Annotated in this window: 91 protein-coding genes and 3 pseudogenes (1 of these 94 only partly in view); 61 read left to right on the top strand and 33 right to left on the bottom strand. The window is 54.1% G+C overall.

Going from position 1 to position 115343, the window contains the following annotated elements; genetic code table 11:
• A protein-coding gene (gene yfhb, locus M2374_RS07305; protein ID WP_181688865.1) for a phosphatidylglycerophosphatase C crosses the window boundary here: on the top strand, window positions 1-378 show its 3' portion. Its footprint begins 258 nt before the window's first position; the window shows 378 of its 636 coding nt (coding positions 259-636); its start codon lies beyond the left edge, outside the window; the stop codon is at window positions 376-378.
• 17 nt (window positions 379-395) lie between these two features.
• Window positions 396-932, top strand: a complete 537-nt coding sequence (gene tadA / locus M2374_RS07300; RefSeq protein WP_137399728.1) for a tRNA adenosine(34) deaminase TadA — start codon at window positions 396-398, stop codon at window positions 930-932.
• A 55-nt stretch (window positions 933-987) separates the two neighbouring features.
• Here the strand turns inward: tadA and mltF are convergent, their stop codons facing one another.
• Complete coding sequence (mltF, locus tag M2374_RS07295; RefSeq protein ID WP_117343491.1) at window positions 988-2538, bottom strand: membrane-bound lytic murein transglycosylase MltF; 1551 nt, start codon at window positions 2536-2538, stop codon at window positions 988-990.
• 268 nt (window positions 2539-2806) lie between these two features.
• On the opposite strand from mltF, the gene purL reads away from it, so the two are divergent.
• From purL to glnB, 5 genes are all read left to right on the top strand, one after another.
• Entirely contained in the window at window positions 2807-6694 is a 3888-nt protein-coding gene (gene purL / locus M2374_RS07290; RefSeq protein WP_181688866.1) for a phosphoribosylformylglycinamidine synthase, read from the top strand.
• Between the two features lie 593 nt (window positions 6695-7287).
• Entirely contained in the window at window positions 7288-8718 is a 1431-nt protein-coding gene (gene qseE / locus M2374_RS07285) for a two component system sensor histidine kinase QseE/GlrK (protein ID WP_181219898.1), read from the top strand.
• A gap of 22 nt (window positions 8719-8740) precedes the next feature.
• Window positions 8741-9484, top strand: a complete 744-nt coding sequence (gene qseG / locus M2374_RS07280) for a two-component system QseEF-associated lipoprotein QseG (protein WP_181689112.1) — start codon at window positions 8741-8743, stop codon at window positions 9482-9484.
• A complete protein-coding gene (gene glrR, locus M2374_RS07275) occupies window positions 9484-10818 on the top strand; it encodes a two-component system response regulator GlrR (protein ID WP_310471100.1) in 1335 nt (444 codons plus the stop codon). The genes qseG and glrR overlap by 1 nt, the downstream gene beginning before the upstream one ends.
• A 68-nt stretch (window positions 10819-10886) precedes the next feature.
• Entirely contained in the window at window positions 10887-11225 is a 339-nt protein-coding gene (glnB, locus tag M2374_RS07270; RefSeq protein ID WP_002438074.1) for a nitrogen regulatory protein P-II, read from the top strand.
• On the opposite strand, the pseudogene M2374_RS22335 reads toward glnB, so the two are convergent.
• Window positions 11222-11317: pseudogene (locus tag M2374_RS22335) on the bottom strand (hypothetical protein); the annotation flags it as partial. The gene glnB and the pseudogene M2374_RS22335 sit on opposite strands and share 4 nt — an antisense overlap.
• A 4-nt stretch (window positions 11318-11321) precedes the next feature.
• Window positions 11322-12512 carry an NO-inducible flavohemoprotein gene (gene hmpA, locus M2374_RS07265; protein WP_135911588.1) on the bottom strand — a complete coding sequence of 397 codons (1191 nt, stop codon included), beginning with the start codon at window positions 12510-12512 and terminating at the stop codon, window positions 11322-11324.
• A gap of 326 nt (window positions 12513-12838) precedes the next feature.
• On the opposite strand from hmpA, the gene glyA reads away from it, so the two are divergent.
• The gene (gene glyA, locus M2374_RS07260) at window positions 12839-14092 is read left to right on the top strand and encodes a serine hydroxymethyltransferase (protein ID WP_115257762.1); all 1254 of its coding nucleotides are present in this window, start codon (window positions 12839-12841) and stop codon (window positions 14090-14092) included.
• Window positions 14093-14184: 92 nt separating this feature from the next.
• Here the strand turns inward: glyA and hcaD are convergent, their stop codons facing one another.
• Genes hcaD through hcaE form a run of 5 tightly spaced genes read right to left on the bottom strand, consistent with a single transcriptional unit; the run spans window position 14185 to window position 18402 of the window.
• Window positions 14185-15387, bottom strand: coding sequence for a phenylpropionate dioxygenase ferredoxin reductase subunit (hcaD, locus tag M2374_RS07255; protein WP_117343495.1), 1203 nt, complete (start codon window positions 15385-15387; stop codon window positions 14185-14187).
• Between the two features lie 9 nt (window positions 15388-15396).
• Window positions 15397-16209 carry a 3-phenylpropionate-dihydrodiol/cinnamic acid-dihydrodiol dehydrogenase gene (gene hcaB / locus M2374_RS07250; RefSeq protein ID WP_181498489.1) on the bottom strand — a complete coding sequence of 271 codons (813 nt, stop codon included), beginning with the start codon at window positions 16207-16209 and terminating at the stop codon, window positions 15397-15399.
• The gene (gene hcaC / locus M2374_RS07245; protein WP_181688867.1) at window positions 16209-16526 is read right to left on the bottom strand and encodes a 3-phenylpropionate/cinnamic acid dioxygenase ferredoxin subunit; all 318 of its coding nucleotides are present in this window, start codon (window positions 16524-16526) and stop codon (window positions 16209-16211) included. The genes hcaB and hcaC overlap by 1 nt, the downstream gene beginning before the upstream one ends.
• Window positions 16526-17044 carry a 3-phenylpropionate/cinnamic acid dioxygenase subunit beta gene (hcaF, locus tag M2374_RS07240; RefSeq protein WP_135911591.1) on the bottom strand — a complete coding sequence of 173 codons (519 nt, stop codon included), beginning with the start codon at window positions 17042-17044 and terminating at the stop codon, window positions 16526-16528. Before hcaF ends, hcaC begins: the two co-directional genes overlap by 1 nt.
• Complete coding sequence (gene hcaE / locus M2374_RS07235; protein ID WP_115257767.1) at window positions 17041-18402, bottom strand: 3-phenylpropionate/cinnamic acid dioxygenase subunit alpha; 1362 nt, start codon at window positions 18400-18402, stop codon at window positions 17041-17043. The genes hcaF and hcaE overlap by 4 nt, the downstream gene beginning before the upstream one ends.
• 135 nt (window positions 18403-18537) lie before the next feature.
• Between hcaE and hcaR the strand changes: the two genes are divergently transcribed.
• Window positions 18538-19437 carry a DNA-binding transcriptional regulator HcaR gene (gene hcaR / locus M2374_RS07230; protein ID WP_117343497.1) on the top strand — a complete coding sequence of 300 codons (900 nt, stop codon included), beginning with the start codon at window positions 18538-18540 and terminating at the stop codon, window positions 19435-19437.
• Here hcaR and M2374_RS07225 read toward each other — a convergent pair.
• Window positions 19432-20628, bottom strand: coding sequence for an ROK family transcriptional regulator (locus M2374_RS07225; protein ID WP_181688868.1), 1197 nt, complete (start codon window positions 20626-20628; stop codon window positions 19432-19434). The two genes, hcaR and M2374_RS07225, sit on opposite strands and share 6 nt — an antisense overlap.
• A gap of 114 nt (window positions 20629-20742) precedes the next feature.
• Here M2374_RS07225 and M2374_RS07220 point away from each other — a divergent pair, with 114 nt between their 5' ends.
• The 4 genes and pseudogenes from M2374_RS07220 (at window position 20743) to M2374_RS07205 (ending at window position 27489) form a co-directional block, all read left to right on the top strand.
• The gene (locus tag M2374_RS07220; RefSeq protein ID WP_181688869.1) at window positions 20743-24009 is read left to right on the top strand and encodes a DUF5107 domain-containing protein; all 3267 of its coding nucleotides are present in this window, start codon (window positions 20743-20745) and stop codon (window positions 24007-24009) included.
• Window positions 24010-24080: 71 nt separating this feature from the next.
• A complete protein-coding gene (locus tag M2374_RS07215) occupies window positions 24081-25520 on the top strand; it encodes a sugar porter family MFS transporter (RefSeq protein WP_181688870.1) in 1440 nt (479 codons plus the stop codon).
• Window positions 25520-26302, top strand: a pseudogene (locus tag M2374_RS07210) (aldose 1-epimerase); the annotation flags it as partial. The gene M2374_RS07215 and the pseudogene M2374_RS07210, both read left to right, overlap by 1 nt.
• A gap of 38 nt (window positions 26303-26340) precedes the next feature.
• The gene (locus tag M2374_RS07205; RefSeq protein ID WP_096756153.1) at window positions 26341-27489 is read left to right on the top strand and encodes a 3-phenylpropionate MFS transporter; all 1149 of its coding nucleotides are present in this window, start codon (window positions 26341-26343) and stop codon (window positions 27487-27489) included.
• On the opposite strand, the gene csiE is transcribed toward M2374_RS07205, so the two are convergent.
• The 7 genes from csiE to M2374_RS07170 form a co-directional block, all read right to left on the bottom strand.
• Window positions 27484-28761: a stationary phase inducible protein CsiE gene (gene csiE / locus M2374_RS07200; RefSeq protein WP_181688872.1), complete on the bottom strand. Its 1278-nt coding sequence runs from the start codon at window positions 28759-28761 to the stop codon at window positions 27484-27486. The two genes, M2374_RS07205 and csiE, sit on opposite strands and share 6 nt — an antisense overlap.
• A gap of 365 nt (window positions 28762-29126) precedes the next feature.
• On the bottom strand, window positions 29127-29726 hold the full coding sequence (locus M2374_RS07195) for an SIS domain-containing protein (protein ID WP_115257774.1): 600 nt from the start codon (window positions 29724-29726) through the stop codon (window positions 29127-29129).
• Entirely contained in the window at window positions 29723-31360 is a 1638-nt protein-coding gene (locus M2374_RS07190; RefSeq protein WP_096756156.1) for an FGGY-family carbohydrate kinase, read from the bottom strand. The genes M2374_RS07195 and M2374_RS07190 overlap by 4 nt, the downstream gene beginning before the upstream one ends.
• A 17-nt stretch (window positions 31361-31377) precedes the next feature.
• Window positions 31378-32331 carry an ABC transporter permease gene (locus M2374_RS07185; RefSeq protein ID WP_096756157.1) on the bottom strand — a complete coding sequence of 318 codons (954 nt, stop codon included), beginning with the start codon at window positions 32329-32331 and terminating at the stop codon, window positions 31378-31380.
• Between the two features lies 1 nt (window position 32332).
• On the bottom strand, window positions 32333-33322 hold the full coding sequence (locus M2374_RS07180; RefSeq protein WP_135911599.1) for an ABC transporter permease: 990 nt from the start codon (window positions 33320-33322) through the stop codon (window positions 32333-32335).
• Window positions 33315-34823 (bottom strand): sugar ABC transporter ATP-binding protein, encoded by a 1509-nt coding sequence (locus tag M2374_RS07175; protein ID WP_181688873.1) that lies wholly within the window; start codon window positions 34821-34823, stop codon window positions 33315-33317. The genes M2374_RS07180 and M2374_RS07175 overlap by 8 nt, the downstream gene beginning before the upstream one ends.
• Before the next feature lie 103 nt (window positions 34824-34926).
• On the bottom strand, window positions 34927-35910 hold the full coding sequence (locus tag M2374_RS07170; RefSeq protein WP_096756160.1) for an autoinducer 2 ABC transporter substrate-binding protein: 984 nt from the start codon (window positions 35908-35910) through the stop codon (window positions 34927-34929).
• Between the two features lie 413 nt (window positions 35911-36323).
• Between M2374_RS07170 and M2374_RS07165 the strand changes: the two genes are divergently transcribed.
• Together M2374_RS07165 and M2374_RS07160 are read left to right on the top strand one after the other, a co-directional pair.
• On the top strand, window positions 36324-36962 hold the full coding sequence (locus tag M2374_RS07165) for a DUF1007 family protein (RefSeq protein ID WP_181637710.1): 639 nt from the start codon (window positions 36324-36326) through the stop codon (window positions 36960-36962).
• The gene (locus M2374_RS07160) at window positions 36953-37933 is read left to right on the top strand and encodes a nickel/cobalt transporter (protein WP_181688874.1); all 981 of its coding nucleotides are present in this window, start codon (window positions 36953-36955) and stop codon (window positions 37931-37933) included. The genes M2374_RS07165 and M2374_RS07160 overlap by 10 nt, the downstream gene beginning before the upstream one ends.
• A 73-nt stretch (window positions 37934-38006) precedes the next feature.
• Here M2374_RS07160 and suhB read toward each other — a convergent pair whose 3' ends face one another.
• Window positions 38007-38810, bottom strand: coding sequence for an inositol-1-monophosphatase (gene suhB, locus M2374_RS07155; RefSeq protein ID WP_096756163.1), 804 nt, complete (start codon window positions 38808-38810; stop codon window positions 38007-38009).
• Window positions 38811-38928: 118 nt separating this feature from the next.
• Here suhB and trmJ point away from each other — a divergent pair, with 118 nt between their 5' ends.
• From trmJ to sseB, 11 genes are all read left to right on the top strand, one after another.
• Entirely contained in the window at window positions 38929-39660 is a 732-nt protein-coding gene (gene trmJ / locus M2374_RS07150; RefSeq protein WP_096756164.1) for a tRNA (cytosine(32)/uridine(32)-2'-O)-methyltransferase TrmJ, read from the top strand.
• A 217-nt stretch (window positions 39661-39877) separates the two neighbouring features.
• The gene (iscR, locus tag M2374_RS07145) at window positions 39878-40369 is read left to right on the top strand and encodes a Fe-S cluster assembly transcriptional regulator IscR (RefSeq protein WP_005120405.1); all 492 of its coding nucleotides are present in this window, start codon (window positions 39878-39880) and stop codon (window positions 40367-40369) included.
• 112 nt (window positions 40370-40481) lie between these two features.
• Window positions 40482-41696, top strand: coding sequence for a cysteine desulfurase (gene iscS, locus M2374_RS07140; RefSeq protein WP_096756165.1), 1215 nt, complete (start codon window positions 40482-40484; stop codon window positions 41694-41696).
• Window positions 41697-41721: 25 nt separating this feature from the next.
• Window positions 41722-42108 (top strand): Fe-S cluster assembly scaffold IscU, encoded by a 387-nt coding sequence (gene iscU, locus M2374_RS07135; RefSeq protein ID WP_002913991.1) that lies wholly within the window; start codon window positions 41722-41724, stop codon window positions 42106-42108.
• A 20-nt stretch (window positions 42109-42128) separates the two neighbouring features.
• A complete protein-coding gene (gene iscA / locus M2374_RS07130) occupies window positions 42129-42452 on the top strand; it encodes an iron-sulfur cluster assembly protein IscA (protein WP_003835203.1) in 324 nt (107 codons plus the stop codon).
• A 200-nt stretch (window positions 42453-42652) separates the two neighbouring features.
• Window positions 42653-43168, top strand: coding sequence for a co-chaperone HscB (gene hscB, locus M2374_RS07125; protein WP_181688875.1), 516 nt, complete (start codon window positions 42653-42655; stop codon window positions 43166-43168).
• A 14-nt stretch (window positions 43169-43182) separates the two neighbouring features.
• Window positions 43183-45033, top strand: a complete 1851-nt coding sequence (gene hscA / locus M2374_RS07120; protein ID WP_096756167.1) for a Fe-S protein assembly chaperone HscA — start codon at window positions 43183-43185, stop codon at window positions 45031-45033.
• Between the two features lies 1 nt (window position 45034).
• Window positions 45035-45370 carry an ISC system 2Fe-2S type ferredoxin gene (fdx, locus tag M2374_RS07115; RefSeq protein WP_003037690.1) on the top strand — a complete coding sequence of 112 codons (336 nt, stop codon included), beginning with the start codon at window positions 45035-45037 and terminating at the stop codon, window positions 45368-45370.
• 11 nt (window positions 45371-45381) lie between these two features.
• Complete coding sequence (iscX, locus tag M2374_RS07110; protein WP_003037694.1) at window positions 45382-45582, top strand: Fe-S cluster assembly protein IscX; 201 nt, start codon at window positions 45382-45384, stop codon at window positions 45580-45582.
• Between the two features lie 61 nt (window positions 45583-45643).
• Window positions 45644-46927, top strand: a complete 1284-nt coding sequence (pepB, locus tag M2374_RS07105) for an aminopeptidase PepB (protein ID WP_117343508.1) — start codon at window positions 45644-45646, stop codon at window positions 46925-46927.
• Between the two features lie 109 nt (window positions 46928-47036).
• A complete protein-coding gene (sseB, locus tag M2374_RS07100) occupies window positions 47037-47813 on the top strand; it encodes an enhanced serine sensitivity protein SseB (RefSeq protein ID WP_137399750.1) in 777 nt (258 codons plus the stop codon).
• 98 nt (window positions 47814-47911) lie between these two features.
• Here sseB and sseA read toward each other — a convergent pair whose 3' ends face one another.
• A complete protein-coding gene (sseA, locus tag M2374_RS07095; RefSeq protein ID WP_096756169.1) occupies window positions 47912-48757 on the bottom strand; it encodes a 3-mercaptopyruvate sulfurtransferase in 846 nt (281 codons plus the stop codon).
• A gap of 207 nt (window positions 48758-48964) precedes the next feature.
• Here sseA and M2374_RS07090 point away from each other — a divergent pair, with 207 nt between their 5' ends.
• The 15 genes from M2374_RS07090 (at window position 48965) to M2374_RS07020 (ending at window position 79365) form a co-directional block, all read left to right on the top strand.
• Window positions 48965-53896, top strand: coding sequence for an alpha-2-macroglobulin (locus tag M2374_RS07090; protein WP_259154147.1), 4932 nt, complete (start codon window positions 48965-48967; stop codon window positions 53894-53896).
• Window positions 53897-56203: a peptidoglycan glycosyltransferase PbpC gene (gene pbpC / locus M2374_RS07085; protein ID WP_404979190.1), complete on the top strand. Its 2307-nt coding sequence runs from the start codon at window positions 53897-53899 to the stop codon at window positions 56201-56203. It abuts the gene before it with no gap.
• Between the two features lie 137 nt (window positions 56204-56340).
• Complete coding sequence (gene ndk / locus M2374_RS07080; RefSeq protein WP_044714626.1) at window positions 56341-56772, top strand: nucleoside-diphosphate kinase; 432 nt, start codon at window positions 56341-56343, stop codon at window positions 56770-56772.
• Between the two features lie 292 nt (window positions 56773-57064).
• Window positions 57065-58231: a bifunctional tRNA (adenosine(37)-C2)-methyltransferase TrmG/ribosomal RNA large subunit methyltransferase RlmN gene (locus M2374_RS07075; protein ID WP_096756171.1), complete on the top strand. Its 1167-nt coding sequence runs from the start codon at window positions 57065-57067 to the stop codon at window positions 58229-58231.
• A 283-nt stretch (window positions 58232-58514) separates the two neighbouring features.
• Window positions 58515-59516, top strand: a complete 1002-nt coding sequence (gene rodZ / locus M2374_RS07070) for a cytoskeleton protein RodZ (protein WP_153879848.1) — start codon at window positions 58515-58517, stop codon at window positions 59514-59516.
• A gap of 26 nt (window positions 59517-59542) precedes the next feature.
• Window positions 59543-60661 (top strand): flavodoxin-dependent (E)-4-hydroxy-3-methylbut-2-enyl-diphosphate synthase, encoded by a 1119-nt coding sequence (gene ispG / locus M2374_RS07065; protein WP_096756173.1) that lies wholly within the window; start codon window positions 59543-59545, stop codon window positions 60659-60661.
• Window positions 60662-60771: 110 nt separating this feature from the next.
• Entirely contained in the window at window positions 60772-62046 is a 1275-nt protein-coding gene (hisS, locus tag M2374_RS07060) for a histidine--tRNA ligase (RefSeq protein ID WP_096756174.1), read from the top strand.
• Window positions 62047-62059: 13 nt separating this feature from the next.
• Window positions 62060-62680, top strand: a complete 621-nt coding sequence (locus M2374_RS07055; RefSeq protein WP_096756175.1) for a YfgM family protein — start codon at window positions 62060-62062, stop codon at window positions 62678-62680.
• A gap of 10 nt (window positions 62681-62690) precedes the next feature.
• Window positions 62691-63869 (top strand): outer membrane protein assembly factor BamB, encoded by a 1179-nt coding sequence (gene bamB / locus M2374_RS07050; RefSeq protein ID WP_096756176.1) that lies wholly within the window; start codon window positions 62691-62693, stop codon window positions 63867-63869.
• 116 nt (window positions 63870-63985) lie between these two features.
• Window positions 63986-65458 carry a ribosome biogenesis GTPase Der gene (gene der, locus M2374_RS07045; protein WP_115257787.1) on the top strand — a complete coding sequence of 491 codons (1473 nt, stop codon included), beginning with the start codon at window positions 63986-63988 and terminating at the stop codon, window positions 65456-65458.
• Window positions 65459-65754: 296 nt separating this feature from the next.
• The gene (locus M2374_RS07040) at window positions 65755-67299 is read left to right on the top strand and encodes a peptide MFS transporter (protein WP_115257788.1); all 1545 of its coding nucleotides are present in this window, start codon (window positions 65755-65757) and stop codon (window positions 67297-67299) included.
• Between the two features lie 177 nt (window positions 67300-67476).
• Entirely contained in the window at window positions 67477-67698 is a 222-nt protein-coding gene (locus M2374_RS07035) for a zinc ribbon domain-containing protein (protein ID WP_115257789.1), read from the top strand.
• A gap of 192 nt (window positions 67699-67890) precedes the next feature.
• On the top strand, window positions 67891-70083 hold the full coding sequence (sinH, locus tag M2374_RS07030) for an intimin-like inverse autotransporter SinH (protein WP_181688877.1): 2193 nt from the start codon (window positions 67891-67893) through the stop codon (window positions 70081-70083).
• A 56-nt stretch (window positions 70084-70139) separates the two neighbouring features.
• Window positions 70140-71105 carry a SinI family autotransporter-associated protein gene (locus M2374_RS07025; RefSeq protein ID WP_181688878.1) on the top strand — a complete coding sequence of 322 codons (966 nt, stop codon included), beginning with the start codon at window positions 70140-70142 and terminating at the stop codon, window positions 71103-71105.
• 109 nt (window positions 71106-71214) lie between these two features.
• A complete protein-coding gene (locus M2374_RS07020) occupies window positions 71215-79365 on the top strand; it encodes an adhesion domain-containing protein (RefSeq protein WP_181688879.1) in 8151 nt (2716 codons plus the stop codon).
• A 7-nt stretch (window positions 79366-79372) separates the two neighbouring features.
• On the opposite strand, the gene xseA is transcribed toward M2374_RS07020, so the two are convergent.
• Window positions 79373-80746 (bottom strand): exodeoxyribonuclease VII large subunit, encoded by a 1374-nt coding sequence (xseA, locus tag M2374_RS07015; protein WP_181688880.1) that lies wholly within the window; start codon window positions 80744-80746, stop codon window positions 79373-79375.
• 161 nt (window positions 80747-80907) lie between these two features.
• On the opposite strand from xseA, the gene guaB reads away from it, so the two are divergent.
• The 6 genes from guaB to repC all read left to right on the top strand — a co-directional run bounded on the left by guaB (window position 80908) and on the right by repC (window position 87832).
• On the top strand, window positions 80908-82374 hold the full coding sequence (guaB, locus tag M2374_RS07010) for an IMP dehydrogenase (RefSeq protein ID WP_117343514.1): 1467 nt from the start codon (window positions 80908-80910) through the stop codon (window positions 82372-82374).
• 64 nt (window positions 82375-82438) lie between these two features.
• On the top strand, window positions 82439-84016 hold the full coding sequence (gene guaA / locus M2374_RS07005; protein WP_259154137.1) for a glutamine-hydrolyzing GMP synthase: 1578 nt from the start codon (window positions 82439-82441) through the stop codon (window positions 84014-84016).
• Window positions 84017-84324: 308 nt separating this feature from the next.
• Entirely contained in the window at window positions 84325-85533 is a 1209-nt protein-coding gene (locus M2374_RS07000; protein ID WP_103714983.1) for a site-specific integrase, read from the top strand.
• Window positions 85534-85836: 303 nt separating this feature from the next.
• Window positions 85837-86058: an AlpA family transcriptional regulator gene (locus M2374_RS06995; RefSeq protein WP_182240349.1), complete on the top strand. Its 222-nt coding sequence runs from the start codon at window positions 85837-85839 to the stop codon at window positions 86056-86058.
• 3 nt (window positions 86059-86061) lie between these two features.
• Window positions 86062-86946 carry a helicase RepA family protein gene (locus M2374_RS06990; protein ID WP_182240347.1) on the top strand — a complete coding sequence of 295 codons (885 nt, stop codon included), beginning with the start codon at window positions 86062-86064 and terminating at the stop codon, window positions 86944-86946.
• Window positions 86933-87832 (top strand): replication protein C, IncQ-type, encoded by a 900-nt coding sequence (repC, locus tag M2374_RS06985; RefSeq protein ID WP_202692395.1) that lies wholly within the window; start codon window positions 86933-86935, stop codon window positions 87830-87832. The genes M2374_RS06990 and repC overlap by 14 nt, the downstream gene beginning before the upstream one ends.
• A 687-nt stretch (window positions 87833-88519) precedes the next feature.
• On the opposite strand, the gene M2374_RS06980 is transcribed toward repC, so the two are convergent.
• The 6 genes from M2374_RS06980 to M2374_RS06955 form a co-directional block, all read right to left on the bottom strand.
• A complete protein-coding gene (locus tag M2374_RS06980) occupies window positions 88520-88840 on the bottom strand; it encodes a hypothetical protein (RefSeq protein WP_182240343.1) in 321 nt (106 codons plus the stop codon).
• Window positions 88837-90462, bottom strand: coding sequence for a P-type conjugative transfer protein TrbL (gene trbL, locus M2374_RS06975; RefSeq protein ID WP_259154125.1), 1626 nt, complete (start codon window positions 90460-90462; stop codon window positions 88837-88839). Before trbL ends, M2374_RS06980 begins: the two co-directional genes overlap by 4 nt.
• A gap of 2 nt (window positions 90463-90464) precedes the next feature.
• Window positions 90465-90653: a hypothetical protein gene (locus tag M2374_RS06970; protein WP_182240339.1), complete on the bottom strand. Its 189-nt coding sequence runs from the start codon at window positions 90651-90653 to the stop codon at window positions 90465-90467.
• A 2-nt stretch (window positions 90654-90655) separates the two neighbouring features.
• Window positions 90656-91450 carry a P-type conjugative transfer protein TrbJ gene (trbJ, locus tag M2374_RS06965; RefSeq protein ID WP_182240337.1) on the bottom strand — a complete coding sequence of 265 codons (795 nt, stop codon included), beginning with the start codon at window positions 91448-91450 and terminating at the stop codon, window positions 90656-90658.
• A 269-nt stretch (window positions 91451-91719) separates the two neighbouring features.
• On the bottom strand, window positions 91720-91944 hold the full coding sequence (locus tag M2374_RS06960; RefSeq protein ID WP_045338569.1) for a hypothetical protein: 225 nt from the start codon (window positions 91942-91944) through the stop codon (window positions 91720-91722).
• 2 nt (window positions 91945-91946) lie between these two features.
• On the bottom strand, window positions 91947-92156 hold the full coding sequence (locus tag M2374_RS06955) for a TraC family protein (RefSeq protein ID WP_229589561.1): 210 nt from the start codon (window positions 92154-92156) through the stop codon (window positions 91947-91949).
• 488 nt (window positions 92157-92644) lie between these two features.
• Here M2374_RS06955 and M2374_RS06950 point away from each other — a divergent pair, with 488 nt between their 5' ends.
• From M2374_RS06950 to M2374_RS06915, 8 genes are all read left to right on the top strand, one after another.
• A complete protein-coding gene (locus tag M2374_RS06950) occupies window positions 92645-93010 on the top strand; it encodes a plasmid mobilization protein (protein ID WP_122349715.1) in 366 nt (121 codons plus the stop codon).
• A gap of 355 nt (window positions 93011-93365) precedes the next feature.
• Window positions 93366-93839, top strand: a complete 474-nt coding sequence (locus tag M2374_RS06945; protein ID WP_182240335.1) for a TIR domain-containing protein — start codon at window positions 93366-93368, stop codon at window positions 93837-93839.
• A gap of 11 nt (window positions 93840-93850) precedes the next feature.
• Window positions 93851-94714, top strand: coding sequence for a DUF4231 domain-containing protein (locus M2374_RS06940; protein ID WP_122349717.1), 864 nt, complete (start codon window positions 93851-93853; stop codon window positions 94712-94714).
• A 36-nt stretch (window positions 94715-94750) separates the two neighbouring features.
• Window positions 94751-95590: a hypothetical protein gene (locus tag M2374_RS06935; RefSeq protein ID WP_182240333.1), complete on the top strand. Its 840-nt coding sequence runs from the start codon at window positions 94751-94753 to the stop codon at window positions 95588-95590.
• A gap of 79 nt (window positions 95591-95669) precedes the next feature.
• Window positions 95670-95864, top strand: a complete 195-nt coding sequence (locus M2374_RS06930; protein WP_122350180.1) for a transcriptional regulator — start codon at window positions 95670-95672, stop codon at window positions 95862-95864.
• Window positions 95861-96898: a PIN domain-containing protein gene (locus M2374_RS06925; RefSeq protein WP_122350181.1), complete on the top strand. Its 1038-nt coding sequence runs from the start codon at window positions 95861-95863 to the stop codon at window positions 96896-96898. Before M2374_RS06930 ends, M2374_RS06925 begins: the two co-directional genes overlap by 4 nt.
• A gap of 118 nt (window positions 96899-97016) precedes the next feature.
• The gene (locus M2374_RS06920) at window positions 97017-97205 is read left to right on the top strand and encodes a hypothetical protein (protein WP_113771100.1); all 189 of its coding nucleotides are present in this window, start codon (window positions 97017-97019) and stop codon (window positions 97203-97205) included.
• On the top strand, window positions 97202-97900 hold the full coding sequence (locus M2374_RS06915; protein ID WP_122350183.1) for a competence protein CoiA: 699 nt from the start codon (window positions 97202-97204) through the stop codon (window positions 97898-97900). The genes M2374_RS06920 and M2374_RS06915 overlap by 4 nt, the downstream gene beginning before the upstream one ends.
• 189 nt (window positions 97901-98089) lie before the next feature.
• Here the strand turns inward: M2374_RS06915 and mscS are convergent, their stop codons facing one another.
• Together mscS and M2374_RS06905 are read right to left on the bottom strand one after the other, a co-directional pair.
• Window positions 98090-98968: a small-conductance mechanosensitive channel MscS gene (gene mscS / locus M2374_RS06910; RefSeq protein ID WP_096756182.1), complete on the bottom strand. Its 879-nt coding sequence runs from the start codon at window positions 98966-98968 to the stop codon at window positions 98090-98092.
• Between the two features lie 368 nt (window positions 98969-99336).
• Window positions 99337-99540, bottom strand: coding sequence for a YfgG family protein (locus M2374_RS06905; protein WP_115257795.1), 204 nt, complete (start codon window positions 99538-99540; stop codon window positions 99337-99339).
• A 349-nt stretch (window positions 99541-99889) separates the two neighbouring features.
• On the opposite strand from M2374_RS06905, the gene M2374_RS06900 reads away from it, so the two are divergent.
• Window positions 99890-102160 carry a sensor domain-containing phosphodiesterase gene (locus M2374_RS06900; RefSeq protein ID WP_181688881.1) on the top strand — a complete coding sequence of 757 codons (2271 nt, stop codon included), beginning with the start codon at window positions 99890-99892 and terminating at the stop codon, window positions 102158-102160.
• Here the strand turns inward: M2374_RS06900 and ppx are convergent.
• The 4 genes and pseudogenes from ppx to purM all read right to left on the bottom strand — a co-directional run bounded on the left by ppx (window position 102140) and on the right by purM (window position 107758).
• On the bottom strand, window positions 102140-103681 hold the full coding sequence (ppx, locus tag M2374_RS06895; RefSeq protein ID WP_181617580.1) for an exopolyphosphatase: 1542 nt from the start codon (window positions 103679-103681) through the stop codon (window positions 102140-102142). The genes M2374_RS06900 and ppx overlap by 21 nt on opposite strands.
• Before the next feature lie 131 nt (window positions 103682-103812).
• A pseudogene (gene ppk1, locus M2374_RS06890) lies at window positions 103813-105876 on the bottom strand (polyphosphate kinase 1); the annotation flags it as partial.
• Between the two features lie 203 nt (window positions 105877-106079).
• Complete coding sequence (purN, locus tag M2374_RS06885; RefSeq protein ID WP_181617579.1) at window positions 106080-106724, bottom strand: phosphoribosylglycinamide formyltransferase; 645 nt, start codon at window positions 106722-106724, stop codon at window positions 106080-106082.
• Window positions 106721-107758 carry a phosphoribosylformylglycinamidine cyclo-ligase gene (gene purM / locus M2374_RS06880; RefSeq protein WP_181688882.1) on the bottom strand — a complete coding sequence of 346 codons (1038 nt, stop codon included), beginning with the start codon at window positions 107756-107758 and terminating at the stop codon, window positions 106721-106723. The genes purN and purM overlap by 4 nt, the downstream gene beginning before the upstream one ends.
• A gap of 291 nt (window positions 107759-108049) precedes the next feature.
• Here purM and bglK point away from each other — a divergent pair, with 291 nt between their 5' ends.
• From bglK to M2374_RS06855, 5 genes are all read left to right on the top strand, one after another.
• On the top strand, window positions 108050-108928 hold the full coding sequence (bglK, locus tag M2374_RS06875; protein WP_181688883.1) for a beta-glucoside kinase BglK: 879 nt from the start codon (window positions 108050-108052) through the stop codon (window positions 108926-108928).
• An 8-nt stretch (window positions 108929-108936) separates the two neighbouring features.
• Window positions 108937-110367, top strand: coding sequence for a 6-phospho-beta-glucosidase (locus tag M2374_RS06870; RefSeq protein WP_181688884.1), 1431 nt, complete (start codon window positions 108937-108939; stop codon window positions 110365-110367).
• Between the two features lie 183 nt (window positions 110368-110550).
• Window positions 110551-111177, top strand: a complete 627-nt coding sequence (gene upp / locus M2374_RS06865) for a uracil phosphoribosyltransferase (protein WP_096756189.1) — start codon at window positions 110551-110553, stop codon at window positions 111175-111177.
• A gap of 95 nt (window positions 111178-111272) precedes the next feature.
• Complete coding sequence (gene uraA, locus M2374_RS06860; protein ID WP_181688885.1) at window positions 111273-112562, top strand: uracil permease; 1290 nt, start codon at window positions 111273-111275, stop codon at window positions 112560-112562.
• A 95-nt stretch (window positions 112563-112657) separates the two neighbouring features.
• Window positions 112658-113359: a DnaA inactivator Hda gene (locus M2374_RS06855; protein WP_212726261.1), complete on the top strand. Its 702-nt coding sequence runs from the start codon at window positions 112658-112660 to the stop codon at window positions 113357-113359.
• Window positions 113360-113392: 33 nt separating this feature from the next.
• Here the strand turns inward: M2374_RS06855 and arsC are convergent, their stop codons facing one another.
• Both arsC and bepA read right to left on the bottom strand, forming a co-directional pair.
• The gene (gene arsC, locus M2374_RS06850) at window positions 113393-113752 is read right to left on the bottom strand and encodes an arsenate reductase (glutaredoxin) (RefSeq protein WP_181688886.1); all 360 of its coding nucleotides are present in this window, start codon (window positions 113750-113752) and stop codon (window positions 113393-113395) included.
• A 123-nt stretch (window positions 113753-113875) separates the two neighbouring features.
• Window positions 113876-115339 (bottom strand): beta-barrel assembly-enhancing protease, encoded by a 1464-nt coding sequence (gene bepA, locus M2374_RS06845; RefSeq protein ID WP_181617573.1) that lies wholly within the window; start codon window positions 115337-115339, stop codon window positions 113876-113878.
• Between the last annotated feature and the right edge of the window lie 4 nt (window positions 115340-115343).

Genomic DNA, 115343 nt, shown 5'->3' with positions numbered 1-115343 from the left:
GTGCGTTGGTTTCGCCATCACGTGACGGCGTTTCCGCTGGTGCAGCAGCGCCTGACCACCTATCTGTTAAGCTCTGATGCGGATATTTGGCTGATCACCGGTTCCCCGCAGTCGCTGGTCGAGCAGGTTTACTTTGACACCCCGTGGCTGCCTCGGGTGAATCTTATCGCCAGTCAAATGGCGCGCGGTTACGGTGGCTGGGTGCTGCCTTTACGCTGCCTTGGCCATGAGAAAGTCACCCAACTGGAACGCCAGATTGGCGCCCCGCTGGCGCTGTATAGCGGCTACAGCGACAGTAAGCAGGACAATCCGCTGCTCTCGTTCTGCCAGCATCGTTGGCGCGTCACGCCGCGTGGAGAGCTGCAGCAACTCGAATAGAGTAAACGATAGCGTCTGTGTATAATGCGCCCGCTTTGATTACTGGAGTTCTGCCTTTGTCTGATGTTGAATTTAGCCACGAATACTGGATGCGTCATGCGTTAACGCTAGCAAAGCGCGCCTGGGATGAGCGTGAGGTTCCGGTGGGCGCGGTTCTGGTGCATAACAATCGTGTGATTGGCGAAGGCTGGAATCGGCCGATTGGTCATCACGATCCCACCGCTCATGCTGAAATCATGGCGCTGCGTCAGGGCGGGCTGGTCCTGCAAAATTACCGTTTACTGGATGCCACACTGTACGTCACCCTTGAGCCATGTGTGATGTGTGCGGGTGCAATGGTACACAGCCGTATCGGTCGGGTGGTATTTGGTGCGCGTGATGCGAAAACGGGGGCCGCAGGTTCGTTAATGGATGTACTGCATCATCCGGGCATGAATCACCGGGTTGAGGTGACAGAAGGCATATTGCGTGATGAATGCGCCACGCTGCTCAGTGACTTCTTCCGTATGCGTCGTCAGGAAATTAAAGCCCTGAAAAAGTCCGTCACGGAGTGATTACAGCGGTAGGCCGGATAAGGCTTTTAAGCCGCCATCCGGCATGAGCATGCCACTACTTTTCCTCCTTCTTCTGCGGGGAAAACAGCAGTGAAGGGGTGTGCGTCAGATAGTTCGACGAGGTTTGCGAGAGAAACGCTGAGAGCGGAAATTTCTCTTTCCCTAACAACTCTGCGGGCGAAACCGCCGGATAATCCTGCGCCAGTTGCTGCGTTTCGATCGCCTGCTTTTCTTTCTCCTGCAGATATCCCACCAGACTTATCTGATACTTACGGATATTCTCTACGTAGGCATAGGCTTCGTGGCCGCGTGCATAGCCATAGGTCAGTTTTTTGTACCAGGGCTTTTGGCTGAGCAGCGGCAAGCGCTGTTTTACGTCGGCCCAACTGTCCGGGTTACCTTTGGTTTTTACCGTCAGCGCGCGGGCATCCAGCATATGCGCATACCCCATATTATAGGCGGCAAGCGCAAACCAGATCCGTTCGCCCTCGGGGACGGTATCCGGAACTTTACTCATCATATCTTGCAGATAGCGAGCGCCCCCGCTGATGCTTTGCTCGGCGTCGGTTCGGTCCGTTAATCCCAGACTCTGGGCGGTATTTTTGGTCAGCATCATCAGACCACGTACGCCGGTCGGCGAGGTGGCCTGCGCATCCCAGTGCGATTCCTGATAAGAGATGGCCGCCAGCAATCGCCAGTCTATCTCTTGCGCATATTTCTCAAACAGCGGCTTGAGATCAGGCAATACGCTGTCGACCGCCCGTAAGAACGTGCGGGTATCGACATAGTCAAAATCATTGCCATGCCCGAGATATTTTTCTTCCAGCCGCGCCAGTAACCCGTCTTCATTGATGGTGTTAAAGAAATCAAGCAGGGCGGCGGAAAGTGTATTGTCATCGTCCAGCGGGCTAAACCAGGTCACCGGTTGTTCGTCAGAGACATCCAGTGCGACGGCCAGTTCAGGGTGTACGCGCTGATACAGACTGATCGCTACGGAATCGGCAATGGTGTAGTCCAGCTTGCCGTTGATGACATCATCGAGCAGTTCCGTGGTGCCCTTTTTATCATCGACCTTCCAGCTCAGCTCAGGAAATTTTGTTTCTTTCAGGTGTTGCAGGTCATTCACCACCACGTGCCCGGGGGCGATAGTCAATTGTTTATCTGTCACGTTGGCCAGGGTGCGTGGACGATATTGCCCGACCCGATACACCAGTTGCTGGGAAACCGAGTAGTAGGTGGGGCCTGGCTGGTAATTTTTGACCCGTTCGCTGTTATAGACCAGACCGGCGGCGAGCAGATCGGCCTTGCCGTTGTCGAGGTCGTCAAAAAGCTGGCTGATGTTCTGGCGCACGGTGATTTTTAACTTCACGCCTAAATAACGGGCGAACTGTTGGGCCAGCTCATAATCCAGCCCGAAGCGTTTCCCGGTAAGGGTGGAATGCGTTAACGGAGAGTCAATGGTACTGACGCGCAGCTCTCCCCGCGATTGAATGGCGGCGATACGATTGTCGGCTTTACCGAACCAAGGAATGGATGGCCACAAGGCCGCTGCCAGCAGCAACGTCAAAATGCCGATAAACAGATAATTAATCTTTAATTTTTTCAATTAGTTAATTCTCTGAACCGTGCGTTGTTTCAGCCTGCTATGCTCGCGATTAAGAAGTGAATTCATCATCAATGAGCGGCATTTTGCTTAAACTTGCGTCAGTTGGCAACTCCTTCAGCAGGGGGGCAGCATTTGAGGATAACTGACAGTTGTGATTTTATTTCGACGCAAACGGTTTCGTCGGCGCGGCAGATTCTTTATAATGACGCCCGTTTCCCCCCTTGCGCACACTTATAAGCGCCTCAGGCGCTTCGAAGACGAGAGACTTATGATGGAAATTCTGCGTGGTTCGCCTGCACTGTCTGCATTCCGTATTAACAAATTGCTGGCGCGTTTTCAGGCGGCCAATCTTCAGGTTCACACTATTTACGCCGAGTATGTCCATTTTGCTGACCTGAATGCCCCGTTAAACGAGGATGAGCATGCGCAACTTGCACGTTTGTTGCAATACGGTCCGAGTCTCAGCAGCCACGTCCCTGAGGGCAAGCTGCTGCTGGTTACGCCTCGCCCGGGAACCATCTCCCCCTGGTCTTCTAAAGCGACTGATATTGCCCATAACTGCGGCTTGCAACAGATTAGCCGTCTGGAACGTGGTGTTGCCTACTATGTTGAAGCCTCCACGCTAAGCGCTGAACAGTGGCAGGAAGTGGCTGCCGTGTTACACGACCGCATGATGGAAACGGTTTTCTCTGCGCTGGACGATGCACAAGCGTTGTTTGCTCATCACCAACCGGCGCCGGTTTCTAGCGTTGACCTGCTGGGTGCAGGTCGCCAGGCGCTGATCGACGCGAACCTGCGTTTGGGTCTGGCGCTGGCAGACGATGAAATCGACTATTTACAGGATGCGTTTATCAAACTGGGACGCAACCCGAACGACATCGAGCTGTACATGTTTGCGCAGGCCAACTCTGAGCACTGCCGCCATAAAATTTTTAACGCCGACTGGGTAATCGACGGTAAACCGCAGCCGAAGTCGCTGTTCAAGATGATTAAAAACACCTTCGAAACCACGCCGGATCACGTCTTGTCTGCCTATAAAGACAACGCGGCAGTGATGGAAGGCTCTGAGGTCGGGCGCTACTTCGCCGACCATCAAACCGGTCGTTATGATTTCCATCAGGAGCCTGCGCATATCCTGATGAAGGTCGAAACCCACAACCACCCGACCGCTATCTCTCCATGGCCGGGCGCAGCAACTGGCTCCGGCGGTGAAATCCGCGACGAGGGTGCGACCGGGCGTGGCGCGAAGCCGAAAGCTGGGCTGGTGGGTTTCTCCGTGTCCAACCTGCGTATTCCGGGCTTTGAACAGCCGTGGGAAGAAGATTTCGGCAAGCCGGATCGGATCGTTACCGCACTGGATATCATGACTGACGGCCCGCTGGGCGGCGCGGCGTTTAACAACGAATTCGGTCGCCCGGCGTTGACCGGCTATTTCCGTACCTATGAAGAAAAAGTGAATAGCCACAACGGTGAAGAGCTGCGCGGCTATCACAAACCCATCATGCTGGCCGGTGGGATCGGCAACATTCGCGCCGATCACGTGCAGAAAGGCGAGATCGTCGTCGGTGCGAAACTGATCGTTCTCGGTGGTCCGGCAATGAACATCGGGCTTGGCGGCGGGGCGGCGTCTTCAATGGCCTCCGGCCAGTCCGATGCCGATCTGGATTTTGCTTCCGTACAGCGCGACAACCCAGAAATGGAACGTCGTTGTCAGGAAGTGATCGACCGCTGCTGGCAGATGGGGGATGCGAACCCGATTCTGTTCATCCACGACGTGGGTGCGGGCGGTCTGTCTAATGCGATGCCTGAGCTGGTCAGTGACGGCGGACGCGGCGGTAAGTTTGAGCTGCGCGATATCTTAAGTGATGAGCCAGGCATGAGTCCGCTGGAGATCTGGTGTAACGAATCTCAGGAGCGTTACGTCCTGGCGGTTGCTGCAGATCAGTTGCCCCTGTTTGACGAACTGTGTAAGCGTGAGCGCGCACCGTATGCGGTAATCGGTGAGGCCACCGAAGAGCAGCATCTTTCGATGAATGACCGTCATTTCGATAATCAGCCGATCGATCTGCCGCTCGATGTGCTGCTGGGAAAAACACCAAAAATGACCCGCGATGTGCAAACGCTGAAAGCGAAGGGCGAGCAGCTTGCGCGTGAGCAGATTACGCTGGCCGATGCGGTCAACCGCGTGCTGCACCTGCCTGCCGTCGCAGAAAAAACGTTCCTCGTAACCATCGGCGACCGTACCGTCACCGGCATGGTAGCACGCGACCAAATGGTCGGGCCGTGGCAGATCCCTGTGGCGAACTGCGCAGTGACCACCGCCAGCCTGGATAGCTATTATGGTGAAGCGATGTCTCTCGGTGAGCGTGCGCCGGTTGCGCTGCTGGACTTCTCTGCCTCTGCCCGTCTGGCAGTGGGGGAAGCGCTGACCAACATTGCGGCGACGCAGATTGGCGATATCAAACGTATCAAGCTCTCCGCAAACTGGATGGCGGCAGCCGGCCACCCTGGCGAAGATGCCGGGTTGTACGAAGCGGTCAAAGCGGTAGGGGAAGAGCTATGCCCGGCGCTTGGCCTGACTATCCCGGTGGGTAAAGACTCCATGTCGATGAAAACCCGCTGGCAGGAAGGCAACGAACAGCGTGAAATGACCTCGCCGCTGTCGCTGGTGATCACCGCGTTTGCCCGTGTGGAAGATGTCCGTCACACCATCACCCCTGAACTCTCAACCGAAGACAACGCCCTGCTGCTGATTGACCTCGGTCTGGGTCATAACGCGTTGGGTGCGACTGCACTGGCGCAGGTCTATCGCCAACTGGGCGACAAACCGGCGGATGTCCGCAACGTTGCGCAGCTGAAAGGCTTCTATGATGCCATGCAGGCGCTGGTTGCTGCGCGTAAGCTGTTGGCCTACCACGACCGTTCTGACGGTGGTCTGCTGGTGACGCTGGCGGAAATGGCCTTTACCGGTCACTGCGGTATTCAGGCGGATATCAGCACGCTCGGCGATGACCGCCTGGCGGCACTGTTTAACGAAGAGTTAGGTGCGGTGATTCAGGTTCGCGCGGCGGATCGTGAGGCGGTAGAAGCGCTGCTGGCACAGCATGGCCTCGGCGACTGCGTTCACTATGTTGGCCAGGCTGAAGCCAGCGACCGTTTTGTGATTACTGCCAACGGTCAGACGGTGTTCAGCGAAAGCCGCTCCACGCTTCGTATGTGGTGGGCAGAAACCACCTGGCAGATGCAGCGTCTGCGCGACAACCCGGAATGTGCCGATCAGGAACATAACGCCAAAGCCAACGATACCGATCCCGGTCTTAACGTAAAACTGTCGTTTGATATCAACGAAGACGTTGCAGCCCCGTACATCGCCACCGGCGCACGCCCCAAAGTGGCCGTGCTGCGCGAGCAGGGCGTTAACTCTCACGTTGAAATGGCTGCGGCGTTCCACCGTGCTGGCTTTGACGCCATCGACGTTCACATGAGCGATCTGCTGGGCGGGCGCATTGGTCTGGGGAATTTCCAGGCGCTGGTGGCCTGTGGTGGCTTCTCTTACGGTGACGTATTAGGTGCCGGTGAAGGTTGGGCGAAATCCATTCTGTTCAACAACCGCGTGCGTGATGAGTTTGAAACCTTCTTCCATCGCCCGCAGACGCTGGCGCTCGGGGTGTGTAACGGCTGTCAGATGATGTCTAATCTGCGTGAACTGATCCCGGGTAGCGACCTGTGGCCACGTTTTGTGCGTAACCACTCCGATCGCTTTGAAGCGCGCTTTAGCCTGGTAGAAGTAACGCAAAGCCCGTCGCTGCTGCTGCAGGGTATGGTAGGTTCCATGATGCCGATTGCCGTTTCTCACGGTGAAGGGCGTGTGGAAGTCCGTGATGATGCGCATTTGGCGGCACTGGAAAGCAAAGGTTTGGTGGCGCTACGTTTCGTCGACAACTTTGGTAAAGTCACCGAAACCTATCCGGCTAACCCGAACGGTTCGCCAAACGGGATCACGGCGGTGACCACCGAAAATGGCCGCGTAACGATCATGATGCCACATCCGGAACGTGTGTTCCGCACGGTGAGCAACTCCTGGCACCCGGAAAACTGGGGCGAGGACAGCCCGTGGATGCGCATCTTCCGTAACGCGCGTAAACAACTCGGCTAACACGACCGTGTGATGTTCAAGGCCCCTCCACGTGAGGGGCTTTTTTTATGTTGTAGGTCGGATAAGGCGTTTACGCCGCCATCTGGCAATAAACTCAGTGCTTGCGCCGTAAAATTAAAGTGTCGGGAATTCCCGACATCGAGGGTAGGGTGGTGTCGTCAAAAAGAGACATTTAATTAATTGATTTATAAGTGTTTTGTTTTTAAGTGCTACAGGTGTTGCTAATTAGCGACACATAGCGCAAAAAACAGCCAAAACCATTCATCGATTAAATGAATATATTTTGTATATTTATCATTGTGTTAATATAATGTTTTGAATATTGGCACGCTTGCTGCATAATACTAAGCAGTGGCTCATTCACCTTCTTATGTCAGCCCCTTCGGGACGCGCTACATAAACTTCGAATGACGCACAACAAGGTGCCTGCCGTCCAACTTCTGATATTTGCCTTGCGCATATCAAACTCCGGGCGAAACGTCGAGTTAGGCACCGCCTTATTCCATAACAAAGCCGGGTCATTCCCGGCTTTGTTGTATCTGGCGTTCCCCTCAGTTAGCATCGTCCTATCCCTTTTCGTTGAGAGTAACGCCTTGAAGCGCTGGTCTGTTTTCCCCCGGTCTTTACGTCAGTTGGTTACGCTGGCATTTTTGCTGATCCTGCTGCCTCTGTTAGTTCTGGCCTGGCAGGCATGGCAAAGTCTGAATGCCCTAAGCGCCCAGGCGGCGCTAACCAACCGCACCACGCTGATTGACGCCCGGCGGAGTGAGGCGATGACTAACGCGGCACTGGAGATGGAACGCAGCTATCGGCAATACTGCGTGCTGGATGACCCGACACTGGCGAAGGTTTATCAGGGGCAGCGTAAACGTTACAGCGATATGCTGGATGCCCATGCGGGTGTGTTGCCTGACGTCAAACTCTATCAGGCGCTTCGCCAGGATCTGAACGATCTCGCGCAGTTGCAGTGTCAAAACAGCGGCCCCGACAGTGTGGCGGCTGCACGTCTTGAGGCTTTTGCCAATGCCAATACCGAGATGGTGCAGGCCACGCGAACCGTGGTCTTCTCGCGCGGCCAGCAGCTGCAACAAGAAATTGCTGAACGTGGTCAGTTCTTTGGTTGGCAGGCGCTGGTACTGTTTCTCGTTAGCCTGGCGATGGTGCTGCTGTTCACGCGGATGATCATCGGTCCGGTAAAATCCATTGAACGAATGATCAACCGTCTGGGGGAAGGCCGCTCGCTGGGCGATACCGTATCGTTTACCGGTCCGCGAGAGCTGCGATCGGTGGGGCAGCGTATTATCTGGCTGAGTGAGCGCCTGTCGTGGCTTGAATCTCAGCGGCATCAATTTTTACGCCATCTTTCACATGAACTCAAAACGCCGCTGGCGAGTATGCGTGAGGGAACCGAACTGCTGGCCGATCAGGTCGTTGGCCCACTGACGCCGGAACAAAAAGAAGTTGTCGGAATTTTGGATGACAGCAGCCGCAATCTGCAAAAACTGATTGAGCAACTGCTTGATTACAACCGCAAGCTGGCCGATGACGCGATTCAACTGGAAAGGGTTGAAATCGCGCCGCTCGTGGAGAGAGTGGTTTCTGCACATAGTCTGCCCGCGCGCGCCAAAATGATACATACTGATGTGGCGCTGGCAGAAAGCGCCTGTCTGGCAGAGCCGGTGCTGTTAATGAGCGTGCTGGACAATCTTTATTCCAATGCGGTGCACTATGGTGCTGAATCCGGTACCATTTGCATCCGCAGCAGCTTGCATGGTGCGACGGTGTACATTGACGTAATGAATACCGGCGAGCCGATTCCGCCAGCAGAAAAAACCATGATCTTCGAGCCTTTTTTCCAGGGAAGCCATCAGCGAAAAGGGGCGGTAAAAGGAAGCGGATTAGGACTCAGTATCGCCAGAGATTGCATCCGCCGTATGCGGGGGGAGCTGTACCTGGTCGACGATTATGCGCAAGGCGTTTGTTTTCGCATCGAACTGCCGCTATCTGCAATGAAAAACCATTAAAATGAATCTAAGTCTGGTGAGTATGCCACACGTTGTTGTCCGAATGCTTAAACGACATTTTTTCCGCCGCGCATTATTGCTAAGCTTGCCGTGCCTGGCGCTGGTGGGGTGTGTGCCGAACGCGGTGGATCATATTATCGGCGATCCGTCACAGGAGAAAATTCCGCCCCATCAGTTGGCGGATTACCTTTCAACCGAGTGCGCAGATATCTGGTCACTGCAGGGGCAGTCTACGGACAGCAATCCGTTGTACTGGCTGCGCGCCATGGACTGTGCTGACCGCCTGATGCCGGTTCAAGCCCGTAGTGAAGCCAGTACCCAACTCACTGACACCTGGCAGGGCGCGTTCAAGCGCGGGATCCTGCTCGCCAGTGCCAATATCACGCCGCCGGAAAGACGAGATGTGGTGACGCGACTTGATGCGCTCAGTCCGCAAATTCCGGCGCAGGTACGGCCGCTGTATCAGGTCTGGTTTAGCGGCCAAACTCTGCAGTTACAGTTGGCCGAAGAGCGCATGCGCTACAGCAAACTTCAACAGTCGTCAGACAGCGATCTTGATACGCTGCGTCAGCAGCAACAGTATTTGCAGACGCAGCTCGATCTCACTACCCGCAAACTGGAAAATCTGACCGATATTGAGCGTCAGCTTTCCACGCGCAAGCCTGCCGGCAGTTACAATCCTGATGCGCTGCACGGGAATGAAAAACTCTCCACACCTGACGATGCCGGGGGCACCGGGTCCTCGAGCGAGGAGGTAACGCCATGATAAGCCGTAAACCCGCACATTTGCTGCTGGTCGATGACGATCCGGGATTGTTGAAATTACTCGGCATGCGTTTAACCAGTGAAGGCTACAGCGTCGTGACGGCGGAAAGCGGGCAGGAAGGGTTACGGGTGCTTAACCGTGAAAAGGTGGATCTGATCATCAGCGATCTGCGCATGGATGAAATGGACGGCATGCAGTTGTTTACCGAAATCCAGAAAGTCCAGCCGGGTATGCCGGTTATTATCCTGACCGCGCATGGTTCAATTCCGGATGCGGTAGCTGCAACTCAGCAGGGCGTGTTTAGTTTTCTGACCAAACCGGTCGATAAAGACGCGTTATACAACGCCATTGACGGGGCGCTGGAACAATCTGCCCCGGCGACCGATGACGGCTGGCGCGAATCGGTTGTCACCCGCAGCCCGTTGATGCTGCGTCTGTTAGAGCAGGCGCGTATGGTGGCGCAATCGGACGTCAGCGTGCTGATCAACGGTCAAAGCGGTACCGGCAAAGAAATTTTTGCCCAGGCTATCCATAACGCCAGCCCGCGCGGTAGCAAACCTTTTATTGCGATTAACTGCGGCGCGTTGCCGGAACAATTGCTCGAGTCCGAGCTGTTTGGTCATGCGCGTGGCGCGTTTACCGGGGCGGTGAGCAATCGTGAGGGGCTATTTCAGGCCGCCGAGGGCGGGACGCTGTTTCTGGATGAGATAGGCGATATGCCCGCGCCATTGCAGGTGAAATTGCTGCGTGTGTTGCAGGAGCGTAAAGTTCGCCCCCTTGGCAGCAACCGTGATATCGACATTGACGTGCGGATTGTCTCCGCAACGCACCGCGACTTACCCAAAGCGATGGCGCGGGGCGAATTCCGTGAGGATCTCTACTACCGCCTTAACGTGGTGAGCCTGAAGATCCCGCCGCTGGCTGAACGTACGGAAGACATTCCCTTGCTGGCAAACCATCTGCTGCGTCAGTCCGCTGAACGGCACAAACCGTTTGTGCGCGCATTCTCGACCGATGCCATGAAGCGTTTAATGACCGCCAGCTGGCCGGGCAACGTGCGTCAACTGGTCAACGTTATCGAACAATGCGTGGCGCTCACCTCATCGCCAGTGATCAGTGACGCGCTGGTGGAGCAGGCACTGGAAGGTGAAAATACCGCCTTGCCAACCTTTGTTGAAGCGCGTAACCAGTTTGAACTGAACTACCTGCGTAAGCTGCTGCAAATAACCAAAGGCAACGTGACCCACGCAGCGCGAATGGCGGGGCGCAACCGCACCGAATTCTATAAATTGCTTTCTCGACATGAGCTGGATGCAAACGACTTTAAAGAGTAGCACCGTAAATACGACTGATTTATGATACGGTGAGCAGCCGGTTACGCGATAAAAACGACAGGAAAACCATGAAAAAGATTGATGCGATTATTAAACCCTTCAAGCTCGACGACGTCCGCGAAGCGCTGGCAGAAGTGGGCATTACCGGTATGACCGTAACGGAAGTGAAAGGCTTTGGCCGTCAGAAGGGCCATACCGAGCTGTACCGTGGTGCGGAGTACATGGTGGATTTTCTGCCGAAGGTAAAAATTGAAATTGTGGTTACCGACGACATCGTGGATACCTGTGTCGATACCATTATTCGCACGGCTCAAACGGGTAAAATTGGCGACGGTAAGATTTTTGTCTTTGACGTGGCACGCGTGGTGCGTATCCGTACTGGCGAAGAAGACGACGCAGCAATTTAAGCCGCGCCGTGCTTGCCGGATGGCGGTGTAAACACCTTATCAGGCCTACAAAACCCCGTAGGCCTGATAAGCGCAGCGCCATCAGGCATGACGTAATTACAGGACTTTATGCGGACCGAAGCATTCGTAATGAATATTCTCGTTCTTCACACCCAGACCGATCAGCTGCTTCGCGGCAAACTGCATAAAGCCGACCGGACCGCACAGATAAAACTGCATCGCCGGATCGCTGATTGCACCTTCCAGTTTATTCAGATCCATCAGGCCCACGCTGTCATACGCGCCTTTTTCACGGTCTGCTTCATTCGGTTCACGATACCAGGTGTGGGCACTAAAGCGCGGCAGTGAGTTGCCCAGCTCATTCACTTCATCAGCAAAGGCATGCACATCGCCGTTTTCTGCCGCGTGGAACCAGTTTACCTGCGCCGTGTGTCCAGCTTTCGCCAGTGTATCCAGCATTGCCAGCATCGGGGTCTGACCAACGCCTGCGGAAATCAGCGACACCGGAGTATCGGTGGCGACATCCATAAAGAAATCGCCTGCCGGTGCGGCTAAATGAACGATGTCACCGACTTTCGCATGGTTATGCAGCCAGCTTGAAACCTGACCGCCGTCTTCACGCTTAACTGCAATGCGGTAACCCTTGCCATCCGGTTTGCGGGTCAGAGAGTACTGACGAATTTCCTGATGCGGGAAACCTTCCGGCTTAAGCCAGACGCCCAGATACTGCCCCGGATGGTATTCAGCCACCGCACCGCCGTCGACGGGCTCAAACTCAAAGCTGGTAATTAATGCGCTACGCGGCGTTTTTGCCACAATGCGGAAGGGACGGGTACCTTCCCAGCCGCCATTTTTGTTGGCGTTCTCACTGTAAATCTGCGCTTCGCGGTTGATGAAGACGTCAGCCAGCACGCCATACGCTTTACCCCACGCATCCAGCACTTCTTGCCCTGGGCTGAACATCTCGTCCAGCGTTGCCAGCAGGTGACCGCCCACGATGTTGTACTGCTCAGGCTGAATCTGAAAGCTGGTATGCTTCTGGGCAATTTTTTCGACCGCAGGCAACAGCGCCGCCAGGTTGTCGATATTGCTGGCGTAAGCGGCGATAGCGTTAAACAACGCTTCACGCTGATCGCCATTACGCTGGTTACTCATGTTGAAGATTTCTTTGAGTTCCGGGTTATGCGTAAACATGCGATCGTAGAAATGGGCGGTCAGTTTCGGGCCGGTTTCGACCAGCAGGGGAATAGTGGCTTTCACTGTAGCGATGGTTTGTGCGTCAAGCATACGGTCTTCCTTTATCTGAGGCTTTAATGATGTATGTCAAATACATCTTATAAAAAATACCCCTGCATTGTAAATGGTTCTTTGTAATTTTGCGTTGTAAAGGTTACAACTTGAAAAATCTGCATCACAAACCTGAAAAGAAATCCGTTGAAATTTGCCATGTCATTATTCTCCAAAGCCTTGTGTACTGTGAAGGTAATCGTTTGCGTAAAATCCTTTGTCAAGACCTGTTATCGAAGATTGATTCGGTTATACTGTTGGCCGTCGTCCAACAGGACTGCCTTTTTAGGCCGAAATTCTATTGTTAGCTGAGTCAGGAGATGCGGATGTTAAAGCGTGAAATGAACATTGCCGATTATGATGCCGAACTGTGGCAGGCTATGGAGCAGGAAAAAGTACGTCAGGAAGAGCACATCGAACTGATCGCCTCCGAAAACTACACCAGCCCGCGTGTCATGCAGGCGCAGGGTTCTCAGCTGACCAACAAATACGCTGAAGGTTATCCGGGCAAGCGCTACTACGGCGGTTGCGAGTATGTGGATATCGTTGAACAACTGGCGATTGACCGCGCGAAAGAACTGTTTGGTGCCGACTACGCTAACGTCCAACCGCACTCGGGTTCTCAGGCTAACTTCGCGGTCTACACTGCGCTGCTGCAGCCGGGCGATACCGTTCTGGGTATGAACCTGGCGCAAGGCGGTCACCTGACTCACGGTTCCCCGGTCAACTTCTCCGGCAAACTGTACAACATCGTCCCTTACGGCATCGATGAATCCGGCAAGATTGACTACGAAGACATGGCTAAGCAGGCTCAGGCCCACAAACCGAAGATGATTATCGGTGGCTTCTCTGCGTACTCCGGTGTGGTTGACTGGGCAAAAATGCGTGAAATCGCTGACAGCATCGGTGCATACCTGTTCGTCGACATGGCACACGTTGCCGGTCTGATTGCTGCAGGCGTATACCCGAACCCGGTTCCGCATGCACACGTTGTTACCACCACGACCCACAAAACCCTGGCGGGTCCGCGCGGCGGCCTGATCCTGGCAAAAGACGGCAGCGAAGAGCTGTACAAAAAACTGAACTCCGCTGTGTTCCCAAGCGCACAGGGCGGCCCGCTGATGCACGTGATCGCGGCAAAAGCTGTGGCGCTGAAAGAAGCGATGGAGCCAGAGTTCAAAGTTTACCAGCAGCAGGTTGCGAAAAACGCCAAAGCGATGGTTGAAGTGTTCCTGAACCGCGGCTACAAAGTGGTTTCTGGCGGCACTGAAAACCACCTGTTCCTGCTGGATCTGGTCGACAAAAACTTGACCGGTAAAGAAGCCGATGCGGCGCTGGGCCGTGCGAACATCACGGTTAACAAAAACAGCGTACCGAACGATCCGAAGAGCCCGTTCGTGACCTCCGGTGTCCGTATTGGTTCTCCGGCAGTGACCCGTCGCGGCTTTAAAGAAGCGGAAGTGAAAGAACTGGCTGGCTGGATGTGTGACATTCTGGACAACATCAATGATGAAGCCACTATCGAACGCATTAAAGCCAAAGTGCTGGATATCTGCGCTCGCTTCCCGGTTTACGCATAAGTCATACGGATTGCCGGATGGCGGTGTAAACACCTTATCCGGCCTACATATGAGTTACTTGTAGGCCGGATAAACGCAGTGCCATCCGGCAGTTATATCGACTTAAGCGTCACCGTCTCATCAAGTAAAGCCGCTAACAGCGGCTTTTTCTTTGCCTGAATCCACTTGCGCAGCTGCCGCATTTCTCGTCCCTGGTTGAGCGTTACCGCGCCGACTATCACCTCGTTTTGCAGGTTAAACCAGATAGCCTTGCCGTCATCTGGACTGCCGCGAACGACCCACCCATCACTACGCATATCGCCAATAAACTGCAGGTTGTCGCTGAACTGATCGGTCCAGAACCAGGGCGGAGGTAGCGTCGGGAGTGTCAGCCCCAGCATGGCTGCCGCGGCCGTTTGCGCCTGATTATTGGCGTTTTCCCAGCTTTCGCAACGTTGCAGCGTACCGTCTGGCGAACGCTGTACTGCCACATCTCCGGCGGCAAAAATGTTCGGATCGACGGTTCTGCACGACGCATCAATGATAATGCCGTTTGCCACATCAAGACCCGCATCACGGGCAAGCCCGTCGTTGGCGACAATCCCGATACCGTAGATCACGCTATCAACCTGAAGCTGTTCGCCACGTTGCAGCGTGAGGGCGATGCGTTCCCCGCCAGCCACCTGTTCAATCGCATTATTCAGCAGCAAATGTACGCCAGCCTGCTGGTGGCGGGCGGCCAGATAACGTTGTATCGGCGGCGGAGCGTTGCGACCCATCACCGTGGCAGCCAGTTCAATGACGGTGACCTGACAACCGCGCTGCGTGGCGCTGGCAGCCAGCTCAAGTCCGATGGTTCCGGCTCCGACAATAGCGATCGACTGCCCGGGGCTGAGCGCGTCTCGTAGACGCGCTGCATCTCCGGCGTGGCGCAGCGTGAAGCCGCGGTCACCGAGCGTATCCAGTAATGGGAACGGGCGTGCCGCTGCGCCTGTGGCAATCAGTAATTGATCCCACGGGTAGGTCTGTCCGTCAGCCAGTACCAGCGTTTGCGTTTCTCGCCCGAGCGTTTGAACGGTGACGCCCAGATGCAGCTGAACATTATTATCCCGCCACCAGTCTGCGTTCAGCACCGGCTGCAGCTGCGGCACGTCGTCCAACAGCATGGTTTTGGAAAGTGGAGGGCGTTCGTAGGGCAGATGCGGTTCATCGGAAAACAGATGGATCTCGCCGTCAAACCCCTGTTGACGCAGTGCGGCTGCCGCCATTGCCGCGGCCTGTCCGCCGCCGACAATGGCGATGATATTGTGGTACATAATGCCTCCTCAGAGATCCAGTCCGGCGGCAACGTGACGAATCCCGCGAATGCCCAGACCGGCGTCGGCATTGATCATCACGCCGCTCAGCGTGCGGTTATTGCGCCGTGACGCCAGCATCACATACGGGCCGGTAAAATCTGCCGGCTCCGGGAAAAACTGCAGCGGCAAAATGGCGGCAATTTTTTCCGGCGTTAGCGACTGCATAATCGATGTATCGCTCTGACCCAGCGCCTGCGGGCCGCGCAGGTCGGTCGCCATACCGCATGGCCCCACGCCGTTGACGCGAACTTTGGGTGCCAGCTCGTAGGCTAACTGGCGAATCAGACCGGTTGCTGCATGCTTGCTGGCGGTATACAGCGGACCGCCGCCGCCGGGGTACCATGCTGCGTTGGACAGGGTAAAAATGATGCTGCCTTCGCTGGCGATAAGCGCGGGGGCGCAGGCTTTGGCCCCCAACAGATATCCCAGCACGTTGACATTGAATAACTCGTGAAAGCCGGTTTCCAGTGCCTCGGCAGAGGTGTTTACCAGCGAGGCGTTATGATCCCAAATTCCCGCATTGCCGATAAAGCAATCGAGCGTACCGTATCGCGTGAGAATGTTATCCACCGCGCGCTGATAGTCGGCGTAGCGGGTGACATTCCCCTCCACCGCCAGCACATGCTCACCAAAACGCTGGCGCAGGTAGGCGACTTTGGCAGCGGAGAGCTCCAGTGTAGCGACCCGCGCACCTTCTTCAATAAAGCGCTCGACCAGCGCCAGGCCCAGGCCGGAACCGCCGCCGGTAATAAAGACGACGTTATCGCGTAAATCGCTCATCAGGCCCCCTCAGGCATATCAATAAATACCTCGCCGCCTTCTACGTGCACCGCATAGGTGGTCAGCGGATCGGTGGCGGGCAGGCACAACGCTTTGCCGGTTTTCAGGCAGAAACTGGCGGCGTGCAGTGGGCACTCCACGGTGGCATCGTCTTCCAGATACCCTTCCGACATCGAGGCATTACCGTGGCTGCAGCGGTCGTTAATGGCATAAAACGCACCGCCAACGTTAAACAACGCGATGACCGGCGAGGTGTCGAGCCGCAGCGCTTCACCTTCCGGCAAATCCCCTACGGGGCAGGCAAAGATACGATTCATCAGAACAGTACACTCAGGTTATGGGAGGAGATCACCGCCTGATCCAGCACGATCTCACGCTCCAGTAAACGCCACTCATCGCCCGGCAAGCGGCGTACTTTGTCCACGCGCATGCCAACGTATAAGGTTTCATCCCGCTCTTTTTGTGCGCGAGACAGCAGGTAGTTCAGTCGGACGCGAAACACATCGGGAACGTCGGTTTCGCTAACTTGCAGGTTGCTGATCAGATGCCGGGTGCGCGACGGCGGCTCTTCTGCCCAGGCCATGCCGGTTTCCAGACGTGCAATGCGGCGCTCGAGCTGATCTTTGTTGTCGTTGAAAATCCAGGTGGTCGGCGGCTGCACCCCTTTGCGGCGGTCGCGAGTCTGGGCATTCACCGTCGTACGCATGGTGTAACGGATCTCGTCGTCAAGCTGCGCCAGCCAGTCGCGAAACTTCCAGTCATCCAGCAAGCTGGCTTCGTGGTAGAGAAACTGGGTAATGCGATGATGCAGTTCCAGAGAAACTAACGCGCTCATTTCATTACCTCCTGCTGGTAAGCGGTGGTTTTTTCCTGCACTTCCTGCCAGCTTTCGCTGCTTAGCAAATCGGCCCAACGCTGGTACATCCCGCGTGCGGCCGTTTCCGAGAAGATGTAGTTGGTGATCCCCGGAATGCCGTCTTCACGACGTTTTTCCTGACCCAAGCCCATTTCCAGACACAGCTGGCTGTTCCGAGCGCGGTGGCCTTTGAGCAGCTTCTGGATCTCGCACCAGTTTTCTGAATCATCTTGTTCAAGAAAACCAGCCGGGCCGAAGGCGCGGGTGGCGCTGTTTTCAAACGCGGCTTTTACGTCATCAGAGGCCGCTTTATCGGCAATACAGAACGCCCACACTTCGACCTGATCCGGCCCGCGCGGGTGCCAGATGCGTAGTGTGGCGGTGCCGTTCAGCCAGGACAGCGTCGGGAAAATGTTGTTATGACCCGCCAGACGCAGAGCGCGAACCTTGCCCAGTCGTTGCTCGGCTTCGGCGTAGGTGTCGCGATAGTAGCTGGAGACGTCGCCGTCGACCCAGACGTTGGCATCGGGATTTTCAGTAAAGAAAAATCCGCTGCCGTGCCCATCCTGACCGAACTGCAGTGCATCTTTGGCGGTTTCCCACACCGGACGTGCGGTTTGCCCGTCGCCGAGGCGTTTGTCGCTGCCGTCATCTTTGGCGCCGAGCACCTGCACGGCAGAAGCGTGGCTAAACAACGCGTGATACTGGTCGCTGGCGAACTGCTCAGCGGGGAATTTCCAGTTGCAGTCGATCACCCATTTCTGTACGCCGCCAACGATTTCGGTGCCGCCTTCGCGACGATCCAGTACGCCGTCCAGGTACCAGGCGATGTCGCCGAGATAATCACGCAGCGCAGGCGCGGTGGTGTCCCAGTTGCCGAAGATTAGCCCCTTGTAGCTCTCGACGCCGGGCACTTCGTTCAGCCCCCAATGGGACTTGCACAGCCCTTGCGGGTAGGCGCGTGGCTCCAGCGGCACGTCAATCAGCTCGCCGTTAATGCCGTAAGACCAACCGTGATACGGACAGGTAAAAGCGCGGGTATTGCCGCAGTCGGCGTAGCTGACACGCATGGCGCGGTGTCGGCACTGATTGAGAAAGGCTTTGATGCTGCCGTCTTTTTGTCGCACGACCACCACCGCATCCTCGCCCATGTAGGTATTGAAAAAGTCACCCGGCTTCGGGATCTGACTTTCGTGAGCGAGAAACAGCCAGCAGCGTCCGAAGATGCGTTCCAGTTCCAGTTGGTAAATGTCGGGGTCGGTATAAATCCGTGGGGTTACGCGACCATTTTGCGTGTCGATCAGTGAGTAGATGTCTAAATTTGAGGGTGTGGTCATATTTTTTAATCCCGAAAGCTAAGATGTATTGACCTTCTTTTTTTGTACCCCAAGGATGTTGCTGGTTAGTTATCAATCTGTGAAATAGTAAATATCTACCAGCTGAGACGTTTTTTCGATAACAAGGAGCAGGGTATGGAACTGAGGCACTTACGCTATTTCGTCGCGGTGGCGCAGGCGCTGAATTTCACCCGTGCGGCAGAGAAGTTGCATACCTCTCAGCCGTCGTTAAGCAGCCAGATCCGCGATCTGGAAGCCTGCATCGGGGTGACGCTGCTGGTGCGGGATAAACGCAAAGTCGCGCTAACGGCAGCAGGGGAGTGCTTTTTGCAGGATGCGCTGGCGATCCTTGAACAAGCAGAAAATGCCAAAATTCGCGCCCGTAAGGCGGTGCAGGAAGACTGTCATTTCTCGATTGGGTTTGTCCCTTCCGCGGAGGTGAATCTGCTGCCGAAGGTTCTGCCGCTGTTTCGTTTAAAACAACCGGACACGCATATTGAACTGGTGAGCCTGATAACCACTGAGCAGGAAGAGAAAATCCTGCGCGGCGAGCTGGATGTTGGCTTAATGCGCCATCCGATTTACAGCCCGGAACTCGACTATCTGGAACTGATTCATGAGCCGCTGGTCGTGGTACTGCCAGTTAACCACCCGTTAGCCAGCGAGAAAACGATTTCAGCCCAGCAGCTGAACGGCGTGAACTTTGTCAGTACCGATCCGGCCTATTCCGGCGCGTTGGCGAAGATTGTCAAAGCGTGGTTTCAACAGCAGGAAAGCCAACCCAATATTGTGCAGGTCGCCACCAATATTCTGGTGACCATGAACCTGGTTGGTATGGGGCTGGGGGTGACTTTGATACCCGGTTATATGAATAATTTTAATACCGGCCAGGTGGTTTTTCGCCCTATCGCCGGTGATGTGCCGACCATTGCGTTGCTGATGGCCTGGAAAAAGGGCGAGTTGAAGCCCGCCCTGCAGGATTTTATCGCGTTGGCGCAGGATCGTTTAGCCGTGCCCCTGGCGGCATTATCATGACAGTTCGCTAAGCTGTGATTCCACATACAGATAGCCAATACCCATCAACTGCTGCGAGCGATTAAGCTGACCGAAACTTATTTGCGTGGCTCTGGCACGTGGGCTATCGCCGTGATCAAACGGATTAAACCCGGTTTGCTGTACCAGCGTATTGAGCCAGATTTCGCCAAAGGCACAGCTGCGACCGTATAACCAAATCTGGTTAATATTTAATATATTCAAGAAGTTATATAAACTCAGGCCAATGGCGCTGGCAGCGTGCTCGGCCCACGCCTGAATACGGACATCGCCCTGTTGCCAGGCGTCAATCAGCTGATCGGTGGTCAGCGTTTCTGGATCGTAATGGGGGGCAGGCTGAGATTTCATCCACACGCGAGCCTGCTTTTTCAGGGCGCTTAATGAGGCGACCGTTTCCAGACAGCCGTAACGACCGCAGTCACAGGCGATGCCGTCAGGGTTGATTATGGTATGTCCAATCTGGCCGCTGCCAAACAAACTGCCGCGCCAGATGTTGTCGTTGATGACGAACGATGAACCAATGCCGTAATCAACGTTAATCACGCAAAAATCGCCGTTCGCCGCCGGGTTCTGCCACTTTTCCGCCAGCGCCAGCATCACGCAGTCATTATCCAGCAGGACCTGCACGCCGAGCATTTCTTCCAGCAAATACTTTATTTCCACCGCTGTTTTCCACGGTGCCTGTGGCATGGTCTTTGATGCGCCGGTAATCGGATCAACCTGACCGTGAACGCCCAGCGCGAGGTTGATTGTGACCTCAGGATAGTGCCGACGGTATTCCCGCCAGTGCGCTGCCAACGCGGTCAATAGCGCTTTTGGCGTCTCGGGATTGATCAGTTCATGCCGCCAGTCACCGACTGCGACCAGGCGCGCATCTGCCAACTGGCTGGTGATGCTGGTGGGGGTGACGTTGATGCATAATGTCCAGGCCCCTTTTTCCGGCAAATGAAAGCTGCCGCTGCTCAAACCGCGCTGGCTTAATATCTCGCGGGAATGGTCGATCCGCCCTTCATCCATCAACTCTTCGAGAATATTGCTGACCGCCGGGATCGACAAGCCGGTGAGCTGTGCCAGTTGTGATTTGCTGAGCTGCTTTTCCCGCCACAGGTGCGATAAAAAGATCTGTTTATTCGCCTGGCGAACCCTGGCGTTGTTGAACCCCGAACGCTGCATTCACTTAACTCCCTTTACTGTATTGCGTGAGCATTGCGCATTTTAACGCCACTTAACTGCCGCAGAATAGCCTCAAGTTAAATTTTTACTTTTGTTTATTGAGTGGAGAGCGGCATGTACGGTTCAGTGAAGGTCTGGCAGGAAACGATCACCCTCCCAACGTGGACGGCAGGCGAGGAAGACGCTAACCCGATGTTCCTTGAGAAACGGGTTTATCAGGGATCTTCTGGTGCGGTGTATCCCTATGGCGTGATTGATACGCTAACCGGCAAGCGTGAAATGCGCGACTACAAAGCGGTGTGGATGGAGAATGACTTCATTCGCATCATGCTGCTGCCGGAGTTGGGGGGGCGTATTCATCGCGCCTATGACAAAGTACAACAGCGCGATTTCGTCTACTACAACGAAGTCGTCAAACCTGCGCTGGTGGGCCTGCTCGGGCCGTGGATCTCCGGCGGCATTGAGTTTAACTGGCCTCAGCATCACCGTCCCACCACCTTTATGCCGGTTGATTTTACTCAACAGCAGGGCGAGCAGGGCGAATACACGGTGTGGATGGGTGAAGTTGAGCCGATGCGTGGCTTGCAGGTGATGACAGGATTCACGCTGTATCCGGATCGCGCCCTGATTGAGATAACCGGAAAAGTGTTTAACGGTAATGCCACGCCGCGCCATTTCTTATGGTGGGCGAATCCTGCGGTGAAGGGCGGGGACGATCATCAGAGCGTGTTCCCGCCGGATGTGACTGCCGTTTTTGACCATGGCAAGCGCGATGTTTCCGCGTTCCCGATAGCGACCGGCACTTATTACAAAGTGGATTACTCCGCGGGCGTGGATATCTCACGCTACAAAAACGTGCCGGTTCCGACCTCCTATATGGCTGAAAAATCGAACTATGACTTTGTCGGCGCGTGGCACCATAGCGAACGCGGCGGACTGCTGCATGTCGCCGATCACCACGTTTCGCCAGGGAAAAAACAGTGGACCTGGGGATACGGTGAGTTTGGCGTCGCCTGGGATCGCAACCTGACCGATGACAACGGGCCGTATATTGAACTGATGACCGGGGTCTTTACTGATAACCAGCCGGACTTTACCTGGCTTGCGCCGTACGAAGAGAAAGTCTTCGTACAAAACTTCCTGCCCTACAGCGAACTCGGCATGGTGCAAAACGCCAGCACTCAACTGGCGCTGCGTCTGGTGCGTGACAATGGCCAGCTCTCTGTTGGCGTTTACGCTATTGCGCCGCTGCACGACGTGTTGGTTACGCTTTCTGCTGATGGGAAACCGTTTTATGAACAGATGCTGACCCTTGAGCCGGGCAAAAGCTGGCTGGCTGAGGTGTCCGATCGCGGTCACGAGCGGGTGACCATGGCCGTGACCCGCGCGGATGGCTCGTCGCTGCTGCAATACGAAGAGCACATTGCCGAAGAATTACCGCTGCCTTCGGCCGCCGTTGCGCCGGCACTGCCAGAGGCGCTGTCCAATACCGATGAACTCTATTTTATTGGTCAGCATCTGGAACAATACAATCACGCCAGCCGTTATGCAGAGGATTATTATCGCCGCGCGCTGGAGGTTGATCCGCTGGATTACCGCAATAATGTGGCGCTGGGAACGCTGGCGCTAAACCGGGCGGACTGGGCATTGGCCGAGCACTGTGCGCGTGCGGCGCTTGAACGCGCGCATAAACTCAATAAAAATCCGCGTGATGGCGAGGCGAGCATGCTGCTGGCCGCCGCTCTGGAACGTCAGGGTGATAATGACGGTGCGTGGGAGAGTTACTACAAGGCAAGCTGGAGCGGTAACTGTCGCGATGCCGCCTTCTGGTCGCTGGCTCGTCTGGCGATGAAGCGTGCAGACTATGCTGGTGCGCTGGAGAAGGTCGATCAGAGTCTGCGTTTCAACGGCAGTAATAACCTGGCGATGGGGCTGAAAGCGTTGGTGCTGGCGAAGCTTGATCGCAGCGAGCAGGCGCTGGAATATATTCGCCAGCAGCTGGCTGACTATCCGCTGAGTTACACCCTGCACTATGCGCGCTGGGCTATCGGCCAGGACGAAGATTCAGCCGCCGCACTGCTGTCCGTTACCGGGCGACGTGGTACCAATGCCTGCGAGCTGGCGGGTTGGCTGACTTCTTTGGGGCAGCAAGATGCGGCGCGCGATGTGCTGGAACTGCTCGACAGCCAGGAAACGCTGCCGATGTTGTGGCGGGCTTCACTCAGTGATAACCCTCAGTCTTTCATCATGCGCGCTCGCGAGTGTCTGCAAAACCGTGTGCGATTCCCCAATACGCTGGGTGAAGTGCAGATGCTACAAACGCTGGCGCATAGCGCGTTTGCCCGCTATTTGCTCGGCTGTTTCTGGTATAGCAAACGACGTTATGACGAGGCGGTCTCCTGCTGGCAATTCACGCTTGAGCAGGAGCCGGATTTTGCCCCGGTACACCGATTGCTGGGGATTTATGCCTGGAACAAGCAGCATGATGCCCAACTGGCAGAGCGTTATCTGTCGCAGGCCGTGGCGCTGGAGCCGAAAAATGCGCGCTTCCTGTTTGAGCTCGACTACCTCAATAAACTTCTGGCACAACCGGCTAAACAGCGTTTGGCAAGGCTGGAAGCCAGCAAGGAGGTGGTTTTCCATCGTGATGACCTGACGGTAGAACTGCTCAGTTTATGGAATGGCGTGGGTCACTATGATGCCGCGGCGGCCGTGCTCAACGAGCGCGTGTTCCACCCGTGGGAAGGCGGTGAAGGCAAAGCCACCGGGCAGTATCTGCTCAATCAACTGCATCGGGCACTGGCCGCTGTTCACATCAACGATTTCCCGGCTGCCATCGTCTTGCTGCAACAGGCGCTGCACTACCCGCAGAACCTCGGCGAAGGACGTTTACCCGGACAAACGGATAACGACATCTGGTATTTGCTGGGATATTGCGCACAGCAGCAGGGACACCATGACGAGGCCCAGCGCTATTTTGTGCGGGCAACGCGGGGCGGTAGTTCGCTTGACGCCGGACGTTATTACAACGACCAGCCGGTGGACTATCTGTTCTGGCAAGGCATGGCGTTGAAAGCGATGGGGGACACCGCGCAAGCGGACACGCTGTTCCACAGCTTCCTGCAGTGGGTTGATACGCAGCATGACCAGGTACCGGACGTCGATTTCTTTGCCGTATCGCTGCCTGATTTAGTGGTGTTGGATACCTCTGCACACGAGAAACATCAGCAACACTGTCTGTTCATCAACGCGCTTGGGCACCTAGGGCTGGGCAATCTGCCAGCCTGCCAGCATGACCTTGATGCGCTATTGCAACGTCATCCGGCGCACGACAAAGCCTTGCTGCTGCGTCACGCCATCAACATATCGCTTTTCCAGTAACACCCTGATCGGGTGGGGCAACCCCACCTGAAACCTTCTGTTCCCTGCGTTTCCCTGAAAGAGGAATGATAATGAATAACGCGCAGACACATTTAAAGATTGGCTATGTCTGGACTATCTGCCTGGTTGCGGCCTGCGGTGGTTTACTGTTTGGCTATGACTGGGTAGTGATTGGTGGGGCGAAACCCTTCTATGAAGCGTATTTCTCGATTACCGATCCGGCGCAGTCCGGCTGGGCGATGAGCTCGGCGTTGGTCGGCTGTATTTTTGGTGCGCTGATCTCCGGCTGGTGTGCCGACAAGTTTGGTCGAAAAATGCCGCTGATCCTCTCTGCGATACTCTTCAGTGCCTCTGCCTGGGGCACCGCCGTTGCCAGCAATTTCGATATGTTTATTGTCTATCGTATCGTCGGCGGGGTGGGGATTGGTCTGGCGTCGGCGCTGAGTCCACTGTACATCGCTGAAGTCAGCCCGGCTGAAAAGCGCGGTCGTTTTGTTGCCGTTAACCAACTGACCATCGTGATTGGCGTGCTGGCGGCGCAGCTTATCAATCTGATGATTGCTGAACCCGTTGCCACTGGCGCGACCCAGCAGGCGATTGTGGAAAGCTGGAACGGTCAGACGGGCTGGCGCTGGATGTTCGGTGCCGAGTTAGTCCCCGCTCTGGCGTTTCTTGTACTGATGTTCTTTGTGCCGGAATCTCCGCGCTGGTTGGTGAAGGCCGGGAAACCTGAGCGCGCACGCGCCATGCTGCAACGGATTGGCAGTACATCGTATGCAGAGCAAACCCTGAAGGAGATTGAACACACGCTGCAAAAAGATAATCACAAGGTCGCCTGGTCTACGCTGCTGCAACCGCAGATCAAACCGATCGTGATTATTGGTATGGTGCTGGCCGTATTCCAGCAGTGGTGTGGGATTAACGTTATCTTCAACTATGCGCAGGAGATCTTTGCCTCCGCCGGGTTCGATATCAACGGTACGTTAAAATCAATCGTGGCGACGGGGATCATTAATCTGGTCTTCACCCTTGCCGCTCTGCCGCTGGTGGACAAAATTGGCCGTCGCAAACTGATGCTGTTTGGCGCATCGGGGCTGACCGTTATCTATGTGCTGATTGCCAGTGCCTACGGCTTGGGCATTATGGGATGGCCGGTGTTGGTACTGGTGTTGGCGGCAATCGCTATTTACGCCCTGACGCTGGCCCCGGTGACCTGGGTGCTTCTGTCGGAAATTTTCCCTAACCGCGTGCGTGGTCTGGCGATGTCGCTGGGTACGCTGGCACTGTGGATTGCCTGTTTCCTGCTGACCTACACCTTCCCGCTGCTCAATGCCAGCCTGGGTGCGGCCGGGAGCTTCCTGCTGTACGGTGTGATTTGTGCCATGGGTTATGTTTACGTTCTGCGCCATGTGCCGGAAACCAAGGGCGTCACCCTGGAAGCGCTGGAAGAACAGCTGGCGGCGCAGCATAGCAAAGTCAGCCCTTCGGCCCAACCACGTAGCGTCCGGTAATGGACAACCTTTTGATGCTACAAAACGCACATCTGCGGATGTGCGTTGACCCTCAGGGCGGGTCGCTGTTGAGTCTGGTGTCGTTACAACATCAACAACCGGTTTTACGTGAGGGCCAGGGGAAACAACCGGGGGATTGCGGCCTGTTCCCCATGTTACCGCTGGCTAACCGGGTGGCAGGTAATCGCTTTCTGCTGCGGGGGGAAGAGGTGGTTTTGCCGCAGCATGAGGCGGACGATAAATTCTTCTTACACGGTGACGGCTGGCTGCGGCGCTGGGAGGTGGTTAATGCGACTCAAAGCGGCTGTTTGCTGCGCTTACGCGGCTGGCATCCGTGCGGTTACGACTATACGGCGCAGCTGTGCTATCAACTGGAAGCGTCCAGCCTGCATGCCTCGTTGACCCTCACCCACAGCGGTGAACGACCGATGTTGTACGGCTGTGGCTTCCATCCGTTTTTTGCCTTTGATGCGCGCAGTACGGCGCAGTTTTCTGCCAGCGGCTACTGGCCGGAAGGGGCGCAACACCTGCCGTTACCCTGGCAGCACGATATCCCACCAGCGGCTGATTTCACTCGCGCACAGTATGGCGAGGACGCCTGGCTGAACGTGGGGTATTCCGGCTGGGGCGGGCAGGCGGTCATTCAACGCGATGTGATGAAGCTCACGATTCTGGCGCAAACTCCGTGTCTTATGCTGTTCAGAATGTCGGGTGAGGAGTTCCTTTGCCTCGAACCGCAGACGCATCCGGTGAATGCCCACCACATGCCGGGCCAGCCGGGGTTTATCGCCAGACTATCGCCTCCAAACGGGAGGGAATCATGGTTTTGCACTCCACGCGCTGGCTGGCGCTCGGTTATTTCACCTACTTTTTTAGCTACGGGATTTTTCTGCCTTTCTGGAGCGTGTGGCTCGAAGGGTTGGGGCTGACGCCTGAAACCATCGGCCTGCTGTTAGGCGCGGGGTTAATTGCACGTTTTCTAGGTAGTTTGCTCATTGCGCCGCGCGTGAGCGATCCCTCTCGTCTGATTTCCGCTTTACGCATTTTAGCGCTGCTGACGCTGGTGTTTGCGCTGGCCTTCTGGGCGGGGACGCACGTGGCGTGGCTGATGGTGGTGATGGTCGGGTTTAACCTGTTCTTCTCGCCGCTGGTGCCGCTGACGGATGCGCTGGCGAATACCTGGCAAAAGCAAATCACCATGGATTATGGCCGGGTGCGGTTGTGGGGGTCTGTGGCCTTTGTGATTGGCTCGGCGCTGACCGGTAAGCTGGTGACCCTGTATGACTATCGGGTGATCCTGGTGCTGCTGTCACTGGCGTTGGCGTCAATGCTGCTGGGTATGATGATCCGCCCGAGCGTGCAGCCTGCGGGAGAAGTTCGCCAGCAGGAGAGTACCGGATGGCCAGCATGGCGTCAGCTGGTTATGCAGAGCTGGCGCTTTCTTGCCTGCGTGAGCCTGCTGCAAGGGGCGCACGCCGCCTATTATGGTTTCAGCGCTATTTACTGGCAGTCTGCCGGATATTCGGCGTCAGCGGTGGGCTATTTATGGTCACTGGGTGTGGTCGCGGAAGTGATTATCTTCGCTCTCAGCCACAAGCTGTTCCGCCGCTTTAGCGCCCGCGATCTGTTGCTGCTCTCCGCCGTGTGTGGCGTGGTGCGCTGGGGGTTGATGGGCTGGAGCACCGAGCTGCCGTGGCTTATCGTGGTGCAAATCCTGCATTGCGGTACGTTTACCGTGTGTCACCTGGCGGCCATGCGCTACATTGCCGCACGCCAGAGCAGTGAAGTGATTCGTTTGCAGGCGGTCTATTCCGCCATTGCGATGGGCGGAAGTATTGCCATCATGACCGTGTTCGCTGGTTACCTGTACCAGAATATGGGCAGCGGTGTATTCTGGGTTATGGCGCTGGTGGCGCTGCCCGCCATCGTCTTGCGGCCTAAAGTGACGGCGCAATCACCGGTGTTATGATTCGAGGATTTTGCGGATCTGCTGCTGCTGATGCAGCGTAAGCGACAGATCCGCATGAATCAACGGCGGTGAAAACAGCGGTAGCGGCGTGGTGTACGGGGTAATAATCAGCGCCACGCCACGCGGCGAGCCCTGTTTCTGAAAGTCCTGCATCGGCATATGTTTTACGTTCAGCGGCAGCAGGGTCAGCTCACGCAATTGCTGCTCAATATGCGTCTCCAGTCGTTCATTATTGCCCGTCAGCAGAATGATTTGCTTCTCGTGCAGATCTTTTTCCTGCATCAGCCATGCGCCAAAAATGACGGCGACTAGCCCCGCTTCTTCTTCAGAGAAATGCACTTCGTATTCCGCTTCAAATCCCTTGAGCGCTTCTCGCGTGGTGCGCACCAGCCGGGGATAGAGCCGACTGAACTCCTCCGGCAGGGTGTTATCAATGCCAATCGCGAACACGCTACGGTTCAACGCCTGAGCAAGATGCACGTACAACTGGTCGTTCAATCCTTGTTCGTCACTGAAGCGGACGTTGCCGCTCTCGCGAAAACGTAGCACCAGTCGGGCAATGGCCAGACGCAGGCGGCGGTCCTGCTGATGGTTATCGCGAATGGGATCGGGGATGCGGATCATCGAGAACAGCAGCGCCATAAACAGCGACTCGCCCGGTGGCGCACTTTGCATCACACGGCGCTGCCAGTGACGACCGATTTCTTCGGCGAGCGCATACTCGGCGCAGGATTGCGCCCAGCGCTGTTGTAGCGGGTTAAACTCCGGGTGGAGCCCGGCGTGATGTTGCAGCAGGCTGTACTGTAAAAACAGGCGCAGAAACTGGACATCCCGGCATTCAAACGGCTTTTGCAGTCGCCGGGAACAGAGGTTGATGAGCGCATGCAGATTGGTGTCGTCATACAGCGTACGGGCGATGCCGCGTTGTTTGAGCTGCATTTTTAACGCTGGTGTGAACTGCCCGGTGATAAAGCCCGGGCACAGCCGCAGGCCGCGTCGTAGCCAGTGCAGAAAGCACAATCGTTGATTGAGTGCCGATCCTGCGATCTGGTAGCCACCATTCTGCGTGGCAATGATAGTAAGACGATGATAGCGCTGGATTTCAATCCCCGCGCCGATGATATCCTCGCGGACCACATCGTCTTCGACGCCATTGAGGGAGCTAAATGTCTGGGTGGTCGCGATTTGCCCCGGCTGGAACAGCGTCAGCAGCACATGGCAGCGGCGCTGGGGAGCAGAAAGTACAGATGGCGGGGCAAGCGTTGTCATCATCTGTAGAGTCTCCCGAAAGTATGTTTGGTAAGAATAGCTAAAGTTTGCTCATAGAAATGAAGAATGGAATCCTTTCCGCCAGGAATGCTGGAGACCGTCACAGAATTTTTAACGCGAGGAACAGTGGGCGGAAGTTAAACGCAGCGCGTTAACACGTTTTTTCACTGTTTTATCTTTTGTTGCAATATAAAAAAACACTACCAGTGGCTGTACTGTTTGTCAGTTAAGCATTATGGAGAACATGTGATTCCGGCTCAGGGTCACGTTCACGGGTACTATCATTTCAGATAAGTGAAAAACATAAGGTGAACGTAGCAATATACCGGAGGCAACAGATCCATTACCTCCGGAACAGCTGTCAGGCGTTACTGCCCACGGCTCAGCGTTAATCCCACATCGCCGCCAGGATGCACGGCTAACAGCGTTTCTTTAGAGTAGCCACTCTCGCTCATCAGACAGGCGCAGGCGGCATCAAATATTGCCAGGACCAGAATAATGGAGGTGGTCGCCAGCATGTCCAGCGGATCGGCCTCGCGCTGTACGCCGGTGGAAATCACCAGCCGTGAGGCGCTGGCGATGGCGGAGTTTGGGTTTTCCGTCACGCTAATTATCGGCACGTTTCTCGCAGCCAGTCCCGGCAGCAGTCGGGTAAGCTCATCTGAATTCCCTCCGCGCGACAGCATAATCACCCGATCGTCTGCGCGTAAAAAACCCAGGTCGCCATGAGCAGCGTCGGTGGCATTGAGGTAAATTGCCGGGCGTTCGACGCAGGCCAGCATATGCGCCACTTTACGTGCGGCAATGCCGGACGTACCGACGCCAGTGACGACAATTTTTCCTGTGCAGTCGCGCAGTTCGGTCATTAAAGACTGCCAGGTCTGCTCTGTCAGATGCTGGCCCAATCCCGCCAGAGCCTCACTGTAGAGCTGCCATACGCCGGTCGCCTGGGACCATGAATCACTCATGCGTCCTCCTGCATTAACTGGCGGTATTTCATATGGTCCTGGTACATCTCGTGGAAAACCCGGTATTTGCGATCGTAGTACTGCTTAATACGGTTGGTTTGCGGGGTGACCGTTTTACCAATGCGGCTCATCGCTGACATCGCTTCCGGGAAGGTATCGAACACACCTGCGGCGAGGGTTCCCATCATGGCGCTGCCCAGCAGCATGGCTTCACTTTCTTCCGGTAGCAGCATCGCACAGCCGGTGGCGTTGGCATGTTCCTGCACGAAAATTGGGTTTTTCGTGCCGCCGCCGCTGGCCATAATGGTATCGATGGTATACCCGCTTTGGTTCATCGTTTCGATAATATGCCGCGTCCCCAGCGCAATGGCCTGAATGGTCGCCAGATACTGCAGCGCCATATCTTCCGGCGTCCGGGACAGCTTCAAGCCGGTAATTGCACCGGTGAGCGTAGGGTTGGCGCGCGGGGAACGGTTACCGTGGAAATAGGGCAGAATGTGCATATCGCGGGTCAGAAACGCGATATCTTCCGGTTCGCCGGCCATTTTACGCAGCAGCGCATTCAGCACTTCGTAAATGGTCTGCCCCTGTGATTTTGCCTGCGCCAGCAACGTGTCGTAGCACGGGTGTGACTGAATAACGTGGTCGATTAACGCGCCGGTGGCCGACTGTCCGCCTTCGTTGAGCCAGTATTGCGGCAGGACGGCGGAGTAGTAAGGACCCCAGACGCCGCTGATAAAGCGCGGCTCTTTAGAAATTGCCATATGACCGGTGGACGTGCCACCAATCAGCGCGACGCGGCGGTCAAAATCAGCCACTTCGCCGGTCACACCGCTGGCGCCGAGGGTGCCCAGCGTTCCGGCGTGGGCATCAATAATCGACACGCTGACCGCGGTCCCTGGGATCAGACCCATTTCGCTGGCGGCCCGTGCAGAAAGGCCATGACCGAGCGGTTCCCCCATCGTTTTCACGTCGCGGCCAATTTTAGCGGCATCGTGCTCCAACAAGTCTTCCAGCCCAATCTGGCGGAAATAGCTGGCATCCCATTTGTCCTCATGACCCATATAGGTCCATTTACACACCGTCGAGCACAGCGAGCGCGTGTCGTCGCCTGTCGCGCGCCAGGTGAGGAAATCCGGCAGGTCAAAGTAGTAGCCTGCATTGGCCCAGGTGTTGGGCATATGCTGCTTCAGCCACAGCAGTTTTGGCGTTTGCATTTCCGGCGAGATAATCCCGCCGACGTAGTCCAGCACTCGATGATGCAGGGCGTTAATGCGCTCGGCTTGAGTAATGGCGCGGTGATCCATCCACACAATAATGTTTTGTTCGCTGCGCCCGGAAGGGCTGATGGTCAGCGGTTTACCTTCTTTATCGAGCACCACCAGCGAGCAGGTGGCGTCGAAGCCCAGACCTTTCACCTGAATCGGGTTGATATCTGACTGGTTAATCGCATCACGAACCGCGTTACACACTGCCTGCCAGATGTTATCTGAGGATTGCTCAACGAAATCGGCCTGCGGACGGTAAATCTCAATCGCCCGGCTAGCCTGACCGACCATTCTGCCGTTGAGATCAAATACGCCTGCACGGGCGCTACCGGTTCCGACATCCACACCAATAAAGTAACTTGCCATAATTTTTTCTCCTGGAATCAGGCTTTACGATTCTGTAATGCGATAAAGAGGATCAGCACCGCGCCCCACAGCGCCATCGTCAGATAGCTACTGACCCCCAGCAAGTTAAGGCCGCTTTCCAGCATTTGCAGCACAATGAGCGCCAGCACCAGGCCGATAATACGCCCGAAGCCGCCATCCGGGTTGATGCCACCCAGCACCGAGGCGAGGATGGTGACCAGCAGATAGGATTCGCCGTATCCGGCTTTTGCCGAGTTAAATTTCGCCATCATCAGGATGGCGGCTACCCAGCCGAGCAGGGCCGAAATGACGTACACGGAGATCTGTACCCGTACCGTATTCACGCCGCTGTAGCGGGTTGCCTGTTCGTTGGACCCGACGAGATACAGGCTGCGCCCAAGTGTGGTGTGTTCCAGCAATACCCACAGCAGGATGGCCACGAGGAAAAAGAGCAGTAGCGCCACGGGGATACCGGCAATCGTGCCGTTACCCAGGTATTGAATAGCGGTCGGGAAGCCGGAAATGACCGTGCCGTTAGAGAGCAGAATATTCAGCCCGGAGATAAGCGTCATGGTGCCGAGCGTGGCGAGGATCGGCGACACGCCGACCCAGGCGATCAGCGCGCCATTCAGCGTACCAATGGCTACCGCCACGGCAGCTCCCGCCAGCAGGGCGATGACCAGGAACAGAGGGTTATCTGGATGGGCGACAATGATTGCCGCCATTACCAGCGAGCAGGCGTTAGCTCCGGCAATAATGGACAGGTTAATGCCGCCGGTCAGCATGGTCATACCCATTCCCAGCGCCAGCATGCCGAGGATCGGTAGCTGTGAGCTGATGGACTGGAAGTTAGCCACGCTGAAAAAACGGCTGCCAAGCAGGGCCGAGAAGACCAGCGCGACGACCACAATAATGATGCATTGCAGACGAATGATGGCATCACCGGGTAAAAATCTGGCGATTGTTTTCATCTCAAAGCTCCCTTGCCAGTTTACGTTTTTCGTTCCAGGCCGTGGCGCTAATGCTGACCAGGATAATGGCGCCGCTGAACACGGTGTGCCAGTAAGAGGAGACGCTCAGCAGCGTCAGGCCGTTTTGTAAGAAGGCCAGCAGGACAACGCCGAGCAACGTTCCGGTCAGGGTACCGCGTCCACCGCTCATGCTGGTTCCCCCGAGCACGACCGCCGCCAGTACCGTCAACTCAAAACCGAGCAGGGAGTTGGGCGCGACGGATTGGGTGATTTGCGCCTGCACCACGGCGGCAACGCCTGCCAGAATCCCCATGTAGCCGTACACGTAGAAATGCAGCTTCAGCAAATTCAGACCCAGGCGCGACGCTGCGTCGCGGTTGCCGCCCATGGCGTAAACCTGGCGGCCGAGGCGGGTATAGTTCATCAGTACGGCAGTCACAATAATCACCGCCGCCAGACACAGCAGGGGCAGGGTCAGTCCGTAGTCGTAGCCGTCCGCTGCGGTGAACGAGAACCAGTTGATGCCGTTCATGAACCAGTCCGGGAAGCCATACAGCCAGGTACCTTTAGTGGCGTACACCAGCAGACCGTAGTAGACGTTCAGCGTGGCGATGGTAATGATGATCGCCGGTACGCGCAGCCAGTAGACCAGAAAGCCGTTAATAAGCCCGAGCAGCAGTCCGACGGCAATGGCAATAACCAGCGCCAGCGCAAAGTTGCCGCCGTGGCCGATCACCCAACTGGCCATCGCGTACTGGGCAATGGCGGTCATCGCCGGGAATGAAATATCGATCCCACCGGAAATCAGCACCACAAACAGGCCGCAGGCCAGAATGCCGAGAATGGCGTAGCTGGTGGCGACGTCCGTAAGGTTCCCCAGCGACAGGAACTCATCGGTACTAACGCTTAGTCCTACGGCGAGTGCCACCACCAGCAGGCCCAGCCAGAATTCATGTTGCCCGAGCAAACGGGAGAAATGCAGACTATTCATTGATGACCTCGACCACTTCAGCAATCTCCTCTTCACGACACTGATGAGGATTAAATTCCGCCACCAGTTTGCCGCGACGCATCACCAGCACGCGGTGGCTGTTGTAATAGGCTTCCTGGATCTCATCGCAGATCATCAGCACCGCCATTCCCTGCTCGGCCAGATCGCGGGCAATCTGGTAAATGCCTTCTTTGTTGGCAATGTCGACGCCAACGGTGGGGGAATCGAGGATCAGGATGCGCGGATGGGTCGCGACCCATTTGGCAATGGCGATACGCTGGGCGTTGCCGCCGGAGAGCGTTTTGACCGGCAGGTGCGGATCGGACACTTTGATGTTCAGCTCGCGGATCAGATCAGCGACCAGCTTTTGTGCTTTAGCATGGTCGAGCAGGCCGCTGCGGGTATGCAGTTGATCGAAGACCGTGACGATAGTGTTGTCGTAGATCGACTGCTCCATGATCAGTCCCTGCGTCAGGCGATCTTCTGAGACGTAGCCGATCCCGTGCTGGATGGCATCGTGGTTATTACGCAGCCGGACCGGCTGACCGTTAATACGCATTTCACCGCTCTCTGGGGGGGTCATGCCAAACAGGCTCAGACACAGCTCGGTGCGCCCGGCGCCCAGCAGGCCGACAATCGAGACAATCTCACCACCGTGCAGTGACAAATTAATATTCTGGTATTTTCCGCGACGGCTCAGGTTGCGCAGTTCCAGCAACGGTTCGTGGGAGTCGAATGACTTCTCCGGCAGCGGGCTGTAATGGAAGCGTTGCCCGGTCATCAGGAAGGCCAGTTCGTGGCTGTCCAGTTCGCTGGCAGGATACGTGCCGACCAGTTTCCCGTCGCGCATCACGCTGATCCGGTCAGCCACCTCCATCACTTCATCAAGACGATGGCTGACAAATACCACGCAAATGCCGGCGGCTTTCAGTTCGTTAACCACCCGCAGCAGGCCGTTGACTTCCTGACGGGTTAACGAGGCGGTGGGTTCATCCATGATGACCAGCCGTGCGTCGGCGGCAATCGCCCGGCAAATCGCCACCAGTTGGCGGTCGGCGATGGAGAGTTTCTCGACCTTTTTGTCCGGATCGAGGGTTACACCAATGCGCTTCATGGCTGCCAGCGCTTGTTGTTTCATGGCGCCGCGACGTACCCATATATCACCGCCGGGCAGGTAGCGGTTAACCGCAATATTTTCCGCGACGCTAAAATTGGGGAATAGCGACAGATCCTGATAGATGACCTGGATGCCATAGTGAGAAGAAAGCTGTGGCGTCAGGTGATGGAACAGCTTGCCATCAAGTAAAATCTGCGCGCCTTTTTCAGGGTGATAGACCCCGGAGATCACTTTAATGATGGTGCTCTTGCCACAGCCGTTTTGGCCCGCCAGACAGTGAACTTCGCCTTTTTTCAGTGTCAGATTCACGTTATCCAGCGCCAGCACGCCCGGGAATTGTTTGCTGATATTCTCAAGAGTGATAAATGCGGTGGTGTCTGCCATGGACAATACCCCTGCGAGCGTCCTGACGGACGCTGAGTGTGAGTGTGGTGGATAGCGCCGACCAGGCGGTCGGCGTTAAGGTTCCCTGGTGTTGGCTAAAGCCTTAGAAACCGAGTGATTGCGCGTTGTCTTTGGTGACTTCGAGGATCTTGTTAAAACGGATCACTTTCTTCTCCATGTCGATATCGGCTTTCCCTAAACCATCGATACTCAGATCGGTATTGACCTCTTTGCCTTGCAGCAGTTGGTCAGCAACCGTCACCAGTGCGTAGCCCGCATCTTTCGGGTCCCACAGCAGTGCTTTTTTGATATCTCCACGCATCAGGTAAGGTGCGGCCTGGGCTGGCATGGCGATACCGACGACGGCAATTTTATCCTTGGCACGTTTTTTCTGTACGGCCTGGCCTGCCCCAATTGGACCCAGTGAACCGAAGCCGATAATCCCTTTCATTTGTGGATAGGTTTTCATCAGATCCAGCGTCGTGGAATAGGACTTATCAATACTTTCCGCTACCGGCAGACGCGAGGTCACTTCGAACATCTCCGGGTATTTTTCTTTCTGATACTTAATCGCGTAGTCGGCCCATGCGTTATGCAACGGCACGGTCAGCGAACCGACATAGATGGCATAACCCCCTTTGCCGCCCATACTTTTCGCCAGCTCATCAACGTTGGCCTGCGCATATTTTTCACTGTCGATGGTTTCGATATCCCACTGGCCGATTTGCTCGTCCGGGGATTCGTGCGTCAGGACCACAATGCCTTTCTCGCGCGCTTTTTTCAGTACCGGCTCAAGGACCTTGGCATCGTTTGGCACTACGATTATCGCATTCACGTTTTTGGCGATTAGATCTTCAATCACTTTCACCTGCTGAGCCGGGTCTGGCGTAGACGGACCGGTCTGGTAAGCGTTCACATCCAGTTTTTTTGCTGCTTCGTTAACGCCGGTCTCCATACGGTTAAACCAGGGAATACCAGTGACTTTGGCAACCACAGCAATTTCATATTTTTCCGCCGCAAAGGACGTGCCGGACAACATGCATGCAGAAACCAGGGTTGCACTGAGTAATGCGAGTTTGAATTTCATAGTTGTACCTTTAGTAGGGGGCAGGGCATGTCACGGCGTGAGGTTAACAACGAAGGGAAGAGGGAATGAATCATAAATCCTGTGAATGTGATCTATGCCCATTTTTGTAAAATGCAGGATCTATTTGAGTTAATTTTTAGTTAAATGTGAAGGCTTTCGCGTGTGTGAAGTCAAATTTATTGTTATCAAACAATTAAAACGAAACTAAATATTAACATTTTGTTATCATTTGCATTAAGGGGATGCGGTAAATCCTCTTTTTTTCCGTTGCCAACGATGAACAAATTTTCGAAATTGAGAACTGAATCGATACCGGAAAAGGGGCTCAATATTTTATCGTTCAATGCTATCCTCAGCGTATTCTCGCCAACGACGTCCTTTTGATGGCGGGCTGGATTTATTGTGGAGAAATCATGCCGCGTGTTAAACGCATCATTGTCACGTTGTTTCTGGTCGTCCTGTCTTTTGGCGCGGGCGCGCATCCTCACAGTTTTATTCATCTGAAAACCGAACTGGTGAGTGAAAATAACCAGTTTGTGGCGTTGAAAATGCGCTGGACGATGGATGAAATCACCTCCGCTGACCTGCTGTACGATGCGGGCAATGCCAAACCGGGGGATGAGATCTGGAAAAAACTGGCTGCGGAAGTGATGGCCAATGTCCTCGGACAGCACTATTTCACCGAAGTGTGGCACAACGGGCAAAAGGTAAAATTTAAAAATCGCCCGACGGAATATGGCATGGAGCGCGAGGAACATCAGGCGGTGCTGACGTTTGTACTGCCGTTGGCCCAACCACAGCCGCTTGCCGGACAGACTTATAGTATTTCCACGTTTGATCCCACCTACTACGTGGATATGAGTTACGACCAGGACCGCGATGTCGCGCTGGCGCCGGGCTTCAGCAAGCAATGCCGGATTAGCATGCATACCCCGACGCCTAATGAACAAACGCTGAGCTTTGCGCAGTCGCTGGATAAAGAAGACGCGCCGCCGGAGGATATGGAGTTGGGTAAACAATTTGCGCAGACGGTAACGCTACAATGTCAGTAGTTTATCAACAACGCGTAGCCAGACGCCGCTGGCTAATGCTATGGCCACTGGCGCTCTTTTTACTGCTGGCGATCGGTGGCGCACTTTGGATCTGGCAGGCCTGGCCGCAGGTAATGGTGCAAAGTATTCTCTGGCAACGGGACGTTAACCAGCAGATGAGCGGCTTGCTGAAAGCGGTGGCTTCCAATCCCACCCGTGCGGGCGGATCGCTGCTGCTGTTTAGCTTTATTTATGGGGTATTGCACGCGCTGGGTCCGGGGCACGGAAAAATCGTCATCACCACCTGGCTGGCGACGCATCCCTCGAAGCTGAGGTCGAGCATCGGGCTGACGCTGGCCTCGTCCTTATTACAGGGGCTGGTGGCGATCGGTCTGGTCGTTGTGGTGCTCACGGTACTGCAACTGCCCGCCCGGCAACTGCATATGAGCAGTTTCTGGCTGGAGAAAGCCAGCTATGCGCTGGTCGGCGTGTTGGGGGGGGTACTGTGTTGGCGGGCGTTAAAAAAAATACGCGCGCTGCTGCGTCGCCCGACATTTACCGCTTTCACGCCGCATCATGTGCATGATGAACGCTGTGGTTGCGGGCATCAGCATGTGCCCAACCCGGAACAGCTGCAAAGCGGCGATGACTGGCGCGCCCGGCTGATAATCATTCTCTCGATGGGAATGCGCCCTTGTTCCGGCGCCATAATGGTGCTGCTGTTTAGTAAAGTGGTGGGCGTCTTTGGCTGGGGCATGGCGTCGGCGCTGGCGATGGCAGCGGGAACCTCTCTGACCATTACTTCTCTGGCATTACTGGTACACAGTTTTCGGACGATGGCGCTGAAACTCAGCGGCAATAAAGCGCCGGTATTGTGGCGACAGATGGCCTGGACCACGCTGGCACTGGCCGGTGGTGCGATTTTAGTGGTTGCTGCGGTGGTTATGTGGGTGAGTGCGGTGCCGGTGGGAAGGGGATTACGACCGTTTTAGGTTAGTAAGCGGTATGAGTATGAAATGTAGGCCGGACAAGACGCGTCAGCGTCGCATCCGGCACCACAACTGATTAACGCTTCAGCGCGTCGCTCAGTTCGTCACGCATGTTCGCCAGCATGGCTTTCACTACGCGCGGGTTACCTGCAACGATGTTGCCGGTTGACATGTAGTTATGACCGCCGGTGAAGTCGCATACCAGTGCGCCTGCTTCACGTGCAATCAGTTCACCTGCGGCAAAATCCCACGGCTTCAGGCCGATTTCGAAGTAACCATCAACGCGTGCGGCGGCAACATAGGCCAGATCCAGCGCAGCAGAACCGGTGCGGCGGAAGTCAGCGCATTCGGTGTACATTTTGCCGAGGATCTTCATATAAGAAGGGGCGTGCTGTTTGGCTTTGAACGGGAACCCGGTGGCGATGATGGTGCCATCCAGATCGCGAGCGGTGCTGCCACGCAGACGGTAGCCGTTCAGCTGTGCGCCCTGACCGCGCGTTGCGGTGAACAGTTCGTTACGCATTGGATCGTAAACAACGGCGACTTCAGTACGGCCTTTAATGCGTACTGCGATGGATACCGCGAAGTGCGGCAGACGTTTTACGAAGTTGGTGGTGCCATCCAGTGGATCGATAACCCATTGAACATCCAGATCTTCACCAATATGTTCACCGCTTTCTTCGGTGATGATGGTGTGCTGAGGGTAAGATTTGCGGATTGTTTCGATAATAATCGCTTCTGCGGCTTTATCGACGTTAGTCACGAAATCATTGCTGCCTTTCTGGCTGGTTTCTACAGAGTCTGGTGTTTCGTAGTGTTTGGCAATTACATTACCCGCCTTGCGCGCTGCGCGCACGGCGATGGTCAGCATCGGATGCATCGGTCTCTCTCACTGGATGTTAAAGAACGGGAAAACGGCGCAGAGTATAGCAGTGAGTTCGGTATATGTCTTCGTTTTATGATAATATGGCCGAATAATCTTTAGCCGAAGAAAGACAATGCTGCAAAATATTCGAATTGTGCTGGTGGAGACCTCTCACACCGGCAATATGGGCTCCGTTGCCCGCGCAATGAAAACCATGGGTTTAACCAATCTGTGGCTGGTGAATCCGCTGGTCAAACCTGACTCCCAGGCCATCGCCCTGGCGGCCGGTGCCAGCGACGTGATCGGTAATGCGCAAATCGTCGATACCCTCGATGAAGCGCTGGCTGGCTGTAGTCTGGTGGTCGGAACCAGCGCGCGCTCCCGTACCTTGCCGTGGCCGATGCTCGACCCGCGCGAATGCGGTTTAAAAAGCGTCGCCGAAGCGGCGAACACCCCGGTTGCGCTGGTATTTGGTCGTGAACGTGTAGGTCTGACCAACGACGAACTGCAAAAATGCCATTATCACGTCGCGATTGCCGCGAACCCGGAATACAGTTCGCTGAACCTGGCGATGGCGGTTCAGGTCATTTCTTATGAAGTGCGAATGGCCTGGCTGGCAACGCAGGAAAGCGGTAAGACGACAGAATACGAAGAAACCGAGTATCCGCTGGTCGATGATTTAGAGCGTTTTTACGGTCATCTGGAACAGACGCTACTGTCGACGGGCTTTATCCGCGAGAACCATCCGGGGCAGGTGATGAACAAACTGCGTCGTCTGTTCACGCGTGCGCGTCCTGAGAGCCAGGAGCTGAATATTCTGCGCGGAATGCTTGCTTCTATAGAGCAGCAGAATAAAGGAAAGTAGGCGTCTTGATACCGTATAGCTGCACGATTTGTAGGCCGGATAAGCGAAGTGCTATCCGGCAAATGAAAACGGCACTGAAGGTTAAATACCTGACTAATTTAGTCAAGTAAATAGTTGACTGATTTAGTCGGGAATGTCAGACTTGCCCCTGCTATGCAATACCCCCATTTTACAATAAAAAACCCCGGGCAGGGGCGAGTTTGAGGCTAAGTAAGACATGAGACTGACATCAAAAGGGCGTTATGCCGTGACCGCAATGTTGGACGTTGCGCTCAACTCCGAAACGGGCCCGGTACCGTTGGCTGATATTTCTGAACGTCAGGGCATTTCCCTGTCGTACCTGGAGCAGCTGTTCTCCCGTTTGCGTAAAAACGGTCTGGTTTCAAGCGTACGTGGACCAGGCGGCGGGTATCTGCTGGGTAAAGATGCAGGCAGCATCGCAGTAGGTGAAGTCATTAGCGCTGTTGACGAGTCGGTAGATGCCACCCGTTGTCAGGGCAAAGGTGGTTGTCAGGGCGGCGATAAGTGCCTGACCCACGCGCTGTGGCGCGATCTGAGCGACCGTCTGACGGGTTTTCTCAACAACATTACGTTGGGTGAACTGGTGAATAACCAGGAAGTCCTGGATGTGTCTGGTCGCCAGCACACGCATGACGCTCCACGCAGCACCCGCACGCAAGACGCGATCGACGTTAAGTTACGCGCATAATAAAAGTATTTTAGAATCAGGCCGGGGTGTTGGACACCCCGTTAACTCGGCCGTACATCCAGCCGGTTGCCTGGTTCCTTGCATTGAAGCGATGTACGGAGTTTATAGAGCAATGAAATTACCGATCTATCTCGACTACTCCGCAACCACGCCGGTGGACCCGCGTGTTGCCGAGAAAATGATGCAGTGTCTGACCCTGGACGGAAACTTTGGTAATCCAGCGTCCCGTTCTCACCGTTTTGGCTGGCATGCTGAAGAGGCGGTAGATATCGCCCGTAATCAGATTGCTGACCTGGTGGGTGCCGATCCGCGTGAAATCGTCTTTACTTCCGGCGCGACCGAATCCGACAACCTGGCGATTAAAGGTGCGGCCAACTTTTATCAGAAAAAAGGCAAGCACATCATCACCAGCAAAACGGAACACAAAGCCGTGCTGGACACCTGTCGTCAGCTGGAGCGCGAAGGGTTTGAAGTCACCTACCTCGCCCCGCAGCGTAACGGCATTATTGACCTGAAAGAACTCGAAGCGGCGATGCGTGATGACACCATCCTCGTTTCTATTATGCACGTGAACAACGAAATTGGCGTGGTGCAGGATATCGCGGCTATCGGCGAAATGTGCCGTGCGCGTGGCATCATCTATCACGTTGATGCGACCCAGAGCGTGGGCAAACTGCCTATCGACCTGAGCCAGCTGAAAGTTGACCTGATGTCCTTCTCCGGTCACAAAATCTACGGTCCGAAAGGTATCGGCGCACTGTATGTTCGTCGTAAACCGCGTATCCGCATCGAAGCACAGATGCACGGCGGTGGTCACGAGCGCGGCATGCGTTCTGGTACGCTGCCTGTCCACCAGATCGTGGGTATGGGTGAAGCTTACCGTATCGCGAAAGAAGAGATGGAAACCGAGATGGCGCGCCTGCGCAGTCTGCGTAACCGTCTGTGGAACGGCGTGAAAGACATGGAAGAGGTCTACCTGAATGGTGATCTTGAGCATGGCGCACCGAACATCCTTAACGTCAGCTTTAACTACGTTGAAGGCGAGTCGCTGATCATGGCGCTGAAAGATCTGGCCGTTTCTTCCGGTTCTGCCTGTACGTCTGCAAGCCTGGAACCTTCCTACGTGCTGCGCGCGTTGGGTATGACTGACGAGCTGGCACACAGCTCAATCCGTTTCTCTTTAGGTCGTTTCACTACCGAAGAAGAGATTGACTACACCATCGATCTGGTTCGCAAGTCTATCGGCCGTCTGCGTGAACTTTCCCCGCTGTGGGACATGTTCAAACAGGGCGTAGACATCAACAGCATCGAATGGTCACATCATTAATCGGTACCGATAAGGAGAATTCATCATGGCTTACAGCGAAAAAGTAATCGATCATTATGAGAATCCACGTAACGTGGGTTCTTTTGACAACAGCGACGAGAACGTGGGCAGCGGTATGGTGGGTGCACCGGCCTGTGGCGACGTGATGAAGTTGCAGATCAAAGTCAACAATGAAGGTATCATTGAAGACGCGCGTTTTAAGACTTATGGCTGCGGTTCCGCCATTGCCTCCAGCTCCCTGGTTACCGAATGGGTGAAAGGGAAATCGCTGGACGAAGCACAGGCGATTAAAAACACCGATATCGCAGACGAGCTTGAACTGCCACCGGTGAAAATTCACTGTTCTATTCTGGCTGAAGACGCGATTAAAGCCGCGATTGCGGATTACAAAAGCAAACGTGAAGCAAAATAATTAAGAGTTGAGGTTTTATTATGTCGATTACCTTAAGCGACAGTGCAGCAGCGCGAGTAAATACCTTCCTGGCAAACCGTGGTAAAGGGTTTGGCCTGCGCCTGGGTGTGAGAACCTCCGGCTGCTCAGGTATGGCCTATGTACTGGAATTTGTTGACGAGCCGGCGGCTGAAGATACCGTGTTTGAAGACAAAGGCGTTAAAGTCGTGATCGACGGTAAAAGCCTGCAATTTCTGGACGGTACGCAGTTAGACTTCGTCAAAGAAGGTCTGAACGAAGGGTTTAAGTTCACTAACCCTAACGTGAAAGACGAGTGTGGATGCGGCGAAAGCTTCCACGTGTAACGCGTTCCTCTGTTATACCGATTAATTCGTGATGCAGAAAGGCGGCAAGCGAGTGAATCCCCAGGAGCTTACTTGAGTAAGTGACTGGGGTGAACGAGTGTAGACAACGCATCTGCTGCGCGAAGTAAGAAGGTATAACCCCACCGTGGCCTTGCTGCTACGTGTGGGGTTTGTTCTAACAGGCTACCCCTGAGAATGTTATGGACTACTTCACCCTCTTTGGCTTACCGGCCCGCTATCAGCTCGATACTCAGGCGCTGAGCCTCCGTTTTCAGGATCTACAACGTCAGTATCATCCTGATAAATTTGCCAGCGGTTCCCAGGCGGAACAACTTGCTGCAGTTTCGCAGTCCGCCACGATCAACCAGGCCTGGCAAACGCTGCGTCATCCCTTGATGCGCGCTGAATACTTACTGTCTTTACACGGCTTTGATATCAGAAACGAGCAGCACACGGTGCGCGATACCGCGTTCTTGATGGAGCAACTCGAGCTGCGCGAAGAGCTGGACGAGATTGAACAGACTAAAGACAGTGAACGTCTGGATGCGTTGATGAAACGCATCAACGAGATGTACCAGGTTCGCCATCAGTTGATGGTCGAACAGCTGGACAGCGAAGCGTGGGACGTGGCGGCTGAGACCGTGCGTAAACTGCGTTTTCTCGATAAACTGCGAAGCAGTGCAGAACAACTCGAAGAAAAACTGCTCGATTTTTAATTTCGGAAGCGAAAATGGCCTTATTACAAATTAGTGAGCCTGGTCTGAGTGCCGCACCGCACCAGCGTCGTCTGGCGGTAGGCATTGACTTAGGCACCACCAACTCTCTGGTCGCGACCGTACGCAGCGGCCAGGCCGAAACGCTGGCTGACCACGAAGGTCGCCACCTGTTGCCGTCAGTGGTTCACTATCAGCAGCAGGGCTACGCTGTCGGCTACGATGCCCGTGCCAACGCGGCGCTGGACACTGCAAACACCGTCAGTTCGGTAAAACGTATGATGGGGCGCTCGCTCGCGGATATCCAGGCGCGTTATCCGCATCTGCCGTATACGTTCCAGGCAAGCGAAAACGGCCTGCCGATGATCGAAACCGCAGCGGGTTTGCTCAATCCGGTACGCGTGTCCGCCGATATTCTCAAAGCACTGGCCGCACGGGCGACCGAAGCGCTGTCCGGTGAACTGGACGGCGTGGTGATCACTGTTCCCGCCTATTTTGATGACGCGCAGCGTCAGGGTACCAAAGACGCCGCGCGTCTGGCGGGCCTGCACGTGCTGCGTCTGCTGAACGAACCGACCGCTGCCGCGATTGCCTATGGCCTGGATTCGGGTCAGGAAGGCGTGATTGCGGTCTATGACCTCGGCGGCGGCACGTTTGATATTTCTATTCTGCGCCTGAGCCGTGGTGTGTTTGAAGTGCTGGCGACGGGCGGCGATTCCGCGCTCGGTGGTGATGATTTCGACCATCTGCTGGCTGATTATATTCGCGAGCAGGCGGGCGTGGCCGATCGCAGCGATAACCGCGTACAGCGCGAGCTGCTCGATGCCGCGATTGCCGCCAAAATTGCACTCAGCGATGCTGAATCCGTCACGGTTAACGTGGCCGGGTGGCAGGGTGAAGTTACCCGCGAAACCTTTAACGAACTGATTTCCGCCCTGGTTAAGCGCACGCTGCTGGCCTGCCGTCGTGCACTGAAAGATGCCGGCGTTGAGGCGCAGGACGTTCTGGAAGTCGTGATGGTCGGTGGTTCAACACGCGTACCGCTGGTGCGTGAACGCGTGGGTGAGTTTTTTGGTCGCACACCGCTGACCTCTATCGACCCGGACAAAGTGGTGGCTATCGGTGCGGCTATCCAGGCGGACATTCTTGTCGGCAACAAGCCTGACAGTGAAATGCTGCTGTTGGACGTCATCCCGCTGTCCCTGGGGCTGGAAACCATGGGCGGTCTGGTGGAGAAAGTGATCCCGCGTAACACCACCATTCCGGTGGCCCGCGCGCAGGACTTCACCACCTTCAAAGATGGCCAAACGGCGATGTCGATTCATGTGATGCAGGGCGAGCGTGAACTGGTGCAGGATTGCCGTTCTCTGGCGCGTTTTGCACTGCGCGGCATTCCGGCGCTGCCGGCGGGTGGGGCGCATATTCGCGTGACCTTCCAGGTTGATGCAGATGGACTGCTGAGCGTCACGGCCATGGAGAAATCCACCGGCGTGGAATCCTCTATCCAGGTCAAACCGTCCTACGGTCTGACGGACAACGAAATCGCTTCCATGATCCAGGATTCGATGAGCTTTGCCGAGCAGGATGTAAAAGCCCGCATGCTGGCAGAGCAGAAAGTCGAAGCTGCACGCGTACTGGAGAGTTTATCCGGTGCGTTGAACGCTGATGCCGCGCTGTTAAGCGCCGCAGAACGTCAGGCCATCGACGCCGCCGCCGCGCATTTGAGCGAGGTTGCACAGGGTGACGATGTTGACGCTATCGAACAAGCCATTAAAAACGTAGACAAACAAACCCAGGAATTCGCCGCTCGCCGCATGGACAAGTCCGTCCGTAGCGCGCTGAAAGGCCATTCCGTGGACGAGGTTTAATATGCCAAAGATTGTTATTTTGCCTCATCAGGATCTCTGTCCCGATGGCGCAGTTCTGGAAGCTGAGACCGGTGAGACCATTCTCGACGTTGCCCTGCGTAACGGCATCGAGATTGAACACGCCTGTGAAAAATCCTGTGCCTGCACCACCTGTCACTGCATCGTGCGTGAAGGCTTCGATTCCCTGCCGGAAAGCACGGAAGAAGAAGATGACATGCTGGACAAAGCCTGGGGACTGGAGCCGGAGAGCCGTTTAAGCTGCCAGGCTCGCGTCACCGAAGACGATTTAGTGGTCGAAATCCCACGTTACACAATCAATCATGCGCGTGAGCATTAACAGAGGGTAGTATGGGACTGAAGTGGACCGACAGCCGTGAAATCGGCGAGGCGCTGTACGACGCGTTCCCCGATCTCGATCCCAAGACCGTTCGTTTCACCGATCTGCATCAATGGATCTGTGACCTGGAAGAGTTCGATGATGATCCGCAAGCATCGAACGAAAAAATCCTTGAGGCCATTTTGCTGGTCTGGCTGGACGAAGCTGAATAAGTCAACGGGCTGCCCACGGGTGGCCCGTTTTCCTGTATGCGCGAAAATAAGGATAAATAAAATGACAGAAGCCATGAAAATTACGCTTTCCACGCAGCCTGCTGACGCGCGCTGGGGTGAAAAAGCGACTTACAGCATTAACAGTGACGGCATTACCCTACACCTTAATGGAAAAGACGATCTGGGCCTTATCCAGCGCGCCGCGCGGAAAATCGACGGTCTGGGTATCAAACATATTCAGCTGGAAGGCGAAGGCTGGGACACCGAGCGCAGCTGGGCATTCTGGCAGGGCTACAAAGGACCTAAAGGCAGCCGTAAAGTTGAGTGGGCCCCGCTCGACGACGCGCAGCAGAAGGAACTGGATAGCCGCCTGAAAATCATTGACTGGGTACGTGACACCATCAATGCCCCGGCGGAAGAACTCGGCCCGGAACAGCTGGCGCAGCGCGCGGTTGATCTGCTGTGCAGCGTGGCGTGCGATAACGTCTCTTACCGCATCACCAAAGGCGAAGATCTGCGCGAGCAGAATTACATGGGTCTGCACACGGTAGGTCGTGGATCTGAACGTCCACCGGTACTGTTGGCGCTGGACTATAACCCAACCGGTGATAAAACCGCTCCGGTTTACGCCTGCCTGGTCGGCAAAGGGATCACCTTTGACTCCGGCGGTTACAGCATCAAGCAAAGCGCGTTTATGGACTCAATGAAGTCCGATATGGGCGGCGCGGCCACGGTAACGGGCGCTCTGGCGTTTGCCATCACTCGCGGTCTGAACAAACGTGTGAAGCTGTATCTGTGCTGTGCGGATAACCTGATCAGCGGCAATGCCTTCAAGCTCGGCGATATCATTCGCTATCGCAACGGCAAAAATGTTGAAGTGATGAACACCGACGCCGAAGGCCGTTTGGTGCTGGCAGATGGCCTGATTGACGCCAGTGCGCAGAAACCGGAATTGATCATCGATGCCGCGACGTTGACCGGTGCGGCGAAAACAGCTCTGGGTAACGATTACCATGCGCTGTTTAGTTTTGATGACCAGCTGGCAGCCCGTCTGATGGCAAGCGCGGCGCAGGAGAATGAACCGTTCTGGCGCCTGCCGTTGGCGGAATTCCACCGTAACCAGTTGCCGTCCAACTTTGCCGAGCTGAACAACACCGGCAGCGCGGCCTATCCTGCGGGCGCAAGCACCGCGGCGGGCTTCCTGTCGCATTTTGTGGAAAACTATCAGCAAGGCTGGCTGCATATCGACTGCTCTGCAACCTATCGCAAGGCACCGGTTGAGCAGTGGTCCGCGGGCGCGACCGGTCTGGGTGTGCGCACCATCGCGAATCTGCTGACTGCCTGAAAGGTGTTTTTGTAGGCCGGGTAAGCGAAGCGCCACCCGGCATTTTGCCTGATGCGACGCGGTGCGTCTTATCAGGCCTACAACCCATATGTACAAAATTTGTGATCTTATGTCCGAAATAAAAAATGAATTAGAAACGTTGCTGGAAAAAGCAGCGACGGAGCCTGCGCATCGTCCGGCCTTTTTCCGCACGTTGCTGGAATCCACCGTCTGGGTTCCGGGTACGGCCGCAGAAGGCGAGGCGGTAGTTGAAGACAGCGCACTGGATCTGCAGCACTGGGAAAAAGAAGACGGCACCACCGTGATCCCGTTTTTCACCTCCCTAGAAGCCCTGCAGCAGGCCGTTGAAGACGAACAGGCGTTTGTTGTGATGCCAGTACGCACGCTGTTTGAAATGACGCTGGGTGCGACGCTGTTTCTCAACGCCAAACTGCCGACCGGCAAAGAATTTATGCCGCGTGAAATCAGCCTGCTGCTCGGTGAAGAAGGCAATCCGTTGAGTACCCAGGAAGTGCTGGAGGGCGGCGAGTCGCTGATCCTCTCCGAGGTCGCGGAACCTCCGGCGCAGATGATCGACTCGCTCACGACGCTGTTTAAAACCATTAAACCGGTAAAACGGGCGTTTATCTGCTCGATTAAAGATAGCCCGGATGCCCAGCCTAATCTGCTGATTGGCATTGAAGCCGAGGGCGATATTGAAGAGATTATTCATGCCACGGGCAGCGTAGCGACCGATACGTTACCGGGTGATGAACCGATTGATATCTGCCAGGTGGTGAAAGGTGAGAAAGGGGTCAGCCACTTTATTACCGAACACATCGCGCCGTTCTACGAGCGCCGCTGGGGCGGTTTCCTGCGCGATTTTAAACAGAACCGGATCATCTAAAAGATCTTGCCGAATGGCCACGCATACGTCTTATCCAGCCTACGATTTACACTATTTTGTAGGCCGGATGCGCGACGCGCCATCCGGCATTTCCAGCTTTATAGTATCGGTTCTACCGGTAAATCATTGCGTGCACCCCATTCGCTCCATGCCCCGTCATACAGGGCCACGTTAGGGACACCCAGCGTGGTAAGCGCCAGTACCACCACGGCGGCGGTTACGCCGGAGCCGCAACTGGCGATAATCGGTCTGTCAAAGCTCACGCCGTGGCTAAAGAAGATAGCGTCCAGTTCCTCGGTGGTTTTTAACTCGCCGTCGCGAACCAGTTCAGTCCACGGTACGTTTAGCGCACCGGGAACATGACCACGCCTCAGGCCAGGACGTGGCTCATCAACTTCCGCATTGAAACGCGCAGCCGGACGCGCATCAACAATCTGTGCTGTTTTTTCATGGCTGGCCAGCAGGACATCGGTCACTCGCACCACGGCTTCCGGCGTAAACGTAGCGTCAAACTCGCCTTCTGACAAATCAACGTTCCCTGCCTGCAGCGGGAATTCATCACGCTGCCAGCTTGCGAAACCGCCCGCCAGAATGGAGACATTTTCCACGCCAAATGTGCGCAGCATCCACCAGGCGCGCGGGGCAGAAAACAAATTGCCGTCATCGTAAATGACCAGGTGTTTATCCTGATGTACGCCCAGTTCGCGCATGGCTACGGCGAACGCCTCCGGGCGTGGCATCATATGCGGTAATGCTGAGGTATGGTCGGAGAGCGCTTCGATATCAAAAAAGACCGCGCCAGGGATATGGCCAGCGCGATACTCCTCGCCAACATCACGATCTTCCTGCCCTGGAGGCGCCATCCGGGCATCAAGAATCTGTATTTCCGGATCGTCAATGTGTTCGACAAGCCAGTCGGCAGCGACAAAGAAGGCGGTGGTCATAGGCATCTCCATTTTTACCAGGTTTCGGCAAATTGTCGGCTGTTTACCGTCAGGGGACAAGTAAAAGAGGCTGATTTGTCAGGGTGGATCGACATTATTCGCGAAAATTCAGATAACGTTGATTGGTTACAGACTTCCACATCCTGAAATCTCACGCATAATAGGGGTTCTACGTAGCTAACGGGCCGCTCAGGCCAGGGATGAAAAATGAAACATTTACGCGTAGCGACCTGTATGCTGATGCTTGCGCTGGCGGGGTGCGATAATAATGATAAGCCGTCGACGGACGCGAAAAATGATACGCCTGCCCCACAGACCTCGTCGGTAAAAGATCCGGCGCAATTACACAAGCTGACACAGCAAAGTCAGGGTAAACCGTTGACGCTACTGGACGCCTCCGAAGTCCAGTTAGACGGCGCGGCGACGCTGGTGCTGACGTTCTCCATCCCCCTCGATCCTGAGCAAGATTTTTCTCGCGTACTGCACGTTGTCGATAAAAAAAGCGGCAAAGTGGACGGGGCCTGGGAATTGGCGCCCAACCTGAAAGAGCTACGCTTACGTCATCTGGAGCCCAACCGCGAACTGGTGGTGACTATTGAGCGCGATTTACTGGCGCTGAATAAGGCGACGTTTGGCACTGAATATGAAAAAAACATCACCACTCGCGATGTCCAGCCGAGCGTCGGATTTGCCAGTCGTGGCTCGCTGTTGCCAGGCAAAGTGATCGAAGGCCTGCCGGTGATGGCGCTGAACGTCAACAGCGTGGATGTGAATTTCTTTCGCGTGAAGCCGGAGTCGCTTGGCGCGTTTATCAGCCAGTGGGAATACCGCAACTCATTGTCTAACTGGGAATCCGACAACCTGCTGAAAATGGCAGAGCTGGTTTATACCGGGCGCTTTGACCTTAATCCGGCACGCAATACCCGTGAGAAACTGCTGCTGCCGCTGGGCGAAATCAAGCCGTTGCAGCAGGCGGGGGTGTACGTTGCGGTGATGAACCAGGCCGGGCAATACAATTACAGCAATGCTGCCACGCTATTTACGCTCAGCGATATTGGCGTATCCGCACACCGTTACCACAATCAGCTGGATGTCTTTACCCAGAGCCTGGAAAACGGCGCTGCGCAGCAGGGTATAGATGTTACCTTGCTCAATGAGAAAGGGCAGACGCTGGCGCAGGCGACCAGCGATGCGCAGGGACACGTGAAGCTCGAGACGGATAAAGACGCCGCCATATTGCTGGCGCGTAAAGACGGGCAAACCACGCTGCTGGACCTGAAATTACCGGCGCTGGATCTGGCTGAATTTGATATCGCGGGGGCACCGGGATACAGCAAACAGTTCTTTATGTTCGGTCCGCGCGATCTCTATCGTCCCGGTGAAACGGTGATCCTCAACGGATTACTGCGCGACAGCGATGGCAAAACGTTGCCCGATCAGCCGGTGAAGCTGGAAGTCGTTAAGCCCGATGGGCAGGTATTACGCACGGTGGTCAGCCAGCCCGAAAACGGTCTGTACCGTCTGACCTGGCCGCTGGACAGCAGTGCGCCAACCGGTATGTGGCATATTCGCGCCAACACCGGCGATAACCGCTCACGGATGTGGGATTTCCACGTCGAAGATTTTATGCCCGAGCGGATGGCGCTCAACCTCACTGCCAATAAAATGCCGATTACACCGGCTGACGATGTGAAGTTTTCGGTGGTGGGTTACTACCTGTACGGTGCGCCTGCGAATGGTAATGCTCTGCAAGGTCAGCTATTCCTGCGACCACAGCGTGAAGCGGTGTCTGCATTGCCGGGATTCCAGTTTGGCAATATTGCTGAAGAGAATCTCTCCCGCAGTCTGGATGAAGTTCAGCTGACGCTGGATGAAAACGGTCGTGGCGAAGTCACAACCAGCAGTCAGTGGCAGGAAGCTCACTCGCCGTTACAGGTCATTTTGCAGGCCAGCCTGCTGGAGTCGGGTGGCCGTCCGGTGACCCGTCGGGTAGAACAGGCTATCTGGCCTGCAGATACCCTGCCGGGTATTCGCCCGCAATTCGCAGCCAAAGCCGTTTATGATTACCGCACCGATACCACGGTGAATCAGCCGATCGTTGATGAAGACAGCAACGCCGCGTTTGATATTGTTTATGCCGATGCAAAAGGCGAGAAAAAAGCGGTTTCCGGCTTGCAGGTGCGGTTGATCCGCGAACGTCGGGATTACTATTGGAACTGGTCTGAAGGAGAGGGCTGGCAGTCGCAGTTCGATCAAAAGGATCTGGTCGAAGGCGAGCAAACACTGGATCTTACCGCTGATGAAACCGGTAAGATCAGCTTCCCGGTGGAGTGGGGCGCTTACCGTCTGGAAGTGAAAGCACCCAACGATACGGTGAGCAGCGTGCGCTTCTGGGCCGGATACAGCTGGCAGGATAACAGCGACGGCAGCGGGGCGGTGCGCCCGGATCGTGTCACTCTGAAGCTGGATAAACCCAATTATCGTCCTGGCGACACCATGAAGTTGCACATTGCCGCGCCTGCTGCCGGTAAAGGCTATGCAATGGTGGAATCCAGCGAAGGCCCGCTGTGGTGGCAAGAGATCGATATCCCTGCAAATGGTCTGGATCTCTCTATTCCGGTCGACAAAACCTGGAACCGCCATGACCTCTATCTTAGCGCGTTGGTGATCCGCCCTGGCGACAAATCCCGTTCGGCTACGCCAAAACGCGCGGTCGGGTTACTGCATTTGCCGCTGGGCGATGAAAATCGTCGCCTGGATTTGACGCTGGAAAATCCGGCTAAAATGCGCCCGAATCAACCGTTGACCGTTAACATGAAAGCCAGTGTCAAAAATGGTGACGTGCCTAAACAGGTTAACGTCCTGGTCTCCGCTGTAGACAGCGGGGTGTTGAATATCACCGATTACGCTACCCCGGATCCGTGGCAGGCATTTTTTGGCCAGAAACGCTATGGCGCGGATATTTATGATATTTACGGCCAGGTAATCGAAGGGCAAGGGCGTTTGGCGGCACTGCGTTTCGGTGGCGATGGTGATGAGCTAAAACGCGGCGGCAAACCGCCGGTTAATCACGTCAATATCGTGGCGCAACAGGCGCTGCCGGTCACGCTCAACGAGAAAGGTGAGGGCACGGTAACGTTGCCGATTGGCGATTTTAACGGTGAACTGCGGGTGATGGCGCAGGCCTGGACCGCAGATGACTTTGGCAGTAGCGAGAGTAAAGTGATCGTCGCTGCACCGGTGATCGCGGAACTGAATATGCCACGCTTTATGGCCGGCGGTGATACCTCGCGCCTGACGCTGGACGTCACCAATCTGACAGATAGGCCGCAGACGCTGAATATTCAGCTTACCGCCAGCGGCTTAGTGTCACTGATGGGCCAAAACCCTGCCCCGGTGGATCTGGCACCTGGCGTGCGTACCACGTTGTTTATTCCAGTACGGGCACTGGAGGGATTCGGCGATGGTGAGATTCAGGCCGTTATTAGTGGTTTGACGCTGCCAGGTGAAACGCTCCCCGTTCAACATAAACAGTGGAAGATTGGCGTGCGTCCGGCGTTCCCGGCGCAAACTCTCAATAGCGGCGTGGCGCTGCAAGCCGGTGAAACCTGGCAGTTACCGGACGGGGAACTGACCAACTTCTCCCCGGCAACGGTGCAGGGGCAACTGCTGTTCAGCGGCAAGCCGCCGCTGAATCTGGCGCGCTATGTTCGCGAATTGAAAGCCTATCCTTACGGCTGCCTGGAGCAGACTGCCAGCGGATTATTCCCGTCGTTGTATACCAACGCCGCACAGTTGAAGGCGTTGGGTATAGCGGGTGATAGCGATGAAAAACGCCGCATGGCGGTTGAAATAGGTATTTCCCGGTTACTGCAAATGCAGCGTGACGATGGGGGATTTGCGCTGTGGGATAAGAACGGGCCGGAAGAGTACTGGCTGAGTGCCTATGTCATGGACTTCCTCGTCCGGGCAAATGAACAGGGCTACAGCGTCCCGAGCGAGGTGATCAACCGGGGCAATGCGCGTCTGCTGCGTTATTTACAGGATCCGGGCATGATGTCGATTCGCTACACCGACGACACCGCAGCCAGCCGGTTTGCCGTACAGGCCTATGCCGCGCTGGTACTGGCCCGTCAGCAGAAAGCGCCGCTGGGCGCTCTGCGTGAGATCTGGGAACGTCGAGCTCAGGCCGCCTCTGGCCTGCCGCTGCTGCAATTGGGCATTGCGCTGAAAAACATGGGCGATGCGAATCGCAGTGAACAGGCGCTGACGTTGGCACTCAATACGCCGCGCCGAGATACGCAGCAGTGGATGGCGGATTACGGCAGTCAGCTACGCGACAACGCGCTGATGCTGGCCTTGCTGGAAGAGAATAAACTGAAACCCGACGTGCAAAATACTTTGCTGAATACGCTGTCGGAGCAGGCTTTCGGTCAGCGCTGGCTCTCCACGCAGGAGAATAATGCGCTGTTCCTTGCTGCCCGTACGCTGCAGGATCTGCCGGGCACGTGGCAGGCGCAGACCTCTCTCTCTGAACAACCGCTGGCGGGTGATAAATCGCAAACCCGAAATCTGGATGCGGAACAGTTAGCGACGCTGGCGGTGACCAACACGGGTAATCTGCCGCTGTGGCTGCGTCTGGACGTCAGCGGCTATCCGCAAAGTTCACCGCAGCCTGCCAGCAATGTACTGCTCATTGAACGTCAGGTGCTGGGCACCGATGGGCAGAGTAAATCGCTCTCGTCTCTGCGCAGCGGCGAGCTGGTGCTGGTCTGGTTGACGGTTAGAGCCAGCCAGAATGTTCCGGATGCGCTGGTGGTCGATCTTCTGCCTGCTGGTCTGGAACTGGAAAACCAGAATCTGGCCAACGGTAGCGCCAGCCTGCAGGATAGCGGCAGCGAAGTGGCGAATTTGCTTAATCAAATGCAGCAAGCGGATATCCAGCACGTTGAATTCCGCGACGATCGCTTTGTCGCGGCGGTGGCTGTCAACGAAGGGCAACCGGTCACGCTGGTGTATCTGGCGCGCGCGGTCACACCGGGGACGTATCAGGTACCTGTACCCCAGGTTGAATCGATGTATGTTCCGCAGTGGCGTGCCACCGGCACGGCTGAGGGCCCGATGATTGTCAGACCGTAAATGATGCATCGGTGGGTTAAACGCAGCGGCTGGCTGGTAGCCGCTGCGTTGCTGACAGGGGCAGCGGTGTGGACGGCGGATAAAATCTGGCCGTTGCCGCTGCATGAGGTTAATCCTGCGCGAGTAGTGGTGGCTCAGGACGGGACGCCGCTGTGGCGCTTTGCCGACGCGGACGGTATCTGGCGTTATCCGGTCACGCTTGAAGAGGTCTCGCCCCGTTATCTTGAGGCGCTCATTAACTACGAAGATCGCTGGTTCTGGAAACATCCCGGCGTCAATCCGTTTTCTGTGCTTCGCGCCGCCTGGCAGGATCTCACCTCCGGGCGCGTGGTCTCCGGAGGCAGTACGCTCACCATGCAGGTGGCGAGGCTGCTCGACCCACATCCGCGCACTTTTGGCGGTAAGTTTCGCCAGCTCTGGCGTGCATTCCAATTGGAATGGCATCTCTCCAAACGCGATATCCTGACGCTGTATCTTAACCGCGCGCCGTTTGGTGGGACGCTGCAAGGCGTTGGTGCCGCAAGCTGGGCGTATCTGGGTAAATCACCGGCACAACTCAGCTACTCCGATGCCGCATTGCTGGCTGTACTGCCGCAGGCGCCGAGCCGTCTGCGTCCGGACCGTTGGCCGGATCGGGCGCAAGCCGCGCGCAATAAAGTGCTCGATCGCATGGCGACGCAGGGCGTCTGGTCGGCAAAACAGGCGCAGGAATCACGCGAAGAACCGGTCTGGCTGGCACCGAGGCAGATGCCGCAATTGGCGCCGTTATTCTCACGCATGATGCTGAACAAAAGCAGCAGCAACAAAATTGTCACCACGCTGGACGCCGGGCTGCAACGTCAACTGGAGGAGATGGCGCAAAACTGGAAGGGGCGGCTTCCGGCGCGCAGTTCGCTGGCGATGATTGTGGTCGACCATACCGATATGCGCGTACGTGGTTGGGTGGGCTCGGTGGATATGAATGACGACACCCGCTTTGGGCATGTGGATATGGTGAGCGCGATCCGCTCACCGGGATCGGTGCTGAAGCCCTTTGTCTATGGACTCGCGTTGGAGGATGGACTGGTTCACCCGGCCTCATTATTGCAGGATGTACCGCGGCGTACCGGGGATTATCGTCCGGGGAATTTTGACAGCGGTTTTCATGGCCCGGTAAGCATGAGCGAGGCGCTGGTGCGCTCGCTGAATCTGCCGGCAGTCCAGGTACTGGAAGCCTACGGCCCGAAACGTTTTGCCGCCAGGCTGCGTAACGTGGGGTTACCGTTGTATTTACCGGCAGGGGCTGCGCCAAATCTGTCACTGATCCTCGGGGGCGCGGGAGCCAGGCTTGAGGATATGGTCGCGGCGTACAGCGCCTTTGCCCGTCAGGGAAAAGCAGGAAAGCTCCGTCTGCAGCCGGAAGACCCGCTGCTGGAACGCCCGCTGATGTCCGCTGGTGCGGCGTGGATTATCCGGCGGATTATGGCGGACGACGCGCAGCCCCTGCCGGATAACGCCCTGAGTCGTGTGGTACCGCTGGCGTGGAAAACGGGCACCAGCTACGGCTATCGCGATGCGTGGGCGATTGGTGTTAACTCACGTTACGTGATTGGCATCTGGACCGGCAGACCCGACGGCACGCCGGTGGTGGGGCAATTTGGTTTTGCCAGCGCCGTGCCTTTGCTGAATCAGGTTAACAACATGCTGCTGGCTCGTGGAACAAACCAGCCTGAAGACCCGCGACCAGAGTCGGTCAGCCGGGGCGTGGTGTGCTGGCCGGGTGGGCAATTTTTGCCCAACGGGGACGGTAACTGTCGTCGCCGTTTAGCCACCTGGCTACTGGACGGTAGCCAGCCGCCTACGCTGTTATTACCCGAGCAGGAAGGGGTTAACGGTATTCGTTTTCCCGTCTGGTTAGATGCGTCAGAAAAACGCGTGGCGCCAGACTGCCCGCAAGCGCGGGAACAGACGTTAATTGTCTGGCCGTTGCCGCTGGAGCCCTGGCTGCCGCCATCCGAGCGGCGAGCCGCTCGGCTACCGCCAGTTTCCGCAACCTGCCCGCCGTTGGGGCAGGACGCTTCTTTACCGCTGCAGTTGACAGGCGTTCGCGATGGCGCGATTGTGAAACGCTTACCCGGTTCACCAGCGGTCTCCGTGCCGCTACAAACCAGCGGTGGGACAGGTGAACGCTGGTGGTTTCTTAACGGTGAGCGGCTGGAAGAACGTGGGCGGAGTCTGACCCTGCGCTTAACGGTCGCAGGAGAGTACCAGCTGTTGGTTATGGATGACGGTGGGCAGGTTGCCACGGTGAGATTTGCTTTGCAGTAGACCAGTCTGATGTTATTTGTTGCTGAAATTCATCTTATTTTAAAGAAATGTTACCTTCATCAATAGTCAATTGCCGGGATGCTCTTTATAATCCGCGCCAGGTAAACCACAACAAAACAATTTTTTCAGAGGTAATCATGGCTATTGAACGTACTTTTTCCATCATCAAACCAAATGCGGTGGCAAAAAACGTTATTGGAAGCATCTTCGCACGCTTTGAATCAGCAGGGTTCAAAATTGTGGGGACTAAAATGCTGCACCTGACCGTTGAACAGGCGCGTGGCTTCTATGCCGAGCACGACGGCAAACCGTTCTTTGATGGCCTGGTTGAATTCATGACCTCTGGTCCGATCGTTGTTTCCGTTCTGGAAAGCGAAAACGCCGTTCAGCGTCACCGCGATCTGCTGGGTGCAACCAACCCGGCGAATGCGCTGGCAGGTACGCTGCGTGCAGATTACGCTGACAGCTTCACCGAGAACGGCACCCACGGTTCCGACTCCGTCGAATCTGCGGCGCGTGAAATCGCCTATTTCTTTGGCGAAGGCGAGGTTTGCCCGCGTACTCGCTGATCTCCTGCGTCTTCCACGTCGCCGATGCGTTGGCTGCGTTCGTTTACCCCGGTCACATAGTTTTCTATGCTCCCGGGGATGCTCGAACTTACCGTCTTCCTGCGACGCGAAATCCTTTGGAGATGAATTAGCATTTACATATTATTTTCGCTAATGCTTCGTGCAAACGTGGCATCCCTGCGCCAGACTTTGTACAATGCAACGCCCCGGAAGAGCAGACCGCTTGCCGGGGCGTTTCTTTTTATCAACCCTCCACGGGCCATAACGTGTAACAACGAGGCCGGAAAAAATTATGTCTGAATTAGTTAACACCTCTGAAGTCGTCATTGCTGCGGTTCCAAATAAAAATGGAAAAATTAACCTGCTGGATCTGAACCGTCAGCAGATGCGCGAATTCTTCAAAGAGATGGGCGAAAAGCCGTTTCGTGCCGATCAGGTCATGAAATGGATGTACCACTATTGCAGCGACAACTTTGATGACATGACTGACATCAACAAAGTGCTGCGCAACAAACTGAAAGACGTCGCTGAAATTCGCGCCCCGGAAGTGGTGGAAGAGCAGCGTTCGTCTGACGGCACCATCAAATGGGCCATTGCCGTTGGCGACCAGCGCGTAGAAACTGTGTATATCCCGGAAGACGATCGCGCCACCCTGTGTGTGTCTTCACAGGTCGGCTGTGCATTAGAGTGTAAATTCTGCTCTACGGCGCAACAGGGCTTTAACCGTAACCTGCGGGTGTCGGAAATCATCGGCCAGGTCTGGCGCGCGGCGAAAATCGTCGGTGCGGTGAAGGCAACGGGCGTGCGTCCTATCACCAACGTGGTCATGATGGGCATGGGCGAACCGTTGTTGAACCTGACCAATGTGGTTCCGGCGATGGAAATCATGCTTGATGACTTCGGTTTTGGGCTGTCAAAACGTCGTGTTACGCTGTCTACTTCCGGCGTGGTCCCTGCACTGGATAAGCTGGGCGACATGATTGACGTTGCGTTGGCGATTTCCCTGCATGCGCCGAACGATGAAATCCGTGACGAAATCGTGCCGATCAACAAGAAGTACAATATTGCTACGTTCCTTGAGTCGGTACGTGGCTACATTTCGAAGTCGAACGCCAACCAGGGCCGCGTCACCATCGAATATGTGATGTTAGATCACATTAACGACGGTACCGAGCACGCACATCAGCTGGCGGAGCTGCTGAAAGATACGCCGTGTAAGATTAACCTGATCCCATGGAACCCGTTCCCGGGCGCGCCGTACGGACGGAGTTCTAACAGCCGTATCGATCGTTTCTCCAAAGTGTTGATGGGCTATGGTTTCACGACCATCGTGCGTAAAACACGCGGCGACGATATTGATGCAGCCTGCGGTCAGCTGGCGGGTGACGTCATTGACCGTACCAAGCGTACTCTGCGCAAGCGCATGCAGGGTGATGCTATCGACATCAAGACCGTTTGATGTTGGTGCACTACGGTATAATTAATGTACCGTAGTGCAATGTAAGTGACATACGGTCATTTGTTATACTCGTCAGGTCAATATTAACGGTGCGTTTTCGTCGACTTTAAGGCAGTATGTAGCGGCCCAACAAGAGTTTAGCCCTCAGGTTTACGCTGTTTTGTCATTGATAGTCTGACCGTTTTATACTGTCTGACCAAGGTTAACTGACCAGATGTTTCGCGGTGTGGGTGAGCATTGTGGCTCACCGGCGCCAGAGCCCATATTTACGCAGCTGTAGCGAATGAATACTGAAGCCACGCACGACAAAAATGAAGCACTCTCCACCGGCGTTCGCCTGCGCAATGCCCGTGAACAACTCGGATTCAGCCAACAGGCCGTCGCGGAACGACTGTGCCTGAAGGTCTCCACGGTACGCGATATTGAAGAAGATAAGGCGCCAGCCGATCTCGCTTCAACGTTTCTGCGCGGGTATATCCGTTCCTATGCGCGTTTGGTGCATATTCCTGAAGAAGAACTGTTGCCAGGGCTGGAAAAACAGGCTCCGATTCGCCCAGCCAAAGTGGCGCCGATGCAGAGTTTCTCGCTCGGTAAGCGCCGCAAAAAGCGTGATGGCTGGTTAATGACCTTTACCTGGCTGGTACTGTTTGTCGTGGTTGGACTTACTGGCGCCTGGTGGTGGCAGAATCATAAAGCGCAGCAGGAAGAGATCACCACGATGGCCGATCAATCCTCCGCTGAGCTAAATGCGGGTAAAGACAGTGCCCAGAGCGTGCCGTTAGATACCAGCGCTGCGGCAAGTCAGGATATGACCCCCGCCGCGCCGGATGATGGCGCGGCGGCAGACGCAGCGTCAGCACCTGACGCTGCCACAGTGCCAGCAGCTGCTGCAGATGCGCAACAGAATGCGGTAGTGGCACCGTCTCAGGCCAACGTAGACACAGCGACAACGGCGCCAACCTCACCGGCTACGGCGGCACCTTTGCCGACCGATCAAGCGGGTGTGACAACACCTGCCGCCGATCCTAACGCGCTGGTGATGAATTTTACCGCCGACTGCTGGCTGGAAGTCAGTGATGCGACCGGTAAAAAACTGTTTAGCGGTATGCAGCGTAAAGATGGCACGTTAAATCTTGTCGGCCAGGCACCGTACAAACTGAAAATTGGTGCACCGGCAGCAGTGCAGATTCAGTTCCAGGGTAAACCTGTCGACCTGAGTCGTTTTATCAGAACTAACCAGGTTGCGCGTCTGACCGTAAATGCCGAACAACCAGCGGCTCAGTAACAGACGGCAATGCGGGAGATTTTTTAATGCATAATCAGGCTCCAATTCAACGTAGAAAATCGACACGCATTTACGTTGGGAATGTGCCGATTGGTGATGGCGCGCCCATCGCCGTACAGTCTATGACCAATACGCGGACCACGGATGTGGCGGCGACGGTCAATCAAATCAAAGCGCTGGAACGCGTTGGGGCTGACATTGTCCGAGTCTCTGTACCGACAATGGATGCTGCAGAAGCGTTCAAGCTTATCAAACAGCAAGTCACAGTCCCGCTGGTTGCCGATATTCACTTTGACTACCGTATCGCGCTGAAAGTAGCGGAGTACGGCGTCGACTGTCTGCGTATCAACCCAGGCAATATCGGTAATGAAGAGCGTATTCGCATGGTGGTGGACTGCGCTCGCGATAACAACATTCCTATCCGCATCGGCGTTAACGCCGGATCGCTGGAAAAAGATCTGCAGGAAAAATACGGCGAACCCACGCCGCAGGCGCTGCTGGAATCAGCTATGCGTCATGTGGATCATCTCGATCGTCTGAACTTCGACCAGTTCAAAGTGAGCGTTAAAGCCTCTGATGTGTTCCTTGCCGTTGAATCTTATCGTCTGTTAGCCAAACAGATCGATCAGCCGCTGCATCTGGGGATCACCGAAGCCGGTGGCGCACGCAGCGGATCGGTGAAGTCCGCGATTGGCCTGGGTTTGCTGTTGTCAGAAGGGATCGGCGATACGCTGCGCGTTTCTCTGGCGGCCGATCCGGTAGAAGAGATCAAAGTAGGCTTCGATATTCTGAAATCGCTGCGCATTCGCGCGCGCGGGATCAACTTTATCGCCTGCCCAACCTGTTCTCGTCAGGAGTTTGACGTCATCGGCACGGTTAACGCGCTGGAGCAACGTCTGGAAGACATCATCACGCCAATGGACGTTTCGATCATCGGCTGTGTGGTAAACGGTCCTGGTGAAGCGTTGGTTTCCACGCTCGGCGTGACGGGTGGCAACAAGAAAAGCGGCCTGTATGAAGACGGTGTACGTAAGGATCGTATCGATAACGACGATATGATTACCCAGCTAGAAGCCCGTATTCGTGCCAAAGCCAGCATCCTGGACGAAGCGCGTCGAATTGACGTGCAGCAGGTTGAAAAATAACAACGTGATGGGAAGCGGCGTGCTTCCCGTGTATGATTGAACCCGCATGGCGCCCGCATTGTTCGGGTTAGCGCTGAGGGTTCATTTTTATATCCATAAAGAGAATAAACGTGGCAAAAAACATTCAAGCCATTCGCGGCATGAACGATTATCTGCCTGGCGAAACCGCCATCTGGCAGCGCATTGAAGGCACTCTTAAAAACGTGCTCGGCAGCTACGGTTACAGTGAAATCCGCTTGCCGATTGTAGAGCAGACCCCGTTATTCAAACGCGCGATCGGTGAAGTGACCGACGTGGTTGAAAAAGAGATGTACACCTTTGAGGACCGTAATGGCGATAGCCTGACTTTGCGTCCTGAAGGAACGGCTGGCTGCGTACGCGCCGGCATCGAACATGGTCTCCTGTACAATCAGGAACAGCGTCTGTGGTATATCGGACCGATGTTCCGCCACGAGCGCCCGCAAAAAGGTCGCTATCGCCAATTCCATCAGCTGGGTGTCGAAGTGTTTGGCCTACAAGGCCCGGACATTGATGCTGAGCTGATTATGCTGACCGCTCGCTGGTGGCGTGCACTGGGTATTTCTCAGCATGTTAGCCTTGAACTGAACTCCATCGGTTCTCTGGAAGCCCGTGCTAACTACCGAGATGCATTGGTGGCGTACCTGGAACAGCATAAAGACAAACTGGACGAAGACTGCAAGCGTCGCATGTATACCAACCCGCTGCGTGTACTCGATTCCAAAAATCCGGAAGTGCAGGCGCTGCTCAACGACGCTCCGGCGCTGGGCGACTACCTGGATGAGGACTCACGCGCGCATTTCGCCGGTCTGTGTACACTGCTGGAGTCAGCAGGTATTGCTTACACCGTTAACCAACGACTGGTTCGTGGTCTCGACTACTACAACCGTACCGTATTTGAGTGGGTCACCAGCAGCCTGGGCTCGCAGGGTACCGTGTGTGCGGGCGGTCGTTATGACGGTCTGGTCGAGCAACTTGGCGGTCGTGCTACGCCAGCGGTTGGCTTCGCGATGGGTCTGGAACGACTTGTTTTGTTAGTTCAGGCAGTTAATCCGGAATTTATTGCTTCTCCTGTTGTCGATATATACCTGATCGCTTCAGGTACAGATACGCAGTCGGCGGCAATGGCGCTGGCTGAACGTCTGCGCGATGAAGTTCCGGGCGTAAAACTGATGACAAACCACGGTGGCGGCAACTTTAAGAAACAGTTTGCTCGCGCCGATAAGTGGGGCGCTCGCGTTGCACTGGTACTGGGTGAGTCCGAAGTGGCTGATGGTACTGTTGTAGTGAAGGATTTGCGCACTGGTGAGCAAACGGCAGTAGCGCAGGATAGCGTTGCCGCGCATTTGCGCACTTTGACTTGCTAAGGAGAAGGACAGCGTGGAAATTTACGAGAACGAAAACGACCAGGTTGATGCGGTAAAACGCTTCTTTGCCGAAAATGGCAAAGCGCTGGTGGTTGGGGTTATTTTAGGGGTTGGCGCACTGGTTGGCTGGCGTTACTGGACCAGCCATCAGACGGAGTCCACACGCTCTGCTTCTCTGGCGTATCAAAATACAGTGACTGCGGTCAGTGCGGGTAAGCAGGACAGCATTCCTGCCGCAGAGAAATTTGCCGCAGAGAACAAAAATACCTACGGCGCGTTAGCGTCGATGGAACTGGCGCAGCAGTTTGTTGATCAAAACGAACTTGAGAAAGCCGCTACCCAGTTGCAACAAGGACTGGCGGCGACCAGCGATGAGAATCTCAAAGCGGTGATTAATCTGCGTCTTGCGCGTGTGCAAGTTCAGCTTAAACAAGCGGATACCGCGCTGAAAACGCTCGACACCATTAAAGGTGAAGGGTGGGCGGCCATTGTCGCCGATCTGCGTGGCGAAGCGTTGCTGAGCAAAGGCGATAAACAAGGCGCGCGTAGCGCATGGGAAGCGGGTGTAAAAAGCGAAGCCTCTCCTGCTCTGAGCGAAATGATGCAGATGAAAATCAATAATTTGTCCATCTGAGAGGGACCCGATGCAATTGCGTAAATTACTTCTGCCAGGGCTGCTTTCCGTTACCCTATTAAGCGGCTGTTCACTGTTTGGTGGCGAAGAAGATGTCGTTAAGATGTCCCCATTACCGGTGGTTGAAAACCAGTTTACTCCGTCTACAGCCTGGAGCACGTCTGTAGGTAACGGTATTGGTGATTTCTATTCCAATCTTCATCCTGCGCTGGCAGATAACGTTGTCTATGCGGCGGATCGTACAGGCGTCGTTAAAGCTCTGAACGCGGATGATGGCAAAGAAGTCTGGTCCGTCAATCTGGCGGAAAAAGACGGCTGGTTCTCTAGAGTCTCTGCACAGCTTTCTGGTGGTGTGACGGTTTCCGGTGGTCACGTCTATATCGGCAGCGAAAAAGCCCAGGTTTATGCGCTTAATACCAGCGACGGTACTATTGCCTGGCAGACTCGTGTTGCCGGTGAAGCGCTGTCTCGCCCGGTGGTGAGTGATGGTGTGGTATTGATTCACACCAGCAACGGTCAACTGCAGGCGTTAAACGAAGCTGACGGTGCCGTCAAATGGACCGTCAACCTGGATATGCCATCGCTTTCGTTACGCGGCGAATCAGCCCCGGCTAGCGCTTTTGGTGCGGCGATTGTCGGCGGTGATAACGGTCGCGTGAGCGCCGTGCTGATGCAACAGGGCCAGATGATTTGGCAGCAACGTATTTCTCAGGCGACCGGTCCAACAGAAATCGATCGTCTGAGTGATGTTGACACCACGCCGGTTATCGTTAATGGCGTTGTGTACGCCCTGGCTTATAATGGTAACCTGACGGCGCTGGATCTGCGCAGCGGCCAGGTTATGTGGAAACGTGAACTCGGCTCGGTGAATGATTTCATCGTCGATGGCAACCGTATCTATCTGGTAGATCAGAATGACCGCGTGCTGGCGTTAACCACTGACGGCGGCGTAACGCTGTGGACGCAGAGCGATCTGCTTCACCGTCTGCTGACGTCTCCGGCGCTGTATAATGGCAATCTGGTTGTTGGCGATAGCGAAGGCTATCTGCACTGGATTAACATTGATGATGGCCGCTTTGTGGCCCAGCAGAAAGTCGACAGCTCCGGTTTCCTGACCGAGCCAGTATCGGCTGATGGTAAACTGCTGATCCAGGCGAAAGACGGTACGCTGTATTCCATTACGCGTTAATCGTCCTGCCGCTCGCTTTGAAAAACGGCTCCTGGTGCAGGGGCCGTTTTCCTGTTTTTAACAATGGCGTAAAAATACGTCCGTTGTCTGATGATTTTTTAAATGAGGCTTTAAACATGGTACCTGTGGTCGCGCTTGTCGGGCGCCCTAACGTTGGCAAATCCACGTTATTTAACCGTCTAACTCGCACCCGAGATGCGCTGGTTGCGGATTTCCCGGGTCTGACTCGTGACCGTAAGTACGGTCGTGCTGAGATTGAAGGACGCGAGTTTATCTGTGTTGATACCGGCGGTATTGATGGCACCGAAGACGGGGTCGAAACCCGCATGGCTGCACAGTCGCTGCTAGCCATCGAAGAAGCGGATGTTGTGCTGTTCATGGTTGATGCGCGTGCTGGCCTGATGCCGGCAGATGAAGCCATCGCCAAACATCTGCGTTCGCGCCAAAAACCGACTTTCCTGGTCGCCAACAAAACTGACGGACTCGATCCGGATCAGGCGGTGGTTGATTTTTATTCGCTGGGGTTAGGTGAAATTCACCCGATCGCAGCTTCTCACGGTCGTGGTGTTCTCAGCCTGCTGGAGCACGTTCTGCTGCCGTGGATGGATGACGTAGCGCCGCAGGAAGAAGTGGATGAAGACGCGGAATACTGGGCGAAGCTGGAAGCCGAAGAAAACGGTGAAGAGGAGCCTGAAGACGACTTCAATCCGCAGGATCTGCCAATCAAACTGGCGATTGTCGGGCGTCCGAACGTCGGTAAGTCCACACTCACTAACCGTATTCTCGGCGAAGACCGCGTGGTGGTTTACGATATGCCGGGAACCACGCGTGACAGTATTTATATCCCGATGGAACGTGACGGTCGCGAATATGTGCTGATCGACACTGCAGGCGTGCGTAAGCGCGGAAAAATTACCGAAGCGGTAGAAAAATTCTCCGTTATCAAGACGCTGCAGGCGATTGAAGACGCCAACGTGGTGATGCTGGTGATTGATGCCCGCGAAGGTATTTCCGATCAGGATCTGTCGCTACTGGGCTTTATTCTCAATAGTGGGCGCTCACTTGTCATCGTCGTCAACAAGTGGGACGGCCTGACCCAGGAAGTGAAAGAGCAGGTTAAAGAGACGCTGGACTTCCGTCTGGGCTTTATCGATTTTGCCCGCGTGCACTTTATCTCTGCGCTGCACGGCAGTGGTGTGGGTAATCTGTTTGAGTCAGTGCGTGAAGCGTATGACAGCTCAACCCGCCGCGTCAGTACCGCGATGCTGACCCGCATCATGACCATGGCGACAGAAGATCACCAGCCGCCGCTGGTGCGCGGTCGTCGTGTGAAGTTGAAATATGCGCATGCTGGTGGCTATAACCCACCAATTGTGGTGATTCACGGCAACCAGGTTAAAGACCTGCCTGATTCCTACAAACGTTATCTTATGAACTACTTCCGTAAGTCGCTGGAAGTGATGGGTACGCCGATCCGTATTCAGTTCAAAGAAGGGGAAAACCCGTATGCGAATAAGCGTAATACGTTGACGCCAACACAAATGCGCAAGCGTAAGCGTTTGATTCAACATATTAAAAAAAGTAAGTAACCCTTGCTGATTATGAAAACCCGCGCTCGTCGCGGGTTTTTTTCGTCTGTTTATAGTCCTGTGTGTCTGTACAATGTCAATGACTATTCTTTTTTGACCAAGTTTAAATCTAAGAAAGTAGACAATTGTCGAATTTTCATCTTAAAGTGCAGGGGTTGGTACTAGACAAAACTGGCTCCAGACCCTCAAATGGCTAATTAACTTTTCGCTACCTGTAAAAAAATCGACCAGATACATAACTGGCCGGCGTACAGCGTGGTGTTTACTCGCACAACACATATCTTTTCAGGAGAATTATGCAACCGTCTACTCAACCACAAGAAAGCCGAACGTTCTTCGGCCATCCCTATCCGCTAGGCTCGCTATTTTTCACGGAGATGTGGGAGCGTTTTTCGTTTTACGGCATCCGTCCGTTACTGATCTTATTTATGGCGGCCACCGTTTATGACGGTGGCATGGGGCTGGCGCGTGAAAATGCCTCTGCGATTGTCGGTATCTTTGCCGGTACCATGTATCTCGCTGCACTGCCGGGGGGCTGGCTGGCGGATAACTGGCTCGGCCAGCAGAAAGCGGTGTGGTATGGCTCTATTCTGATTGCGCTCGGCCACCTGTCGATTGCGCTCTCTGCCATCATGGGTAACAACCTGTTCTTTATCGGCCTAATGTTCATCGTGCTGGGTTCTGGTCTGTTTAAGACCTGTATTTCGGTCATGGTCGGTACGCTGTATAAAAAAGGCGATGCGCGCCGTGATGGCGGTTTCTCGCTGTTCTATATGGGTATCAACATCGGTTCATTCATAGCACCGTTGATCTCAGGCTGGCTGATTAAAACGCATGGCTGGCACTGGGGTTTTGGTATTGGCGGTATCGGGATGCTGGTAGCTTTGATTATCTTCCGTATCTTTGCCGTACCGGCGATGAAACGTTACGATAGCGAAGTGGGGCTGGACTCCACCTGGAACAACCCGGTAGCGAAGAAAAACGGTGTCGGGGCGTGGTTACTCGCGCTGGCTGCGGGTGTGGCCGTCGTTGTTACGCTGATTGCGCAGGGTGTGATTGTGATTAACCCGGTTGCGGTAGCCAGCATGCTGGTGTACGTGATTGCGGCATCCGTCGCCTGTTATTTCATCTACTTGTTTGTCTTTGCGGGCCTGAACCGTAAAGAACGCGCCAGACTGCTGGTCTGCTTTATATTGCTGGTTTCTGCGGCGTTTTTCTGGTCTGCGTTTGAGCAGAAACCGACTTCGTTTAACCTGTTTGCCAACGACTACACTAACCGTATGATCGGGGACTTTGAAATCCCGGCCGTGTGGTTCCAGTCGATTAACGCCCTGTTTATCATCCTGCTTGCGCCGGTATTCAGTTGGGCGTGGCCTAAACTTGCGAGCATGAACATTCGCCCAAGCAGTATCACCAAGTTTGTTATCGGCATTCTCTGTGCGGCGGCAGGCTTTGGCATAATGATGCTGGCGGCGCAGGATGTGCTGACAAATGGCGGCGCGGGCGTTTCTCCATTCTGGCTGGTGGGCAGTATCCTGATGCTGACGCTCGGCGAACTGTGCCTGAGCCCAATTGGTCTGGCGACCATGACGCTGCTGGCGCCAGAAAGAATGCGTGGTCAGATGATGGGGCTGTGGTTCTGTGCAAGCGCGCTGGGTAACCTGGCCGCAGGCCTGATTGGTGGTCACGTGAAGGCTGACCAGTTGGATATGCTGCCAGACCTGTTTGCGCGTTGCTCCATTGCGCTGCTTATCTGCGCCGCGGTCCTGATCGTCCTCATTGTTCCGATCCGCCGTATGCTGGAAAATACCCAGACTAAACCGGCAGCTAACGCGAAGTAATCTCTCCATTTCGCCGGGGTGGCGTTATGCCCCGGCAATCCAGCCCATACCACACCATCCCCTGTTTATCACTACCGCATCTTTGCACCATTTGAGGTGTCCGCATCGGCGTCGGTCTCATTCATTCGGTGAATCGTGTTAAAATCCAGACAGTGAAAATTATCTCAAGGAGTTATCATGTCGGTTACTTGCCCGGATTGTCATACACCAGTAGAGCCACAAAACGGAGCGGCGCACTGCGAAAACTGTCATAAAGATATTCAGCTTGAAGCGCGTTGTCCGGAGTGTCATCAGCAACTCCAGATATTAAAAGCCTGCGGTGCTGTGGACTACTTTTGTCCGCATGGGCATGGACTTATTTCGAAGAAACGCGTCGAATTTTTCATTAATAATAATTAAAAGTAAATTTAGAGTTTCTAATTTGCCTACTTATTTTTATGTCTGATATTATCGATAGTAGGCAATATTTAGAATGTTTATATATTCATTCGCGTAATGAATTGATATTTACATTGTAAGCCGGAGTGAATTTCTCGATATAAAACAATATTATATTTTAGTTATTGCGATAAACTCAAGGATGGTTGTCGTATGGCGCAATGGATGCGCATTCTCATACTCGTGTTACTTTATGGTGGCGTTGTTTCAGCCTCAGGCACCAGTGTATCTCCAGTAGCTGAAAAAGTGAGTGAAACCTCATTACCTGATTTAGCCAGTGACTCAGCGCAAAAAAAAGAACAAGAGAATCTCGGAAAATCATATACAGAAAAAAGCGCTGACTATTTTATTAATTCTGCCACGCAAGGGTTTGATAATCTAGCACCAGAAGCGCTTGAATCTCAGGCCCGTAGCTATTTTCAGGGGCAAATGACTTCGTCTGCACAATCTGGAATTGAATCATTAATGTCGCCCTATGGCAAAGTGCGTACCAGCCTGGCAATTGGTGAAGGGGGGGATCTGGAAGGTAGTTCGCTGGATTATTTTGTTCCCTGGTACGATACCCAAAGCACATTGTTTTTTAGTCAGTTTTCAGCCCAGCGAAAAGAAGATCGTACCATTGGTAACGTGGGGTTCGGCGTGCGTCAGAATGTAGGGGCGTGGTTGCTGGGGAGCAACGTGTTTTATGACTACGACTTTACGCGTGGTCACCGCCGTCTGGGTTTAGGTGGCGAGGCGTGGACCGATTTTCTGCGTTTTTCCGGAAACTATTACCATCCTCTGTCGGACTGGAAAGATTCTGAAGATTTTGAGTTTTACGAAGAACGTCCGGCTCAAGGCTGGGACGTGCGGACAGAGGCGTGGCTACCATTCTATCCGCAGCTTGGCGGCAAACTGATTTATGAGCAGTATTATGGTGATGAGGTCGCGCTGTTCGGGACAGATAACCTGCAAAAAAATCCGCACGCTGTGACCGTTGGAATGAGTTACACACCGGTTCCTTTACTTACGCTGGCGGCAGATTATAAGGCTGGTACGGGAGACAATACTGACTTAAGCGTAACGGCATCAATGACCTACCAGTTTGGTACCCCGCTGGCAGCACAGCTTGATCCCGAAAATGTGAAAACCCAACACTCGTTGGCTGGAAGCCGCACCGATTTTGTCGATCGTAATAACTTTATCGTTCTGGAATACCGCGAAAAGGATCCGCTGGATGTCACTCTGTGGCTGAAAGCCGATGAAACCAACGAAAACCCAGAATGTGTCATTCAGGACAAACCGGAAGCCGGTATTGGCCTGGAGAAATGTAAATGGACGATCAACGCGCTCATTAACCATCGCTATAAAATTATTACAGCCTCATGGCAGGCGAAAAACAACGCCAACCGCACGCTGGTGATGCCGGTGGTAAAAGCGAACATGCTCACAGAAGGTAACAATAACCGCTGGAATTTGGTGCTACCAGCGTGGATCAATGCCAGCACAGAAGAAGAACGCACGACGTTGAATACCTGGAAAGTCCGCATTACCCTGGAAGATGATAAGGGGAACAAACAGAACTCGGGCATTGCGGAAATTACCGTGCAGCAGGACCGCCGGATTGAGCTGGTTGTCGATAATATCGCTGATGCTGATCGTACCGATCACAGCCACGCTGCCAGTGCACAGGCTGATGGTGCTGATGGCGTGGTGCTGGACGTGCTGTTAACCGATTCGAATGGTGATACCACCGACCGTAATGGCAACGAGCTGGTTGATGACGTAATGACCCCTGAGCTGTACGACAGCAATGATAAAAAAGTCGCGCTGTCGACGACGGCGTGTACTGTAGAAAACCCCTGTGTATTTATCGCTAATCGAGACAAAACGGCGGGTACGGTTACGTTGTCGAGTACGTTGCCGGGAACCTACCGCTGGAAAGCAAATACGGATGTTTATGGCGACAGTAACTATGTTGACGTTACCTTCCTGGGAAGTGACTCCGGTGGTGTCAGCGGTATCATCTATCAAGTAAAAGCCGCACAGCCGGTCAATTTGATGGGCAAAGAACAACAACACCCCACGCTCAATAATACCTACCGCTTCGTGCTTTGGCGTGATGCCAACAGCGATAGCGTATTCCAGATGTCAGAGCAGCTGACGGAAGAAGAAATGGCGCAGTATGACTACCAGTGGGAGTTCACTGGGCAGAGCACGCATGGGCATACCGGCGCCGAGTCAAATACCACCAATGAAGATCTAGTTCTTCCTGCAACCAACAAAGAGGCCGCGCAGAAATTTGGCGCGAATGTCCAGGATGGCGTTCAGGGATACGGCATACGGGTTTCGTATAGCCAGAAATAGCACAGCGTAGTGGCTGAGCGGCCAATCGCTGAAACATAAAGAAAAGGAGAGTCTTAATGCAGCAAATCGTAAAACGTCGACTAACTAAGGTCGCTCTGGCACTGGTAGTCGCAGGATATTGTTCCGTTCCGGCTATGGCGGCAAATGGCAATCTTAAGAGTGGACAATGGCAGATTGTTTCCGACAGCACGGGGACGATTCAGGGGACTGTACCGTGGATCACTCGCGCGGCAGATAAAACTACAGATACCGACAAAGATCATGTGACAGTCACCGTCGAACGCGCTAGTCGTACGGTCATCAGCGAAGGTGACAAGCAGTTCCACGTGGGCGATAAGGTGACGCTCAACTGGGCGATTGGCGATACGGAAGGTGACCTTGACGCCAACAATACCGCCACCAAAGCGACAATGGTTTGGGTGCGTTCTAAGAACCAGGATGGTTCGGATGCGGAAGAAATTAGCGGAACAACCGGGCAGGATAGCTACACCATTCAGGCCGATGATGCCGACTATTATCTCGGTATCAAAATGACACCAACCACTACCACCGGGGATCCCAACGTTGCCACCGTACTGCTGCTCGGTGACCTTTCTACCAACGCGGGCGGCGGTGCGGACGATGATGATATTCCGGAAGGTCCAGTGGTTGATGAAAACGTGAAAGTGGTGGTTTACGAGTCAGGTTCGACGACTAACCTGTTGGGTACGGCGACTACGCTTAAAACCAATACCACCTATAAAGTTCTGCTGTGGAAAGATAAAAACAGTAACGGCACCTACGATACCGGTGAAGACGTTACCAGCGATTACAACTACCGCTGGAAATTTACCGGCAACAGTAAGCAACTGGGCGCGGCGGGCGGTCTTGTCAGCAGTACCTATAACAACACCGATCTGGTGGTTCCGGTTACCAATGCCGAAGCGAAGAGTGCCTTCGACAACGGCGAAAGCGGTGGTGTTACCCTTGGCAACGATGGCGTGCAGGGTTACGGACTGTCTATCGATTATCAACGCAAATAATACTTACCCGACCATCCCTGCAAAGGGATGGTCTTTTCCGCGTCTTTTGCTTAGCTAACGGTTAAGCAAAAGATGTTGAATACAGAGCAAATACAGGTGGATATAGCTTATGGATGGCAGTCTGCGCAGGGAAGGGATTTCCCACTTTTTATTGATCATGCTGTTAATGTTCAGCAGTTTTTCTGCGCCAGTGTCCGGTGCGTTGAAAAGCGGTACCTGGCAGGAAGTGAACACCTCAACCGATGCAATCAACGGTACTGTGCCGCTGGCCGACGGTGTCACGATCCCTGTCTATCAGGGCAGTATTCAGCTCAAGTCAGATGAAACCAACACCATTAATTTTAGTGCTATGCCGCGTGACTTCAACACCGACGATACGGCTAGCGCGCTGCAGCTCGTTAATCCTCTGGATACCGAAGGCGATATTTTTGCGGTACCGCCTGTTCGTTGGGAAGAGAAAACGCCGAACGTTGCCCTAACCTGGGCCGATGCTGCGACTCCGGATGAGCCACTCAATCCGCAGCCTGTCGCCAATCAAACATTCTGTGCGCAGAATATGGCCGGGAAAAACTATGTAATCTGGCCGAAAATTGAGAACGATGATTCATCCACGCCGGCTGTTTTATATCTGCAAACGATCACGGGTACCCCCTTCAGCAATGCCACCAGCCTGCTAGAGCAGAAAATTCCGGTAACGATTACCGCCGCGGCTGGCGATCCAGTGAAGGTAACGGCGGATAATTACAACGAAACGCTGAAAGCTGCAAAGGTGAATGTGGGCGGGAGCATTACGCTGGCGGTCACCACGCATGACTGTCAGGGTAATGCTGTAGGTAATACGGCATTTGTAATCACCCGTGGCGATGCACTGAACCGCCAGAATACCGTGAATAATACTGCACCCGTGCATGTTGGCGACACCGAACTGACCACCACGACAACGGAATATCACGGCACCACTGATGCTAATGGTAACGCCAGCGTTGTAATCACGCAGGCGAATGGCCCTGGTGTCAAAACTCCGCTGACGGTTTCTCCGGCCAATGCCACCACGTTGAAAGCTAGCGTTGATGTGATTTTCACCACACTAACCAGCCCGGATAGCACCAATGCCAATATGTGGGGGCATATGGCGGAAACCTCCAGCGCGGATGTGGAAGGTGAAACCTATACCTTCACTCGACCGAAGCTCGCGGCAGAAGCAGAAGGTACAAGCGGGACCGTGAGTGAAAATAACGAGACTTGGGCGCTATTTAACTGGAGTGGTGCCGATGAACACTGTGACATTTTACCCGATGCGCGTCAGTTAATGGGGTTGAAAATTGCTCGCGGCGATCTGGCGAACCAGTTGGGTTGGCCGGTGGCGGGTACCAATGAGTATTGGTCATCGTCGGCAGGGACGCTGGCGACGAATCACTTAGGTGTCAATATGTTCAGCCGTCGTGTTGTTGAAGAACCCGATACGACAACATCGGTGGTGAGCTGTGTCGATAAAGCATCGCCGGACGTGACGCCTGCGTTGACGTTGACGCTGGATAATATGGATAGCAGTCTGAATGCTGCAAAGGTGCCGGTGGGGGACTCTATCAGTATGAGGATCACCATTACCGATAAAGAGACCGGTTCAGCACTGCCTTATCGCTATTTTGATCTGTTTGTCGGTGATGAGCAGAACCGTAAGGGGCAAACCAATACCGAGGCTCAGGCTGAAGGGGCTAAATACGGTTGGGATGACAATCCGGTGCTGGTGGGCATTGAAGGTTCCGGTACGCCGAATCATTACCATGGTATTACCGACGCCAACGGCCAGTTGTCGTTGGAGTTAACGCAGAACAACGGTGCAGGCGTTCTGACACCGCTGCGTGTGGTACTGGCGGATGGCACCGAATCCACGGCTAACGTCATCTTTACTGTAGTAACGAGTCCGGATGTTACGCAGGCACGCATGTGGGGTCATATGCAGGGCGTTGTTGAGGCGGGTAATATCTACAAACGACCACTGCTAGCGGGTGAGGCAACGGCAAATACCAGTTCAACCGTTGAGAATCATGAGGACTGGGCGACTTTTAATTCCGTCACTGCGGCGACCGCGCAGTGTGGTGTAGGGCAAGTGCCGGGGCAGGTGATTCTGGATGCGCTCTATTCGGCCCACTCTGGCAACGCCATGCTGACCAATTATGGTTGGCCAACTGCCAGCCATAGCTATATTTCCGCCGATACCGACGGTACTCAGACTGCGCACGTCAATCTCGCGAACGGCACCGATGCGATGTTTAGCGGTACAGAACCCAACTATCTCAGCTGCTCTGGCAACGAACTGGTTACACAGCTAGACGTGTCGATGAATGGTGATGCCAATCTACGTCAGGCGGTGGCGAAGGTGGGTGAGCAGATAACCATGACGGTGCACTCGGTCAATGCGCTGAACGGGCTGGTTGTCCCTAATGCGGCGTTTACCATCACGATGGCACACGGTAAAAACCGTAGCGGACTGACTGCAGGTTATATCGATGCAACTGATGGTACGTTGGTGATGGGCGGCGAGTCTTTTGGCTCATCTCAGGCCTCTATGACGTATCAGGGAATGACTGATGACAGCGGTAACGCGACGCTTATCATCGAGCAACCGCAGGGAGTTGGGTTACTGACTCAACTGAGCATTGTCCCCGTCAATTCGCTCATCACAACGCCGATAGCGCGTAGTGTGAAGTTTACGGTATCGACCAGCCCGGACACGGCAAATGCGGAAATGTGGGGCCACATGGCGGATACGGTGACCGCAGATGGCCTGACATTTGAGCGGCCTAAGCTGGCAACAGAGGTCACTGCAACGCGAACTCAGGAGGAAGATAACGAAACGTGGGCGCGCATCACGCATACCGATGCGGCGGGCAGTACCGGGGCTGGTGGATGTGCGGCAAACCGCTTGCCTCGCGCCGATCAACTCAGTGCGCTGTATAACGCCAACAGCAGTGGATCTATGCACAATGTCCAAGGCTGGCCGGTGGCTCAATCATACTGGTCGGCGACGTTTGCCAGTGAGACCACGTGGAAAATGATGTCGCTAGCCAGTGGCGCAGAAAGTACCGGCGGTAACGCCTCTGTCTATACCAGCTGTCTTGCCAGTGATAACCCCGTTGCCTCCACTATTACCATTGAGGCGGTAACCCCTGCGCAGTGGAGCGATGTTGTGCAGGCGGCTAAGGTGAAAAAGGGCGATACGCTGGCGCTTAAGGTGACGGTAAAAGATGCCAGCGGTAATCCGTTGCCTGGCGTGCCGTTTGTGTTGAGTCGCGGTGATGGATATACGCGCCAGGGTAGCAAACATATTGCCGGTAGCGGTGATGGTATTGTGTCACCCGTGGTGATTGATGGTGAATCACTGAATGATACGGTGACAAAAATTGGCGGCATTACTGGCGATGATGGTAGCAAAACGGTTAGCGTTACCCGTCCGGATACCCATGGCACCAAAGTCGCGATAACCGCCATGTTGTATGACAACGCCAGTGTGAGCGACAGTCTGGACACCATCTTCACCGTGGTATCCAGCCCGGATAGCGATAAAGCCGCTATGTGGGGGCATATGCCGGAAACCGTCACGGCGGCGAACGGTGCAGTATTTAAGCGACCACTGTTGTTGGCTGAAATTGCCAGCGGCGTTACCGCAGGTAGCGTAACTGAAAATAATGAAGCTTGGGGAACTGTAGATTTCCACTCGATTTCTACTGCTTGTGGTGCGGCTTATGTTCCGACACTGGCAGATCTGCAGTCGCTATATTCGGGGTGGCCGAGCGGAGCGATGAATACACAGCAGGGCTGGCCGCTGGATGGAAAAAACTACCAAAACAGCACCGCCGATCTCAGCCGCGCAACGGATAATCGCTATGTTAAATCGCTCAACCTGCGCGATAACGGCATCACGTCGCAATTGTGGAGCGAAAAGCTCTATTTCTCCTGTTTGCAGAGTGCGCATTCTACGGCAACGCATCTGACGTTGACCTCAACGCTCTATAAAGAGAGCGACAGCTTCGCCAAAGCGAAAGTAGGTGAAACCATCCCGATTGTTATTACCACCCTCGACGACAGCGGTAATCCGGTGGGCAATACGCCGGTTATCTTTACACGTGGTGACAGCGTGGGGCGCAGTAATCAGGACGTTAACGCGACTGAAGCCGCAGCTATTCAGATTAACCAGGGCACTGGCATTGATAGCGGCGTTGAGTACTACACGGCCACCGGCGGCGACGGTACAGTGACGCTGAGTATTAACCAAGACGGTGGCGCGGGATTCAGTACGCCATTACAGGCATCGATTGAGAATATCACCAACACCAGTCAGTCTTTATCAGCGATTTTTACCGTAGTGACCAGCCCGGATACGGCAAAAGCCAACTATTGGGGGCATATGGCCGAAACGGTGACTGACAGTGCAGGGTTGGTGTATAAACGCCCACTGTTGTCGAGCGAGTTTAGCGCTACACCGGGTAAAACGGTGACTATCGTCAATGGCAGTTATGATAAAGGTGAAACGTGGGGAATGCTCACCGCCACTGAGGCTTGGAAAGGTACTAACGGTTGCGGACGTAGCAATTTGCCAATCACGGCGAATTTGCAGACGCTGTACACCCGCTATCCTGACGGAGCAATGCGTACTATCAACGGTTGGCCGATGAGCAATAACGGCGCCGTCAGCGATAGTCAGTACTGGTGGTCTGGTGATTCTGTGTTGTCTGAGGACGCTAGCCAGTTACAGTATGCGGCAGTCAATCTATTGAGTGCTGCGGATATTAAATCCACAACCAGTACATCAACCTATTACATGCAAACCTGTCTTGCCTCACCGCGCCAGCTTGCCAGCAAGCTAACGCTGACGCTTGCCAATGAAGATGAAACGACAGGCATCGCGAAAGCGAAAAAAGGCGAGAAGATTGCCGCGACTGTTATGGTTACCGATACAACCGGACTACCGGTGAGCAATGCGTTGGTGAAGATTACCCGTAGTGATGCCAAAACCCGTGCGAACGTGATTTATACCACTAACAACGCAGACGATATCACACTGAGTGATATTTCTTCAGGCCAGGTCAGCACACTGCTGGATACTAAAGAAAAATACCTTTACGTACAGACAGATGCCCAAGGACTCATGACGTTTAACATTACGCAGGATAGCACTACTGGTCTGCAAACAACCATTAGTGCGACGCTGGCGGATGACAGTAAGGTAACGGACAGTAAAAATGCCATTTTCACGGTAATTACTAGCCCGGATACCAGCATCGCGAAATATTGGGGTCATATGCCCGAGACGTTTACCAACAGTAAAAACGTTGAATTTAAACGTCCGCTGCTGCGAGCAGAGCTCTCGTCGACAAGCAACACGACAGCATACTCGCTGACCGGGGACGGAGAAGTCTGGTACTCAACAACGAACATGGCGTATTTAGTACAGTGCGATCAGATGAGCACCGCCTCAGCGAGCGATCTGGCGACGCTGCAAAGCGACCACCCGAACGGTGGTTTAATGACACAGTTTGGTTTGCCGGTAAGCAGCACTTCGCTGCCGTGGATGGCTGGCAATTTGATTGTTAATGCTGCCCATACCGGCGTAATCTCGCAAAGCGTTAACTTGTTCTCGGGTGAAAATACACAAGCGAGTTCTCAGGCGACCTTGCAACTGTGCCGTGTGGAGCCAAGAACGCTGAATATTACGCTAACCTCCAGTTTGCCATGGGATGCGAACAAAGCGGGATACCTGGCGAAAAAAGGTGAGAAAATCCCACTGACAATTAGCATCACCGATAATGCTGGGCAGCCTCAGGTGGGTGTGAGTATTAAATTTTACCGTGGGCTTTCAAATTTTCGAAATGCACCAGGTTCCTCCACAAACGATACGCTTGCGGAATCCTACACACTTTTAGAACCGGTTTCGCCAGCGTCGGATGCTGTGACGCAAAAATACAATTTGTCACCGACATACTGGTATGGCACGACTGACAGTAACGGTAAAGTTCAGCTCAATGTGAGCCAGGATAGTACGACGGGGTTGAAAACCGAATTCTATGCAGTGATTGTGGACAACAATGTCTCGACCGAGGGTGTTGGCGGTATCTTTACCGTCTTGACCAGCCCGGACGTCGATACGGCTTTCCGCTGGGGCCATATGCCGGAGACGGTTGAAGGGCCGGACGGCGTCACCTATACGCGTCCAAAATTACAGTCAGAAGTTCCATCAGGCGTAGGCTTCTATAATAAAAACAATGAATATTGGGCGCATCCAACGGCTGTTCAAGCTCAAACGGCAGGGGCAACGGGCTGTGATCCTACCTACCAACCGCTGCTGAGCGATTTGCAGGCGCTGTATAATAAATACCCGAACACTGAACTGGAAACTACCTATGGCTGGCCACTGTCGTCGGGCAGAAACTGGTGGGCAGTAGACTTATCCAGTACAGGCCAATATCAAAGCCTTAATTTAAGCACGGGTACGAGTAATGCCACGACGTCGTCGACCACGATGCAGATGCAAGCCTGCCGAACGACGCCTCATGCGCCGCAACCGGCAACGATTGAACTGACATCCAGTGTTTTCGATGAAGCGGGTCAGTACGTTAAGGTGAAAAAAGGCGAAATCATCCCGCTGACCGTCACGGTGAAAGATGTGAATGGCAGCCCAGCCGCGAATGCCGCCTTTACCATTTCGCGTAGCGACGGCATATCGCGCAGTGGCCTGGTGAAGACCACCGATAACAAAGGGGCGACGGACGATCTTGCGCTAGAGGAACTGACGCCAACACCTGCGACCACGGTGCTGGGCACTAAGGCCAGCACCTATAGCGGCGTGACGGGGGCCGACGGCACCGCCACATTTAGTTTGAGTCAGGATGATGCTATGGGGCTTAAGACCACGATTACGGCGAAATTAGGGACTTATCCAACGCCAACCTCCGCGCTGGATGCGATATTTACTGTCGTGACCAGCCCGGATACCGATAAAGCCGCGTACTGGGGCCATATGCCAGAAACCGCGACCAACAGTGCAGGTGTTGCCTTCCGACGCCCGCTGCTCGCCGCTGAAATGGCATCGTACAGCAGCACGTATACTTATAACAACGAAGTCTGGCCTCTGGTCACCGCCGGAAATACGGATATCGCAGGTGCGACAGGCTGCGATAAGGCGTATCAACCGCTGAAGAGTGACATGGAAACGTTATTTATCGATAACCTTAGCGTTTCAGGTGGTGTCGGTACCGTTTACGGCTGGCCTAGTGGCTCCAATGAACCCTGGTGGGCCGGAGATAAACAGGCAAATACCGGAAACTACCAATATATTATGCTGAGCACTGGCGGTGGTGGATCTACCAGTTCATCAAGTACCAAAGGTGCGCAGGTTTGTCTGGTTGAACCTCGAATTACTGCGGCAGCTATTACGCTGACCTCGACAGCGATGGATACGGCGAAGGCGTCGGCGGTAGCGGAGAAAGGCAAGACTATCCCGCTGACCGTCACGGTAAAAGATACCAGCGGTAATCCAGTCGCTAATGCCAGCTTTACTCTCTCACGAGGCGATTCGACAAACCGGGCGGGCGTGGTAATAACCGATGGTGACGTTGAGGCGGAGATGGGGGCGGATGATTTAATTCTTCAGGAAGTCATGCCATCGAGTTCGACCATTGATATGAGTACCACTGCCAGTGTCTTTAGCGGGACGACCGGCTCTGATGGCACGGCAACCTTTACGCTGGCGCAAAATAAGAGTTTGGGTTTGAAAACGGCGCTAACGGCAGCGTTGCCCAATAACGCTCAGGCGAGCGCTACGCTCGATAATATTTTTACGGTGTTAACGAGCCCGGATACGAATAAAGCGCAATTCTGGGGGCATATGAAGGAGACCATGACCTTGAATGGCAAGACTATCCAGCGCCCACTGTTGCTGGCGGAACTTCCTTCTGGCGTTACACCGCCGCTTCATATCATGATGAATAATGAGGATTGGACGATGGCGCACACGATTGATTCCAGCACCTGGGATCTGGCTGCCCAGTGCGGTAGTTTACAGAAAGCACCGACTGCGGATGATCTGGAAGCGTTGTATTCCGTTTTCAATAAGACCGGATGGCCAACAACGTCCAGCTACAGCTATTTGTCTCAAACAAAAGGGACCAAAAATTACTGTGCCTTTAACCTGTCAGCTGGCGGTGAAAACTGCACTATCGATGCGGGTAAAACGGCAGGGTTCGCGACCTGTGCGCAGTAGCTCTCCGCTACTGCGCTTTACGCGAACGCGTTTTTTTCTGCGGGGTCACGGTGGTGACCTCGCTCTCCACCCAGCCGTCTTCCAGCCGCGTGGTGATGAGATCGCCGGCTTTCACCTGCTTGACCTTTTTCAACACGCCGCCGCCGGTGGCGGTAGAAACGCTATATCCGCGTGCCAATGTTGCCAGCGGGCTGACGGCTTCCAGATGGGTAACGGTATTCCCGAAACGTTCTCGTTGCTCGCTAAGCCGTGTACGAATATTTTCCGCCAGCCGATATTCCAGTTGCTGAATGCGCGTTTGTGCACGATGAATACGTGGCTGCGGGTTTTGCTGGTTCAGACGATGCAGTATGCGCTGCTGGCGCTGGTTGGCCAGTTTGATTTGGTTTTCCAGCGCAAAGCTCATCCGCTGACGAAGTCGTTCCAGCGTAGTTTGCTGACGCGCCAGACGTAGCTGAGGGTGTTGCTGTTGCAGACGGTGGAAAGTCTGCGTGAAGCGACGACTGCGGTTGGCGAGGTAGTAGTCCATCGCCATGCCCAGACGCTGCTGAACGGACTGAATCTGGCGTAATAATTCCTGCTGATTGCGGCTAACAATCTCTGCTGCTGCAGACGGTGTAGGCGCGCGCAGGTCGCCGACAAAATCGGCGATGGTGACATCGGTTTCATGGCCGACGGCGCTGACCACCGGAATGCGGCTGGCAAAAATGGCGCGTGCCACGCGTTCGTCGTTAAAGCTCCACAGATCTTCCAGCGAACCGCCGCCACGGCCAACGATTAACACATCGCACTCGTTGCGGGCGTTCGCCAGTTCGATGGCGCGAACGATTTGCCCCGGTGCATCGTCACCCTGTACCGCTGTCGGGTAGATAATCACCGGCAGGGAAGGATCACGACGTTTGAGTACGTGGAGAATATCGTGCAGCGCCGCCCCGGTTTTCGAAGTGATCACCCCGACACAATGAGCCGGCGTTGGGAGCGATTGTTTAAACTGCTGATCGAACAATCCTTCGGCCTGCAGTTTGGCTTTGAGCTGTTCATACTTCTGCTGCAATAAACCTTCACCCGCTGGCTGCATGCTTTCGACGATGATTTGATAATCACCGCGCGGTTCGTACAGCGTAATATTGGCACGTACCAGCACTTGTTGTCCGTGCTGCGGACGGAACGTGACGCGGCGGTTGCTGTTGCGAAACATCGCGCAGCGTACCTGGGCGGTATCGTCTTTTAAGGTGAAGTACCAATGACCGGAAGAGGGCTGGGTAAAGTTAGAAATCTCGCCACTGATCCACACTTGCCCCATCTCTTGCTCGAGCAGCAGGCGCACCGTCTGGTTAAGGCGACTTACGGTAAAAATTGAAGAGGTTTGAGAGGATAACATGTGAGCGGGATCAAATTCTAAATCAGCAGGTTATTCAATCGATAGTAACCCGCCTACCGGGGATCGCAAGGTTTTTTTGCAAAAAAGTGTGGATGCAATCGGTTACGCTCTGTATAATGCCACGGCAATATTTATTAACCAATCTGGTCGAGATATTGCCCATGCTACGTATTGCCAAAGAAGCCCTGACGTTTGACGACGTCCTCCTCGTTCCCGCTCATTCTACCGTTCTGCCGAATACTGCTGACCTCAGCACGCAGTTGACGAAAACGATTCGTCTGAACATTCCTATGCTCTCTGCAGCCATGGATACTGTGACTGAAGCGCGCCTTGCCATTGCTCTGGCACAGGAAGGTGGCATCGGTTTTATCCACAAAAACATGTCTATTGAACGTCAGGCGGAAGAAGTTCGCCGCGTGAAGAAACACGAATCTGGCGTGGTTACTGACCCACAGACCGTGCTGCCGACTACCACCCTTCGTGAAGTAAAAGAACTGACCGAGCGTAACGGTTTTGCGGGCTACCCGGTAGTGACAGAAGATAACGAGCTGGTGGGTATCATCACCGGTCGTGACGTGCGTTTTGTGACCGACCTCAGCCAGCCGGTTAGCGTATACATGACGCCGAAAGAGCGTCTGGTGACCGTACGTGAAGGCGAAGCGCGTGAAGTTGTGCTGGCAAAAATGCACGAAAAACGCGTTGAGAAAGCGCTGGTCGTTGATGACGGCTTCCATCTGCGCGGCATGATCACCGTAAAAGACTTCCAGAAAGCTGAGCGTAAACCTAACGCTTGTAAAGACGAGCATGGTCGTCTGCGCGTTGGTGCTGCAGTCGGTGCGGGTGCAGGTAACGAAGATCGTGTTGATGCACTGGTTGCTGCAGGCGTTGACGTGCTGCTGATTGACTCTTCTCACGGCCACTCTGAAGGTGTTTTACAGCGTATCCGTGAAACCCGTGCGAAATACCCGGATCTGCAAATCATCGGCGGTAACGTTGCAACGGGCGCTGGTGCTCGTGCGCTGGCTGAAGCCGGTTGCAGTGCGGTGAAAGTGGGTATCGGCCCTGGTTCCATCTGTACGACCCGTATCGTTACCGGTGTGGGTGTTCCACAGATCACTGCCGTTTCTGACGCGGTTGAAGCGCTGGAAGGTACGGGTATTCCGGTTATCGCTGACGGCGGTATTCGTTTCTCTGGCGACATCGCGAAAGCGATCGCGGCAGGTGCGGCGGCGGTAATGGTGGGCTCTATGCTGGCCGGTACCGAAGAATCTCCGGGTGAAATTGAACTGTACCAGGGGCGTTCTTATAAATCCTACCGTGGTATGGGTTCTCTGGGCGCGATGTCCAAAGGCTCTTCTGACCGTTACTTCCAGAGCGATAACGCCGCTGACAAATTGGTACCGGAAGGTATCGAAGGCCGCGTGGCCTATAAGGGTCGCCTGAAAGAGATCATTCACCAGCAGATGGGCGGCCTGCGCTCCTGTATGGGTCTGACCGGCTGTGGTACTATCGACGCGCTGCGAACGAAAGCAGAGTTTGTACGCATCAGCGGTGCGGGTATTCAGGAAAGTCACGTTCACGACGTGACCATTACCAAAGAGTCCCCTAACTACCGTATGGGCTCCTGATCAGTTTCCGCGCCCGGCTTCTATGCCGGGCGAATTTGTTTCACTTGCCTCGGAATTAGCGTCAATGACAGACAATATTCATAAACATCGCATTCTCATCCTCGATTTCGGATCGCAGTACACGCAACTGGTGGCACGTCGCGTACGTGAGCTGGGCGTTTACTGTGAGCTGTGGGCATGGGATGTTACGGAAGCACAAATTCGCGAATTCAACCCAAGCGGTATTATTCTTTCCGGTGGCCCGGAAAGCACCACCGAAGCGAACAGCCCGCGTGCACCAGAGTACGTCTTCAATGCAGGCGTACCAGTATTCGGCGTCTGCTATGGTATGCAGACCATGGCGATGCAGCTGGGTGGCCATGTTGAAGGGTCTCACGAGCGTGAATTCGGCTACGCACAGGTTGAAGTTCAGACCGACAGCGCACTGATCCGTGGCATCGAAGATTCACTGACCGCAGATGGCAAACCGTTGCTGGATGTGTGGATGAGCCATGGCGACAAAGTTACCGCTATCCCGGAGGGCTTTGTCACCGTTGCCAGCACCGAAAGCTGCCCGTTTGCCATTATGGCGCACGAAGAAAAACGTTTCTACGGCGTGCAGTTCCACCCGGAAGTAACCCACACCCGTCAGGGCCTGCGTATGCTGGAGCGCTTTGTGCGTGACATCTGCCAGTGTGAAGCGCTGTGGACACCGGCAAAAATCATCGATGACGCCGTTGCCCGTATTCGCGAGCAGGTTGGTAACGATAAAGTGATCCTCGGCCTGTCCGGCGGCGTTGACTCTTCCGTAACTGCCATGTTGCTGCACCGTGCTATCGGTAAAAATCTGACCTGCGTCTTTGTTGATAACGGGCTACTGCGCCTGAACGAAGCAGAGCAGGTTATGGATATGTTCGGCGACCACTTCGGTCTGAACATCATTCACGTTAAAGGCGAACAGCGTTTCCTCGACGCGCTGAAAGGCGAGAACGACCCAGAAGCGAAACGTAAAATTATCGGTCGCGTGTTCGTTGAAGTGTTTGACGAAGAAGCGTTGAAACTGCAGGACGTGAAGTGGCTGGCGCAAGGCACCATCTACCCAGACGTGATTGAATCTGCCGCGTCTGCAACCGGTAAAGCACACGTCATCAAATCTCACCACAACGTCGGCGGCCTGCCGAAAGAGATGAAGATGGGTCTGGTTGAACCGCTGCGTGAGCTGTTCAAAGATGAAGTGCGTAAAATTGGTCTGGAGCTGGGCCTGCCGTACGACATGCTGTACCGTCACCCGTTCCCGGGTCCAGGCTTAGGCGTGCGCGTGCTGGGCGAAGTGAAGAAAGAGTACTGCGACCTGCTGCGTCGTGCAGACGCTATCTTCATTGAAGAGCTGCACAAAGCTGACCTGTACAACAAAGTGAGCCAGGCGTTCACCGTGTTCTTGCCGGTTCGTTCCGTTGGCGTGATGGGCGATGGCCGTAAGTACGACTGGGTAGTTTCCCTGCGTGCTGTTGAGACTATCGACTTCATGACCGCTCACTGGGCGCACCTGCCGTATGACTTCCTGGGCCGCGTATCCAACCGTATCATCAACGAAGTGAACGGTATTTCCCGCGTGGTGTATGACATCAGCGGTAAGCCGCCAGCGACGATTGAGTGGGAATGATCCTGCGTCCGGCATAGACCAGCAGCAAGTGGCATGAAACACCCCTGAAGCCCGCGTAATTGCGGGCTTTTTGCGTTTTCGGCTCCGCACTATCTGGCAAGTTTTCGCATCGCCAAGCACCCCGTTTTTATGGCATGGTAGATGGTACGACCTGACCCTAATGCCATGTTCGGCGCTCGATACCATGTCGCTCCTAATCAGATTGGCATGGTATTGATTTGCGTTAAAGTATTGATTTGTAAGGTTTTTATGAGATTAATGCGATGCGGAGTGAACATGGTATTTTTTAGAGGAAACCCGCCCTGACCATGCTGACCGATACCAAGCTGCGTAACATCAAGCCGAAAGACAAGCTGTACAAAGTGAACGACCGTGACGGTCTCTATGTAGCCATCACCCCGGCGGGGTCGATTTCATTCCGCTACAACTACTCGATCCACGGTAGGCAGGAGACCATCACCTTCGGCCGTTACGGTGTAGGGGGCATCACCCTAGCGGAAGCCCGGGAACGACTCGGCGAGGCAAAAAAGATGATCGCCGCTGGGAAGTCACCAGCCAAAGAGAAGGCCAGAGAAAAGGGCCGCGTCAGGGATGCGGAGACGTTCGGCGCTTGGGCTGAAAAATGGCTGCGTGGGTACCAAATGGCTGATTCCACCCGCGATATGCGACGCTCGGTTTTCGAACGAGAGCTAAAGCCGAAATTTGGCAACCAGAAACTCGCTGAAATTACGCATGAGGACCTGCGAGCGCTGACTGACAGCATCGTGGAGCGAGGTGCTCCGGCAACAGCAGTTCACTCGCGAGAGATTGTGATGCAGGTCTTTCGATGGGCAATCGAACGTGGTCAGAAGGTTGAGAACCCGGCTGATCTAGTACGGCCTACCAGCATCGCAAAATTCGAGCCGCGCGACCGGGCCTTGACTCCTGATGAAATCGCCTTGATGTATCAGTACATGGAACGCATTGGTACCGCTTCTTCGGTGCGTGTTGCGGCTAAGTTGCTGTTGCTAACCATGGTTCGCAAAAGTGAACTGACCAATGCGACTTGGAGCGAAATCAATTTCAGCGAAGCAGTCTGGACAGTTCCCAAAGAGCGGATGAAGCGCCGTAATCCGCATTTGGTGTTCCTGTCCAGGCAAGCGCTTGATATTTTCATTGCCCTGAAAACCTTTGCGGGTGGCTCGGAATATGTTCTTCCATCGCGCTATGACTCTGACTTACCGATGAGCAGTGCCACTCTCAATCAAGTGCTAACGCTGACCTATCGCCTCGCCCAGAAAGAGGGGCAGTCGCTAGGCAAGTTCGGGCCGCACGACTTGCGACGGACTGCCAGCACATTGTTACATGAGGCTGGCTATAACACCGATTGGATCGAGAAGTGCCTCGCACACGAACAGAAGGGTGTGCGAGCGGTTTACAACAAGGCCGAATATCGAGATCAGCGTCGGGCGATGCTGCAGGATTGGGCGGACATGATCGACGAGTGGACGCTTAGGAGACCGCGCTCCGAGGGCTGATACCGAGCTTCGTGGACTACAGAGTACATGGCGCCCATTCGTTTGTGGCGAAACGCCCACTTCGGTGGGCTTTTTTTTTGTCCCGAAACGCACGTTTTAGGGACACTTTTTTTCTCTGAATTTCGTTTAAAAAAACTACCGATAAAACAAGAGATTGGGTGATTATCCCCGTCCCGAAACTGGACGTTTGACGGACACTTAAGTGATTGATTTGTATGGAAAAATCGTCTAAAAACGCTGGAAAATACCGGAAATGTGGGGCAATAATCGAACCTCGAATGATCACGAAACGAGGTATTCGGTGTGGAGAAAGAATCGAGAAAAGTCCTGATCAGCAAGAAACAGTTGCTGGCAATGATCCCGTTGTGCGAGCGCACGATCTACAACTTTGAAAAGCAGGGAAAATTCCCTCGGCGTATTGCTCTTAGCAGCCGTAAGGTGGTCTGGGATTTGGGGGAAGTGGAGGAATGGATTGATGCGTGCAAGGGGACCGGCCCGGCTCCCCGGCCCGGAATGGGGGCCTGAATTGTGGCGATTGACTTACGGGCAGCTTTCGAGAACGAGCCGCCCTCACTTGACTTCATATGGCCCGGCTTCCTTGCAGGCACAGTGGGAGCCTTGGTAGCTCCCGGAGCCACTGGTAAGAGCTTCTGGGCGCTGGAGGCGGCAATGTCCGTTGCCTGTGGCGCAACCGTTGAAAGCAGAGCGGCCGGTGGTGACTTGGTAGGGCTTGCACCTGCGAAAGCTGGTCGCGTCGTCTATTTCGCTGGAGAAGACCCGGAAGTCGCACTGGTGCGCCGTATCCATGCCATCGGTCAGCATCTGAACCAGCAGTCACGGGAAGTCATCGCGCAGAACCTCACCCTTGAGCCGATCATGGGTAAGCGCTTGAATGTGATGGATGAGCGGCACCTTGCCCGCGTCATTGAGTTTTGCGCCGGTGCCCGGTTGATCGTGCTGGATACCCTGAGCCGCATTCACGACAGGGACGAGAACAGCAACGGCGACATGGCACGACTTGTTTCTACGCTGGAGCACATTGCGGCGTGTACCGGGGCCTCAGTTCTGTACCTGCACCACGTTAGCAAAGGTAGCGCCCGAGAGGGGCAGACGGATCAACAGCAGGCAGCACGAGGCGCATCCGCTCTAATCGACAATGCCCGCTGGTGCGGCTTCGTCGCAAAGATGACCGAGGACGAGGCCAAGAGCCTGAGCGACCGCTCCTATGACCGTCAGCCCATCGACAACGACCGGCGCGGCTTCTTTGTCCGTTTTGGTGTCAGCAAACAGAATTACGACGCTACTCCGCACGACCAATGGTATCAACGCCGCGACGGCGGCGTTTTGCTGCCGGTGGAGTTGTTGGACGTTAAGCAGGACAGCGGAAAGGTGCGTCAACGTGAGCAAGCATGACTTGACTCACGCCCGGCACGACCCGGTGCATTGTCTGGCACCCGGCCTGTTCCGTAGCCTCAAACGTGGCGAACGCAAGCGCAGCAAACTGGACGTTGTCTATGACTACGGCAATGGCAAGCGTATCGAGTTCAGTGGGCCGGAACCGCTGGGGGCCGACGATCTGCGTATTCTGCAAGGACTGGTTGCTATGGCTGGACCTTGCGGTCTTGTGCTTTCTTCCGATCCTCAGACAGAAGCAGGTCGGCAGCTCCGGCTATTTCTCGAACCTAAGTGGGAAGCGGTCCAGCAGGATGCGATGGTAGTCAAGGGTAGCTATCGGTCGCTGGCCCGTGAGGTTGGCTATGCGGACATCGACAATACTAGGCCAGTACGCGATTGCATTGAGAGGCTCTGGAAGGTCTCTATCATTGCGCAAAATGGAAGGAAGCGGCAGGGCTTCCGTTTGCTATCCGAGTACGCAAGTGATGAGCAGGAAGGCAAGCTGTATGTGGCATTGAACCCCCTTATTGCTCGCGCAATCATGGGTGGGCAGCACATCCGCATAGATATGGCCGAAGTAAGAAAGCTACAGACCGACCCCGCCCGCCTGATTCATCAACGTCTATGCGGCTGGATCGACCTCGGCAAGTCGGGGCGGGTAGAGCTGGACACGCTATGCGGCTATGTCTGGCCGGATGAACCGGCGAACCCGAATACCATCAAAAAACGTCGCCAGACGGCACGCAAAGCGCTGGCCGAGCTTGCTGCCGTGGGTTGGAGGCTGGACGAGTATGCTAAGGGAAAATGGGAAATCAGGCGACCCAAGGCATCCGAGTGTAATGCCGCGCCCCCCTGTTTAACGGCACCTAACCCCCTGTTTAACAGTACCCAAACCCCTGTTTAACGGCACCCGGCCTGTTTCTGGAAACCTAGCAACGGCGGGGCCTTGCGGGCCGTTCGCAAATTCCATCCAAGATTCTCTAAGAATCTCTATCATGCGCGCGAAGCGCCGCGCCCTGGTGGCGCAGCTCATCGCTTGCTGCTGTTGGTCGGCCTGCGGCCGTTGGGCACCAAAAGGAAGGGCGGCTCCCTCGAACACACACACCACCTAAACCACCAAGTGCATCGCGCCGTCTGCGGCATCCGAAGACGCACTAAAGAGAAGATCTCGGGGTGAACGACCAATCAGAAGGTCTTAGGAGCCGCCATAACGCTTTTAAATGATGCGGGATGGCCATCGGGTGCTGTAGCCAAAAAATCGCTCAGAATGCAGCTCAGGGCCTTACAGGTGGTGTAATAGACGGAGCTGAGACAGGTTCGTGCGTATTACTAATGGCGAAGCCCTCGCGCTTTTGATCGGCGCAGCCGGGAGTAGCCCCGTGATGAAATATCGCGAGTAGCCGCAAGTCCGGTGTGTCAACGCAAAGCGTTGTCCACGGGACACGCAGCACCGCAGGTGCGGAGGCTTTGGGCTTGTGCTGGGACTGACAGAACGACCAACTGACGGGGAGTGAACCTGATGCAATCACGAGGCTGCGTTTGGAAAGTAAAACCCCGCACTTAGGCGGGGTTGTGTGGGTCTCGTCAGTGATCACTGCTTGCCGGGACTCTCTTGCTTCTGTGCTTCCTGCGCGGCTTGGATGGCCATCAACGCCTGCTGATTCAGGGCTGCGTTATTCTTGCTGCCCAGCAAAGGTAGACGATTCATAGCCTGTGCCCCAGCAAACATGCGATAGGACGCCGACAATGCGAGCGGGTTCACTCGAAGCTGCAAGGCCGTGTACTGGCGATCTAGACTATCGAGTTGCGGCCCGTAGCCCTTGCTACGTAGCCATCGGCCGAGCGCCCACATGCCGATGGCAAATGTCGATGCGAATACTACGAATCCAGCGAACATCAGTATGTCCATCATGGTTGTTTCTCCGAGTTGTCGTTGTTTGATGCCGTGCCGGGCACATTGAGCGAGGCTAGGCGACTTGTGGCGGGGCTTTCGTCCGAGGATGGACGGATGACGTTAGATTCCGTTTGTGCAGCTTCCACGGTTGTTTCCGCGCCATTGGTTGGAACGGTCGAGCTGGCACCATCGGGAACAGGCGGCGGAGATCCTGCACCAAGAGACAGAGAATGCGCATTCTCCATGCCCGGCACTGCCATCGAGGTCATCACACCGAGCGCTTTTGCGCTAGCGTTGGCCGCTTGGGAAAGGGCGTTGCCAGAGCCAACAACTCCCCCTTTTGGTGCCCCTTGCTGGTCTTTGTCGTTTCTGTCCTGCGCCGCTCTCCCGGCCTGCTTGGTCGCCTGCTGGACACCACTGCTAGGCTGCTGCGGAGCCGTGCCCGGTGATTGAGGGGCGGCACTGCCACCTACGCGGGCACCGGCCGACGACGCACCTTGGGCGGCCGCTTGGCCGCCCGTGCTCGCGCCGAGCCCAGCGGCCGCACCGCCGTGAGTCGCCGCCGCTGCGGGCGCACCACCACCGGCAAAACTGGAATTGATCGCAGAAGCCAGACCGCCGCCGCCAATTCCACCTGCACCCGCTACACCGGCCCCAGCAGCGCCGCCAGTACCGGCAGCGCCAAGAGCACCGGCAGCAGCCGGAGCGGCCGCCCCGGCCGTGGCGATGGTGGCAGCCGCCGCAGCCGCTCCGGCTGCCCCGGCCACCGCCATCCCGCCAATGGCTGAGCCACCGCCCATGGACGTGCCGCTAATCATGCCGCCGATCAGGTCAGGAATAGTCTTGGTCAGATAGCAGCACACCAAGGCCAAGCCGACCATCGTCATCAATGACGCTTCATCATTGGTATAGGCTGCTAACCACTGCTTAGCCGACTGTACAACCAGGCCGACAATCAGAGTCAATACAAATAGCTTTGCACCAATCGCGACGGTGAAACGCATTGGCGCAATTGCAAATTCCCGCGTCCATTGCGAGCCACCAAAGCCCAAGAACAGCACGGATGCGTTGATGATTACGTAGGCCTCTACGAGCGTGACAAACATGAATGCAGCGATGAATGCGAAACATGCCAGCACAAGAATTGCGCATACAGCGATCAGAAGTCCCTTGGCCGGAGAAAATACTGAAATGCCCTCTACCATTGTGCGGCCAAAATCCAGCGCAACTGCAAGCATATCGCCGGGTTCTAATGCACGCCCGAGGCCGCTCGCTGATGCCGCTGCATCGCGGAAACTATCGACGATGGCCGTCGACCACTCCACTGAGTACTTCATGACTGCAAGGAAGAAACCGATCACCAGCACGAAGCGCAGCAGCTCGCCGACAATCTCGCCGAAGTCGGCTTGCTTCATTACTAGAGGCATGAACGTCCAAATAAACTGGATCGAGGCCAGCAGCCAGAACAGTCTGATCGCATAGTCATACAGCTTCGCTGACCACTGGTGCGACTGTTGCAAAACTAGGTCGAGTAGGCCCTGAACCGATGTATCGGCATGGGAAAGGTCGGTCGCGGCCATAGCATTTCCGGCCATGAACACACTCGCCAAGGCGAGGAACAACAAAAGACGACGATCCATAGCTAGTACCCCTTCACGCCGCCGCGAGTGTTGGGGCGCGCCTCAAACGACGCATCAGCGTCACGCTGTTGCCGTTGTTGCTCAGCCATCGCAGTACATTCGATGTTGCTTTGAACCACCACGGCAACCATGTAACCGGTCAGTGCGGACCCGGCGCACATCAACGCGATTAGCCATTTCGAAATAGTCATTCTCAGTACTCCTTCACGCCGCCGCGTGTGTTTTTCCGCGCTTCAAACTGCTGTTCAGCCGCTTCGCTAACGGCCTGTCGGTCGCCTTGCTGGGCCATGTAGTTGCCCTGCATGTTGATTTGGGTGGCCATCAGATCCCGCAGTTTTTGCAGTTGCTGCACGTTCTGCGAGGCGATTTCGTTGCCCGCCTGAATAGCTTGCATGCGGCCTACGGCTGACTGCGAACGGGCCACCATGCGAGCAAGCTGGGCGTCTTCAGGCTCGAACGTGCTGGTATTGAGATTTGCCGCTTCCATCGCCGTTTTCACGTTGTCGCGGCCCTGTTGCGACCACTTTTGATAGCGATCCTGCGCCGGGACCTCTGCCGAGTTCGCTGCTTGATTCAGGTAGGAATCGAAGCCGGGGAAAGCCGTGTTGAACTGCGAATCCATGTTCTGGATTTGACGGCCCAAGGCCTGCGAACGGTTGTAGATGTTGACCACGCTTTTCAAGTCAGCCGCAATGCTGCCAAACATCGAATCGGGCAGGCCCGTGCCCTGAGTGACCATGTTTTGGTACTGCTGAATCTGCGTTTGCAGTTGCTCGGCGGTGTTCAGCGCCGTGTTGACCTGTTCGGCGTACTCGAACATCTGTTGATAGAACGTCGAGCAGTTAGAGCAGTAGATGGCGTAAGCCGGTGCAGGTGTGATGTAGAGGCCTACACCAAGGCCTGTGGTTGCCATTGCCACAGCTAGCGCCGCGCCACGGCCAAATACCCGAGCGACATAAGCTGACGTTTTTCGCGATTCCATTTCCATGCCGAATACCTCATTTTGTCGTAATCTGAGGTTTGATTATTGTCCGATACGGGGTGGTTTTGAATATGCGGATAGATACTTATCCGCATAGATTTCAATGACTTGCGTCCGGAAACTGTCCGTCAATCATCCTTTGCAATGATGCCAACCATCTGACTTGTCTAGGGTTTTTCTTTCATGAGGAAGAATACTTAGCTGTCCGGTTTGATGCTTTTTGCGGACAAAAAAAAGCCCACCAAAGTGAGCTTTTGATAAGTTTGTGCGCGGCGTCAGTGGGCCGCGTAATAAGGATTCTGAGCGCGATAAAGGCTACGTTCAGTCTCAGGGATGTGCAGCGTCTCTAGGTGCCACTCTTCGAGTGAAGAAGCTAGCTCGGCCGCAATGCGCTGGGCTTCCACAACGGGCTTACTAGATTGCCCGCTGGCTCGACCTAGGCAGGCTTGCAGTTCATTGAGTTGATTGGCCAAAGCGCTGATGCGGTGAGCTGTCTTCATGATCAATTCCTCTTGCTGATCCGTTCCACGATTCTATCGAATTCTTCCCGGATCTGATCGTCCGTAAGCTCAAGATTAACCAATCCTGATTTTATTGCAATTCTTCCGATTCTTTCTGCTGCCTCATTGTCGAGCTTTGCAAGCCTTGCCTTAGCCATCTCTAGCTCAGAAAGCGCGTCAGCTCGTCGCTCGGAAAGGGTTTTTCTAGCCAATTGTAGTGCTCCTTTTTTGGTGCCATTTCGGCCTTAACCGATTGTGATCACGGAGATTTTAGCGACCGCTGGAATTTCTGACCACATCTGGATTTGCGTCGCTAAGAACGAAGCGCGGCCCCGGCATGTTGGTCGCCACTCCTGTGCTTTCTCCGCCCTGTGTGATCCGTTCAGTTAAAGTTGGTCGATTAAGTAAATTCAAGGCAATTTTAGGAAACTCCTGCTTAGATTAATGCAACTCTAGGCAACTAAGGAAAAATGAACGAAATTCAAGGAAATTCAAGGCAACTTGCGTTACCGAAACGGCCATTAGCATTAAATTTCTTTGAGTTGCACTCAGACAGACGGCAAGATGTGTGTTGTGGGCCTACGCTGCTCCGCAGCTACGACCCCCACCACCGCCCCTTACTCGCCTTCGGCTCGACGGATCTTGCTCTGCGAGGCTTGCCGTCGCTGCCGCGACAATTGAAAAGCTGGAGAGGTACAGCATGGAGAAAAAGGAGAAGCACACCCCTCGACGGAAGTTGCCGCCCATCAAGGTGTGGGTGTCGGAGGACGAGCGCGCAGAGATCGAGGACAAGGCCAGGCAAACTAACATGTCATTGTCCGCCTATCTGTCCGCTGTAGGCCGCAACAGGCCCATTCGATCCGCACTTGACCTGAAGGCGGTTGCGGAGCTTGGGAAAGTAAACGGCGACCTTGGGCGGGTGGCAGGCTTGCTGAAAATGTGGTTGGCAGAGAAACGCGGGCATGGTGCCCCGGCAGCGGACGTTGATGCATTGATGAGGGAGTTTCGTGAGCTACAAGGGAAAGTTTTGGCTGTTATGAGCAATGTTGTTTATGAACGGAGATAGGAGCGGCGCCTAAGACCGGTTGCAGCATTTTTTCGTAACGCCATTTTAGAAAAATTATGGCCAATTGGGCATGCACATCATCTCCAATTTGAGGGGGCTTTTGAGTTTTGCCATTTCCAGAGGGCCGTATCAGGGCACAATCTTGCTGACTGCGCACGACACAGCTTCATGACTCCATCGAGGGCACAGTAAAGCCCTGTGTCTAAGGCGATGTTGCCGCTGCTAGCAATTGGCAGGCGAAAACGCTTTTTTGGATTGCGCAATCCAAAAAAGACGTGGCATTAGGCCGGTATCGCGCTAGAGTCCTTAAGTATAAAAAAATGCTGTGGTTTTCCGAGACGTGGAGAAGATAGTAATGGGGCTACCAAGAACATTTGTAGGATTTAGTAGTACGGACATTCACTATTATCGATTAATGCTTGCGTGGAAGCAACACGAACATATTGATTTCAGTTTCACTAATTGCCAGCTTTCACAAGAAATAAATTCAAGCGATGAGGCATATATAAAACGTAAGTGTCGCGAGCGCATAGATATGGCAGGAACGTTTGCTGTGCTTATTGGTTCTGATACACGTAACAAGCACAAATATGTAAGATGGGAAATGGAAGTCGCGTTAGAAAAAAAATGCAGAATCATAGGCATAAATTTGGATGGCGCACGTAGCGTGGTAGAAGCAAAATGCCCGCCTATTATTCGAAATGTAGGAGCTATCTTTGTTCCTTTTTCACCAAAAATTGTTGCCCATGCGCTTGCTAATTGGACTAAGCAGCCGAATGATGACTGGCATTATAAAGACGAAGTTTATAGAAGTCTCGGATATAAGTGATCGGAGAATATATGGAAGATAAAGATTTCCCTGCCCTCTATCGGTCTGCTAATGAACTTTCGTTAAAGTCGCAGTCGCAATTTTTCTTAGCTTTAAGGTGCCATCTTATTACCTTGGTTCTCGCCGCATTATTATCAATAGTAAGCTTTCCACACTGGACTGTAGCAGCCTTGCAGGTCTTTGCTCTTTTAGGAGCTTTGGCGTGCTCTATCTATTTGTTTAGTGTTAGGCCAGAAAAGCTTTGGTACGGTGGCAGAGCGGTCGCAGAATCTATAAAGACGATAACTTGGCGCTATGTGTGTCGAGCTGAACCGTTCCAGGGAGACGATGAAAGCGCTCGGAAAGATTTTCGTCTGACACTTAAAGCAATAATTGAACAAAATCGAGAGGTTTGCCGGGCGCTCACTGACCACCTTGAAGGTATCCAAGTTTCTCCTAAGATGGAGCAGATCCGGTGCGAAACATTAAGTAAACGCAAAGAAATATATGTGAAAAGCAGGATTGGAGATCAACATGCATGGTATGCCAACAAAGCTAAATTCAATCGTAGGAGAGCTCGGTATTTTTTTTGGGTTCTGATAACGGTCAATACCTTCGCTGTTGTTTGTGCTGTGGTGCGGGTTGCTAACGTAGAGGTGCCTTTTTGGCCAACTGATGTTTTCGTAGCAGCGGCTGCAAGTATTTTAAGTTGGATGCAAGCAAAGCGATTTTCTGAATTAGCGGCCTCGTACTCTTTAACGTCTCACGAGATAGGGTTGGTAAAAGAAGAAGCGAAGCAGCCAAATACAGATGAAAAGTTTTCTGTATTTGTGGGGGATGCGGAAAATGCTTTTTCCCGAGAACATACGCAATGGGTTGCAAGGAAAGATGCGTAGATGCTTCTGTCAATGGCATGATTTAGGGGGGGGGATATGTTTAATCTTATTATGAGATCGGTTGAGTGGGACTCTGGGCAAGAATCAATGGAGATTGGCCGGGTTTTTGAATATACGGATAGCCACATATCTCAAATTTTTAGAGAAAATAATATTCCATCGCTGGATAGACTTATAGCCCTTCCGTGTCTGTTTATGCAAGAAGGAACGCGGGATGAGGTTGCTTACGTTGGTCAAATAAATAGAGCAAGAATAGTAGGTGGTGATATATCTTTTGAGTATTCATTAGACAGTGAGGTGCCAGTTATTCATAACTCATTTATATACAAAAATAGAATGGCACTTGATATGCCAAAGGATTTTGAGTTCTCTAGGAATCATTGGGCTGTTAAGGATATTGATCTTTATCGATTTTTGCTTAGAACGGTTAGGCCGAGGCGCCAACGGCCTACGGTATTTCAGATTTCAGAACATGAGAGCATTGAAGCGATGCTGGTCTCTGTAATGATGCCATTTGATGCTGCTTTTAATCCGGTCTACAACGGTATTCAGTTGGCCGCAGAAGGGGCTGGCCTTCGTTGTCGTCGTGCCGATGATATTTGGGAGAATCCAGCCGTAATTCAGGATGTAGTTGCTTTAATAGATAGAGCGCGTGTTGTGGTGTGTGATTGCACAGGTAGAAACCCTAACGTCTTTTATGAGGCTGGGATTGCGCATACTCTGGGTAGAGAAGTCATACTAATAGCTCAAGCTGAGCACGACATACCGTTTGATCTACGGCATCTACGATTTATTCGTTATCATGCGAACGCGCAAGGAATAGCCGAATTGTCCGTGGCTTTGCAGGCACGAATTCAAACCATTGTCGGTCACTAAATTTATCTTCTTGTTGCAGATGTCTTGGATGTACACCGAGAAGCCTTGTATTGAACTCTCAGCATAGAGGACAGGTGAGATGAAAGACAGATCACATGACAAGGCCATGGTGGAGTATTTCCATGCTATTCCTTCCTACGCAGCGGAGTTGCTTGCCGAAGTTCGCCTAGACGGCGACCCGGCTGAACTGGCTATTTTGCTGCGTCAGACGGCTGAGGCGTTCGGCCAGGACGGATTGCGGGTAGTTTCTCAGACGAGGAAGGAGCGCGAATGACCCTGAAATTGTTAATAGATACGTGTGTATGGCTCGACCTCACAAAAGATCCCCGCCACCTTCCGCTGTTGGATGCCCTATCCGCGATGAGCGAGGCAGACGAAGTAGTACTCGTTGTGCCGCAGATTGTTATCGATGAATTTGCACGGAATCGCGACCGAGTGATGGCCGCGAGTAGAGCCAGCCTTTCGAGTCACTTCAAGAGGGTTCGAGAGGCAATTATGCAGTTCGCACCTGAAGATGGCCGTGAGGCTACGATCCGGCAGCTAAACGAAGTGGATCACCGCGTGGCGACTGGCGGCGAGGCAGTAAACGAGGCGGTAGACCTCATTGAAAAACTCTTTGCCGACTCTCAGCCTGTGCCCGTAAGTGACAGTATTAAGCTGCGTGCAGCTGACCGAGCTATCGCCAAGATTGCCCCTTTCCACCGTCAGATGAATGGCATGGGAGATGCAATCATCATCGAGACCTACATTGATGCTCTGGCTGCGCGTCAGAGTGACGACGTGTTCGCGTTCGTGACTCATAACATCCACGACTTTAGCCGTCAGGGAGCAGATACACGTTTGCCACACCCGGATTTAGAAGCCCTTTTCGATGGCGTGAGATCGAGATATTCAACCAACCTAAGCACACTGCTCAGCGAATTCGCCAGCGAATTGATCGAAGAAACCAGGTTTGAGCGCGAATACAGTCAAGCTCCTAGACAGCTATCCGAGTTGCTCGAAGCAGAGCAGAAACTGACTACTCAAGTTTGGTACAACAGGAAGTGGAACATCATCGCTAACGTCGAGGATGGGGAAGAAAGGGTGGTGGCTAAGGAGGAGTGGGACAGAGCTGCGCCGGAAGAGCGGCGGAAGCTTGTGGTCGATTCGATTTGGGAGGGAATGCTAGCTGCTATGAGGAGCGCGGAGGAGGAACTCGGCGCGGAGGCGCTGGGGCCGTGGACTGACTTCGAGTGGGGGATGATCAACGGCAAGCTGTCTGCTATACGCTGGATGCTCGGTGACGAGTGGGATATGCTCGATACGTAATACACAGACAGTTATGGATCGCCGTTGCTGTTTTGGATTGCGCAATCCAAAACAACGCCTGTGGGCGTTCTGAATTATCGTTCGACCGTTTGCGCTACCAGAGCGGAGGGCACCATCAATGAAAGACAGATTACATAGTGAGGCTATGGCTGAGCTTTTCCGTGCCAGCCCAGACTACGCATCTGAACTGCTGGTCGAGGTTCGCCGCGGCGGTGACCCGGCAGAGCTTTCCATTCTGCTGCGACAGGTAGTCGAGGCGTTTGGGGAAGACTTTGCAACTCTGACTTTTGCGACGAGGCAACCATGACGCAAGTGGCTTGGAGGCGCGACGGCGTGCCGGTAGATGCCGCTTCCATTCCGGGCATTGAGTGGGAGGCCTTGAAACAGGTGGCACAGCTAGGTGACTTCATGATGCCTTGCTGCAAGGCGCCAGCGGTCCTCAAGACAAGCATTAACGGCTTGGCCTTCTTCGCCCATCTTTCGGATGAGTGCGATACCGCACCGGAAACGAAGTGGCACAAGGCAGGCAAGGCAGCAGTGATGGCCGCTTTAACAAGCATGGGCATCGAGAGTCGTGACGAGGTGCCGGGCCGATCTACGAGCGGGGACAAGTGGGAGGCCGATGTTCTCTTCTCGGTTTCGGGTCGCACCATCGTGATCGAGTTGCAACGCTCTTACCAGCATCTGCGCGACTTCACTCGTCGGCAGGAGCGATATGCTGCCTCGGGTGTTGAATCTTACTGGCTGGTCCGCAAAGAGACATTTCTGACCTTGGGAAAGGCCACATCGCGACTTCTGCTAAAGCGTGACTTCGGCAACGTGTTTCCGCCTGGTGGAATCGGTACAGGTATGCTGCCTGAGTTACCGGTAGCGATGTTGGAGACCGAGGGCGAGCAGGTGGTTCAGTTCGGTGGGTTCAAGACTGCGACTGTGGCGGTGTGGCTGGCTGGCATCATAGATGGCGCATTCCAGTATCGTGGCGGATCTTGGAATCTTGGTTGACCTTGAATATGTCGCATGGCATTTTTAATGGTATCTGAAGGATTTTTGTGCGCAATATACTGTCAAATAACGATTTTTTTTGATAATCAATAATAGAATGGGAATGATAACCTTCCACTTTGCCTGATTTTACTCTGGCTATTCGCACAAACACCCTCTGTCTTTACAGAGGGTGTTTTGTTTTTGCAGTCAATCGACCAGTTGTAGCTGAGGCTGTGATTGTGATGGGACGTTCTGAACACGGATATCCATCTGCGGATAGGGCAAGTCGATATGGTTGGCATCCATCGCTTCTTTGATGTTTTCCAGTAGATCGTAATACGTGTTCCAGTATTCGCCGTTACGCACCCAAACGCGAACGTAGAAGTTAAGCGATGAGGCGGCAAGTTCGCCCAGACGCACGGTTACGCCGCGACTCTGATCAACGCGTTTATCCTGCTCGATGATATGAGTAATGACGCGTTTCACTTCTGCAATCCGACTCTGATAGCCAACGCCAATCACCAGGTCGATACGACGAAACGGGTGGCGAGAGTAGTTAATAATATTGTCAGAGATGATTTTACCGTTAGGGATCACCACCTCTTTGCTATCAGCGGTGAGTAGGGTAGTTGAGAAAAGATGCACTTTTTCGACTGTCCCGGTGACTGCACCAATTTGTACGATCTCGCCGGCGCGAAATGGACGCAGGGAGACCAGCAGCACGCCAGCCGCAAAGTTGGACAGCGATCCCTGTAGCGCCAGACCGACGGCCAGCCCGGCGGCACCAATGATGGCAATAATGGATGACGTTTCAATGCCGATGCGGCCCAGAGCCGCAACGACAAAAAATGCCAGGATGATGTAGCGGACTAACGCAGTGAAGAACTGGATAATGGTGATATCAACTTTACGCTTTAACAGCAGTTTCTCCAGTCCGCGAGAAAGCAACCGTGAGACGAACTTACCGATAAACAGTAAAATCACGGCGGCAACAATGTTCCATCCAAATTGAATAACTGCATCGCTGTGCCCAGTGATCCACTCTAGACCGCTTCGTATTTTCGGAAATAATGTAAAACCCTGCATTGTATTACCCTGTCGAATGTATAAAAATAAAAAGGCTCATATAAATATTCAATTACATTTGATATATAAATGTGCACGCCAGTTATATTAATTAACACTATTGGTTAGTGGCTATTTGAGCTGTATTTGCGTTTATTATGTCCAATAAACAGAAACATAGAAAATCAGCGTGAATAGTGTGGTGATGAGGAGCGAAAAGATAGTGTAATTGTGCGGAAATCAAAATTGATTGGCTGGGGTGACGTGTGGTGTTATAAAAATAGTGACAGGAGGGAACACAAATCCCTTACCGGATGGTTAACTGTCAGACGATTAGCCATCCGGTAAGGAATCTTGAAGCGCAGAGCTTTACAGCGGTCTTTAAGCGATTAATGTTTATCGATTTGAACAGGGGAAGTCTGTTGCGACAGGCTGCTCTGTTGGGATTCTTTCTTGTTCTGATGGTGGTGCCACGCACCGATAGCAGAGTAGACGAAGCGTCCAAAGAAGAAGAGGAAGCTGATAAGCAGTACGATCCGGATCATGCGACTGTTAAATCGGTGTCGTTTTCGTAGGCTGGTAACCTGGCTCACAAAGGGTTCCTTAAAGTGTACCCAACAATGGACGATGCTTACATTAAGGCACACTGTGAGGGAATGGTCAATTCATCATTATGTAAAAATGCATCAGTTGTTTTATCTTCTTATGTTATGAAAGATAATTTTATTATTTGCATTAATAATGAATTAACGATAACAAAAGAGGAAAAAGGTAATAAATGATTAATGGGTCCTGTTTTCCTTGATATATGTCAAGCGCCCTATTCAGGTGATAACTAAAATTGATGAGTCATTATGATGTGTTGTACATCATTGTTTTAAAGTCAGGTGGGATACCTGTCTGAATACCCCTTCAGGATGTGAGGGACTCTACTGAGCATCTATGAAAATCAATAAAAAGTATATTGTTATTAGAGACCAATGGTGGGCATTACCTCTCATCTTACCCTCCCTGTTATTGCCTTTACTGAGTTGTGTGAACACCTACGCGCATATTAGTACGGGGAACGTCGTTCTTTTTTATCTACCTTTAGCGCTGATGATTAGCCTGATGCTCTTTTTTGGCTGGGCCGCATTACCGGGCATTATCATTGCGATCAGCTGGTATAAACTCCCACAGGTTGGCGTGTTTGAAACAGTGTCAATCATTGCACACTTTGTCGTAACGATTGTTCTCAGTTGGGGGGGATATCGGGTGTTCGCCCCCCGACGGAACAACGTGGCTCATGGTGACTCGCATCTGATGTTTCAGCGTATATTTTGGCAGGTTTTCTGTCCGGCAACGCTGTTCCTGGTACTCTTTCAGTTTGCCGCGTTTGTTGGCGTGTATGCGAGCAAATCAGGGATGATGGGCGTCATGCCTTTCAATACCGGCACATTGATCAATTATCAGGCCTTACTGACGGGAAACCTTGTGGGTATTCCGCTATGTTATTTTATCATTCGGGCAATACGGAACCCTTTTCACCTGCGCGGCTATTTTTCTCAGTTAAAACAGCAGTTTGATAATAAAGTCTCGAAAACGGAGTTTGCAGCGTGGTTGATAGTATTGACGACGTTGATGACGCTGTTGTGTATGCCGTTAAATGAAAATAGCTCGATTTTCAGTACGAATTATACCTTATCCCTGTTATTGCCCGTCATGCTGTGGGGGGCAATGCGTTACGGCTATCGACTTATTTCACTGATGTGGGCGGTCATACTCATTACGGGAATACATCATTATCAGAGCTACATGCCCTGGTACTCAGGTTACGATACGCAGCTGGCGATCACCTCGTCGAGCTATCTTGTTTTCTCCTTTATCGTAAATTACATCGCCGTGCTGGCAACGCGTCAGAGAGCCGTTACCCGACGTACATATCGTCTGGCGTATTTTGATCCTATGGTGCATCTTCCAAATCTGCGCGCGTTGAACCGGGAGCTGAAGAAGTCGCCCTGGTCCGTGCTCTGTTTCTTGCGGATCCCTGGCATGGAACCGCTGGTCAAAAATTATGGGATCATGCTACGTATCCAGTACAAGCAAAGAATCGCTCACTGGATAGCGCCCTTTCTGGAACAGGATGAGTACGTCTTTCAGTTATCGGGTAATGACCTTGTCCTGCGGTTTAACACCGAGTCCCACCAGCAGCGCATTGAGGCATTGGATCAGCACATCAAGCAATTCCGCTTTGTCTGGGATGGTATGCCTTTACAGCCACAGGTGGGGATCAGTTATTGCTATGTTCGCTCTCCGGTTAATCATATCTACCTGTTATTGGGCGAACTTAGCACCATTGCCGAACTCTCCCTTGCCACCAACACGCCTGAAAATTTGCAACGTCGTGGTGCCATGCACCTGCAGCGGGACCTGAAAGATAAAGTGGCGATGATGAATCGGCTACAGCAGGCGCTGGAGCACAACCGCTTTTTCCTGATGGCACAGCCCATTTATGGTGTGCGTGGCGATGTGTACCATGAAATCCTGCTGCGTCTGAAAGGGGATGACGATGAAATCGTTACGCCGGATTGTTTCTTACCCGTCGCGCATGAGTTCGGTTTGTCCTCCAGCATCGATCTGTGGGTCATCGAGAATACGTTGAAATTTATGGCTCAGAATCGGGAGAGAATGCCAGCCCGTCGCTTTGCTATTAATTTATCGCCTACCTCGGTGTGTCGCGCCCGACTGCCGACCGACATCGCGCAATTGCTGGCGAAATATAAGATTGAAGCCTGGCAACTGGTCTTCGAGGTAACGGAAAGCAATGCCTTAACCAATGCCGAGCAAGCGCAGGCAACGCTGCTGCAATTGCAGTTACTTGGCTGTCAGATAGCGATTGATGATTTTGGCACCGGCTATGCCAGCTATGCGCGACTGAAAAATGTGAGCGCCGATATCCTGAAAATTGACGGCAGCTTTATTCGCAATATTGTTTCGAATAGCCTCGACTACCAAATTGTGGCATCGATTTGTCACCTGGCGCGAATGAAAAAAATGATGGTGGTGGCGGAGTATGTTGAAAGCGAAGAGATACGCAGCGCGGTGGTTTCTTTAGGAATTGATTATATGCAGGGCTATTTGATCGGTAAACCGCAGCCGCTGCATGAGATTTTGCAAGAACAGGTGCCAGAAATTCTGGCACCTGTAGAAGCGTTATGCGGCGATATCAGGTGAGCGTTCTTCTTCAATTTTAAGCCGCCAGCCCGTTACGGCTTCCCAGTATTGCTGCTCTTTTTCCAGATCGAGCAAAACCAGCGCGTTCTGGCTGAACCAGTCATGCGGGAAGCGCAATGTCCAGTGGTTCTCGTCGGTGATAAGCGTCAGAGTCGGCGGCGTAGTTGTCGCCTGGCGCTGGTTGTTCAACAAGACACCCAGACGTAACAGCTGGATAAGCGGCAGGAACTGCTTCTTCTTAAACAACGCAAAGCGCGGCAGGTCGTCGAGCTTAACCGCTTTGCGATGGTAGCGAACCAATGTCGCCATCATCAACTGCTGTTCCTGGTTAAAACCTGGTAGGTCACTGTTTTGCAGAATGTAAGCCGAGTGGCGGTGCAGGCCACTGTGGTTGATGTTCAATCCCACCTCATGCAGCATGGCGGCCCATCTGAGTAATGCTTCCAGCTGCGGGTTCGCCAGCTTAGGCTGCTGCGCATGCCACTGCTCATACATTTGCATAGTGGTTTCCAGCACGCGGCGCGCCTGTTCGCTGTCGATGTTGTACTGGTTTGCCAGGCTGCTGGCGGTACGGCTGCGTACGTCCTGATGGCGGAAGCGACCTTCCATTTCATACAGTACGCCTTCCCGAAGCGCACCATCAGAAAGGCGCAGCTCACGTATTGCCAGCGCATCAAAAACACCGTACAGGATAGCCAGTCCGGGAACAAAAACCGCTTTCCGCTCCTCGGACAGCCCCGGCATGCTGAGCGCGGCAAAAGAGGAGTGCTTCAGGACTTCGCTGGTCAACATCTCCAGGCGTTCAGGGGTAATAAAACCGTCTTTTTCACCCATCTCCAGCAGCACCTCGTGCGCCGCTTTAATGGTGCCTGAGGCACCCAGCGCCACGTTCCAACCCTGAATTCGAAACTGCCAGGTTAAGGTTTCCAGTTTTTGCGCTGCCGCCATGCGGGCGCGCTGGAAGTTTTCCCGAGTGATAATGCCGCCTGGGAAATACATCTGGGCAAAGCTGACGCAGCCCATCCGACGGCTCTCGACCAGTTTAGGCTCGAAATCTTCACCGATCACCAGTTCGGTAGAACCTCCGCCGATGTCGATCACCAGCTTACGGCCTTTCTCCGGCTGCGTATGTTCCACGCCCATAAAAATCAGTCGGGCTTCTTCGTTACCGGAAATAATTTCGATCGGGTAGGGGATGACCTTTTCTGCGCGCTTGAGAAAATCAGGGGCATTTAGCGCCTGACGCAGCGTATGGGTCCCCACAATACAGACGCTTGATGGGGGAAAACCCTGCAGTCGTTCCGCGAACAATGACAAACAGCTTAATCCACGCTCCATGGCTTCTTCGCTCAGCTTATTGTCTTCGCCGAGGCCATCCGCCAGATGTACGCGTTGTTTTAGTCGCCCTATAATTTGCATCGCTCCGTCAACTACGCGGGCAATAACCATATGGAAACTGTTTGAACCCAGGTCGACCGCAGCAAATTCCTGCGGTCGTGGTGACTTGTCGTGTATTGGCATAGCGTTTATCCGTCATACTTCAAGTTGTGTATGTGTTGGCTGCATTCGTTCACCCCAGTCACTTACTGGCGTAAGTTCCCGGGGATTCTCTCATTTGCCGCCTTCCCACAACTTGAATTATTTAGGCTAGTGTCAGGTTGCTCGAGTGATTTGATGTAGTCATAAATTGCCAACTGCGACTGAACCTTACGGCGGTTTCCACGTGGCACGTAGCGATTACTCAGTTCTTTATCAATGTAACGGGCTTTTACCGTATCGCTGAACAGGATCTCGATAATATCCAGCACGCGCTGCTTGAGGTGTGGATCCAGCAGCGGTGTGGCGACTTCGATACGATAATCGATGTTTCTTGTCATCCAGTCCGCCGAGGACAGGTATACCTGTTTATCGCCGCCATTCTCGAAGATATAGACCCGGTCATGTTCAAGATAGCGGTCAACGATGCTAATCACGCGAATATTATCACTGATGCCTTCCAGATTCGGGATCAGGGAGCACATTCCGCGGATCAGCAAATTAACCGGTACGCCCGAGCAGGACGCCGCATACAGGCGGTCAACGAGGCCCTTATCGACCAGGTTGTTCAGTTTTAGCGTAATGCCGGAAGAATGCCCCTGCTGTGCATTGGCAATCTCTTTGTCGATCATCGCGTACAGCAGACGTCGTGAGTTCTGCGGGGAAACCAACAGATAATCGAAGGTCACCGGACGATACGGGTTTTCGATAAAGTTGAACACCCGACGCACTTCGTTGGTAATACGCGAATCGGCGGTAAGCAAAGAGTAGTCAGTATACAGTCGCGCCGTTTTTTCGTTGAAGTTCCCGGTCCCGATATGGGCGTAGCGCACCACCTCGTCGCCTTCTTTACGCGAGATAAGGAACAGCTTGGCGTGAATTTTCAGACCCGGTGCGGAGAAGATGACGTGCACGCCGGCTTCGGTCAGACGCTTGGCCCAATGAATGTTGGCTTCTTCATCAAAGCGTGCCTGTAACTCGACGACCACGGTCACTTTTTTACTGTTGTGGGCCGCATGGATCATTGCGTCGATGATGCGGGAGTCTTTTGCCACGCGGTAGATATTGATCTTTATAGCCAGCACGCTCGGGTCAAACGAGGCCTGGCGCAGCAGTTCAAGGACGTGCTCAAAAGTATGATACGGATAATAGAGCAGCACATCACGCTCGCGGATCGCATCAAATCCGTTACGGAACTTCTCGTTATCAAACCAGATATGGCGCAGGCGAGGCAGCGGCTTGTTCACCAGATTAGCTTTGCCAACGTTGGGGAAATTAATAAAGTCTTTAAAGTTATGGTAACGCCCGCCGGGGACGATCGAATCGTAGCGAGAGATCGTCAGTTTTTCACGCAGCACTTCGACCAGCGCATTGGGCATATCTCGCTGATAGACAAAGCGCACAGGCTCTGCGGTCAGACGCTGCTTCAGGCTGGACGACATCAGCTCCATCAGGCTGGATTCCATCTCGTGCACCAAATCGTATTCGGCGTCGCGGGTCATTTTCATCGAATAGGCGTTCAGCGTATCGTAATCAAAGAACCCTTTGAAAATGTCATCCAGGCAATAGCGCAGAATGTTGTCTAGCAAAATCATCGGCTTGCGGCGGCGCGGTGTTTCCGGTGGCAGATTCACAAAGCGGGGAACCTTGTCGGACGGAATTTCCAGCAACGCATAGCGAATGGTATCGCCGCGAATGATCTCTACGGCCAGATAGGTATAGTCGTCCTTCAGAAACTGGACTAAATCTGTCTCGCGGTTAATCAGGATCGGCGTAATGTGCTGGCGCAGATATTGCTTGAAGTAATGACGCAACCAGCTCTGCTGATTGGCTGACAGTTGGCGCTCATTGATTAAGAATATCTGATTGCGCGCCATCTCCAGCAGTAATTCATTGTACAGGCCATCGAACTCCTGATCGGCTTTCAGTACGCGGGCCTGGATTTTGCCTAACAGATGGCGGGAGTGAGAGTTAGAACCCTGCTCTTCGCTAATAATGATGCGGCGTTTTAGTTCGGCAAAACGAACTTTATAAAACTCGTCGAGGTTATTGGAATAGATGCCCAGAAAACGCATCCGTTCAATCAACGGGTTTGACTTATCAGCAGCTTCCTGCAGGACGCGTTCGTTGAACGCTAACCAACTAAGCTCTTTCTCTATGTATAGCTTTTCCTGACCCATTAATACTTTTACTCCGTTTCATTCACGGGACACTACGTGATCATTATGGCGAGCACGACTGGCATGTGCCAGAAAAAATGAGGGGAATTGCAGGATGTAGGCCGGATAAGACGCTTTAGCGTCACCATCCGGCATAAAAGCCCACATGAGTGCCGGATGGAGGTGTGAATGCCTTATCCGACCTACGAGGCAGGGAGGCTATTTTATGCTTCGTCGGCCGCGTAGCCTTGTGGTGGAAGGCGAATGCCGTCCAGCCAGGCTGCGTTATCGCGCATTTGCAGACGACCATCGACAAACCAACTGACCACCAGCGGATAGATGGCATGTTCCTGGGCCTGAACGCGCGCCGTCACGTCATCTTCGCTGTCGCCGTCAAACACCGGCACTTTCGCCTGCAGAATAACCGGCCCACCGTCCAGTTCGTCAGTGACAAAATGAACGGAGGTTCCGTGTTCTTCATCACCGTTTTCCAGCACCTGACGATGTGTATGCAGGCCGGGATATTTGGGCAACAGAGAAGGGTGGATATTCAGCAAACGTTCGGCATAGTGGGCGACAAACGCCGGGCTGAGGATACGCATATACCCGGCCAGTACCACGACGTCCGGCGCATAGGCATCGATCTCTTGTATTAGCTGGCGATCAAAGGCTTCACGGCTGGCAAACTGGCTTGCCTCCAGCGAATGTGCCGGAATGCCTGCTTCGCGTGCACGTTCAAGGCCGAACGCGTCGGCCTTATTACTGAATACTGCACGTAGGGTGCCCTTGATTTTTTTCTGTTTGCAGGCGTCAATGATCGCCTGCAAATTGCTTCCGTTACCGGAAATGAGCACCACTATGTTTTTCATTCAATGACCACACGCTGTTCGGAATCAGACGCTTTGATGATACCGATTCTCCACGCGTTTTCACCTTTTTCATTCAGCAGCGCAAGAGCATTGTCCACTTCAGCTTCTGGCAGAGCGATAATCATGCCTACGCCGCAGTTGAAGGTGCGATACATCTCGTGCTGACTGACGTTACCCGCTGTTTGCAGCCAGTTAAAGACGGCTGGCCATTGCCAGGAGGATTCATCGATTACGGCCTGGGTGTTGTCAGGCAAGACGCGTGGGATATTTTCCCAGAAACCGCCGCCGGTCAGGTGGGCAATTGCGTGCACGTCAACCTTCTCGATCAGTTCCAGAATGGATTTCACATAAATGCGGGTAGGCGCCAGCAGATGATCGGCCAGTGATTTGCCTTCCAGTTCGGTCGTTTCCGGGTCGCAACCGCTGACTTCGACAATTTTACGCACCAGGGAATAACCGTTGGAATGCGGGCCGCTGGAGCCAAGTGCAATCAGCACATCGCCATCAGCCACTTTTGAGCCGTCGATGATTTCTGATTTCTCAACCACGCCTACGCAGAAACCGGCCACATCGTAATCTTCACCGTGGTACATCCCCGGCATTTCAGCGGTTTCACCGCCGACCAGCGCACAGCCAGACTGCAGGCAACCTTCGGCAATACCGGCGATCACGCTGGCAGCGGTATCGACGTCCAGCTTACCCGTCGCATAGTAGTCGAGGAAAAACAGCGGCTCAGCGCCCTGCACCACGAGGTCGTTGACGCACATCGCCACCAGGTCAATACCGATGGTGTCGTGGCGCTTCAGATCCATCGCCAGACGCAATTTTGTGCCTACGCCGTCAGTGCCGGAAACCAGTACCGGTTCACGATATTTTTGCGGCAATGCGCACAGCGCACCGAAGCCACCCAGACCCCCCATAACTTCCGGGCGACGGGTTTTCTTTACTACTCCTTTGATTCGATCGACCAGAGCATTCCCTGCGTCAATATCAACACCGGCATCTTTGTAGCTAAGAGAGGTTTTATCGGTCACTGCCTGGTTCCCCACGTGTTTACTTGCAGTAAAAGTTAAATTCGGCGCAATTCTAACAGGGAAAGCAAACGTTTGCGAGCCTGCTTTGCATCGGCTTTTTTCTGCCATTTTTTTCAGCGATTTACATTCACATACGTCTTTATTTGACCTGAACCACGAAAATGAAACCGGGTTCAGCCTGGTGCTTGAAACCGGATGATGTAATGCACAGTATCTTACTGAAACCGGTTTCTGTTTTTATCAGCAGTGATGAAATTAACGGCGACCACACGTCAAAAGGAAGGATCATTAATGAATATCGCGGCATTCGATATTGGTGGTACGGCATTAAAAATGGGCGTGGTTAGCGAACAGGGCGAATTGCGGGAAAAGGGCAAGCTGTCGGTGCCTGACTGCGATGGCGACAAAATTTTGCAGGGCATGCTGGACTGGGTTGCTGCTCATGCTGACTGCGAGGGCATCGCTATTAGCGCGCCGGGTTATGTCAATCCGACGACCGGTTATATCGAAATGGGCGGGGCGATTCGCCAGTTTGACCATTTTGCACTCAAAGCATGGCTGGAAGAGCATACCGGTCTGCCGGTGACGGTTGAAAATGATGCCAACTGTGTCGCCCTCGCTGAGCGCTGGCAGGGGAAAGTAGCCGGTATCGAAAATTTCCTTGTCCTGACCATCGGGACGGGGATCGGTGGGGCAATTTTCTGCAACAACCAACTGGTGCATGGTGCGCGTTTTCGTGCCGGTGAATTTGGTTATATGCAAACAGCCCGACCCGGAACACGTGACGTCAGACGCTATTCGATGAATGAAAACTGCACCCTGCGCGTTTTACGTCATCGCTACGCGGAACATATCGGGAGCGTACTGGAAGACGTCTCGGGCGAAGATGTTTTTGATCGCTACGACGACGGAGATCCTGTCTGTCAGCGTTTAGTCACTGAGTTTTTTAACGACCTCGGCACGGGTCTTTATAACCTCGTCAATGTGTTCGATCCGCAGGTGATATTAATCGGTGGCGGCATTGTTGAACGCCCGGGGTTCCTGTCGCTGTTGCGCCATCATTTGGCCTGGTTCGGTATTGCGCAATATATCGATATCGTCAGCCACGGCAACGACGCCGGGTTGTACGGTGCCGTTTACCATTTCAATCAGCAAAACAGATCGGCATAGGAGCTAACATGTCTGGATTTAAAGCAGATTTCATGTGGGGCGGCGCGGTTGCTGCTCACCAACTGGAAGGTGGCTGGCAGGAAGGGGGAAAGGGGATTAGCGTTGCTGATGTGATGACGGCGGGGGCGCATGGCGTCGCTCGCGAAATTACCGATGGCGTGCTGGCAGGAAAAAATTACCCCAACCACGAGGCTATTGATTTTTATCATCGCTACAAAGACGACATTAAGCTGTTTGCCGAAATGGGGTTCACCTGCTTTCGTACGTCCATTGCCTGGACCCGTATTTTCCCACAGGGTGATGAAACGCAGCCAAATGAAGCTGGCCTGCAATTCTATGACGATCTGTTCGATGAATGCCTGAAATACGGTATTGAACCGGTGGTTACGCTGTCGCATTTTGAGATGCCGTACCATCTGGTGAAGGAATATGGCGGCTGGCGTAATCGTAAGTTGATTGATTTCTTTGTCCGTTTTGCCGAGGTGGTCTTCACCCGCTTCCAGCATAAAGTGAAGTACTGGATGACGTTCAATGAGATCAATAACCAGGCTAATTTCCACGAAGATTTTGCACCGTTTACCAACTCCGGCTTGAAGTACCAGCCAGGCGAAGACCGTGAGCCGGTAATGTATCAGGCTGCACACTACGAACTGGTGGCGAGTGCACTGGCGGTAAAAGCGGCGCGTGAGATTAATCCCACGCTGCAAATTGGCTGCATGATTGCCATGTGCCCGATTTACCCGCTGACCTGTGCGCCTGACGATATAATGATGGCGATGAACGCCATGCATCGCCGTTACTGGTTTACCGATGTCCATGTGCGCGGCAAATATCCGCAGCATATTCTCAACTACTTTGAACGTCGGGGATTTGAGCTGGATATTACCGAGGAGGACCGTCAGGCGCTGACTCAGGGCTGTGTTGACTATATTGGTTTCAGTTATTACATGTCCTTTGCTACGCAGGCTTCAGCGGAGAATCCGCAACTGGATTATGACGAAACGAAAAGCCTGGTCTCCAACCCCTATGTGCAAAAATCGGACTGGGGCTGGCAGATTGATCCGGTCGGCCTGCGCTACTCGCTAAACTGGTTCTGGGATCATTATCAACTCCCGCTGTTTATCGTAGAAAACGGATTTGGTGCCATCGATATGCTGGAAAGCGATGGGACGGTGAACGATCAGTACCGCATTGACTACCTGGCGGCCCACATCAGTGAGATGAAAAAAGCCGTGGTGGAAGATGGCGTCGATTTAATGGGCTATACGCCGTGGGGGTGTATTGATTTAGTGTCCGCCGGGACGGGCGAAATGAAAAAACGCTATGGTTTTATCTACGTCGATAAAAATAATGACGGTAGTGGGACATTAGCACGCTCGCCTAAGAAATCTTTTTCATGGTACCAGCACGTCATTCAGACCAATGCTGAATTTTTATAGAATTCAATGGATTGATGCTCGGCCCCGCCCAGCGTGCGGGGCGTGTCTTATACTCATTTTTCAGACGTAAATGACTTTGGTTGATCCATATCAAGCGTATGCAGTGTTGCGCCAGAGAGGAAAAGCGGTATAATCCGGCGATTTTTTTTGTGGTTGCCACTCGTCTGAGGAAAGGAGAAGAGTATGAAGATCGTGGAAGTCAAACACCCACTCGTCAAACACAAGCTGGGATTGATGCGTGAAAACGACATCAGCACTAAACGCTTTCGTGAACTCGCCTCGGAAGTTGGCAGCCTGCTGACTTATGAAGCAACCGCTGGTCTGGAAACCGAAAAGGTGACCATTGAAGGCTGGAACGGTCCGGTTGAAGTCGACCAAATCAAAGGTAAAAAAATCACCGTTGTGCCAATCCTGCGTGCGGGCCTGGGCATGATGGAAGGCGTACTGGAAAACGTTCCGAGCGCGCGTATCAGCGTGGTGGGCATGTACCGTAACGAAGAGACGCTGGAGCCGGTACCGTACTTCCAGAAACTGGTGTCTAACATTGACGAGCGCATGGCGCTGATCGTTGACCCGATGCTGGCCACCGGCGGTTCCGTTATCGCGACTATTGACCTGCTGAAAAACGCGGGCTGTAGCAGCATTAAAGTGCTGGTGCTGGTTGCTGCACCAGAAGGCATCGCTGCGCTGGAGAAAGCGCACCCGGATGTTGAGCTGTATACTGCATCAATCGACCAGGGGCTGAACGAGCACGGATACATTATTCCGGGACTCGGCGATGCCGGCGATAAGATTTTTGGTACCAAGTAAATGAATAAATAAAAAGAAGCCGACTTTAAGAGTCGGCTTTTTTTTGAATAAAACAACCCAATCGCAATAACAAACAATACTCAGAGGAAAACACTATGACGCGCCGTGCTATCGGGGTGAGTGAAAGACCGCCGCTTTTACAGACAATCCCGCTTAGTTTGCAGCACCTGTTCGCCATGTTTGGCGCCACGGTACTGGTGCCAGTCCTGTTTCATATCAACCCGGCAACCGTCCTGCTGTTCAACGGGATTGGCACGCTGCTGTATCTCTTTATCTGTAAGGGGAAAATCCCTGCTTATCTGGGGTCCAGCTTTGCCTTTATCTCTCCGGTACTGCTGCTGCTGCCGTTAGGGTATGAAGTGGCGCTCGGTGGCTTCATTATGTGCGGCGTGCTGTTCTGCCTGGTTTCTTTCATCGTGAAGAAAGCCGGTACCGGCTGGCTGGATGTGATGTTCCCGCCTGCGGCAATGGGCGCAATCGTTGCCGTCATTGGTCTGGAACTGGCGGGTGTTGCGGCGGGGATGGCAGGCTTGCTGCCCGCTGAAGGACAAATGCCGGACTCTAAAACCATTATCATTTCGATGGTGACGCTGGGCGTAACGGTATTTGGTTCGGTACTGTTCCGCGGCTTTATGGCGATTATCCCGATTCTGATTGGCGTGCTGGCGGGTTATGCACTGTCGTTTGTGATGGGCGTTGTGGATACCACGCCGATCGCCGAAGCCCACTGGTTTGCGCTGCCGACCTTCTACACTCCGCGCTTTGAATTGGTGGCTATTCTGACTATCCTGCCTGCGGCGCTGGTGGTGATTGCCGAACACGTAGGACACCTGGTGGTGACCGCCAATATCGTGAAGAAAGATTTGATTCGCGATCCCGGCTTGCACCGTTCGATGTTCGCCAACGGCCTGTCGACGGTGATCTCCGGCTTCTTTGGTTCCACGCCTAACACCACCTACGGTGAGAACATCGGCGTAATGGCCATTACCCGCGTGTACAGCACCTGGGTCATTGGCGGAGCCGCCATTTTTGCCATTCTTCTCTCTTGCGTGGGCAAGCTGGCCGCCGCGATTCAGATAATCCCGCTGCCGGTTATGGGCGGCGTCTCACTGCTGTTGTACGGGGTGATTGGTGCGTCCGGTATCCGCGTGTTGATCGAATCAAAAGTTGATTACAACAAAGCGCAAAACCTGATCCTGACCTCGGTGATTCTGATCATCGGTGTGAGCGGTGCGAAGGTGCACATTGGTGCGGCTGAGCTGAAAGGCATGGCGCTGGCGACCATTGTCGGCGTTTGCCTGAGCCTGATTTTCAAAGTCATTAGTCTGCTGCGTCCGGAAGAAGTCGTTCTCGACGCTGAAGATGCTGACAGACCGCAACACTAAGTCTCTGACCGGGTGGCATCGCTGCCCGGTTCTATCGCGACGTATTTCTGTGGTAAACTCAACGCGATTTTATGCAATCCTGGGTTGAGGTATCTCTGAACACACCGGCACAGCTCTCTTTGCCACTTTATCTTCCTGACGATGAAACCTTCGCAAGTTTCTGGCCGGGGGATAACTCCTCTTTACTGGCCGCGCTGCAAAACGTGCTGCGTCAGGAACATAGCGGGTATATCTATCTCTGGTCGCGTGAAGGCGCGGGCCGTAGTCATTTGCTGCACGCAGCCTGCGCCGAGCTTTCTCAGCGCGGGGATGCCGTCGGCTATGTCCCGCTGGATAAGCGTACGTGGTTCGTACCGGAAGTGCTTGATGGCATGGAACATCTCTCGCTGGTGTGCATTGATAACATTGAATGCGTGGCCGGGGATTCCCTGTGGGAAATGGCGATCTTCGATCTCTACAACCGCATTCTGGAATCAGGGAAAACGCGCCTGCTGATCACTGGCGATCGTCCACCAAGACAGCTTAATCTCGGACTGCCGGATCTGGCTTCTCGTCTGGATTGGGGGCAAATCTACAAACTTCAGCCGCTCTCGGATGAAGATAAGCTTCAGGCATTGCAATTACGAGCCAGATTGCGCGGATTCGAACTGCCGGAGGACGTGGGCCGCTTCCTGCTAAAGCGTCTGGATCGCGAAATGCGCACGTTGTTTATGACCCTGGATGAGCTGGATCATGCGTCGATCACCGCTCAGCGCAAGCTGACTATTCCGTTCGTTAAAGAGATTCTGAAGCTGTAAGCACCGCAGCCGGAAAGACTGCGGTGCATCACATTAGCCGACGATATCCAGCACCTGCTCCGGCGGACGCCCAATTCGCGCCTGGCCGTTGGCCACCACAATCGGACGTTCCATTAGTTTCGGGTTTTCCACCATCGCCTGAATCAGCGCCTCTTCACTCAGAGTCTCGTCCGCCAGGTTGAGCGATTTATAGAGATCTTCTTTCTGGCGCATCAGCTCACGCGCGCTGGACATGCCCAGCATCTGCAGCAGATTACGCAACGTTGCCGCGTCTGCGGGAGTGTCGAGATACAGCACTACTTTCGGCGCAACACCGTTAGACTTCAGTAATTCAAGCGTCTCACGGCTCTTTGAACAACGTGGATTATGGTAGATTTTAATCGCATCTGACATGACTTCTCCTTGCATAGCAATACTGCCGGATGGCGGCCAAAAGGCCTTATCCGGCCTACATACCGCGTCTGGCGTAGGCCGGATAAGACGCAATAGCGTCGCCATCCGGCAAGGGTTCGATAATTACATCTTCGTATAGGGTTTAAAGCGCTCTTGTAGCTGGCGTAGCTGATCGATACGGGCATCGTACCTTGCCTGCTGCTGGCTTCCCAGTTTCACCTGTGAACTTGCGCTGCTGAGCATAGAAATAGCCTGGTCGAGACGCCCCGCCAGCGCATAACCTTCCGCGCGCGCCGCCAGTTCCTGATCGCGGTTATTCAGCGTTGCTTCCGTTTGTGCTAACAGATCCCAGCCGTTGCCGTCATCCTTATAATTAAACGTATAACGATTCAGGATGGTGGCGGCCTCTTTGGCCTGACTGGCCTGTAAATAGGCATTCGCCAGGTTAAGCTGCAATACCGGGTTAACGCGCAAGTCGCGGGCGTTTTTCAGGCGGTTAATTGCCTCGCTGGTTTTCTTCTGACCGAGATCGATATCGGTCGCCAGGTCAAGATACCAGGCGTTGTTCGGATCGGCAGCCAGCAGCGGTTGTAGCGCCTTACGCGCCTCGTCGTATTTACTGGCTTCCATGGCCTGCAACGCACGACCGTATTGCGCTGCGCGCTGTTCGCGGACGTTGCCTTTCGCCCAGTTATCCAGCAGGTCGCTGCCCAACTGGTTGCGACCCGAGTTATACATGCCGAGGGTTCGCGCTTTTGCCAGGTAAAAATCTTCCGAGGATTGCACCACCGTCGGACGCATCTGGTTAGCGCGGTTACGCGCATCCGCCAGACGGCTTTCTGGCAGGGGGTGCGTCAGCAGAATTTCAGGCGGGCGCGTGGAATAGCGCGCCTGATCGAGCAGTTTTTCCAGGAACGTCGGCATGGCCTGTGGATCAAATCCTGAGCGTTGCAGGACCTGAATACCGATACGGTCCGCTTCCTGTTCATTTTGCTGCGTAAAGCTGATCATCCCCTGACGGGTGCCGGCCAGCGTACCGGTCAGTGCTGCCATCCCCGCCTGCGGACTGGCCATCGCCAACAGAATAGAACCCAGAGCCCCCACCCAGGTCAGCGGGGCAGAGCGCTTTTGGTCTTCCATGGCGCGCGCCAGGTGACGCTGCGTAACGTGAGAAATTTCGTGCGCCATCACCGACGCCAGCTGGCTTTCGTTATCGGAATAGCGGAAAAGCGCAGAGTGCAGCACAACGTTGCCGCCAAAGAAGGCAAAGGCGTTTATTTCATCGTTATTAATCAAAAAGAAATGGAAGGGGGTTTTGACGGAGTCCGCGTGTGAGACCAGACGCATCCCCAGAGAATTAATGTATTGAGTCAGCAAAGGATCGTTAATTAACGGCGCACTGCCGCGCAGCTGGCGTACGTAATAGTCGCCCATCTGCATTTCCTGCCCGATGGAAAGCGTGCTCCCTGCTGAGGTTCCCATATCCGGTAGGGTGTCCGCAGTGTCAGCAAATGCGGGCGCGACCTGACCGATGGCCAGTGCAGCAATGAGGGTAGCAACCAGGTTTTTTTTCAACTGCCTGAACATAACC

Source organism: Citrobacter sp. JUb117 (genome assembly GCF_024809055.1).
In the GTDB taxonomy this organism is placed as follows: Bacteria; Pseudomonadota; Gammaproteobacteria; order Enterobacterales; family Enterobacteriaceae; genus Citrobacter; species Citrobacter gillenii.
The sequence above is the reverse complement of the archived record's forward strand: the minus strand, read 5'-3'. Positions and strand labels throughout refer to the sequence as shown.

What these genes read in the sequence shown, in the direction of transcription:
- purL (WP_181688866.1), top strand. Translation starts at nt 2,807, where the DNA reads ATGATGGAAATTCTGCGTGGTTCGCCTGCACTGTCTGCATTCCGTATT.
- qseG (WP_181689112.1), top strand. Translation starts at nt 8,741, where the DNA reads ATGCCACACGTTGTTGTCCGAATGCTTAAACGACATTTTTTCCGCCGC.
- glnB (WP_002438074.1), top strand. Translation starts at nt 10,887, where the DNA reads ATGAAAAAGATTGATGCGATTATTAAACCCTTCAAGCTCGACGACGTC.
- hmpA (WP_135911588.1), bottom strand. Translation starts at nt 12,512, where the DNA reads ATGCTTGACGCACAAACCATCGCTACAGTGAAAGCCACTATTCCCCTG.
- glyA (WP_115257762.1), top strand. Translation starts at nt 12,839, where the DNA reads ATGTTAAAGCGTGAAATGAACATTGCCGATTATGATGCCGAACTGTGG.
- hcaD (WP_117343495.1), bottom strand. Translation starts at nt 15,387, where the DNA reads ATGTACCACAATATCATCGCCATTGTCGGCGGCGGACAGGCCGCGGCA.
- hcaB (WP_181498489.1), bottom strand. Translation starts at nt 16,209, where the DNA reads ATGAGCGATTTACGCGATAACGTCGTCTTTATTACCGGCGGCGGTTCC.
- hcaC (WP_181688867.1), bottom strand. Translation starts at nt 16,526, where the DNA reads ATGAATCGTATCTTTGCCTGCCCCGTAGGGGATTTGCCGGAAGGTGAA.
- hcaF (WP_135911591.1), bottom strand. Translation starts at nt 17,044, where the DNA reads ATGAGCGCGTTAGTTTCTCTGGAACTGCATCATCGCATTACCCAGTTT.
- hcaE (WP_115257767.1), bottom strand. Translation starts at nt 18,402, where the DNA reads ATGACCACACCCTCAAATTTAGACATCTACTCACTGATCGACACGCAA.
- hcaR (WP_117343497.1), top strand. Translation starts at nt 18,538, where the DNA reads ATGGAACTGAGGCACTTACGCTATTTCGTCGCGGTGGCGCAGGCGCTG.
- M2374_RS07225 (WP_181688868.1), bottom strand. Translation starts at nt 20,628, where the DNA reads ATGCAGCGTTCGGGGTTCAACAACGCCAGGGTTCGCCAGGCGAATAAA.
- M2374_RS07220 (WP_181688869.1), top strand. Translation starts at nt 20,743, where the DNA reads ATGTACGGTTCAGTGAAGGTCTGGCAGGAAACGATCACCCTCCCAACG.
- M2374_RS07215 (WP_181688870.1), top strand. Translation starts at nt 24,081, where the DNA reads ATGAATAACGCGCAGACACATTTAAAGATTGGCTATGTCTGGACTATC.
- M2374_RS07205 (WP_096756153.1), top strand. Translation starts at nt 26,341, where the DNA reads ATGGTTTTGCACTCCACGCGCTGGCTGGCGCTCGGTTATTTCACCTAC.
- csiE (WP_181688872.1), bottom strand. Translation starts at nt 28,761, where the DNA reads ATGATGACAACGCTTGCCCCGCCATCTGTACTTTCTGCTCCCCAGCGC.
- M2374_RS07195 (WP_115257774.1), bottom strand. Translation starts at nt 29,726, where the DNA reads ATGAGTGATTCATGGTCCCAGGCGACCGGCGTATGGCAGCTCTACAGT.
- M2374_RS07190 (WP_096756156.1), bottom strand. Translation starts at nt 31,360, where the DNA reads ATGGCAAGTTACTTTATTGGTGTGGATGTCGGAACCGGTAGCGCCCGT.
- M2374_RS07185 (WP_096756157.1), bottom strand. Translation starts at nt 32,331, where the DNA reads ATGAAAACAATCGCCAGATTTTTACCCGGTGATGCCATCATTCGTCTG.
- M2374_RS07180 (WP_135911599.1), bottom strand. Translation starts at nt 33,322, where the DNA reads ATGAATAGTCTGCATTTCTCCCGTTTGCTCGGGCAACATGAATTCTGG.
- M2374_RS07175 (WP_181688873.1), bottom strand. Translation starts at nt 34,823, where the DNA reads ATGGCAGACACCACCGCATTTATCACTCTTGAGAATATCAGCAAACAA.
- M2374_RS07170 (WP_096756160.1), bottom strand. Translation starts at nt 35,910, where the DNA reads ATGAAATTCAAACTCGCATTACTCAGTGCAACCCTGGTTTCTGCATGC.
- M2374_RS07165 (WP_181637710.1), top strand. Translation starts at nt 36,324, where the DNA reads ATGCCGCGTGTTAAACGCATCATTGTCACGTTGTTTCTGGTCGTCCTG.
- M2374_RS07160 (WP_181688874.1), top strand. Translation starts at nt 36,953, where the DNA reads ATGTCAGTAGTTTATCAACAACGCGTAGCCAGACGCCGCTGGCTAATG.
- suhB (WP_096756163.1), bottom strand. Translation starts at nt 38,810, where the DNA reads ATGCATCCGATGCTGACCATCGCCGTGCGCGCAGCGCGCAAGGCGGGT.
- trmJ (WP_096756164.1), top strand. Translation starts at nt 38,929, where the DNA reads ATGCTGCAAAATATTCGAATTGTGCTGGTGGAGACCTCTCACACCGGC.
- iscR (WP_005120405.1), top strand. Translation starts at nt 39,878, where the DNA reads ATGAGACTGACATCAAAAGGGCGTTATGCCGTGACCGCAATGTTGGAC.
- iscS (WP_096756165.1), top strand. Translation starts at nt 40,482, where the DNA reads ATGAAATTACCGATCTATCTCGACTACTCCGCAACCACGCCGGTGGAC.
- iscU (WP_002913991.1), top strand. Translation starts at nt 41,722, where the DNA reads ATGGCTTACAGCGAAAAAGTAATCGATCATTATGAGAATCCACGTAAC.
- iscA (WP_003835203.1), top strand. Translation starts at nt 42,129, where the DNA reads ATGTCGATTACCTTAAGCGACAGTGCAGCAGCGCGAGTAAATACCTTC.
- hscB (WP_181688875.1), top strand. Translation starts at nt 42,653, where the DNA reads ATGGACTACTTCACCCTCTTTGGCTTACCGGCCCGCTATCAGCTCGAT.
- hscA (WP_096756167.1), top strand. Translation starts at nt 43,183, where the DNA reads ATGGCCTTATTACAAATTAGTGAGCCTGGTCTGAGTGCCGCACCGCAC.
- fdx (WP_003037690.1), top strand. Translation starts at nt 45,035, where the DNA reads ATGCCAAAGATTGTTATTTTGCCTCATCAGGATCTCTGTCCCGATGGC.
- iscX (WP_003037694.1), top strand. Translation starts at nt 45,382, where the DNA reads ATGGGACTGAAGTGGACCGACAGCCGTGAAATCGGCGAGGCGCTGTAC.
- pepB (WP_117343508.1), top strand. Translation starts at nt 45,644, where the DNA reads ATGACAGAAGCCATGAAAATTACGCTTTCCACGCAGCCTGCTGACGCG.
- sseB (WP_137399750.1), top strand. Translation starts at nt 47,037, where the DNA reads ATGTCCGAAATAAAAAATGAATTAGAAACGTTGCTGGAAAAAGCAGCG.
- sseA (WP_096756169.1), bottom strand. Translation starts at nt 48,757, where the DNA reads ATGACCACCGCCTTCTTTGTCGCTGCCGACTGGCTTGTCGAACACATT.
- M2374_RS07090 (WP_259154147.1), top strand. Translation starts at nt 48,965, where the DNA reads ATGAAACATTTACGCGTAGCGACCTGTATGCTGATGCTTGCGCTGGCG.
- pbpC (WP_404979190.1), top strand. Translation starts at nt 53,897, where the DNA reads ATGATGCATCGGTGGGTTAAACGCAGCGGCTGGCTGGTAGCCGCTGCG.
- ndk (WP_044714626.1), top strand. Translation starts at nt 56,341, where the DNA reads ATGGCTATTGAACGTACTTTTTCCATCATCAAACCAAATGCGGTGGCA.
- M2374_RS07075 (WP_096756171.1), top strand. Translation starts at nt 57,065, where the DNA reads ATGTCTGAATTAGTTAACACCTCTGAAGTCGTCATTGCTGCGGTTCCA.
- rodZ (WP_153879848.1), top strand. Translation starts at nt 58,515, where the DNA reads ATGAATACTGAAGCCACGCACGACAAAAATGAAGCACTCTCCACCGGC.
- ispG (WP_096756173.1), top strand. Translation starts at nt 59,543, where the DNA reads ATGCATAATCAGGCTCCAATTCAACGTAGAAAATCGACACGCATTTAC.
- bamB (WP_096756176.1), top strand. Translation starts at nt 62,691, where the DNA reads ATGCAATTGCGTAAATTACTTCTGCCAGGGCTGCTTTCCGTTACCCTA.
- der (WP_115257787.1), top strand. Translation starts at nt 63,986, where the DNA reads ATGGTACCTGTGGTCGCGCTTGTCGGGCGCCCTAACGTTGGCAAATCC.
- M2374_RS07040 (WP_115257788.1), top strand. Translation starts at nt 65,755, where the DNA reads ATGCAACCGTCTACTCAACCACAAGAAAGCCGAACGTTCTTCGGCCAT.
- M2374_RS07035 (WP_115257789.1), top strand. Translation starts at nt 67,477, where the DNA reads ATGTCGGTTACTTGCCCGGATTGTCATACACCAGTAGAGCCACAAAAC.
- sinH (WP_181688877.1), top strand. Translation starts at nt 67,891, where the DNA reads ATGGCGCAATGGATGCGCATTCTCATACTCGTGTTACTTTATGGTGGC.
- M2374_RS07025 (WP_181688878.1), top strand. Translation starts at nt 70,140, where the DNA reads ATGCAGCAAATCGTAAAACGTCGACTAACTAAGGTCGCTCTGGCACTG.
- M2374_RS07020 (WP_181688879.1), top strand. Translation starts at nt 71,215, where the DNA reads ATGGATGGCAGTCTGCGCAGGGAAGGGATTTCCCACTTTTTATTGATC.
- xseA (WP_181688880.1), bottom strand. Translation starts at nt 80,746, where the DNA reads ATGTTATCCTCTCAAACCTCTTCAATTTTTACCGTAAGTCGCCTTAAC.
- guaB (WP_117343514.1), top strand. Translation starts at nt 80,908, where the DNA reads ATGCTACGTATTGCCAAAGAAGCCCTGACGTTTGACGACGTCCTCCTC.
- guaA (WP_259154137.1), top strand. Translation starts at nt 82,439, where the DNA reads ATGACAGACAATATTCATAAACATCGCATTCTCATCCTCGATTTCGGA.
- M2374_RS07000 (WP_103714983.1), top strand. Translation starts at nt 84,325, where the DNA reads ATGCTGACCGATACCAAGCTGCGTAACATCAAGCCGAAAGACAAGCTG.
- M2374_RS06980 (WP_182240343.1), bottom strand. Translation starts at nt 88,840, where the DNA reads ATGATGGACATACTGATGTTCGCTGGATTCGTAGTATTCGCATCGACA.
- trbL (WP_259154125.1), bottom strand. Translation starts at nt 90,462, where the DNA reads ATGGATCGTCGTCTTTTGTTGTTCCTCGCCTTGGCGAGTGTGTTCATG.
- M2374_RS06970 (WP_182240339.1), bottom strand. Translation starts at nt 90,653, where the DNA reads ATGACTATTTCGAAATGGCTAATCGCGTTGATGTGCGCCGGGTCCGCA.
- trbJ (WP_182240337.1), bottom strand. Translation starts at nt 91,450, where the DNA reads ATGGAAATGGAATCGCGAAAAACGTCAGCTTATGTCGCTCGGGTATTT.
- M2374_RS06960 (WP_045338569.1), bottom strand. Translation starts at nt 91,944, where the DNA reads ATGAAGACAGCTCACCGCATCAGCGCTTTGGCCAATCAACTCAATGAA.
- M2374_RS06950 (WP_122349715.1), top strand. Translation starts at nt 92,645, where the DNA reads ATGGAGAAAAAGGAGAAGCACACCCCTCGACGGAAGTTGCCGCCCATC.
- M2374_RS06945 (WP_182240335.1), top strand. Translation starts at nt 93,366, where the DNA reads ATGGGGCTACCAAGAACATTTGTAGGATTTAGTAGTACGGACATTCAC.
- M2374_RS06940 (WP_122349717.1), top strand. Translation starts at nt 93,851, where the DNA reads ATGGAAGATAAAGATTTCCCTGCCCTCTATCGGTCTGCTAATGAACTT.
- M2374_RS06935 (WP_182240333.1), top strand. Translation starts at nt 94,751, where the DNA reads ATGTTTAATCTTATTATGAGATCGGTTGAGTGGGACTCTGGGCAAGAA.
- M2374_RS06930 (WP_122350180.1), top strand. Translation starts at nt 95,670, where the DNA reads ATGAAAGACAGATCACATGACAAGGCCATGGTGGAGTATTTCCATGCT.
- M2374_RS06925 (WP_122350181.1), top strand. Translation starts at nt 95,861, where the DNA reads ATGACCCTGAAATTGTTAATAGATACGTGTGTATGGCTCGACCTCACA.
- M2374_RS06920 (WP_113771100.1), top strand. Translation starts at nt 97,017, where the DNA reads ATGAAAGACAGATTACATAGTGAGGCTATGGCTGAGCTTTTCCGTGCC.
- M2374_RS06915 (WP_122350183.1), top strand. Translation starts at nt 97,202, where the DNA reads ATGACGCAAGTGGCTTGGAGGCGCGACGGCGTGCCGGTAGATGCCGCT.
- mscS (WP_096756182.1), bottom strand. Translation starts at nt 98,968, where the DNA reads ATGCAGGGTTTTACATTATTTCCGAAAATACGAAGCGGTCTAGAGTGG.
- M2374_RS06900 (WP_181688881.1), top strand. Translation starts at nt 99,890, where the DNA reads ATGAAAATCAATAAAAAGTATATTGTTATTAGAGACCAATGGTGGGCA.
- ppx (WP_181617580.1), bottom strand. Translation starts at nt 103,681, where the DNA reads ATGCCAATACACGACAAGTCACCACGACCGCAGGAATTTGCTGCGGTC.
- purN (WP_181617579.1), bottom strand. Translation starts at nt 106,724, where the DNA reads ATGAAAAACATAGTGGTGCTCATTTCCGGTAACGGAAGCAATTTGCAG.
- bglK (WP_181688883.1), top strand. Translation starts at nt 108,050, where the DNA reads ATGAATATCGCGGCATTCGATATTGGTGGTACGGCATTAAAAATGGGC.
- M2374_RS06870 (WP_181688884.1), top strand. Translation starts at nt 108,937, where the DNA reads ATGTCTGGATTTAAAGCAGATTTCATGTGGGGCGGCGCGGTTGCTGCT.
- upp (WP_096756189.1), top strand. Translation starts at nt 110,551, where the DNA reads ATGAAGATCGTGGAAGTCAAACACCCACTCGTCAAACACAAGCTGGGA.
- uraA (WP_181688885.1), top strand. Translation starts at nt 111,273, where the DNA reads ATGACGCGCCGTGCTATCGGGGTGAGTGAAAGACCGCCGCTTTTACAG.
- arsC (WP_181688886.1), bottom strand. Translation starts at nt 113,752, where the DNA reads ATGTCAGATGCGATTAAAATCTACCATAATCCACGTTGTTCAAAGAGC.
- bepA (WP_181617573.1), bottom strand. Translation starts at nt 115,339, where the DNA reads ATGTTCAGGCAGTTGAAAAAAAACCTGGTTGCTACCCTCATTGCTGCA.